The organism is Xanthomonas citri pv. citri (assembly GCF_000961215.1).
Lineage (GTDB): Bacteria > Pseudomonadota > Gammaproteobacteria > Xanthomonadales > Xanthomonadaceae > Xanthomonas > Xanthomonas cissicola.
On record NZ_CP008998.1, the window covers coordinates 632,609 to 747,951 of the forward strand.

Below are 115,343 nucleotides of genomic sequence, written 5' to 3' on the forward strand. Positions count from 1 at the left end.
AGCGGCTAGCGTCCTTCGCCATCCCACCCCACCCCGATTCACGCTGTTGATCTACCGATTCCCCATTTCCCATTCCCAATTTCCGGAGTAACAACCAATGGCTGCTAAAGACATTCGTTTCGGTGAAGACGCACGTACCCGCATGGTTCGTGGCGTCAACGTGCTTGCCAATGCCGTGAAGGCAACCCTGGGCCCGAAGGGCCGCAACGTCGTGCTCGAGAAGAGCTTCGGCGCGCCGACCATCACCAAGGATGGCGTCTCCGTCGCCAAGGAAATCGAACTGGCTGACAAGTTCGAGAACATGGGCGCGCAGATGGTCAAGGAAGTCGCTTCCAAGACCAACGACAACGCCGGCGACGGCACCACCACCGCCACCGTGCTGGCCCAGGCCCTGATCCGCGAAGGCGCCAAGGCTGTGGCCGCCGGCATGAACCCGATGGACCTCAAGCGCGGTATCGACCAGGCCGTCAAGGCTGCGGTCGTCGAGCTGAAGAACATCTCCAAGCCCACCACCGACGACAAGGCGATCGCCCAGGTCGGCACCATCTCGGCCAACTCGGACGAGTCGATCGGCAACATCATTGCCGAAGCGATGAAGAAGGTCGGCAAGGAAGGCGTGATCACCGTTGAAGAAGGCTCGGGCCTGGAAAACGAGCTGGACGTGGTCGAGGGCATGCAGTTCGACCGCGGCTATCTCTCCCCGTACTTCATCAACAACCAGCAGAGCCAGTCGGCCGATCTGGACGACCCGTTCATCCTGCTGCACGACAAGAAGATCTCCAACGTGCGCGACCTGCTGCCCGTGCTGGAAGGCGTGGCCAAGGCCGGCAAGCCGTTGCTGATCGTCGCCGAGGAAGTCGAAGGCGAAGCGCTGGCGACCCTGGTGGTCAACACCATCCGCGGCATCGTGAAGGTCGTGGCCGTCAAGGCGCCGGGCTTCGGCGACCGTCGCAAGGCGATGCTGGAAGACATGGCCGTGCTGACCGGCGGTACCGTGATCTCCGAGGAAGTGGGTCTGGCGCTGGAGAAGGCGACCATCAAGGACCTGGGCCGCGCCAAGAAGGTGCAGGTCTCCAAGGAAAACACCACGATCATCGACGGCGCTGGCGATTCGGCCGCGATCGAGTCGCGCGTGGGCCAGATCAAGACCCAGATCGAAGACACCTCGTCCGATTACGACCGCGAGAAGCTGCAGGAGCGCGTGGCCAAGCTGGCCGGTGGCGTTGCGGTGATCAAGGTGGGCGCCTCGACCGAAATCGAGATGAAGGAAAAGAAGGCACGCGTCGAAGACGCCCTGCACGCCACCCGTGCAGCCGTCGAAGAAGGCGTGGTCCCGGGCGGCGGCGTGGCCCTGGTGCGTGCGCTGGTGGCCGTGGGTGACCTGAAGGGCGCCAACGAAGACCAGACCCACGGCATCCAGATCGCCCTGCGCGCCATGGAAGCCCCGCTGCGCGAGATCGTGGCCAATGCCGGCGAAGAGCCCTCCGTGATCCTGAACAAGGTCAAGGAAGGCACCGGCAACTACGGCTACAACGCCGCCAACGGCGAGTTCGGCGACATGGTCGAATTCGGCATCCTGGACCCGACCAAGGTGACCCGCTCTGCGCTGCAGAACGCCGCCTCGATCGCCGGCCTGATGATCACCACCGAAGCCATGGTGGCCGATGCACCGAAGAAGGACGAGCCGGCACTGCCGGCCGGCGGTGGCATGGGCGGCATGGGCGGCATGGATTTCTGATCCAGGCCACTTAGGCTGTTGCAGTAAAAAAAAACCCGCCCAACGGCGGGGTTTTTTTATGCGCGTAACTTGCGCATGCACGCGGCAGTTGCCGATTACCGGCGGTCGTACCGTCAGGACGAAGGCGCAGTGCTGGCTGCGGCCTGATCCGGCGACGGATGCGTGCGCGCAGGCGAGCGCTGCTCGGGCGATGCGTTGCCTGCGGCCAACTCGGCCTCGTCGTTTGCCTCGGTGATCTCGGTGATGGTGACGCTGCTGCTGGGAGTGGTCTGCGCCTGCGCGCCGGCGTCCTCGATGACCTGCAGGGCGATATCGCCGACCCGCTGCGCGTACTCCTGCGCCTGTTCCGGCGACAGGCTTTGCACATATCTCGCGGTGTCTTGCACGTTCTGGATGAGCTCCTCGGGCGAGGACGGCATGCGGGTTGCGAGCGCGGTACCGTCGGGTCCCCTGAACACACGCATGATCTGACCGCCGCCCCAGTTCATCGCCAGCTCTGCGCCACGCGCCATGGGGCCCGGCATGGTCATCGCCATCAGCGACATGATCGCGCCGGCGTAGTAGGGCGATGAGGATGAGGCTTCGATCAGACTCTTGTCTGCGAAGGTCTTGGACAGTTTCTCCACGCCCAGGGCCAGCGCCATCACCAGGCTGCTGGAGCACATGGCCTTGAAACGCTCCATTGCGTCCTGACGGGTCGCATGTGCGTTGACCGCCGACTGCATCATCACGGTCGTTACAAGGATAGAGTCGGCGACCAGGTCGACCGTGCCGATGCGATCGGGCTGGATCAGGTAGACCGTCAGCCCGGTCACTCCGGCTCCCAGCAATGCCAATGCCAACTTGGGCGCGATGTCGTGGTTGGTCACCTGGCGCGGGATGGTGGCTGGCTCGTCCTGGTCCACTTGCAGCGCAGTGCTCAGTCGCTTGCTGCATTGGTCCAGCGTCTCCAGCAGGTGCGTGCACTGGGCATTGAGCGTGCGGGTGAGCTCGTGCCCTTGGCTTGGGTCGGTGAACTCGCGACGCGCCTGTTGAAACGCTTCCCGGCCGCTCTCCAGAGCGGCGGTGATCTCGTTGAGTTGCGTGCGCAGTTGCGCGCTGATCTGGCCGGGCGTCAGGCGTGCACGCAACCGTTGCGCCTGGCGCTGAAAACCGGCGTTTTCTGCAATGCCGGCGCCCAGATGCGACAGCTTGTGCTGCAGTCGATTGCCAAGCACGTTGAGGCTGTTCCAGAGGAAGGGCGTCAGCACCATTGCCGCGCACGCCGTCGATGCGGCCGCGGCAAATCCCAGGTTGTTTTCCACTGTTTCGGCTTGGTGCCGCACGGATGGATTGCCGAATTTCTTGGGCAGTTCGGTGGTGAGAAACAATCCGTTGAGCAGAACGGCATAAAAGTGCATTTCGTTGGCGTCGCGCCCCAGCTGCCCGCCCATCAGCGGGAACGGAAGCCCGTCGGCGGTGGGACGCAACGCAGATGCCGAGAGCGTCATCACGCCCTTGGTTGCGGCGGCGATGGAATAGGCGAAGGTCTTGGCCTGGTTGCCCAGCAACGGACTGGGGACCACCAGGGGCCAGAGATTGACCAGGTTGGCCAGCGACTTCAGCACCCGCCCGGTCGCAGGTGTGCCGTGCTCCAGCGGCTGCAGCGCGTCTTCCACGGCCTTGATGTCGCCCAGCACTTGCTGACGGAAGCGTGCTTCCAGACCGGTTGCCGCTTCGATGGCGTCGCGCAGCTGCGTGATCTGCTGGCGGCACGCGGCCAGACTGTGCGGGGTGCTCTGTTCCGGGTCGGTGTGGCGCACCATCTGCAGGAATGCGGGATCGTCCGCATGGATCTGCAGCATGGTGCGCAGATCCGCTAGCGACCAGAGATTGGACGCCCCCTTCGAGACCGCATCGTAAGCCTGCTGAACGCCGCTTGCCAATGCCGCGTTTGCGCGTGCGGCAAGCGTTGCGGCGGTGGCCGGGCCTGCGGCGCGTTCGGGTGAGTGGGCCTGCGGTTCAGGGTCGTGCGAGGGCACCGGCGAAGCGCCGTGCTCGGAATCGGCGGTGGACGCGTGCGAACGGCTGCGGGGAGTGAGCGCCGACAAGCTGGGGTGGATCGGCGTTTGCGTCGGCGATGTGGCGTCGGTGACGGGAGCATTGTCGGTATGGATGTCCTGCAATGGCGCCAGAGAAGAGGGCCCTGCGGTTTGCTGTTGCTTGATCTCCATGGTGGGTTTCCTTGATGAGGAGGAGGGGCCAACTCGTACTGGCTGGCGCACATGCATCATTCGAACAAGCCTGCCCGGCCGGCATAGCGCGGTGCGAACTACTGCGTTGCAGAAAGAACCGACCAGGCAAGACGGTGGCAACTTGTGATCGCAAGACAGGTTGCTGCCGCGCATGGTCGAGTGCGCTGGGAGGGCAGAAGTCGCGGTGGGGGCAGCCCCAACCTGCCGGATAGTCGATCGCCGTCACACTCTGCGGCCACCTGTTGACACCGATGTCATCGCAGCCTTAGCGTCGCTGGGCAGGCGTTTGCGCCGAGCGGTCGGGGGGCCATCGGACAAGGGGCAGCGATGCACGCATCGCTGGCAGGCGTCGTTGCAGTGCATCGCCACGCCGGCCACGTCCGGCCTCTCCCGGGGATCTTATGAACTGCCGCAGTCATCGCCTTGCCTTGTCGATTTCCGTCTCCCTTGCCGTGACCGCCGCGTGCGCGCCGCCGCTCATGGCCCAGCAAACCGAACCCGATGCCACGCGCGCCACCTCCACGCTGGATGCGGTCAGCGTCACCGGCTCGCGCATCAAGCGCGCGCAGGTCGAAGGTGCGCAACCGGTGGTCACCATCAGCGCGCAGCAGATCCAGCAGGAAGGCTTCGCCACCGTCTACGACGTGCTCAACAGCATGAATCAGCAGGGCTCGGTGGAAGCCGATACCCAGTGGGGTTCGCATACGCCCAACGCCTCGCCGATCAACCTGCGCGACCTCGGGCCGGGGCGGACGCTGCTGCTGGTCAACGGCCATCGCGTGGCCGATTACCCGCTACCCTACGGCGGCGAAAGCAACTTCTCCAACTACAGCAATATTCCTTCCGCTGCGGTGGAGCGCATCGACATCCTCACCGGCGGCGCGTCGGCGATTTACGGCTCGGACGCAGTGGCCGGCGTGATCAACGTGATCCTCAAGCGCGACTATCAGGGCGACCAGGTGCGCCTGCGCGGCGGCACCGCCACCGAAGGTGGGCGCGACAGTTTCGACGTGTCCTGGGCCGGCGGGCGCACCGGCGAGAACTGGAGCCTGACCTACGCGCTGCAGGCCACCAAGCGCGACCCGTTGAGCGGACGCGATCGCCCTGAAATGGACGATTCGGACGACATGTCCTACTCCAACTGGACCGGCCAGAACCGCCTGTACGGCTTCAATCCGTTCACCGGTTTGAGCCTGATCGATGCCAACACCAACGAGCGTCTGGCACCGCCTGCCGGCACCTGCGCGCGCTTTGGCGGTGAGTTCATCGACGGGCAGCGGCTGAGCTACAACCAGAACACCGGCGCGCTCACCAATGCCGGCAGTTACTGCGGCGTGGCGCGCGATTACGGTGACTGGGGCCTGGTCACCGGCAGCGAGGATTATTCGGCGTATCTCTACGGCACCTGGAAGTTCGGCGAACACACCGAGGCCTGGGCCACGCTGTCCGCCAACCGCAGCATCGGCCGCTGGACCTACGACCCGCCGTATGCGTACCTGGGCCCGTTCCAGGACGCGGCCACCGGGCGTTCGTTGAACCTGATCCGCCAGCTGACCCGGCGCGAAGCCGGTGGCTGGGACCGGCTTGCCAACTACAACAAGGAGCAGTCCTGGGATCTGAGCGCCGGCTTGCGCGGCGTGTGGGCTGGCCGTTTCGATTGGGAATTGAGCGTGGGCCGCTCGCGCTACACCGTCGACGAATACATTCGCACCGTGGACACCGCGCGCGCCACCGACTACTTCCTCGGCAGCTCCCTCGGCACTGCCGCCGATGGCACGTCGATCTATGCGATCAACCAAGCGCGCTTGTATACGCCACTTTCAATGGACCAATACGACGCGCTGGTCGCCAAATCGCACAACTCGGCGTATTCGTGGGTCAATCAAGCCAGCTTCAGCGTGAGCGGCGATGTGGTGCAGGGCTGGGCCGGGCCGATCCGCTTCGCCACCGTGGCCGAAGTGGCAAAGCAGGGCTATCAACTCTCGCCCGACCCGTGCGCCAACGAGTGCTACCCGGTGGATGTGGTGGACAGCGGCGGCGGCGAACGCATGCGCAGTTCGGCCGGCCTGGAATTCCAGATTCCGTTGCTCTCCACGTTGAGTGCGAATGTGGCAGGCCGCTACGACCGCTACGGCAATTACCGCTCTTCGGCCGCCATCCCCACCGATGTGGGCACGCAGAGCGACACCACCTGGAGCGCAGGCCTGGAATGGCGGCCAGTGGAAAGCCTGCTGGTGCGCAGCACGGTGGCCACCAGCTTCCGCGCGCCGGACATGCATTACGTGCTGGGCGAACCCAGTTCCACCAACCAGACGGTGATCGATCAGTACCGCTGCATTTCCTCGGGCGCGTACCTGACCGGCGGCTGCAACGACGAGAACAACAACATTTTCTACACCGTGGATGTCAATCGTCGCGGCACCCCGGATCTACGCTCGGAAACCGGCCGCTCGTTCACCGGTGGCATCGTGTGGGACATCGCACAAGGCTTGTCGTTGAGCGTGGATTACTACCGCATCCAGCTGGAGGAAATGATCAAGGATCTGGACCGCGACGAGATCCTGTCGGCCGAAGCCGGCTGCCGTACCGGCACCACCATTAGCGGCGGCACCTGGAACAATCCGGGCGGCGCCGGCTATTGCGACACCATCACCTCGCGCGTGATGCGCAATGCCGACGGCACCATCGCCAGCATCGAGCGCGGCCCGATCAACCTGGCGCAGATGGAAACCTCCGGTATCGACGCCGCGCTGAAGTATCGCCTGGCCACCGCAGGCTGGGGCAACTTCCAGTTGTCGCTGGACTACAACAACCTGATCGCCTATCGCGAGCAGATCTACCGCACCGACAGCGACGAAAACCGCCGCGACGAACGCGTGCGCAGCCGCGTGCGTGGCAGCGTGCATTGGGACAACGGCGGCGCCTGGGACTGGACCGTGTACTTCCGCCGGATCGGCTCCATGCGCGCCGTCAACTGGGGCACCTGCGAACGCTTCGACGACGGCTATCAACCCAGCGCCTCCGATGCGTGCCTGGTGACCGACACCGCCAACGTGCATCTGGGCGAAACCAGCAAGCGCTACTTCGGCCGCATTGGCCCGGCGATCTACTGGAACCTGAGCACCGGCTACAAGATCACCGACCACGCCAAGGTCAATTTCTACGTCAACAACCTCTTCAACGAAGTGGGCTACGACCACAAGGAACGCTTCTACGGTTACGGCTTCTACAACACCACCCTGTTCAACCCGATCGGTCGCGAAGTGGCTGCCGAATACGTGTTTACGTTCTGAGTGAGTGCGGCGCCTGCGCACGCCACGGTGGTTGCCGTGGCGTGCGGATGTCTTGTGTCTGCACTGCTTTCGGCAGGCCGCAAGACCTGGCGAGATGACCAGCTCGATCAGCGCGTCATCGATTGTTTGCATCGCGCCGATTGGCGGCAGCGCTATCGCCGCCCGTTGGATTGGCGATCGCCGCGGAACCTGTGCCGACTTCACCGCTCCGGCCGCATGCATTTCAACGCGGGGTTGTGCTGGAGCCTGTGGAGGGACGTTCGCTTCCACCTGCGCCCGGTCCGTTGCCGATGAAACAGTGGCAACGCGCAAACGTGCGTGGTATCAATGCATCCCATGAACGCACCCCGCAGCCAGTTTTACTTTTGGTACTACGGTTTTCCGATGCCGCTGGCGGAGGAAGGATTGCGCTCACCCTGAAGGAAACTTCAGCAGCATTCCCGAAAAGCCGCCAGCGCACACCTGGCGGCTTTTTTGTTGCCGCCGCGCCTGGTTCCCTGATGCAACACCGCCCACCGAGACACTGTTATGCCGCCCGTCACCGATGACCTGCGTATCCGCAAGATCGAAGCCCTCGCACCGCCCGCGCAGCTGCTGTCGCTGCTGCCCTGCGATGAGCGCGCCTCCGAAACCGTGACCAACGCGCGCGCCGCGCTGCACGACATCCTGCATGGGCGCGACGACCGCCTGGCCGTGGTGATCGGGCCATGCTCGATCCACGACCCGGTCGCGGCGATGGAGTACGCGCAACGCTTGCGCCCGTTGCGCGATCAGTTCGGCGACGCGCTGGAGATCGTGATGCGGGTGTACTTCGAAAAGCCGCGCACCACCATCGGCTGGAAGGGCTTGATCAACGATCCGGACCTGGACGGCAGCTTCCAGATCAACAAGGGCCTGCGCGTGGCGCGTGGCCTGCTGCGCGATATCAACAATCTCGGCCTGCCGGCCGGCGTGGAATTTCTCGACATCATTTCGCCGCAATACATCGCCGACCTGGTGGCCTGGGGCGCGATCGGCGCACGCACCACCGAGAGCCAGGTGCATCGCGAAATGGCGTCCGGGCTGTCATGCCCGGTGGGCTTCAAGAACGGCACCGGTGGCGACGTCAAGATTGCGGTGGACGCGGTGGGCGCGGCCTCGCATCCGCATCATTTCCTGGCCGTGACCAAGGACGGACATACCGCCGTGGCAGCGACGGCGGGCAATCCGGATTGCCATGTGATCCTGCGCGGCGGCAAACAGCCCAACTTCGATGCGGCCAATGTGGAAGCGGCCAGCCAGGTGCTCAATGCATCCGGCCTGCCCGCGCGCCTGATGATCGATGCCAGCCACGCCAACAGCAGCAAGAATCCCGAGAACCAGCCCAAGGTCGTCGAGGACATCGCCAACCAGCTGGAAGGCGGCGAAACACGCATCGTCGGCGTGATGGTGGAAAGTCACCTGGTCGGTGGACGCCAGGACCTCTTGCCGGGGTGCGAGCTGACCTACGGCCAGAGCATTACCGACGGCTGCATCGGCTGGGACAGTTCGGTGCAGGTGCTGGAACGCCTGGCGACCGCAGTGCGCGCACGGCGCATGCGCCGGATTGCCGAGGCTGCATGAGTTGCGGCGCAGCAGCATCGGCAGAACACTTGCTGATGCTGCATGGGGCGTCGCCCACTGGAAATCACGGCGAGGCAGCGCGTGCCTGGTCTGCGGTGAGCGTGGCGCGTGGCGCGTCCCTGATTCGGCGCTATGCGCCACCTTGGTCAATGGGAAAGGATCTCGCGGCTGGCACGTGCGTCGGTGCAGCAAGCGTCGGTAACTGCGCAGGCAATGACGTGGGTGTGCGCTAGACGCTCGGGCCACTCCTCACCGAGGCGAGACGGCTGGCTGGTGCGCCGCTGTCGCGCAGGTGCAGCACGTCCAACATGGCGCGCAGCGGTGCCATCAGCGACGACCAACCGATACAACGATCGGCTTGGCCGTGCGCGCAGGCGTCTTGCGGGCCGCTGCAGACCAAGAACGTCGGGCCGGCGCAGGGAGCCGGCCCGACGGATTGGACACCACCCAGTGATGGCCCGTTTCGCTCAGCGACAGCAGGGGGAGAGAGCCTTCCTGTCACATGGAGCGAGCGGGCAGGACCGTTATCCGCCCGGCGCGTGACCCTGCGATGTCGCTGCATGTCGTGCGCAGCAATGAAGTTCGAGAAGCGTTAAATGCCGGGATTGCGTAATCGCAGCGGTTCAGCGTATCGCCAGTGCAGCACCGCAGGAATTGCGATCTTTGCAGCACTAAGGCATTAGCCGGACGCCAATCTCCAAGCTCGCCGCCGATTCCCAATTCCCAATTCCCAATTCCCGCAACGGCACCAGCCTTGTTCACGCTTCGCGGTCAGCGCAACCGGGATAGTGGCGGCAGACTCTTTCCTGCCTGCGCCCATGCCCTCACTTCGCGACCGCTTCCAGCGCTGGCCACGGCCGTGGCGTCGTGCAGTGGGCATTGTGCTGGCGCTCTACGCGCTGTATCTGCTGGCCGGCAACCTCTATCTCAATACACCGCTGTTCGACGCCAGCACCAATCGGCAGCCGCACAAGTTCACCATGCAGACCGGCCCGGCGGTGACGCTGTTCCCGGGCGAGGTCATCGCCTGGAACGTGCGCATGCGCGGGCAGGCCAACCGTACCGTGTATGTCTTCCATGCCGACCGCGCACATGCGCGTATCGCCCTGCTGGCCTTGTTTCGGCGCGAAGTGCGCCTGCCGTGGCTGCATGCCACCGGCGTGAGCGCAGAAGTGGAAACCTCCGATACGCCCATTCCGCCGCCACCGCGGGGCAACCAAGGCTGGACGTTGCGCTTCGATGCAATCACCAGCAACAGCATTCGCAGTGCCCGCCTGGGCAAATTACTGATCGCCGGGAAGGGGCACGGCAAGGTCGGTTTTCTGAAGCAACTCAAGGGCGGGCCGTCGGAACTGTTTCCTTCCGAAGCGGGCTTTACCGATGCGGTGGTCAGCTACGACGGGGTGCAGGTGTTCAACGGTGCGCAGCTGGATGCGCAGTTCCAGTTTCCACGCCATTACCGCGACCAGGCGCCGGGCTTGCGCAAGCTCGGCATCACCGCCGCCCGGCTACAGCTGAAGGCCAATTCCGTGGCGCTGAAGATCGATACCGGCGCGCCGCATGTGGACATCGGCAGCGGGCCATCGGCAGCCCGCGTGGAGGCCGATATCCGCCTGGCCAGCGGCGCGCTGCAGCCGGGCAGCCGCGCGGTGTGGCGGTTGCCATTGCTTGCGGGCGTGGGCGCCACCGACCGCGGCATGCTCGCGCTGCAGCTGGATGTGGCACAGGACATCCGCGTGCAGGCGCGGCTGCCGCGCGACGAGAAGACCGGCAGCGAGCTGCACGCCGATCTGCGCATCGCCGGGCGCAGTGTTCCGTTCGAACAGCCGGCGCAGCTGTTGCCGCGTCTGTCGGGGCAGGTGCGTGGGCGCTGGAAGTTCGAATCCTTGAACTGGATCGCCGAGCTGTTCGTGCGCAAGCCGTGGTTCCAGCTGGAAGGCGGCGGTCTGGTCGAAGCGGACCTGCGCCTTGCACAGGGCCGGCTGAGTGCCGGCAGCACGCTGGATATTCCGCGCGTGGAGGCCGTGGCACAGGTGTTCGACACGCGCCTGGCCGGCGTCGCCAAGGCGCACGGGCGCATCGACGATGCCGCCACGGCGCAGGCGCATCTGGATGTGAGCATTCCCACCTTCAAGGCGGCGCCGCGCGATGCGCCCAGACAGCTCCTGCTGGATGGCCGCGATCTGCAACTGGCCATGCATGGCGATGCCGAGCTGGCCCGCCTGAGCGATACGCTCAAGGCGCAGCTGCGTTTCAGCGATGCGCGTGTGCCCGATCTCACCGCCTACAACCGCTATCTGCCGGGCAATAACGTGCGCCTGCTCGGCGGTAGCGGCAGCCTGACCGGCGATGTGGCGCTCAATGCGTCCGGCGAGGTCGGTAATGGGCATGCGAACCTGCGCGGGCAGGGCGCGCATCTTGCGTTGGCTGGCGTACAGATGCGCGGCGATGCCGAGTTGCAGGCAACGCTGCAGCGCGCCGACTTCAAGAACAAGTTCTTCGACCTCGGCGGCACGCGCATACGCCTGCGCAATATGCGCGTGGGGGACGAAGTCAGCGATGCGAATTGGTGGGGCGACTTGCAGGTGGGTGCCGGTACGATCCAGGCCGAAGCACCGTTCCAGGTGGATGCCGACGCAGCCCTTCGTATGCGCGATATCGCCCCACTGCTCTCGGTGTTCGCCCAGCGCGCCGACTATCCGCGCTGGGTGCTGGGTTTGCTGGATTCGGGCGAACTGGATGCCACTGGTCGAGTGCGTTGGCGCAAGCAGCGGGTGCTGATCGACGACCTGCATGCGGAAAACGCGCGCTTGTCGCTGCGTGCGCGGCTGGCCTTGAACGATGCGCAGCGGCGCGGCGATCTGTATCTGCGCTGGGGCGTGCTGGGTGCCGGCATCGAACTCGATGGCAAGCAGCGGCAGTGGCATCTGGCGGGCGCACGCGAGTGGTATGACGCGCGGCCGGCACTGTTGCCGGCGGTCTCCAAAACCAAGTGATGCGGCCGCTGGCGTGATCGTGCTGCGCCGTGCTCACGGCTGGCTTGGCACACTGTGCCCAGCCGCGTGCGCGGTTTTCAGGAGCCTGCCGTCATGACGATGCCTGTTCGCGCCCGCTGGCGCGCCTTGCCACGCGTACTGCGATGGCCGCTAGTGGCACTGATTGCGCTGTACGCAAGCTATGTGCTGCTGGGCAATCTGTTGCTCAACACGCCGCTCGGCCCGGCTGCGCTGAATCGCTCGCCCGATAAGTTCACGATGCACTGGGGCCCGGCGCTGACCTGGTGGCCTGGGCGTGTGGTGCTGTGGGATGTCGATCTGCGAGGCCATTGGACGCGCACGAACTGGAATGTCAGCGCGCAGCGGATGAGCGGGCAGATTCGGCTGCTGCCATTGCTGCACCGCCAACTGCTGGTGCCGGAGTTGCACGCGCGCGGTGTGCGTGGCGGTCTGCAGGCTGCGGTCGTGACGCCCGGGACGGCGACAAAGCCATCGCCTGCGGCGACGCAAGCGGCGCGGGTTGCTGTTGTTCCGATGAAGGGCGTCGCTGATACTCCGGCCGCTTCAGCGAACGAGGAGGCGCCTACAGTAGCGCCCGATGTCGAAAAAACGGCAACGACACAGCCGCCCGCGCAGCATCTGCGCGTAACCACTGCAACCAACGCGAAGCCCACAACGCCCACAACCAGTACGCCGCAATCAGCCAAGCGCGCCGACGCTCACGCCAGCGCACCCATCCCACCAGCCGCCTGGACCCTGCAGTTCGACCGCATCGTTGCCGAGCAGGTGCAGGCCGTGTCGCTGCGTCAGCTGCACATCGAAGGGCAGGGCCAACTGCAACTGGGCCTGTTCAAACGACTGCGTGGCGGGCCGATGGAAATCTTCCCGTCGCGTGCGGTGTTCGAATCGACGCGCGTGCGGTGGGGGCAGGACGAAGTGATGCGCAACGGGCAGCTGCGTATCGAAGCGAGCATCGCGCGGCATGCACCGGAGCAGGCAAGTGGACAAGCGGTGCTGCAGTTCACCGATGCGCTGATCGCCGTGCATGGCGACACCGCAGCGTTGGATGTCGCCCGTGATGCGCAGGGCCGGCACACGCTGGCGACGCGCCCCGGCAAGGGGCGTGCAGATGGCGAGCTGCGCTGGATACGCGGTGCCCTGCAGCCCGGGAGTCAACTGCAATGGCGCGCGCCGCTGCACGACGGCACGCGCGCGCAGGCCGCATTGCTGGGCGAATTGACGGCGCAGTTACAGGTCGATCAGAACATGCGGCTGACGGTAAGCATGCCCGAGCCGGCCGATGCCGGACTGACGCTGGACGCCGACGTGCGCGTGCAAGGCAGGCAATTGCCAGTGCAATCCATGCGCAGCCTGTTGCCGCGCACCTCCGGGCATGCGCGGCTGCATTGGCAATTGTCTTCGTTGAGCTGGATTGCTGCGCTGTTTCCGGATGTGGATTGGCTGACCCTGGAGGGCGAGGGCCTGGTCGATGCCGATCTGCGGATCGATCGCGGCCAGCTCGGCGCCGGCAGCCGCCTGCAGGTACCGCACGTGCAAGCGCAGGTAGGCGTGATGGGGCATGCGATCACGGGACAAGCCAGTGCAGATCTGCGCGTGGACGCCGATGCCAACGGACAGTTGCTGCCGGCGCTTGCACTGCAGATGCAGCAGTTTTCGATCGCGCATACCGACGCGCCAACGCGCCCGTTCGTGCAAGGCCGCGATTTGCGCCTGGATCTGAAAACGCGCGCCGATGCGCGCAACCTGGCCAGCCTGCGCGATGCCACGCGCGCGCACTTGGTGTTCGCCAATGCGCGCGTGCCGGATCTGCGTGCCTACAACCGCTATCTGCCGCAGCAGCAACTGCGCTTCGACGGCGGCAACGGCGTGCTCAGCGGCGATCTGCAGATCGAGCCGGGTGGGCGCATCGGCAAGGGCGGTGTGCGCATCGGGGCGCGTGCAGCGCGACTGCAGTTTGCCGGCCTGGCGTTGCGCGGCGATGTGGATGCGGATCTACGCCTGCAGCGCGGCGATCTACGCGCCGAACAGTTCAGTCTCGATGCCAGCAGCATCCAGCTGCGCAATGTCGGATTCACCGGCCCGGATGGACAACATCGCGATGGCTGGTGGGCGCACGTCGTGCTGGACGATGCGCGCATGCAATGGCGACAACCGGTGGGTGTGGATGGACGTGTACGCATCCAGGTGCGCGATCTGGCATTTCTGGTGGCGTTGTATGCGCGCGACCGCTCGATTCCGAACTGGATGCTCCGGCTGGTGGATGCAGGCCAGGCGCAGCTGACCGCACGCGCGCACTGGCAAGGCGAGACGGTCATCGTCGATCGGTTGCAGGCACGCAACGAACGCTTTCAGGTCGATGCGCGCCTGCGCTTGCAGGGCAATCAACGCAGCGGCAGTCTGCTGGCCCGCTGGGGAATGCTGAGCGCGGCAGTGGGCTTGCGCGGCGACACACCCGAATGGCATCTGCTACGCGCTCCGGAGTGGTATCGCGCGCAGCCGGAGCTATTGCGCTGACGCCCGCATCACACGCGCTGGGGTGAAGAAAAAGCACCAGTTCTGTACTGCCTGGTATTGTTTTGCAGTGCAGCGTGCAAGTCCGATTCGGGGCGCGCACTATGATCCTGCATCCCGACGTGGGGGAGGGAGCAAAGCCCGCTGGCAGTTCGCTGCAAGCGGGCTTTTTTATGCCTGGCGATTGCCGGGTCAAGCGCCAACCCCGCGCAAGATCCGCCGCAGATGAGGCTCGTGCCGTAGGCGGTGGTGGCTGCCGCGCGCATCGCGGCGAGCGGACTTGCATGGCTTGGAGCCGCGCCCAAAACCCGGCAAGCGATCATGCCGCTGGATGTGTGCGGGGTGCTCGGAACCATTCGTACGAGTGATCCATGCCGTACCGATCACCGGCCGCGTCCGCCCGGCCTGTCATGCCGTTCCTATTTCTGCAACTCCAGCAGCCACAGCGTGCTGCCGCCGGTGATGAACAACCGCCGTTGCTCCAGGTCGAAGGTGCAGTTGGATGCCGTCTCCGGCGTCGGCACCAGGCCGAGCCAGTGGCCGTCGTTGTCGAAGATGCACACGCCCGCGCCGGAACTGCTCCATAGCCAGCCCTGGCGATCCACGCAAAAGCCGTCCGGCAGGCCGTCCGGCACCACCGCGAAGCGGCGCCGGTTGTGCAATGCGCCATCGCGCCAGTCGAAGGCGGTGATCTCCGGCGTGGTCGGGCCACCTTCGGGCGTCTGCGACACGTACAGCACACGTTCGTCGGGGGAGAACGCCAGCCCGTTGGGGTGATCCAGGCTGACCATGCACTGCAGGGCGCTGCCATCGGGCGGCAGCCGGTAGACGCCGTGATGGTCCAGTTCTTGCGGGCCCGGGCAGCCCTGGCTGGGCTTGAGCAGCCCGAACGGCGGGTCGGTGAACCAGATCGCGCCGTCGTGCGCAACGATCAGATCGTTCGGCGAATTGAGCCGTTTGCCCTCGAACCGCCCGACCAGCAGATGCGCCCGGCCATCGACATCGCTACGGGTGATCGCGCGGCGCCCGTGTTCGCAGTGCACCAGTCGCTGCTGCGCATCCACCGCATTGCCATTGGTGAAGGCGGTGGCATCCAGCAGCGCGTCCACCGCGCCGTCCTCGCGCCAGCCAAGCACGCGGCGGCCGACCACATCGCTCCACACCAGCGTGCGCTGTGCCTCCCACCACGCCGGGCCCTCGCTCCAGGTGGCCTGGTCGTAGAGGGTCTGCAGGCGCGCATTGCCCAGCCGCGCTGCCAGCGCGGCGTGATGCGTGGTGGGTGGCGGGCACTCGGCCGGCTGGGCGGCGCCGGGCGCGCGAAGGCGGCAGTGGCGGTCCATCAACGCGGCGCCGGATGGCCGAACGGATGCGCGGTGGCCGCTCCTGGCGATTGCGCAAACTGCACCATCATCTGCAGGCAGGGCGTCTCGCCCAATTGGCCGGAGCGGTGGCCGCGCCGATCGGTGGTGCCCTGATCCTGGCCGAAGTGGATGTCGCCCGGACCCATCTCCACGCGGGTGCCGTCGCCGGTTTCGATAAACCAGCGGCCACGCAACGGAATCACCCATTGCGGGTGCGGGCTCTCATGCCAATCGCCGACCCAGCCCACCGGCAGCACCGCGAACTGGATGCCTAGCACCTCGCCCGGAAACGGCCGTAACCACTGCGGTGCCGCACCGCCACCCACGCTCTTGCTGCCGAAGCCGGGCAACTGCGAGAGGTTAAGGCGGCTGTTGCCATCCGGCCCGGTCCACAGATGCAGAAAGGGCAGGCTGGGCGGTAGTGCAGGATCGTTGCCATCGGTTTCCAGCGGGATCTGCGAGGGCAGCAGGTGGGCAGGCAAGGTGGTGGGCGACATGGCGGGACCTCGGGCGAAAGCCGCAGTGCAGCATGGGTTTCGTCAGGGCTGCGTAAGCGAGATGTTCAAAGCGGCGAAATGCTGCACGCCCTGTTGCAGTCGCTATGCGGGATGTCGCGCACGCGTGCACTCCCTGCGCTGCAGTGATGCCAAAATCCGGTCATGCCGATGCCGACCGTTTCCATGTCTCCTGCGCTCACCGCCCTGATCGAGCGGGCCGTGGCGCGTGTCCGTCAATCGTTGCCTGTCGAGCAGGCGTGGCCGGGCGGCGAGTTCGATCGGCAGCTCGCGCAGGTGGCACTGGCCAGCGAGTTCGCGCTCGATACGTTGGCGCGGCAACCGGCATTGCTGCAGCACCTGGCGCAACCCGATCCGCCGCCGCTACCACTGCCACAGTTCGATCCGGCGCAGCCGCAGCTGTGGCCTGCGCAATTGCGACGCTATCGCAGCGCCGAGTCCACGCGCCTGGTGTGGCGCGATGTGCTCGGTCTGGACAGCGTCGAGGCCACCCTGGCCGGCGCAACCCAGCTGGCCGAGCACTGCCTGCAATGCGGCCTGCAAGCGCTGGAGCAGCAGTTCCACACCCGCCACGGCAAGGTCGTTGCTGCTGACGGCAGCGTGCAACGCCTGGTGGTGTTCGGGCTGGGCAAGCTGGGCGGCGGCGAGCTGAATTTTTCCTCGGACGTGGATCTGGTCTACGCCTATCCGCAGGGCGGCCAATCCGATGGCGCGCGTCCATTGGCGGCAGAAGAGTATTTCGCACGGTTGGGCCAGCAGCTGGCCAGGTTGCTGGACGAAACCACGGCCGACGGCTTCAGCCATCGCGTGGATCTGCGCCTGCGTCCGTTCGGCACCGCCGGCCGCGTGGCGTTGTCGTTCGCCGGCATGGACCAGTATTTCCAGCGCGAAGGTCGCGATTGGGAGCGCTATGCCTGGCTCAAGGCGCGCGCGGTGGCTGGCGATATCGACGCCGGCGAGGCCTGGCTGGAAACGCTGCGCCCCTTCGTCTACCGGCGGTATCTGGACTTCACCGCGCTGGATGGCTTGCGCGAAATGAAGGCAGCCATCACCGCCGAAGTGGCGCGGCATGATCGTCTGGACGACATCAAGCGTGGGCCCGGCGGAATTCGCGAAATCGAGTTTCTGGCGCAATCGCTGCAGCTGATTCGCGGCGGACGCGAGCCGAGCCTGCGCGAACGCCGCCTGCTGCCCGCGCTGCAGGCGCTGGTGGCCGCAGGCCAGATCGACCAGGAAAACGGCCAGGCGCTGTCGACGGCGTATCGTTTTCTACGCCGGCTGGAAAATCGCCTGCAGATGTTGCGCGATGCGCAGACCCACGCATTGCCGCAGGCGCCGCTGGATCGCGAGCGCATTGCGCTAGGCCTGGGTTACGCGCAGTGGTCGGCCCTGCTGGACGCGCTGGCGCCGCAGCGCGCGCGGGTTGCGGCAGAATTTGCCGAGCTGCTGGCCCCGCGCGTGCGCGCCACTGCGCCGGACGCGCTTGCCGATTACTGGCGCGCGCTGCCGGACGGCGATGCTGCGCCGTTGGCGGGGATTGGCTTGAACGATCCCGATGGCGCGCATCGGGCGCTGGCCGATTTCGCGCAGTCCTCCGGCGTGCGCGCACTGTCCGATAGTGCGCGTGCGCGGCTGGATCGGGTGATGCCGGCACTGCTGCACGCGGCCACCCGCGCCAGCCAGCCCGACGCGGCCGTGCGTCGCATGCTCGGCCTGCTGCAGGCCACCTTGCGCCGCACCAGCTATCTGGCCTTGCTCGATGAGCAACCCAGCGCGCTTGCACGCCTGGTCGATGTGCTCTCGCGCAGTGCGCTGCTGGCCGAGCGGCTGGCGGCGTATCCGTTGCTGCTGGACGAATTGCTCGACACCCGCATCAGCGGCCCGCTGCCGGATCGCGCAGCGCTGCACGCGGCCTGCGCCCATACCTTGCACATCGATGACACCGAAGCGGCGTTGCGCGAGCTCAACGAGCGTCGGCTTGCACTGAGCTTCCGCATTGCGCTGGCCACGCTGGATGGCCGCCAGCAGGCGGTGGAGAGCACCCGGCAACTGGCCTGGCTTGCCGAAGCGGTCGTGCAGACCGTGCTGCACCTGGCGCGCAGCGACATGCTCGCCGCGCACGGACACGTGCCCGGCGGAAGCTTTGCCATCGTCGGTTACGGCAGTCTGGGCGGGCTGGAGCTGGGATTCGGATCGGATCTGGATCTGGTGTTTCTGTACGATCATCCGCGCGAGGTGGACGCCTCCGATGGCAAGCGCCCACTGGACGCCGGGCGCTGGTTTGCACGGCTTGCGCAGAAGGTGATGGCATTGCTGGCTGCCGAGACCGGCGCCGGCCGGCTGTACGACATCGATGTGCGACTGCGCCCGGATGGCGGCAAGGGCGCACTGGTGTCCTCGCTGGCCAGTTACCGCGAATACCAGCGCGATCGCGCCTGGACCTGGGAGCATCAGGCCCTGGTGCGTGCACGCGCGGTGGCCGGCGACGCAGCGCTTTGCGACGCGTTTGCCCAGGTGCGTCGCGATACGCTGATGCGGGTGCGCGACACCGCGCAGTTGCACGAGGACGTGCGCAAGATGCGTGCGCGCATGCGCGCCGAACTGGATCGCAGCGATGCCGGCCGGCTGGATCTCAAGCAAGGCGCTGGCGGCCTGGTGGATCTGGAATTCGTGCTGCAGGCCGGCGTGCTCGGGCTGGCAGCGCAGCAGCCGCAGCTGCTGGATGCCTGCGACACGCCCGCGTTGATCGACGCACTGGCGCGCACGCACTGGCTGCCGGACGAGAGCGCCGCACCACTGCATCAGGCGCACGCAACGCTGGTCGATGCCGGCCTGAGCTGCACACTGGACCGCCGCCCACGCCTGATCGCACCCACGCCGGCCATCCAGCAGGCGCGCGGCATCATCTTCAACGCAGCACGTGGGCAGGGCCTGACGTTTCCGCTGGGCAAGGATGAAACAGCGCTGTAAGTGCACTGGTGAGTACGCCGCTTTCGATGCAGCTGCAGCAAACGGCAGCAACGGTGCCTTGCTGTCCTGGCGGAGGCAACGCACCCATGAGCGTCAGCGTTCTACCGACGCGGCGCAGTCCGCCACAGCAGGGCGCGAAACGGGCCGAGCAGGAACACGCCCATGCCCAGTTTTACCGCCAGATCGCCTGCGGCCCAGCTGACCCACGGCAGGCTCGCGCCGGCAAACGCAATGCTCCAGAAGATCGTGGTGTCCAGGGTGGCGCTGCAGGTGGTGGCCACGATCGGCGCGCGCCACCAGCTGCCGTCGCGCAGGCGGTCGAACACGCTGATGTCCAGCAATTGTGCCGCGATGAAGGCACTGCACGAGGCCACCGCAATGCGTGGCGTCGCCAGCCAGATCGACAGCAGCACCGCCAGCGCGAACCCGCACCAGGCAACGTGGCGCGCGGCGCGCGGGCCGAAGCGGCGGTTGATCAGGTTGCTGACCAGGAACGCCAGCGGGTAGGAGAACGCGCCCCAGGTCAGCCAGTCGTTGATCGGGTATTGCACCAGGATGTTGGACAGCAGGACCACCGCGCCCATTGCCAGCACCGCCCAGATCAATGCACGGGCGGTGAGCGGGGCCAATACAGGTGGCGAGGCAAGACGCATGGCGACACGGTGTTGAGTGGGCGCGCAATTATCTCTTCGACGGCAGGGATGGACCAGCGCAGCGATGCGCTCGCCGGCCACAGCGCCGGTGCGCGATGACCGTATCGCGCAGGCGCCTGCCGCCGACGACCGTGCCTGTATCGCCGGCGGCGACCGACTGGGCGCATGCGCACATCGCGGCCGCAATCAGCCGCAGACACGCGCACCTCGCTGGCGGCGACACAATCTCGCCCGCTAGCATTTCAGCCGTAGACATCGCACGTATCGTCCCGGCTCCCGACCCCGTCGCCTGATTGATGGCAGCCCTTGCAAGCCCCGCGACCTGCCGATGCCGATGGCGATAGCTGCCGAATGCGCAGTGTCGCGATGGTGCGCTGGCCGCGCTCGGCCTTCCCGTGGTCTGTGGCAGCGGCCAGCCGTGCGTATCGCGGCCGCTACGGCCATCGCTCGCAGCCGGTACCTGCTTCCTGTTTCCGTGTCGACATGATCGCGCCGTTGGTCGCGAGCGGTCGTGCGCGCCCCTGCGATGCCATTCGGCCTCGCTCACTGCTGTGCCCTCCGGAGAGATCCATGCTTACTCGCATCCGCTGTCGGCCGCTGCTGGCTGCCGTGTTGTCCGCTTCGCTGTTCGCCTTCGGCAGCGCCAACGCTGCCACAACCGTCCCCGATGCCCGGATTGACGCGATGACGGCGAGCTTGCGCGCAGCGCCCGTGTCCTTCGACGTGCATCTGCCATCACGCGACCAGGTGGCGCTGGACGCGCTGCTGGCCGACATCCAGGACCCGCTGTCGCCGCAGTACCACAAGTGGCTGTCGGCGGCCGACTTCCAGCGGCGTTTTGGTCCGGCGCCAGCGCAGCTCGCGCAGGTGCGCGCGGCCCTGCAGGCCGCACACATGACCGTGGTGCAGCAGGGGCCAACCCTGCATGTCAGCGCGAATGCAGACAGCGTGGAGCGGCTGTTCGCCGCGCCGTTGGTCGCCGATCTGAAGGCCGGCCAGCAGGTGCGCCTGACGGCCGCCGCTCCACTGCAGCTGCCGGCCGCGCTGCGTGCCAAGGGTGTCACCGTCACCGGCCTGACCCGCGGCCTGCCGCCGGCACACATGAACTCGCGCTTGGTCGCCAGCGATCCCAGCAATCGCTATGGCGATGGCACCACCAGCTATTGGTACAACGATCTCAAGCAGGCCTACGGCTATCCGTCCTACCAGACGATGGTCGGCGCGCCCGGGCAGCAACGGCGGCTCGACGGCAGCGGCAGCACGATCGCTATCCTGATCGGCAGCGACGTGCTGGATTCGGATATCGCCACGATGTTCGACCACGAGCACTTCAGCCGCTACGCCGGCAACCATGCCAATCCGACACTGTATGCACGCCGCTATGTGGCCGGTGCCAAGCCCGGGGTGCAGGATGGCAATCGCGCTGCGGCGCGTGAGGCGACGCTCGATGTAGACATGGCGTTGGGCGGCGCACCGGGCGCGCATGTGCTGCTGTACGTGATCCCCGATCTCTCCATCGATTCCATCCTGGCCGGCTATCGACAGATCGTGCAGGACAATGAGGCGGACGTGGTCAGCTCCTCGTTCGGGCTCTGCGAACAGGTCTTCACCGCGGCCTACAACGGGAATGACGCCACCTCCATCCTTGGCCTGTTCGATTCGGTCTTCAAGCAAGGCAATGCGCAGGGCATCAGCTTCGTCGCCTCCAGCGGCGACAACGCCGGCCTGGAATGCCCGGACACGCAGTACCTGGTGGAGGGCAAGAGCGGCCGTTACATTCCCAGTGTGGAATGGCCCGCCGCTGATGCGCATGTAACCGCGGTCGGTGGCGGCAACCTGCTCACTGCCTACAAGAAGGGCAGCCTGGATTCGACCTACCTCAGCGAAAGCGCGTTTGCCGACCCGTTGCAGGCCGAGGACCCATATGGCGTCGGCGCGCTGCTCAGCGGCGGCTACTGGGGTGCCGGTGGCGGCGTCAGCACGCTGTTCCAGCGTCCGGCATACCAGCTGCGTGCGCTGGGCGGCACGCGCACCTCGATGCGCGCATTGCCCGATGTCGGCATGCTGGTCGGTGGTTGCCCGGGGATCGCCGTGCATCCCTGCCAGCAGGGCACCAGCTCGGTGTCCATTTACGTGGCCGGTGCCATCACCAAGGTGATCGGCACCAGCGTGGCGGCGCCGGAGTTCGCCAGCGTGGCCGCGTTGCTGGTGCAGAAGCAGGGCCGGCAAGGCAATCTCAACGATTACCTGTATCGCCTGGCTGCCAACGGACCGGAGGCCTACCACCGCGGTATCCCCGGCAATAACGGGGTCGTCAGCAACGACGTACCGATCGCCGGCAAGTACAACTACACCACCGGCCTGGGAACCCCGATCGTGCGGCTGATGATCGGCGCGCTGGACGCGGCGCCTGCAGGCATTCCGCGTTCTCCCAGCAATCCGTAAACCCAGCGCGGTTGAAGGCATCGGCGTCGTGGCAACGCCGCCGATGCAACGACGATCACGCCGTGGTCGATCAGCTGTGTTGTCGGCCTGCAGCGCAGGGCGTGCATGTCACCAGGGTTGGCTGCTGCTGTATGCGGCAGCGTGACTCGGCCACTGCTTGGGACGCAGCGAGTGGCCCGCCAACCCTGTCATGCGAAGCGTCCTGAGTATCAGTGGCCCGCTGACGGGTCTTGGGTCATGCCAGCAGGCGCGCGCGCACCTGCATGGCGATGCGCTCGGTTTCGCGCACTGCAACGATATCGACAGCGCCGGCGAGAACTTCATCCACCGGGTGCAAACGCTGGCGTTGTCGCAATGCCTGCAGGTAGGCGCCCACGCGCCCGCCTGCCTGTTCGCCGAACGCGGCGGTCACCGCCACACGGGTGGCGCAGGCTTCGGAGAGCAGGTTGACCGAATCGGCGCTGGCCACGATGGCATCGGCCCAGCCGAGCAGGCCGGCATACGGGTTGGGCCCATCGCGTTCGTCGCACCACAGCAGATGCGGCAGGCCGACGCAGGCCGCGCGCAGCGTTGCGATTGCATCGCCCGGTGTGCGGCGCGAGGTGGTGACCAGCAGGCTGCCGCCCAGCGCGCGCAGTTGGGCGCTCAAGCGCGTGCACAGCGCCGCCAGCGCCTGTGGCGTCCACGGCACCTGGTCGGTGGGCCCACCGACCAGCAGGGCCAGCCGCGGGCCGGGCAAGCCGCCTAGTGCGGGAAAGGCCGCCCGCCCGGCCGCCAGCCACGCATCGTCCACCGGGTGCAGGCTGCCGAGCAGGGTGAGCACGTTGCTGCCGCGCCGTGCATCGTGCTCGGGCACGACCAGCAGGTCCCAGTGCCGCGGATCCAGACGCGGGTCCAGGATCTGCACGCTGCGGCTGCCGTGGGCACGCAGCAACCGGGTGGCCAGCGCCGCCTGCCTGCCGCAGCCGATGGCCAGCGCCGGGGGCTGCGTCAGTTGCCCGGCAAATGCCGCGCCAAACGCCCGCCGTGCGCCGGGGAGCCGCCACGGCGCCGCCCAACGCCACGGCGCGTTGGGCTCCAGGTGCAGGGGCTGGTAGGCATCGGGCTGCAATGCACGCGCCAGCGCCTCGGCCTGGCGCGCATTGCCGGCACGGCCGTCGCTCAGTGCCCAGGTCAGCCCCATCGTTTCAGATCCGACATAGATTTGTTTCAGATTGAACGCGTGTGGCGGCAATCGCGCCACTCTACACTGCGGGTCTTCACACTGGCGCCGACGCCGCAGCCTACCGTCGCACCACCCTTCCTCTGGAGTGCTCATGTCCGACTCGCTCAACGCCGCCGCACTGGATCAGCTGTTCCGCACCGCCCGCACGCAGAATGCGTTTGCCGACACGCCGGTCAGCCACGAGGTGCTGCGTGAGCTGTATGAGCTGGTGAAGTGGGGGCCCACCGCGGCCAATAGCTGTCCGGCGCGCTTTGTGTTCGTGACCAGCGCCGAAGGCAAGGCCAAGCTCAAGCCGGCGCTGTCGGAGGGCAATGCCGCCAAGACGCTGGCCGCACCGGTGACGGTGATCGTGGCGCACGACGAAGACTTCCACGAGAAGCTGCCGTATCTGTTCCCACATGCCGACGCCAAGAGCTGGTTCGACGGCCCGCGCGAGGGCCGCACCGAATCGGCGTTCCGCAATGGCTCGCTGCAGGGCGCCTACCTGATCCTGGCCGCGCGTGCGCTGGGACTGGATGCCGGCCCGATGTCCGGCTTCGATAATGCGAAGGTGGATGCGGCGTTCTTTGCCGGCACGCCGATCAAGTCCAACTTCCTGGTCAATCTCGGCTATGGCGACCCGGCCGGGCTGTTCCCGCGTTCGCCACGCCTGAGCTTCGACGAAGCGGCACGTTTCGAGTAAGGGATGCATGCGTTCCGACTGCGGCACAGCGCCGTGGACGGCGCGCGTCGGCCCGGCACACTGCGTGTGCCTGCCACGTTCAAGCGACGCCGTTGGCCGTTCGCCTGACGATCGCTTGATCTCGCTCGCAGTGTCGACGTACATGGTGTCTTGCGTTTCCTGCAGTCCTCGTCCGTCTGCATCTGTCCCACCCGCGTTGTTCCGACGCGTCTCTCATCCCATGGAGTTCCAATGAAGACCACCCACAAGCTGTTGCTGCCGCTCGCCCTGACCCTGGCCATTGCCGCCTGCTCCAAGCCGGCCGAGAACACTGCCGCCCCGGCCGCCGAAACCCCGGCGGCGGCCACCGCCCCGGCCGACGCCGCTGCTGCGCCGGCACCTGCACCGGCAGCTGCCGCCTCGACCGCCCCGGCCGTGGAAGTGGCATCGGGCACCTACACCCTGGACCCGTCGCATACCGACGTGCTGGCGCAGTGGAGCCACTTCGGCTTCTCCAACCCGAGCGCGCACTTCGGCAATGTCGACGGTACCCTGGTGTACGACGCGGCCGACGTGACCAAGTCCACCGTGCAGGTCACCCTGCCGCTGTCCGGCTTGAACAGCTTCACCGCCAAGTTCGACGAACACCTGAAGAGCGGTGACTTCTTCGATGCGGCCAAGTTCCCGACCGCCACCTTCAAGAGCACCAAGGTGGAAGCTGCCGGCACCAACAAGCTGACCGTCACGGGCGACCTGACCATCAAGGGGCAGACCAAGCCGGTCGTGCTGGACGTCACCCTCAACGGTGCCGGCGAGCACCCGATGAAGAAGGTGCCGGCCGCCGGTTTCGACGCCACCACCACCATCAAGCGCAGCGATTTCGGCCTGGGCCAGTACGCCCCGAACGTCAGCGACGAAGTGAAGATCCGCATCACCACCGAAGCCCTGCAGGCCAAGGCGGGCGATGCGGCGGCGAAGGATGCCGCAGCCAAGTAAGCGGTCTGGCTGCTGTCCAGGCAAAGGCCCGCTTCGGCGGGCCTTTGTCGTTGAGGGGGATGGCCACGTGCGACCCCGTCGGGTGTGGCGAGGTCATGCTGGGGCCGCCAGCGTGTTGGGTGCGTGTCTTGGGAAACGCCGCCGCTCACGGCATAGCCGACAGCGTGGACCACGGTGACCGTGGCATGGGCAAACAGGTGGCCGCCGCGACGTTCGGCAACCTGACGCCGCGTCGCTGTCTCGCAGGTCGCGCCGTCGCCATCGCCGAATCAACGGCCAGGCGCACCGCGCGGCAACGCAGTTGGCGGCTGTCATCCACGCGTCATCCAGCCCGCGCAGGCTGGGCGCATTTTTCTGGACCGGTGATGTCCGTCGTGCACTTCGTTAGATCGTTGCCGCTGTTCCTGCAGTGGCAGGCATGGCACCACCGCGATGTCCGGCCTCGCGGCACGCGCACCCTTGGCGCGCGTTCCATCAATGCACCGCGGTATGTCGGTCAGCTTGGACGCGGGGTAGTGCTCGCGTTGTCGGCGACGTTCTGAGGCACGCCATGCGCAATCACTCTCTTGCCAGGACGATGCGGCACGCACTGCTCGGTCTGGCGCTCTGTCTGCCGATGGCAAAACCGGTCTGCGCAAAACAGACCGCCGCGACAACCGCGCACCTGCGCCTGACCATCGTGCTGGTGCGGCATGGCATCCGTGCACCGACCCAGCCCGGCAGCGAACTGGATCGCTACAGCGCGCAGCCATGGCCGCACTGGCCGGTGGCTGCGGGCCAGCTGACGCCGCACGGACGGGCGGGCATGCAGGCGCTGGGCGCACGTTATCGCCTGCGATTGGCACCGCCGCTCGGGCTGGCGGCCAGTGGCTGCGCAGGCACCGAACAGATCGTCACCATCGCCGACAGCGCTGCCCGCAACCACGCCAGCGCGCAGGCGCTGCTGCAGGGCATGGCGCCTGGCTGCGCAATGCGCTACCAGGCCCTGCCGGAAGGCGAGCGCAACGCCTTGTTCGATGGCGGCAAGGCGCCCGCACCGCCGGTGCGGCTGGAGGCTGAGACGCGCGCGCAGCTGGCGCACTTGCAGGCGGTGTTGAGTGCCTGCCAGCACGGGCGCTGCGCCACGGCGCCGCCTACCCGGCTGCTCTACGAGCCGGCTACGCGCGACGGCTCGCCGGCCGCGGCCAGCACCCTGAAGCTGGCCGGTGGACTGGCCGAGAACCTGATGCTGGAAGACGTCGAAGGCTTCGATGCGGCGCAGCTGGGCTGGGGCCGGGTGGATCGCGCCGCGGTGGCGCAATTGCTTGCCCTGCACAACACCTCGTTCGCACAGAGCAAGCGTCCGTTGCCGGTTGCCACGGCGGCGGCATCCAACCTGCTCGCGCATCTGCTGGCCACTGTGCAGGCCGCGGTCGGGCAAACGCCGTCGGTGGCGGCACTGGCGCCGCCCTCCACGCGGTTGCTGGTGCTGGTGGGCCACGACACCAATCTGGCCACGCTTGGCGGGCTGCTCGGCGTGCAGTGGCATCGCAGCGATCGCCCCGACGACTATCCGCCCGGCGGCGCATTGGTGCTGGACCTGCTCGAACGCGACGGCGCGCCCTTGCTACGCGTGCGGACCCTGATGCCAAGCCTGTCGGCGTTGCGCAGCGGGCGCCTGGATGACGAGGCGCTGGCCTCGTCCACGCTGGTGTTGCCCGGTTGCCACGGTGAGGCCTTGTGTCCATTGCCGGTTGCATCGGCCTGGCTGCGCACGCGCATCGATCCGGCCCAGGTGCAAGTGGCGCTGCCGGCCATGCAGTCCTGGCCGGTGCCACCGTAGCGCGTGCCATGCACGGCATGTGCGGTAGAAGCGGCGCAGCGATGCGTTTAGAGCCGACGCACGCTGCGTGCACGCAGCGCACTCACTCCTCGCCGTGCTCGCCGCGCGCCTTCCAGTAGCCTTTCGCCCGCACCCACTCCTTGTCCACACCCAGGTGGTCTTCGAGGAATTTGCGCATGGCGCGCGCGCGCATCGATTCGGCGCCGATCCAGTAGAACGTATCGCCATCCTCTGGCTCGTAGTCGCGCAGGCTGTCTTCCAGCAGGGTGCTGCTGGCGGCATCGAAGCCATTGCGCTCCAGCCAGTTCACCCGCACCTCGGCCGCGCTGAGCAGTTCCTGCCGCTCGGCGGCATCGGCGATCTCGATGAATACCTGCGCGTGCATGTCGGCGGGCATCGCCTCGAGCCAGCGGCCGATCGCCGGCAGCGCGGTTTCGTCGCCGATCAGCACGTAGTGGTCGTAGTCATCGGCAGCCAGGAACGAGCCGCGCGGGCCGCCGAGCTTCAGTGGGTCGCCCGGCTGTGCGTGCGCGGCCCAACTGGACGCCACGCCGTCACCGTGCAACACGAAGTCGATGCTCAACTCGCCGCTCTGCGGATCGAAATAGCGTGGCGTGTAGTCGCGTGCCGGCGAAGGCAGCGCACCTTCTTCGTAGCGCGGGCCGTCCGGCGTCATGGTCGGCAGGACGAAAGCGCCATCGGCATTGGGAAAGAACAGTTTGATGTGATCGTCCGGCGCATCGCTTTGAAAGCCGGCCAGGTCGCTGCCGCCGAACACGATACGGCGCATGTGCGGGGTGATCGCTTCGCAACGCCGCACCTGCACGGAGCGCAGGCGTGGGTCGCGACGGAGTTGGGTATTGGTGTGTGCAGCCATGGGTGCAATTCCTCGAGTGCCGCACGGATGCGCGGCGGTGCGGGGGAGATGGAGCGTTATGAAATCGATGCGTGATCCGGCAATGAGGTGGCAAGTGGCGACCTGCCATGGTGGTGCGATGTCATCCAGCGCAGTGGGCTTGCCTTCTCTCTGCGGGAGAAGTGTCCCGCAGGGCAGATGACGGGACGTGCGAGTTCGCGTGCAGGTGCATCGCCTCACCTCTACTCGGGGTGGTGCTGTCTGTCCACAACCTGCGCGGCTCGCAGATCGCTGTCGGGCCGACCCCAGGCGTCATCGCGATACACCGGCTCAGTCGTCGTCGCGCTCCATGCCGTCGGCGGCGGCGTTGAGTAATGCAGCAATCCGCGCGGTTTCTGTCTCGCTCCATTGCCCATGGCGCGCGAACAGGCCATGTTTGATGCGATGAATCGCCTCGCGAATCGGGGCCGGCGTCTGCGACTTGATCAGCTCGCGCGCGCGCCGATGGGTGCGGGCCAGTGCGGCATCGAGCGCATCGCGTTGCTGTGCAACGTGGTCGCTGCCAGCGGCAGTGACCTGATAGCGCTTGCGGCCGGCATCCAGATCGGTGTGCACCCAGCCGGCGGCTTCCAGCTGCGCCAATGCCGGATAAATCGCACCGGCGCTAGGCGTGTACAGCCCTTTGAAGAGCGCTGCGATCTGCCGCATCAGCTCATAGCCATGGCGCGGGCGCTCGGCGATGAGCACCAGCAGCAGCAGGCGCAGATCGCCGTGTTCCAGCGGGCGCCCGCGCACGCCGGCACCGCGGGCGCGGGCAGGCGCTGCATCGAGATCGGCCGTTGGGCTGACGGGCGGGCGCTGTTTCATTCGATATATCGAAGCATGGAGAAACGATATATCGAAGTTGACCGATACACAAGCGCTCGGCTCTCAGATGGCTGACCGCCTGTCCGACGCCAAAACCGGATGCTGCAACGCGGCTAGACACACGTGCACCTCATAATTACGATGTAATTACTTTGACATTACGGGCTCGTCCCGGCGAGGCAGAGGCATGAGTCGACAGTGGGACACCCAGGCCGACAGCCGGCGTCAGCGCTTGCAGCGGGCCGCCGCGCTGGCGCCGCAGGGGCGTGTGGTGGCTGCCGACGATGTCGTGGCGTTGCTGGAGGCGGTGATCGAGCCCGGCGACCGCGTGTGCCTGGAAGGCAACAACCAGAAGCAGGCCGATTTCCTGGCGCGTTGCCTCACCGAGGTGGATCCGGCGCGCGTGCATGACCTGCACATGGTGCAATCGGTGTTGTCGCTTGCCGCGCATCTGGATGTATTCGAGCGCGGCATCGCCAAGCGCCTGGATTTTTCGTTCTCCGGCCCGCAGGCCGCGCGCCTGGCCGGGCTGGTGAGCGAAGGCCGCATCGAAATCGGTGCCATCCACACCTATCTGGAATTGTTCGGCCGCTACTTCATCGACCTCACCCCGCGCATCGCACTGGTCACCGCCCAGGCGGCCGATCGCCACGGCAATCTCTATACCGGCCCGAACACCGAAGACACGCCGGTGATCGTGGAAGCCACCGCGTTCAAGGGCGGCATCGTGATCGCGCAGGTCAACGAAATCCTCGACACCCTGCCGCGCGTGGATATTCCCGCCGATTGGGTGGACTTCGTCACCCAGGCGCCCAAGCCCAATTACATCGAACCGCTGTTCACCCGCGACCCGGCGCAGATCTCCGAGATCCAGGTGTTGATGGCGATGATGGCCATCAAGGGCATCTATGCCGAATATGGTGTGGACCGGCTCAATCACGGCATCGGTTTCGATACCGCCGCGATCGAGCTGTTGCTGCCCACCTACGCCCAATCGCTGGGGTTGAAGGGCAAGATCTGCCGGCATTGGGCGCTCAATCCGCATCCGGCGCTGATCCCGGCGATCGAATCGGGCTTCGTGCAGTCGGTGCACTCGTTCGGCTCCGAACTGGGCATGGAAAACTACATCGCCGCACGTCCGGACATCTTTTTTACCGGCGCCGACGGCAGCATGCGCTCCAACCGCGCGCTGTCGCAGACCGCCGGCTTGTATGCCTGCGACATGTTCATCGGCTCCACCCTGCAGATCGATCTGCAGGGCAACAGCTCCACCGCCACGCGCGACCGCATCGCCGGTTTCGGCGGCGCGCCCAACATGGGCTCGGATGCGCGTGGTCGCCGGCATGCCAGTGCTGCCTGGCTCAAGGCCGGGCGCGAAGCGGCAACGCCGGGCGAGATGCCGCGTGGGCGCAAGCTGGTGGTGCAGATGGTGGAGACCTTCCGCGAACACATGGCGCCGGCATTCGTCGACAAACTCGACGCCTGGGAACTGGCCGAACGCGCCAACATGCCGCTGCCGCCGGTGATGATCTACGGCGACGATGTCAGCCACGTGCTCACCGAAGAAGGCATCGCCAACCTGCTGCTGTGCCGTACGCCGGAGGAACGCGAGCAGGCAATCCGTGGCGTGTCCGGCTATACCGCGGTGGGCCTGGGGCGCGACAGGCGCATGGTCGAAAACCTGCGCGACCGCGGCGTCATCAAGCGGCCGGACGACCTGGGCATTCGCCCGCGCGATGCCACGCGCGATTTGCTTGCAGCGCGTACGGTCAAGGACCTGGTGCGCTGGTCCGGCGGCTTGTACGACCCGCCGAAACGTTTTCGCAATTGGTAAGGGCATAGCATGGAAACCCTGCGATATCGCTTTGACGGACAGCGTGGCGCACGCGCCGGGCTGGAACACGCGCTGGTCGGTGTCGTGGCCTCCGGCAATCTGGAAGTGCTGGTCGAGCGCGTGCCGCTCGAGGGCGCGATGGAAATCGACATCCTCACCGCCGCACGCGGCTTTGGCGCGATCTGGCAGGCAGTGCTGGACGATTTCGCCGCGCGTCACCCACTGCGCGACGTACGCATCAGCATCAACGATGTCGGCGCCACGCCGGCGGTGGTGAGTTTGCGCCTGGAACAAGCGCTGGATGTGCTGCAGGGAGCCGACGCATGAGCCGCCACTGTCACCCCGTAGGAGCGCACCAGGGCGCGACGGGCATTCCCGGTAAGGCTTCAGTCGCGCCCCGGTGCGCTCCTACGCAAGCGATCGGGAGATACGCATGAGCACCACCGTTCCCATGGCCCAGCGCAGCTACTACGAAGCCGATGCCCGCGAACGTATCGATGGTCTGCTGGATGTCGGCAGCCTTCGCGAATTCGTTGGCCCGCGGCGCCGCCTGATCAGCCCGCATCTGGCACAACTGGAGACACCCGGCGCCTTCGATGACGGCATCGTGGTGGGCGAAGGCACCTTACGCGGCCGCAATGTCTTGATCGCTGCGCAGCAAGGCGCCTTCATGGGCGGCGGCGTGGGCGAAGTGCATGGCGCCAAACTCACCGGCCTGCTGGAACGCGCCGCAACCACGCAGCCGGCAGCGGTGCTATTGCTGCTGGACACCGGCGGCGTGCGTCTGCATGAGGCCAATGCCGGGCTCATCGCCATCTCCGAAATCATGCGAGCCACCTTGAGCGCGCGTGCCGCCGGTGTGCCGGTGCTGGCCTTGATCGGCAGCGGCAACGGCGCGTTCGGCGGCATGGGCATCGTGGCGCGCTGCTGCAGCGCAGTGATCATGTCCGAAGAAGGCCGCTTGTCGTTGTCCGGCCCGGACGTGATCGAAACCGTGCGTGGGGTGGAAGAGTTCGACGCGCGCGACCGTGCCCTGGTGTGGCGCGTGACCGGCGGCAAACACCGCTACCTGCTGGGCGAGGCGCAAACGCTGGTGGCCGATCGCATCGATGCCTTCGCCGATGCAGCGCTGGCCACCCTCGATGCTCTCACCGAAGCGACGGGTGAGGCCGCATTGCAGGCGCTGGAGCGTGCGCAGCAGCAATTGGCAGCGCGCATCGATGCGTACGGCGATTGCCGCGACGGACTGGAGATCTGGACGCGCCAGGGCATTGTCGATGCGCAGCGCCTGCCGCTGCTCGATACCGAGGCCTTTCTTGCCGCAACCGCAGACCGGAGCCTTCCATGGACCTGAGCCGCTTGCTCGATCAGCTGTTTCCGCTCGGTCACGCCATCGCGCGCAACGACGATGTGCTCACCGGCAGTGCAACCACCGCCGCCGGCGACGTCACCGTGATCGGTACCGCCAACAAGCTCGAAGTCGGTGTCGATCACGCCTTGGCCTTGGCTGCCACTGTCCTGGCGAGTACCCGCGCTCACCCGCAGCGCCCGATCGTGATGCTGGCCGACACTGCCGGGCAGCGGCTGGCACGGCGCGACGAATTACTCGGCATCAACGGCTATTTCGCACATCTGGCACGTGCGCTGGAGTTGGCACGCAGGCGCGGGGCGCGGCTGATCACGCTGGTCTACGGCGAATCGGTCAGCGGTGGGTTCCTGTCGTTCGGCTTGATGGCCGACCATATCCATGCATTGCCCGATGCGCAGATCCGGGTCATGGATCTGCGCGCGATGGCGCGCGTGACCAAGCAGTCGGTCGACACCTTGCAGGCGTTGAGCAAGAGCTCGCCGGTGTTCGCGCCAGGCGTGGAAAATTACGTGCGCATGGGCGCGGTGGAATCGCTGTGGGAGGGCGATCTGGCGCAGGCGCTGCTCGACGCACTGGCCGCGCCGGTCGACGGCGACCAGCGCCGCGCGCGCGGCGCGCAACGCGGCGGGCGCACGCTGGCGCGCGATGTCGCCAGCGCCGTGGTTGCGGGCGAGGCCTGAGCATGGCCGGCCGCCACGCCCTGGTGTGGTTACGCGAGGATGCGCAGTGGCAGGCCGTCACGTCTGGCGCGCAGCCACGGCTGCAGCAGTGGTTCGCGGCCGGCCTGCCAGCGGTGGTGGCGCGTGGCGATGGCAGTCAGGCACCAGGCACCCTGCGGCTCGGCGTGCCGCTGCCGCCCAGTGAAGGCAAGCAGCGTCTGGCCCTCCAGGCGCACGTGGCCGGTATCGCACGCTGCACCGCTCCACTGACACTGGATGCCGTGATGCCACATGCGCCCCTCGCGGTGCAGCCGGCACTGCAGGCCCTGCTCGCTCAAGCGCACGCGCATGCGTTGCACCCGCACGTCTTCGGGAGCTTCGCCTGGCAAGCCCTGACCGGCCTGACGTATGTGCATGCGCAATCGGATCTGGATCTGCTGTGGTCCATCCAGACGCCCGAGCAAGCGTGCGCGGTGCTCACGCTGGTGCAGCGCTGGGAGCAGCAGCACGGGCTGCGTGCCGATGGCGAGCTGCGGTTGCCCGATGACAACGCGGTGAACTGGCGCGAGTACGCCGGCAACGCGCAACAGGTGTTGGTGAAATCCAACCAGGACTGCCGGCTGTTGCCGCGTGCTGCGCTGTTTCCGGCCCGGAGTGCGGCATGAGCGCACAGCTGCAGCAACACTGCGTTGCCAGTGCGCTTGCACCGCCGCGCGATGCTGCCTACCGGCTCGGCCGGCTGGCGGTTGGCGCCCTGTATGCAGAACTGGCCTGTGCGCCCAAGCCGGGCTTGGTGACGCCGTTCGATAGCGGCAGCCACACCGACATGGATGCAGCCACCTTCGTGCGTAGCCTGTTCGCCTTGCGTGGCTATTTTGTCGCCATTGCCCAGGCCGGCATCGACCACGCGCCGTTCGAGCGGCTTCGCGAGCTGGGCATCGCGGCCGAGTCCGCGATGTTGCGCGCGACCTGTGGCGTCAATACCCATCGCGGCGCGATTTTCAGCCTGGGCCTGCTCACTGCGCAGGCTGCACGCCTGCGCGGTGAGCAGCGGCGGCGCCCCACTGCAGAACAGGTCTGCGATGGCGTACGCGCCTGGCGCGATGCATTGCAGGCTGCACCGTTGGACCCGCACAGCCATGGCCAGCGCGTGCGTGCGCAATACCGCATCAGTGGCGTGCGCGAACAGGCCGCGGCAGGGTATCCGGTGCTGCGCGAGATCGCCCTGCCTGCGTTGCGTACCGCGCTTGCGGGGGGGGCCACGCGTGAAGCGGCGCTGGTGCAGACCCTGATGCAGCTCATCGCCCAGGTAGACGATCTCAATCTATTGCATCGTGGCGGGCCGGAAGGCCTGGCATTCGCCAAGGCGCAGGCGACAGCCTTCCTTGCCGACGGCGGCATTGCCCACCCGCAGTGGCGCGCGCAGTTGCATGCCATCGGCCAGCAGTTTGTCGCCCGTCGCCTGAGCCCTGGCGGCAGCGCGGATCTGCTGGCCTGTGCATGGTTCCTGCATCGGCAGGAGCTGGCATGAGCCGCGCTTGCTCGCTGGCTGCAAAACAGGTGGTGCCTGCGAAGCGGCAATGCCGCGGCGTTTTGCTCGCAGCCGCAACGGCTGCTGACCTGCCTGCCGTCGCGACAAGCGGCGCACGTTGTCCCTCGGTCAATCTCCGCGTCCAGGTTTCCCGGCGGCACATCGCGCGCAATCCGGAACACGACAGGGTGCGCGCACGACATTCCTGCGAACGCAGTCAGGCCACCGCATGAGCCTGGCCTTGCTCTGCCCGGGCCAAGGCGGCCAACACGCCGAGATGTTCGCGCGTGTCGCAGACGCGCCTGCGGCGGCCGCCGTCTTCGCCAGCGCACAGCGCGTGCTTGGCGTCGCACCACAAGCACTGGCCGCAGATCCGGGCCGCTACGCCAACGCCATCGCTCAACCACTGGTCTGCGCCGGCACGCTGGCGCATTGGCAGGCACTGTGTGCGCAACTCCCCACGCCGCTGCTGGTGCTCGGTTATAGCGTTGGCGAGCTTGCCGCACATGCGGTGGCCGGCAGCATGTCCATCGACACCTGCCTGCAGCTGGCGGCGACGCGTGCCCGGTTGATGGATGCGGCCAGCCCGCAGCAGGCAGGGCTGATGGCGGTGATCGGTGTGCCACTGCGCGCCCTGGAAACGCTGTGCCAGACGCACGGCGCGGCGCTGGCCATCATCAACGGCGACGATCACGCCGTGCTCGGCGGCCCGCGCGCTGCATTGCAGGCGCTTGGCGAGGCTGCCAGCGCACAAGGTGCGCGCGTCACGCTGCTGCCGGTCGGCGTGCCGGCGCACACGCCGTGGTTGAGCGCGGCCGCCGAAGGCTTTGCCATTGAACTGGCCACCGCACAGCTCGCCGCGCCCAGGCTGCGCGTCTTGGCAGGCATCGATGCACGTGCGGTCGGTACGCAGGCCTTGGTGGTCGACACGCTGTCCAGACAGATCGCACAGACCGTGCGTTGGTACGACGTGCTGGTACAAGCCGCCGAACGCGGCGCACGCGTGTTCCTCGAACTCGGCCCCGGCAGCGCATTGGCGCGGATGGCGCGCGAGGTGCTGCCGGCATGCGAAGCGCGCTCGGTGGACGAATTCCACAGCACCGACGGTGTTCTCGAATGGGTCATGGCTGCGTGCGAGCGCGCGGCATGACGATCAGGCAGGTGCTGCACACGGTGTGACCCCAGGATGGCGGGCGGCCATCCGTGTTGTACGCGTATCAGGTGTCTGGGAGGGCGCATGACCCCGCAAATTGCAACGATTCTTGGCTTGGTGATCATGTTCATCGTCGCCACCGCATTGCCCATCAACATGGGGGCGGTGGCCTTCGCGCTGGCCTTCATCATTGGCGGCGTGTGGGTGGGGCTGGAGGGCAAGGAAGTGCTGGCCGGCTTTCCGGGCGACCTGTTCCTGACCCTGGTCGGCATTACCTATCTGTTCGCCATCGCACAGAAAAACGGCACCATCGACTTGCTGGTGCACTGGGCGGTGCGCGCGGTACGGGGGCGCATCGTCGCCATCCCCTGGGTGATGTTCGTCATCACCGGGCTGCTGACCGCCTTCGGTGCGCTGGGGCCGGCAGCGGTGGCCATCATCGGGCCGGTGGCGCTGCGCTTCGCCAAGCAGTACCGCATCAACCCGTTGATGATGGGCCTGCTGGTGATCCACGGTGCGCAAGGCGGCGGTTTCTCGCCGATCAGCGTGTATGGCGGCATCACCAACAAGGTGGTCGAAAAAGCCGGGCTGGACGTCAGCGAGATGGCGGTATTTCTCACCAGCCTGGGCTTCAACCTGATGATGGCGATCATCTGCTTCTGCGCCTTCGGTGGGTTGAAGTTGATGCGCCGGCAGGAACTGTCGCTGGCCGATGCGCAGTACGTTGCGGTTGCCGGCGACCAGGCATCGCACCGCGGCTTCGCGATCGAAGGGCATGGTGCGCTGGTGGCGCCGGGCGGCGGCACCTTGTCCACCGACCCGCTGGCATTGGAGGCGGTGTCGATCACCCGCGACCGCGTGATCACCTTGATCGGCCTGCTGGGTCTGGGCGTTGCTGCGCTGATCTACAACCTCAACGTCGGCCTGGTCTCGATCACGGTGGCGGTGGCATTGGCGCTGATCTCGCCCAACGCGCAGAAAGGCGCGGTGGACGGCATCAGTTGGTCCACCGTGCTGCTGATCAGCGGCGTGGTGACCTATATCGCCGTGCTGGAAAAATCCGGTGCGGTGGACTACATCGGCACCGGCGTGTCGCACATCGGCATGCCCCTGCTGGGCGCGCTGCTGGTCTGCTACGTCGGCGGTATCGTCTCTGCATTCGCCTCGTCGGCAGCGGTGCTGGGCGCCACCATTCCGTTGGCGGTGCCCTTCCTGATGCAGGGCCAGTTGGGCGCGGCCGGGGTGATCTGCGCGCTGGCCGTGTCCTCCACCATCGTCGATGTGAGCCCGTTTTCCACCAACGGCGCGCTGGTGGTGGCCTCGGCCGCCAAGGAAGAACGCGACGGCCTGTTCCGCCGCTTCCTGATCTACAGCGGCCTGGTGGTGTTGCTGGGGCCGCTGGCGGCGTGGCTGGTCTTCGTGGTGCCGGGCTGGCTGTGATGCGGTCCGCACGCCACAGCGCAGCGGGGCGCCCACGTAGAATGGGCGCCCCGACCCGATGCCGACAGCCTGCCCGCCATGACCCTCGCTCCTGATTCGCGCGCCTCCAAAAAGCGCGTGCCGCTGTACGAGGAAGTGGCCGAGCGCCTGCGTCAGAAGATCTACGAGTACGCGCTGCCGCCGGGCGAGTGGATCGACGAGCCGGCCCTGGCCGAAGAACTCGGCATCAGCCGCACGCCGCTGCGCGAAAGTCTCAAGCTGCTCGCTGCCGAAGGCCTGGTGCAACTGGATGCCGGCCGCGGTAGCCGGGTCACCCGGCTGACGCTGGAAGACCTCAACCAGTTATTCCCGGTGATGGCGATGCTGGAAGGCCGCTGCGCGCACGATGCGGTCAAGCGCATCGATGCGGCCGGCGTGCAGCGCCTGGAAGAGCTGCATGCGGCAATGGAAGCCGCATCGGCAGCCGGCGATGTGGCCGAGTATTACCGCAACAATTACCTGATCCACGAAACCGTGCAGCAGTACGCCGGCAATCCCTGGTTGATCCGGGTGACGCACGATCTGCACCGCATCTTGAAGATGCACCGCGGCCGTCAGTTGCTCACGCCCGGGCGCATGGCGCAATCGCTGGCGGAGCATCGCCAACTGATGGACTGCGTGCGACGCGGCGATGCCGAAGGCGCCGAGCGCACCATGCACGGGCACCTGCTGAGCCAGGGCCAGGCCCTGGCAGCGTATGTCGCGGCCGGCGGCATGTTGAACGTACCGGCGCCGTTGCCGCGGGTCGGTGGGGTGTAGACGTTGGCGCTGTCCGGGCGCATCACCACGCGCACCGGGATCGCACTTCCTTCTCCCATCGGGAGAAGGTGCCCGAAGGGCGGATGAGGGTACGTCGACACGCATTACCGGCAATGCCCAACTCTTGCCAATCCCCCATCCCCGCCGCCTATTCCCCGCTCAACGCAAGCAAGTCTTCCACGCGTTCGATCAACTGCGTTCCGGCCAACCCGGCGAACACGTCCGGATGCGCATAGCCCCACGCCACTGCGGCAAACGGCAAGCCCACGACCTGTGCGGCTTCCCAGTCGGCGACCTGGTCGCCCACATACACCGCTTGCGACGCAGTGTGCCCGGTGGCACGTAGCACACGACGCAAGGCGCGTTGTTTGCCCAGCAGATGCGCGCCGCCTTCGATGACGGCAAATGTGGCGCTCAGCTCTGCGCCTAGCGCGCGCCGCACGTTCTCCACGGAGTTGGACGACACCACGGCCAGCCGGGTGCCCCGGGCATGCAGCGCGCTCACGGTGTGGGCAATGCCGGGAAACAACGCCACCGGTGGCGCGGCGCGCATGAGCCGGATGAAGTCCGCCGCCACCCATGGCACGCGCCACGTGCTCAGGCCCGATGCCTTGAGCAATTCGCGCGTGCTCAATCGACGGGCATCGTCGACTTCATGCGCTTGCGCCGCGCGAAAGCCATGCCGTTCGGCCAGCAGCCGCTGCGTGCTCAGGAAAAATCCAAACGAATCGGCAAGCGTGCCGTCGAAATCGAAAATGATCAGGGCGGGCATGGCAACGCGCAGGGCAGGGCGTCATAGCCTAACCAGGGATGATGCCGGCACCCACGCACACAGGTCCCCACATGTGCGCGCAGGCGACGTCACGCGGTAACAGCAACGTGGCGCGCAGTCGTCAGCTCCGGAGGAAGGCCCGCAGCGCCCGCCCGGCGGCGAGCGCCGTCGGTAGGACAGCTGCGCTCAGGCTTCGGCGAAGTGCGGCACGATCGGCGCATCGCTCTGCGCGCTCTGTTCGATCACCTTGCGCTGCATCGCAGCCAGGTACGCGTCCAGCTCTTCGGTGGAGGCGAACACGTCGCTCAACGGCACCGCCTTGACCATGTCGAAGACCTTGCGGATCTGCGGCTGCGGGTTGCTCACCAGCACCTTGCCCTGGCGCGTGGCCAGCGCCTTGCGCGCCTTGAAGATGCAGCGGATGCCGGCGCTGGAGATGTATTCCAGTGCGCTCAGGTCCAGCACCAGCGTGGTGATCAGGGTGCCCAGCAGCGGCGACAGCGCCGCGTCCAGGTCCTGGTAGGTGTGGGTGTCCAGGCGCCCGGTCAGGATGACGCGTTGACGGGTGTCCTGCGGCGGGTCGATCTGAATGGCGAGCGTGGTCATGACAGGGCCTCGGGGACAGGGGCGTACGGGTGCAGCAGGGTGACGCGCACGACGTTATATGCACCATCGCGGCGGTAGTCGATGTGATCGGCGAACTGATGGACCAAAAACAACCCCAGCCCGCCGATGGCGCGGTCGTCGAGCTCGTCGGTCACCTCGGGCAGGGGCGCGGCGCAGGGGTCGAAGGCGCTGCCCGCATCGTGCATTTCCAATACCAGCGCCTGGGCGTCCAGCTGCAGCTGCAGGCGCAGCGGCTGTGCGGCGCACTGGCCGTGGGTCAGTGCGTTGCAGCCGAGCTCTTCCACGATCAACCGCACCTGGCCGATGCGCTCGGCGTGCAGGCCCTCGAGCGTGAGCGACCGTTCCAGCGCATCGTTGGCGCCGGCCAGCTGGGCCAGCGATGGCGCGATGGCCAACTCGAGCTTCATGCAGTCGTTGCCTTTCCGGGCGCGTCCCGGCCAGCGTGTGCGACCCGCCCAGCATGCTCCTGGCGCAGCCGGATCGCCAGCAGCGTGATGTCGTCGTACGGATCGGCCGTGCCGGTGAAACGGGCGATATTGGCGATCACCGCCTTGCACTGCGCCGCCGCGCTGCGGCGCGGGTGCAGCGCCGCCAGCAACCGCTCCATCCCGTAGCTGGCGCCGCGCTCGTCCATCGCCTCGGTCACGCCATCCGTGTAGCCCAGCAAGGTCTGCCCGGCGCTCATGCGGCCCTGCAGCACCGGATAGGACTCCTGTTGCTCGATCCCCAGCGGCGCGCCGGTTTCCAGCGGCAACGGCCGTGCCGTGCCGTCGATATCGATCAACAGCGGCGGCTCGTGCCCGGCGCTGGCCAGCCAGTAGTCGCCGCTCACCACGTTGATCAGGCCGCACAGCACGGTGGCGAACATGCAGGTCTCGTTGTTTTCGGCCAACCGCGTGGAGGCGGCGATCAAAATCGCATCCGGGCGCGTGTACCGCCGCGCGGCAATCTCCAGCACGCTCACCGCGCGCGCCATGAACAACGCCGCCGGCACGCCCTTGTCGGAGACATCGCCCACCACGAACCACAGCAGGCCCGGTTCGGTTTCCACGAAGTGGTAGAAATCCCCGCCCACCGCCTTGGCCGGCTCCAGCCACGCGCAGGTTTCCAGGTGCGAACTGGCGCGGTCGAAGGTGCGCCCGGAAGGCAGCATCGCCTGCTGGATTTCGCGCGCAATCTGCAGCTCGCTGTGCATGCGTTCGCGCGCGGCGGTCATCTCGCCGATCTCGGCGATGTGGTGGCGGATCGCATCGCGTGCGCTGTCGAAGGCGCGTGCCATCACGCCCACCTCGTCGTCGCGTTCGATGTGCGGTAACGGGTACTCGAATTCGCCGCGACGAAAATGCTCGGCGGTGTCGGTCAGTTCTTCGATCGGTCGCGTCAACTTGCGCGTGATCCGCCGCATCAACCACCACCACACCATGGCGCCCAGCAGCGCGGCCAGCGCCACCCATGCCGCCAGCCAGTTCAGACCGGCCAGCACGTAGCCTTCGGAGGCCGACAATACGAAGGTCCAGCCGCTGCGCCCCACCGCTGCGCTATGGGTCAGAAAGCGCTCGCCGTCGGGCGCGGTATGCGAAAACGAAATCGGCTGGCCGGCTGCCACGGCGCGTTGCAATGGCCGCAGGTCCGGGCGCGAACGGGCCACATAGGCCGCAAGCGAGTGGCGCAGATTGAGTGCCGGGTCGGGGCTGAAGACCAGCAGGCCTTCCGGCGACAGCAGCATCGTCTGGATGCCGATATCGCGCGGCAGCTGATCGATGATCTCGCGCAGGTGCTGCAGCGGCAAATCCACGCTGACCATGCCCACCGGTGCCGCATCGGGTGCATCGCCGGGCCGGCGCAGCGGCAGGTTGTAACTGGTGTACAGGCCGCCGCCATTGGCGTCCATGTAGGGCTCGGACCACCATGCCCGGCCCTCGCGCTGGGTACGCAGATACCAGGGCATCGCGCGATAGTCGTACCCCAGTTCCAGCGCGGATTTTTCCGCCACGCGTGTGCCGTTGCGATGCACGTACCAGACAAACCCGCTGTCGCCGGCCTTTTGCGTGCGCCGCTCGATGATCAGGCGCGCTGCACCGATATCCGGATCGCCGGTGAGCGTGGCCAGCAGCAATGCACGCAAATTGAACGGCTGCAGGCCGACCCCGCCGCTGCTGGCCGCCAACGTGCGCCCGCTCACCTGCACCGAATCCAGCATCGCCGCCAGGCTGCGCGCAGTCTGTTCGGTCAGGCCATCCACCTCGGTGCGCGCCGCGTCCACCAGCTCGGCGCGCGCGCCCAGGTAGAACACCGTGCCCAGCACCGTCAGCAAGGCCACCAGCACCGCGGTGGCCGCCAGCAGCACACGCATGCGCAAGCTGCGACGCCACGGCATGCGCGCGGCGACCGATGTCCGGGGTGGCAGTGATCGCGGGCGATTGCGCATGGCGCACTCTTCGTGGCAGCAGCTGCGCTGGATCATGGCAGCTTTGCTGCCATGCACAACTCTTTAGCAGCCTCATCCTCACGTGGTCGCGATTGACCGGCCGAACGCGAGCGGACTAGATTGGCCGCCCACCTGCCACGGAGGCCGGCCTTGCGCCAGATGTTGACCCCAAGCCTGCTGGCCCTTTTGCTTACGGCCTGTCACTCCCCGGAGACCAGCATGACCCAGACCCATTCCTCCGCCACCGAGGCCACCGCAGCAGCCGACGTTCAGGCCGGCGGCCGCGGTCTTGCCAGGTTGAATCCGAGTCCGCGTAAGGCCTACGAGGTCACGCTCACCTTGGACAAGGCGCCCGGCGCGTTTGGCCTGGTGGAGGCTGCGGCGCAATACGATGTCAGCAACGAGCAGGAATGCGGCAGGATCCAGCCGGAAACCGGCACGGCCGGCCGCATCACCAGTCAGGAAACTGTGGCGCTCAAGAAGATTTCCGAGACCGAGTACCGTGGCACCCTGTATCTGGATCTGATGCAGGACGAGGACTACTACGGTCGCGGCGTGTGCCATTGGGAATTCAGCGGCGCCAGCGTGCTGCTCAAGGCCACCGGCGCCGAAGAAGAGACGCGGTTCTTGTCGTTTATCGAAGCCAAGACGGTGACCGCGCAGCAGGCGTTGACCAAGTACTACTGGAAAGACGGCTATCCGCGCTCGGAATCCAAGAGTTTCCCGGACACCGGCGAGCTCAGCCCGGAGACGTTCAAGCCTGAGATCCGCGACAATCTCTTCACCATCACGCTGGCTGCCAAGGAAGTTGCGTCATGAGTATCCCGTCACCGCAATACGCCGGTTTATCCGAGGACGCCTACAAGGATCGCGCCGTTGGTCGGCGTGCACCGGGGCACGAAGAGATCGTCACGATCGAGGGTGAGCGTTACGCCGTTCTCGATCACGTCAACAATCAATCCAACGGCTACCAGGGCACGGTTTACCGCCGCGAAAGCAGTGGCGAAATCGTGGTTGCGCATCGGGGCACAGAGGGCGCGGTCAATGACGTGCTCACCGATGCCACCATGGTCACCTCGCGGACCAATCCTCAGGCTGCCGATGCGCTTGCGCTGACCAAGAATGCGATGGACATCGCCAAGGATGTCGGCAAGCGAACCGGCCATCAACTGGAAGTCACCGTCACCGGCCACTCGCTCGGCGGTGCGCTTGCGCAGGTGTCCGCACACCACTACGACCTCAAGGGCGAAACCTTCAACGCGTACGGCGCGTCGAGTCTGAGTTACCGCATTCCGGAGGGTGGCAATAGCGTGATCAATCACGTCATGGCATCGGACCCGGTCAGCGCGGCATCGCCGCACTTCGGGCAGGTACGCATGTATGCCAAGCCATATGAGATCGCCACCTTGAGCGGTGCCGGCTACAGCAATAGCAAGGCGAACTTCCTGATTCCGGATTACCCGCTGGTTGCTGCCGGCGGCTCGCTCGGGGCGCACAAGCTGGGCAACTTTCTGGGCGAACATTCTGCGCTCAGGGACCCCAACGCGCGCCCGCTTGCCGAGCAGAACAAGCGCATGATCGAGGAGTACCGCAGCGATATCGATGGGCTGCGCACCGGTACCACCATCCTCACGCGTAGCGCGCGCGGCCTCGGCCAGGACGCCATCGACGCCATCCGCGGCCCGCTCGCGCCGGGCGAGCCGGCCAAACGCGACCCACGCGAGCATGGCAACGGCCACACCTCCTTGCGGATCGATCAACCCGGACACGTGGGCAATGGCTTGTTCCAGGACGCCCAGCGCGGCGTGCATGCGCAGGACGCACGTGCCGGGCGCACGCCCGACCAGCACAGTGCGCAGTTATCGGGTTCGCTCGCATCGGAAATGCATGCCGCCGGTGGCCGGCGCATCGATGCGGTGATGATGAGCCCGGATGCCGCACGCACCTTCGCCGTGCAGGGCCGCGTCGACGACCCGGCACAGCTGCGCGTGAGCGTGGACACCATGACGGCAATGAATACTCCGCTGGAACAGAGCAGCCAACGCGTTGCCGAAAACGCGGCGCGTCAGTCGGCGGTATTGGAACAGCAACAATCGCAGACCCAGCAACAGCAGCAGGGCGCACGCGCACTGGGCTAAGGGGAGCGGGGCATGGAGCTGCCGCGTTTGCGTGCAGTGACACACCCGGCTGCCGCCCATGCCACCCATGCCACACGCCGCCCGGACTGCACATCGCCACCATCGAACGTTGCATCAAGACGCCGGGCCTGCCCGGCGTTTTTGCGTTCGTTCGCGCAGTAACGCGCACCGCCGCTGCTGCATCTGCACAACAACCGGGCCGCACGAGGTGTGCGAACGCAAGCTTTTCCTGCGTCGAGATATGCCACAACTCGCCCGTACCTATAGCGGCCTCAATCGGGCTGTACGGCCATGCTTGAATCGCCGCGGATTTGCAGCGATGCACGGCCAGGCACTTGTCACGCTGCGCACGCGCGCACGAGACAAGGCAGCGGGATCAAGCAAGGCGCCACCCGGCGCGACACTCATCGATCAAGGGAGCGTTCCATGACCATTTTTTGCAGGCACTACCACCGTGTATGGCTCATCTTGCTGCTGTCTCTGTGCAGCGCCGGCGTCAGCGCGCAAGGCATCGCCAAAGGCGCGGACGTCAGCTGGCTCAATCAACAGGCCGCCAACAATCCGCCGCAGGTCTTTCGCGATGCAGCCGGCAACACCACCGACTTCATCAAGCTGTTCAAGGATGTCGGCGGCAATGCCATTCGCCTGCGCGTGTGGGTCAACCCGTCCGGCGGCTGGAACGATGGCCGCGACACCCTGGACAAGGCCAAGCGCGCCGCCGCGCAAGGCATGCGCATCATGATCGACTTCCATTACAGCGACAGCTGGGCCGACCCCGGCAAGCAGACCAAGCCGGCCGCCTGGGCCGGCCACTCCGTCGCCCAGCTCAACACCGATGTCTACAGCCACACCCAGGGCATCCTCAAATATCTCAAGGACAACGGCATCACCGTCAGCTGGGTGCAGGTCGGCAACGAGATCAATAGCGGCATGCTGTGGAACGAGGGCAAGACGCCCAACTTCGCCACCCTGGGCCAGTTCATCAACAGCGGATACAACGCCACCAAGGCGGTGTATCCCAACGCCAAGGTCGTCGTGCATCTGGCCAATGGCTACGACAACGCCAACTTCCGCTGGTTCTTCGACAACCTGCGCTCGGCAGGCGGCAAGTGGGACGTCATCGGCATGTCGCATTACCCCCCCGTCGGCAGCTGGCAGGATTACAACAGCCGCCTGGACACCAACATGCGCGACATGATTGCGCGCTACGGCAGCGATGTGGTGATTTCCGAGGTCGGCATGGACTGGCAGCAGGCGGCCACCACCCGCGCCATGCTCAGCAACCTGCTCAGCCGCAGCAGCAGCATCGGCGCGCGCGTCCTCGGCGTGTTTTATTGGGAACCCAATGCCTACCCCGGCTGGCAGGGCTACACCATGGGCGCAGTCAACAACAACGGCCAACTGACCGAAGCGCTGCAAGCGTTCTGACCAGCATGCTCCTACGGGGCGGCGCCCGCCGTGGGGGATGTATTGGCGCGCACCCGCTGACCACGCCATCGCGTAGGAGCGCACCCGGGCGCGACGGGCGTTACCGATAAAGCGCCTCGCGCCCAGGTGCGCTCCTACGGGGCGACACCCGCCGCTGAGATGTCCTGGCGAAGGCACCCAGCCGCACCCACAGACGACCCCATCGCGTAGGAGCGCACCCGGGCGCGACGGGCATTACCGAGAAAGCCCTCGCGCCCAGGTGCGCTCCTACGGGGCGACACCCGCCGCGGAGATGTCCCGCCGAAGGCACCCAGCCGCACCCACAGACGACCCCATCGCGTAGGAGCGCACCCGGGCGCGACAGGCATTACCGAGAAAGCCCTCGCGCCCAGGTGCGCTCCTACGGGGCGGCACCCGCCGCTGGGATGTCCTAGCGAGGGCACCCAGCCGCACCCACAGACCACGCCATCGCGTAGGAGCGCACCCGGGCGCGATGGGCATTACCGAGAAAGCCGTCGCGCCCAGGTGCGCTCCTACGGGGGCCTGTACATCGGTCCATTCCCTGCGGCAGCGGCCGTCCATCGCCCGCCGCTGGCCCTCATCCTTTGGTCGTACATCGGCAGCGCCCGCTGTGCCGCACCGTCGTTCCAGCCGGCACCGAGGCCCCACTCGGCGCACGACAGCGTCCCATTCCATACGCCCCCGTAGCGAGGAATGGCAACAGGTGCGTGCGGTACACTTGGGGGTTCACGAATTCACGATGTCGACACACCCGCGGGGTGTGTCCCCCCGGGAGCGCTAATGAACTGGTTGAACGAAGTGCTGCACAACGATCCGAACCCGCTCGAGACGCAGGAGTGGCTCGAATCGATCAAGGCCGTCATCGACGTCGAAGGCCCGGAGCGCGCCCATCAGCTGCTGGAAGGCATGGTCGAACAGACCCGCCGCGCCGGCGCCTACCTGCCGTTCTCGCCCACCACCGAGTACGTCAACACCATCTCCCCGGCCAACGAGGCCAAGCACCCCGGCGACTCCGCGCTGGAGTGGAAGATCCGCTCGATCATCCGCTGGAACGCCATGGCCACGGTCGTGCGGGCCAACCGCAAGCCGGGTGACCTGGGCGGCCACATCGCCTCGTTCGCCTCCAGCGCCACGCTCTACGACGTGGGCTTCAACCACTTCTGGCGCGCGCCCTCGGACAACCATCCGGGCGATCTGCTGTTCATCCAGGGCCATAGCACCCCGGGCATCTACGCCCGCGCCTTCCTCGAAGGCCGCATCAGCCAGTCCCAGCTGGACAACTTCCGCATGGAAGTGGACGGCCAGGGCATCTCGTCCTACCCGCACCCGTGGCTGATGCCCGAGTTCTGGCAGACCCCCACCGTGTCGATGGGCCTGGGCCCGCTGGCCGCCATCTACCAGGCGCAGTTCATGCGCTACCTGGAAAACCGCGGCCTGATCGAGAAGTCCGACCGCAAGGTGTGGTGCTTCATCGGCGACGGCGAGAGCGACGAGCCGGAAACCCTCGGCGCCATCGCGCTGGCCGGCCGCGAAGGCCTGGACAACCTCATCTTCGTGGTCAACTGCAATCTGCAGCGCCTGGACGGCCCGGTGCGCGGCAACGGCAAGATCATCCAGGAACTGGAAGGCGTGTTCCGTGGCGGCGGCTGGAACGTCATCAAGCTGCTCTGGGGCGGCTACTGGGACGCCCTGCTGGCCAAGGACAGCGACGGCGTGCTGCGCAAGCTGATGATGGAAACCGTCGACGGCGAATACCAGAACTGCAAGGCCTTCGGCGGCGCCTACACCCGCGCCAATTTCTTCGGCAAGTACCCGGAGACCGCGGCCATGGTGGCCGGCCTGTCCGACGACGACATCTGGCGCCTGAACCGTGGCGGCCACGACCCGCACAAGGTGTACGCCGCCTATCACCAGGCCGTGAACACCACCGGCATGCCCACCGTGATCCTGGCCAAGACGGTCAAGGGCTACGGCATGGGTTCGGCCGGTGAGGCGCTCAACCCCACCCACCAGACCAAGAAGCTCGACGACGCGGCGGTCAAGCACTTCCGCGACCGCTTCAACATCCCGGTGACCGACGCCCAGCTGGAAGACGGCCAGGTGCCGTTCTACCACCCCGGCGAAGATTCCCCGGAAGTGCAGTACCTGAAAGAACGCCGCAGCGTGCTCGGCGGCTTCCTGCCCTCGCGCCGCCCCAAGGCCAGCAAGTCGTTCGTGGCGCCCACGCTCGACAAGTTCGAGCGCCTGCTCAAGGACAGCGGCGAGCGCAGCTATTCCACCACCATGTCCTTCGTGCAGAGCCTCAACATCGCCCTGCGCGACAAGGAACTGGGCCCGCGCATCGTGCCGATCGTGGCCGATGAGGCGCGCACCTTCGGCATGGAAGGCATGTTCCGCCAGATCGGCATCTATGCCCCGTTCGGCCAGAAGTACAAGCCGGTCGATGCCGACCAGCTGATGTACTACCGCGAAGACCAGACCGGCCAGGTGCTGCAGCAGGGCATCAGCGAGCCGGGCGCCATCGCCTCGTGGATGGCCGCCGGCACCAGCTACTCGGTGTCCGACGTGCCGATGCTGCCGTTCTACATCTACTACTCCATGTTCGGCTTCCAGCGCGTGGGCGACATCGCCTGGCAGGCAGCGGACATGCGCACGCGTGGCTTCCTGCTCGGCGGCACCGCCGGCCGCACCACGCTCAATGGCGAAGGCCTGCAGCACGAAGACGGCTTCAGCCAGGTCATTGCCGGCTCCATCCCGAACGTGCGTAGCTACGACCCGACCTTCGGTTTCGAAGTCACCGTCATCATGCAGCACGGCATGAAGGCGATGATGGAAGACCAGGTCGACGAGTACTACTACATCACCCTGATGAACGAGAACTACGCCCACCCCGGCATGCCGGACGGCGCAGCCGAGGGCATCATCAAGGGCATGTACCTGCTCAAGGATGCCGGCAAGCCCAAGAAGGGCGAGCTGCGCGTGCAGCTGCTGGGTAGCGGCACCATCCTCCGCGAGGCCATCGCCGCCGCCGAGCTGCTGGACAAGGACTTCGGCGTCACCGCCGACATCTGGTCCTGCCCCAGCCTCAACGAAGTGCGCCGCGACGGCTACGCCGTAGAACGCTGGAACCGCCTGCACCCGGAGGCCGAACAGCGCAAGCCCTACGTCACCCAGCTGCTGGAAGGCCGCCAGGGCCCGGCCGTCGCCGCAACCGACTACGTACGCGCCTTCGCCGACCAGATCCGCGCCTTCGTCCCGATGACCTACACCGTCCTCGGCACGGATGGGTTCGGCCGTTCGGATACGCGTGCGAATCTGCGCCGCTTCTTTGAAGTGGACCGTTACTACATCGCGCATGCGGCGATTGCCGCGCTGGCGAAGGATGGGAAGATGACGGGCAAGGATGTGGCCCGGGCGATCAAGCAGTACAAGATTGATCCGGAGAAAGCGAATCCTGTTGGGGTTTGATCTTCTCAAAGGTGAGTCAATCGAAAGGGCGGCCGCAAGGTCGCCCTTTCGCGCTATAACCACGTCGTTTCCCCTTGGTCTCAATCCCCGCGACTCGTAGCCGCCATGCTCGGTATCTGAAAACGGAAATGACACAGTTGCATAATCAAAAAAATACAGTAAAAAATGAAGAAAAAAATTGGCGAGCCTAAAATCAAAATCGCTGGTCCTAGCGTTATTTCGCTTTTCTCCGGCTGTGGCGGAATGGACTTCGGGATCAAGGCCGCTGGCGGCAGGATAGTTTTTAGTAACGATATCTTGGCTGATGCATGTAAAACCCTAGAAAAATATTTCCCGGATTCCACAGTGTCCTGCGGAGACATCGCAGCGCTTCATGAATTTCCTGAAGCCGATGTCGTAGTGGGAGGATACCCCTGTCAATCCTTCTCAATGGCGGGGAATCGTGATCCAAAAAAGGATGCAAGTGATACGCCCAGGGTTCCGTAGACACTCAAGACCCTCGTTGCGCGTAGCGCCGTTCAAACTCTACAGGGGACAGATCGCCAGTTGAACCATGACGGCGTTGTGGGTTGTAGAACATCTCGATGTAGTCGAACACCTCGGCGCGTGCGGCGTCCTTGGTGGGGTAGATCCGCCGCCTGATCCGCTCGCGTTTGAGCAGACCAAAGAAGCTCTCCACCGGTGCGTTGTCATGGCAGTTGCCACGCCGACTCATGCTGCACACCAAGCCATGGGACGCCAGGAAACTGCGCCAGTCATCGCTGGTGTAGACAGACCCCTGGTCCGAATGAACCAGGCAACCAGCGCTGGGTTTGCGCCGCCACACCGCCGACAGCAAGGCCTGCACGACCAACTCGGTATCGGCTCGATCGCGCATCGCCCAGCCGACGACCTGCCTGGAAAACAGATCGATCACCACAGCCAGGTACATCCAGCCTTCATGCGTACGGATGAAGGTGAAGTCGCTCGCCCAGGCCGTGTCCGGCTCGGTCACGTCGAACTGTCGATCCAGCAGGTTGGCTGCCGCCTTGCACGGCGTTCCGCCATGGAAGCGCGGCTTGCGGCCATAGCCCACCTGGGCACGCAGTCCCTCGGTGCGCATCAATCGATGCACCCGATGGCGACTGCAACGCTCACCCAGATCGCGTAGATCCTTGGCAATCTTGCGATGCCCATAGACACTGCCGCTGGCCAACCAGTGGTGCTTGATCAGCCCCAGCAGGCGTTCGTCTTCCTTGGCGCGTTCACTGTCGGGCGACTTTAGCCACGCGTAGTATCCAGCCCGGTTCACCCGCAAAACCCGGCACATCGCGCACACCCTGAATTCTTCGCGGTGGACTTGCATGAAGAGGTACTTTGCCTTTACCCCTTGGCAAAGTACGCGGCGGCCTTTTTTAGGATGTCGCGCTCCTCCGTCACCCGGCGCAACTCGATCTTCAGCCGCCGGACTTCGGCGCTCTGGTCCGCCTCAGCGCGCTGTACTACGCCGGGCTTGCCGAACTTGCGCAGCCAAGCGTACAGGCTGTGCGTGGTGACACCCAGTCGCTCGGCGACCTCTGCCACCTTGAACCCACGATCGGTCACTTGCCGGACCGCCTCGATCTTGAACTCATCCGTATACCGCTTACTGCTCATGGACACCTCCGAATCAGCCATTTTCCATGGCCTTGAGATGTCTAGGAAATCCTGGGCGTATCAGAACGACGGAGTCTTGTCCACTTCAAAGATCTTGGAGAAACAATGGAACGCCAGTGCGCAAGTATTTTGATTGCTACTACGCTTGCGATGTAGGGCGGATGACCAGGCTGCCGACCTCGACATCATCTGGCTGATCGATCGCATAGGCGATGGCGTGCGCGATGGCCTCTGCGGGAATGCCGCTTGCCTCGGACTGCGCTTGCAGGGTTTGCCGCAGCGTTGGGTCGCTCACGGTGTGCAGCAACTCCGATTGCACCATGCCGGGTGAGAGCTCGGTGACGCGGATGTGCGGCCCGGATTCCTGGCGCAGCGCCTCGCTGATGGTTCTGACCGCGTTCTTGGTCGCAGCATAGACACCCATCGTCGGCACGATGCGCAATCCGGCTGTGGAGACCACGTTGATGACATGGCCGCTTTGCTGGCGGTCGAAGACCGGCAGCGCGGCCGCAATTCCGTGGAGTACGCCACGCAGATTGACATCGATCATCGCGTTCCATGCGTCGACCTGCAGGGCATCGAATCGGGACAGTGGACTGATGCCGGCATTGTTGACCATGACGTCGAGCCGCCCGAATTGCGAGCAGGCCAAGTCCACCAGGGCCAGGACCTGCTTGTGCACGGTGACGTCGGTTGGCCGGTAGACCGCCTGCCCGCCGGATTGGACGATTTCCATGGCGACCTCGGCAATGCGTGCCTCGCGGCGTGCACCAAGGACCACCTTGGCGCCGAGTGCGCCCAGGTGAAGCGCGGTGGCCCGGCCCGTGCCGCTGCCGGCGCCGATGATGACCACGACCTTGTTTTCGATCGTCATCTGCGTGCTCCGTGATGGACGTGCCACCCACGGTAGCGCTGCCGGTTGGATGAATTATGCTTGCGCGGCCATGGTTTCATCGCAATCGTCCAAGGATGACCCGCTTTCGCAGGTTCTGGCCGCGCTGGGCGCCAGGAGTGCCGGACTCAACCGGCTGGAAGCGCGTGGCGATTGGGCGCTGTCGTTACCGGAAAAGCATCGGCTCAAGCTGGTCGCGCTGATACGCGGTGAATGCTGGATCCGCCTTCCGCGGCGGGCGCCCAAGCGCGTGGTCGAAGGCGACGTGCTGCTGATCGGCAATACGCCCTACGTCATTGCCAGCGATCCGCAACGCGCGCCGGTCGATGGTGTCTCGCGTTATGCCGGGCAGCAGAGCCTGCGCCTGGGCGATGGCGACGACACCGTACTGCTTGGTGCGGGCATTGTCTTCAGCGGCGAGAACAGTGGCTTTCTGATCGATGCGCTGCCGCGGCTCATGAAGATCCAGAGTGTCTCGCCATCCGCCTTCGCCGTGCGCACGACACTGGATCTGCTCGATGCGGAAATGGGCCGGCATCGGATGGGCAGCGCTCGGGTCGCGTCGTGTCTTTCCGAAGTGCTGGTGGTGGAGGCCATTCGCGCCTACATGCACGCGCATACACAGGCGCACACAAGCTGGATTGGTGCACTGGGCGATCGCCACATCGGTGCGGCACTCGCGCTGATGCACGGCGATGTCGCACATGCGTGGACAGTGGCCGAACTGGCATCGCGCGTGGGCATGTCGCGCTCGGCGTTTTCGTCGCGCTTTTCGCAGAAGGTCGGGCAGGCGCCGCTGCACTACCTGACGCAGTGGCGCATGCTGTTGGCGCACAGGTTGCTTGCCGAAACCGGTCTGGATATCGCCCGCGTTGCCGAGCGTGTCGGTTACCAGTCGCCGAGCGCGTTCGGCCATGCGTTCAAGCGCATGTTCGGGGCGGCACCCAAGCGTTTGGTGAGACCGAGCGAGACATAGCGCAGCGGTAAACGACGTCGCCCGGCTGAAGCGTTTGCGAGTGCACTGAAGTCCGTCTCTGGCGCCCATGTGATCCATCGCTGGCCCGGCGCATGCCGCTGACCTTGTTCATCGGCTCGACCCGCCAGCCATCGCGCCCTCAGTGGTGTGTCATGACGGCGTGAAGGAGGCGTGGTGGCGTGCTTTGAACGCACCCGCGGCCTCTGGGATCACAGCGCGGCGACGTCCTACCGCCGATCATTGCCAGCATGACTATCGGGAACCAGATCACGGCGCGCACCGTGACCGTCACCGCGGGCGACACCGGGCGCGCGAGCAGCAAAGTCAGTGTGGAACTGTCCGGTCGCCCCGATCCGCGGTGGCAATCGTGCTTCCACTTCGTCGTGCAGGGCCGCGATGGCTTCTACATGGAAGGCCGCCCGATCTTCGACCAGTCCAACGTCGAAGGCGTCGTGCCAGCCGGGCAGGTAGATGCCTTTCGGCACCAGTTGCCGGAGGTTCTGGCCTTGACCAACACGCCGGCGCGCGCGCAAGCCAACAAGGATGCGGATCGCCGCTAGGCTGCAGCCGATGCATGCCGCAGACGACACGCTGGTGTGATCGGCGCCGCATCGCCTCAACGCAGTACTGGTCGAATCGGAGTATGTGTCACCAATCGGTCGGCGCGTAATCCTTCAAGAACTGCCCCCACACATGTTCGCCGGTGTTGAAGCCGTGGATGATCGGGTCGACGATACGTGCGGCGCCGTCGACGATATCCAGCGGTGGATGGAAGCGTTCCTGCTGGACCTTGAGCGCGGCGATCTCTGCCGGGTCCTCGTCGGTGACCCAGCCGGTATCCACACTGTTCATATGGATACCGTCGTTCTGGTAATCGGCCGCCGAGGTGCGCGTCATCATGTTCAACGCGGCCTTGGCCATGTTGGTGTGCGGGTGACGCGTGGTCTTGAAATTGCGGTAGAACTGGCCTTCCATCGCCGAGACGTTGACGATGTGCTTGTCGCGTTCGGGCGTGCGCAGCATGAGCGGCTTGAGCCGCGCATTGATGATGAAGGGTGCGATGGCGTTGACCAGCTGCGTTTCCAATAGTTCCACAGACGGCACTTCGGCCATCAGCAGGCGCCAGGAATTGCGGCCGCGCAGATCGACCTGCTGCAGGTCCTGATCCAGGCGCCCATCAGGAAACAGATGCTGTTGGCCTACCAGCTCATCGTCCAGCAACGCGATCTGCGACAGTTCGGCGGCACGGGTGAGACCGTCGGCGCTGTCGAGCCCACGGCCATGCACCGCGGGCAACGCGGTGGCCGACGCATCGCGGAGCAATTCCGGAGTGCGCAGGCCTTCGTAATGGCCGACAAGGTTCCGCACGGTCTCCGGCAATTCGTGCAATGCGGCAGTTTCGCCGGCCATCATGTGGGCGTAGAACTGCGGCGGGCGCCGCACGGTCTGGCAGGCGTTGTTGATGATGAAATCCAGCCGCTCGCGCGTGGCCAGCAGTTCATTGCAGAACGCTTCCACGCTGGGGGTATGGCGCAGGTCCAACCCGAATACCTGCAGGCGATGACCCCACTGCGCGAAGTCCGGCTCCTGCGCATAGCGCGCGGCCGAATCGCGCGGAAAGCGCGTGGTGACAATCAACTCCGCACCGGCGCGCAGCAGCTTCAACCCCGCCTGGTACCCGATCTTGACGCGCCCGCCGGTCAGCAAGGCGACGCGCCCGCGCAGGTCTGCGGTTTCGGTGCGCTTGAAGAAATTCAGCTCCGCACAGGTCGGGCACATCTGGTCGTAGAAATGATGCAGCTCGGTGAATTTCTGCTTGCACACATAGCAGTGGCGCAGCTCGGGCGAGTGCGTGGGCTCCGGCGCGGCAGTGGCGTTTTCGCCGTTGTGGGCATCGTGCAGGCCGGCGGCATGCGGCGGGAAATAGTTCGGCGTGCTGAACACCGGTTTGCGTCGCAGTGCGCGGATACCGCGTTGTTCCAGCAGGGCTTCGGCCTTGCGCACTTTTTCCTGGTGACGCTCGCGCTCGCGCTGCTTGAGCAACTGCCGCCGCGCCTTCGGCTCGGGGTGATAGACCTTGGCGACCACTTGATGCAGCCGCACGCGGTCGGCTTCGGGCAGGGTGTCCAGCACGCTGCGGTCGGCGTCGATGGCCTCCAGCACGTCCAGGGCCGCGCGCAGGCGGTCGGTCAGGGGCAGCTCGTCGTTGGGCACGGGTGGGGCGTTGGTGTTCAAGGCAGATCCGGAATGGGCGACTGGCGGCGCAGGCAAGGATGGCCGGCAGCCAGCAGGCGAAGACGATGACGGGAGCGGGCGGGCAGGGCGCCGCTGCGCATGGCCGCTGGCCGGGAAGTCGGCAGGTGGGCATTTTCGCCGATTGTGGGTGGTGGGCGCCAATGCGGGCGGCTGAGCGGGTCAGCCGGGCTGTTGCCGGGCGCTTGGCTGGCGGTCTTGGGTGCGCCTGGAGCGATGGGCTGTCGGTGGAAGTCCCCGAGCTGCGCGGAGGATGCGACTGGCCGGATGTTTGGGTAATCTCCCGCCACACCGGCGCGGATTGGCGCCCGGGCATTCAAGGGGACATCGATGAAGACTTCCATGCTGGCCATCGGGCTGGCCGGCTTGCTGTGTGCGTGCACGGTTGTGTCGCCCGATCCGGGGCAGCAGGCCGTGTTGGTGGATAAGCCCCTGTTCTTCGGCAAGGGCGGCATCCGCCTGGACGATGTGCGCGATCCCGGCCGCACTTACACGTGGCTGACCACGTCGGCCACCTATGTGGATGTGACGCCACAGACCGTGCAGGTGGCGTTCGACGATTTCTCCTCCAGCGACAACATCCTGTTGGACTTCTCCACCCAGATCCAATACAGGATTACTGCGCCGGCGCTGTTGTTGTCCAGGTTCGGGCAGGATTGGTTCAAGAACAATGTTGCCAGTCAGTACGCGTCCATCGTGCGCGACCAGGTCAAGCGCTACGACATGACCAAGATGATGAGCGACCCCGACACCGCCAGGAAGATCGACGATTCGGTGACACAAAACGTCAGTGCCTTGGTCAAGGAGCAAGGCCTGCCGATCCAGATCCAGAACATCACCCTGGGCCGCGCACGCCCGAATCCGGACGTGTTGCAACAGATGAATCTGACTGCCGCGCAGCAACAGCGGGTCAAGACCCTGGTGGAGGCGACCACCGCAGAACGGCAGCGCGAGCAGGAGCAGGAGGCCAAGGCCGACGCAGATAACGCGTATCGCAACCGCATGGGCCTGACGCCGGAGCAATACCTAGCCAGCCAGATCGCCGAGCTCAATGCCGAGGCCTGCAAGAAAGCGCAGGCATGCTACATGGTGCCGTCGGGAACTTCGGTGATTGCAAGATAGGTCCGCCGTTGCCTGCCGCCAGGCGCAAGCACTGGGTGATGAATAGTCACGCGCGCGCATACCATCGCGCTGCTCACGTCGCCTGCAACATCGGTGGGCTACGGTCGCCTGTGAGTGCGGCGGCGGGAGAAAACACGATGGGTCTGTTGGTCGACGGCAAATGGCAGGACAGGTGGTATGACACCAGCAAGAGCGAGGGGCGGTTCGAGCGCTCGCAGTCGCAGTTTCGCAATTGGGTCACGCGCGATGGCAGCGCCGGGCCGCATGGCCAGGGCGGGTTCCAGGCGGCTTCGGGGCGCTATCACCTGTATGTGTCGCTCGCCTGCCCATGGGCGCACCGCACGCTGATCTTCCGGCGCCTGAAAGGGCTGGAGTCGATGATCGACGTGTCCATCGTGCATTGGCTGATGCGCGAGAACGGCTGGACCTTCGCCGATGGGCCGGGTGTGGTCGGCGATACGGAGCATCACGCGCAGTATCTGTACGAGGTGTACCTCAAGGCCGACCCGCATTACTCGGGCCGGGTCACGGTGCCGGTGTTGTGGGACCGCGAGCGCAAGACCGTGGTCAGCAACGAGTCGGCAGACATCATCCGCATGTTCAATAGCGCCTTCGACGAGATTGGCGCTGCAGACGGCGATTTTTACCCGCAGCCGCTGCGCGAGCAGATCGACGCGGTGAACGCGCGTGTCTATGACACCGTCAACAATGGCGTCTACAAGGCGGGCTTTGCGACCACCCAGGCGGCCTATGAAGAGGCGGTGGTGCCGTTGTTCGAAAGCCTGGACTGGCTGGAGGCACGTCTGAGCGCCCAGCGCTATCTCTGCGGCGACCGGCTCACCGAAGCCGACTGGCGCCTGTTCACCACACTGGTGCGGTTCGATGCGGTGTACGTGGGGCACTTCAAATGCAATCTACGGCGCATCGCCGACTACCCGCAGCTGTCTGGATTCCTGCGCGAGCTCTACCAGATGCCGGGGATTGCCGACACCGTGAACTTCCAGCACATCAAGAGGCATTACTACCAGAGCCACGACACCATCAACCCCACCGGTATCGTGCCGATGGGGCCGCTATTGGATCTGGATGCGCCTCATGGGCGTGGCGGCTGACGCGCATGGTCGGTATGGCGCGGCGGGTGCAGTGGCGTATGCTGCGCACCCGCGCGATCAACAGGACGACGTCATGCTCAATCATGTCATGGTGGGAACGAACGATATCGCGCGTGCGCGTGCGTTCTACGATGCAGTGCTAGGAGGGGTCTTCAGTGCGCCCGCGCCGTTCGTCAATCAGGCAGTAAGTGGGCACACGCGCCTGTTCTACCGGCATGCGGGCAGCACCTTTTGTGTGAGCGAGCCGATCAACGACGAACCCGCCAGCCCGGGCAACGGTGCAACGATCGGCTTCAAGTGCGACTCGCCCGAGCAAGTGCAGCACTTTCATGACATCGCGGTGGCTGCCGGCGGCATTTCCATCGAGAAGCCGCCCGGTTTGCGTGAGAGCAGCATGGGCCCGACGTGGTTGGCTTATGTGCGCGATCCGGATGGAAACAAGCTGTGTGCGATCTATCGCCCGGCGTGAATGTGGCTTGTAGCGCGGTCTCTCGCAGGCATGGGTCGCAGGCATGATTTGCTGAGTTGATGACGCGCGTTGGTACGACGGCGACTGAGCGCTGCGACCGCGGCCTGCGCACCCAGTGGCAGGCCTTCAGCACGACGCGTGAGTCGGTGGACGTGCGTTACCGCTTGGCCGCATCGCGCACGATCAGTGTTGCCGCACCCACCGAGATCGCATCTTCGACGACGCCGGTGCTGGTCTGGCCATAGCGCTCGATCGCACGCATCCGCGCATTGAAGGTGAGATAGGCAGCAGCAACTGCCGTCGTCGCGCCGAGCAGCGCAGCGATGCCACGTTGTTCGCGCGGCGCCAACGCCGTGCCGACGATCACACCGGTGGCGATGCGGGCAATCATGCCGGGCAGCACGATGCGGTCGGGGGCGGTCTTCATCTTGTCGCCGGCCAACTCGCCGCCAGCCAGTGCCAGCATGCCGGCCGATGCCAGTGGATTGGCGAGCAATGCAGGCGCGCCATTGTCGGCAGGCAGCTTGCCGGTGCGTGCAGCATTGGCGACGGCGGCCAGCGGCGTCATCGAGCGCATGCCGGCGACGGCGCCCATCAGGATGGAGTGGATCAAAGCCATGTGCACCTCTGCATGTGCTCGACCATCGCAGGCGGAATGCCTGCGCGTGGCACGTTGTTATCGATCTGCGCAGACTAGGGCGTGGCGTGTGTGGGAGTTGGCAAGACGTTGTGCACGCCGCGCATCGGTTGTGCTCGCATGCCGGTGTCTGCCGTGTGCAACACGCTGCGCAGCAGCGGGGGGTGTTCGTGGTTGACCACGGCGGTGCATGCCATCGCCTTGGGCACTTCAATATAGCGGCGGCCCGAGACTGTATCCGGCACGTCCCAGACCTGTGTGTCGGCCAATTCGTAAGGATGGCCCTCGCCACGCTGGCTGCCGGGCGCGTGGGCAGGTGTATGTGCTGCGACCGCCGGCTGCGGCGTTGCTGCTTCAGCCGGCGCCGGCGCTGGTGCCTTGGCGCAGCCGACCAAGAGCGCCATCCCTAATCCTGCCAGCAACACAGTCTTCAAAGCAGCCTCCTGCAAGGTGTGTCCACAACATGCAACACAATCGGTACGCTGCCTTCAGTTCAGCCGCCCAATCGCGCTCAACCCGGGTGTCTTGGCCATATCGTTCGGGTTGGTGCCCGGCATGTCCTGTGGCACGGGCATGCCCTTGCTGCGATAGAAATCGGTCCAGTACGGTGAGATCTTGCCGGTCTGCAGGTTCCTGAAGTTCATCGGTTGCAGGGCAAACACGTGATGCGCGCGGAAGGCGCGCTCGATGAAATCCGAGCAGTAATAGCTGTTGTCATCCTGCACGTAGGTCTCGTTATACGGCTTGCCGAGCATGCGCCGTGCCTGGGCGATGGCATCGGAGATGGCAGGGCGATGCGCGCGGCCGAGCCGGTACACGACGATCTGCCGCTGCTTGGCGGTAGCCTCGTCGATAAATGCCTGCAGTGGTTGCTCGCGCGAACCGTGCTCGTCGGCGTGCAGCACCACCGCAGCATCGCCTGCATGCGCCACCAGCGCGACATGATCGAAGCTGGCTTGGCCCCGTACGCCAGTTGCATCGTCGATGGCGCCGCTGAGGCCCGTGTGCGCCGCCGTGACGAACAGCAGATCGCCATCGTGCACCTTCAGCGCCAGCGCCGTGGCGGGCAGTAGGGCGATGAGCAGTAACAACAGCGGTGCGATGCGCATGATGCGAGGTTTCAGACCAAAGGAGCCGACATTATCGCTTGCGTGTGCGTTGGAAACGCTAACCGAGGTGCGGGCCGCTTGTGGTCACCCACGTCGGGCAGCGACATGCAGGTGCTTGCCGGCCCTTGGGCCTCAGTCTTGTTGATGCGGGCTGTAGACTGGCAATGCCAGCGGGCGTCGCCGCCGCCATCGCGTCGCGGCAATCCCTGTCCGTCTGGAGTGTTGTATGCGTGTCTCTTCTGCGTTGTCGCCGATCGGCCGGCTGTTTGCGTTGGCTGCATTTTTCGAAGGGCTGACCTGGGCCGGATTATTAGTCGGCATGTTTCTGAAGTACGGGCCGCAGAGCACCGAGCTCGTGGTCTGGGTGTTCGGGCGCCTGCATGGCGCGGCGTTCCTGTTCTATGTCGCGGTCAGCATGATTGCCGCATTGCGGCTGCGCTGGCCCTGGTGGGCATGGGCCGTGAGCCTGCTGGCGGCGTTGCCGCCGCTGGTGACGGTGCCGCTGGAGATGTGGTTCCGGCGTCTCGGCTTGCTGGGCCAGCGGCGACCTGTTGCGCACTGACCCGCTGCGCGCTCGGCGCACGCGACACGTGGCAGCACGTTTGCCGCCGACGCTGGCCCATCGGATCAAGGAGCCGGTGTTTCTTGCGGCCGGTGGCAAGGACGAGCGCGCCGATCGAACACACCAAACGGATGGAGCGCGCACTCAAGGATGCCGGCGTGCCGGTGGATCGCTGTACTCCCCAACGAGGGCAACCGGTTCTACACCGAGCCGCATCGATGCGAGTACGACACGCGCTTGCTGACGTTCTTGAGTCAACAGTAGGTGGCAGTACGGCCAAGTGAGTGCCACCGTGTCATCCGGGCCTGGCCGGATGACACGTGTGATCCGGCAGCTTGACGCGGCGAATCGTCAGCCGCGGACATGGCGCCGCATCGGCCACCGCACCGCCTGCACCTGGCTCAATTCGCCGGCATCGGCTGCATCTGATACTGCGCCGGCGGGGTCGCACCGAGCAGATATTGCACGAAGTAATCCCAGCGGCGGCGGGTGACGTACGGGGTGAGATCGCCGTAGCCATGCTTGGCGTTGGGCAGCATCAGCATGTCGAAGTTCTTGTTGGCCTTGATCAAGGCATCGGCCACCAGCAAGGTGAGGTACGGCGGCACGTTGTCGTCCAGGGTGCCGTGCACCAGCATCAGCCGGCCCTTGAGCTTGCTGGCGTGGTTGGCGTTGGCCTGGTCGTCGTAGTTGGAGGTACCGTCCTTGTTGACGATGTGCTCGCCGTGATATTTCTCGGCCCAGTCGTCTTCGTAGCCGCGATTGTCGTGGTTGCCGCTTTCCGACCAGGCGACCTTGAAGAAATCCGGATAGCGCAGCATCGCGCCGGTCGAGGCGTTGCCGCCGCCGGAATGGCCCCAGATGCCGACGCGACCCAGATCGATCCAGGGATAGCGCTGACCAAGCTCCTTCAAGCCGGCGACCTGATCGGGCAAGGTGTTGTCGCCCATGTCGGCGTACCAGGTGTCGTGGAAACTCTTGGAGCGCCACGGCGTGCCCATGCCATCGATGGCAATCACAATAAAGCCCAGTTCGGCCAGCGACTGGTTGTCGCCATGTCCGGCGAGAAAGCTACGCCCGCGCACCGAGCCGGTCTGCGGGCCGGGGTAGACGTAATCGATGACCGGATACTTGCGCGCCGGGTCGAAGTTGGTGGGCTTGAACATCAACCCGTACAGCGTGGTCTTGCCATCGCGTGCCTTCACCGTGATGGGTTCTGGCGGAACCCAGCCGGCCGCCTTGAGACGCGTGATATCGGCGGTGGCCATCGTGCTCACAGTGCGGCCGTCGCCGGCTTCGCGCAGCAACGTGACCGGCGGCGTGACCGAGGTGGAATAGGTGTCGACAAAACGTGCGCCATCGGGCGACAGCGCGATGCTGTGGTTGGCCGGTTCCGGCGTGAGCAACACCGGCTCGCCGCCATCCAGGCTGACTTTCCACAGCTGCTGGTAGTACGGGTCCACGCCTGCGCTGCGGCCGACGCCGACAAACCATGCGGTGCGCGTGACCGGGTCCACGCGCAGCAATTCGGTGACGTTGCCTTGGCCGGTGGTGATGGCGCGCTTGGGTTTGCCGGTGGCCAGATCGTAGAGATACAGCTGGCCCCAATCGCTGCGTTCGGAGAACCACACCGCCTCGTTGCTGGCCGGCAGATAGGCCCAATTGGCCGCGACCTGGCCGCTTTCGTAATAGGTTTTGACGGTTTCATCGAAGGCGGTACGCACCGCGCCCGTGCTGGCATCGGCAATGCGCAACCAGGTCTGCTTGTGGAAGCGCGAGGTGGAGGCGAACGCCAGCGTCTTGCTGTCCGGTGCCCACTTCTCGTCGTCCCACAGGCCAGGCGAGCAACTTACGTCGTCGCAGAGCGTGGAGCGATGTTGGTCCGGCGGTGTCTTCAGGCGCAGCACGCTGCGGGTGGGCACGTCGATGATGACGCGCTCGATCATGGTCACGTCCTTGTCGCCGGCCAGCGGATATTTCCACGCCTGCAGCTCCGGATGCCCAAGCTTGGTGCTGACCAGGTACATGTCGCCGGTCTTGCGCTGGTCCTGCTGGAAGGTGGCGATCTTGCGGGAGTCCGGCGACCACGCCACGATGGCATTGTCGGTGTGCTGCCAGCCGGCGTTGTCGGTGGCGTAACCGAAGTTTTCCACGCCATCGCGGGTGAGCTGGGTTTCCTGGCCGCCGGCAAGATCGCGTACCCACAGGTTCCAGTCGCGGATGAAGGCTTCGCTGCGCTTGTCCGGCGACAGCACGCCCGGTTCCGGTTTGTCCTTGGCGTACAGCTTGCTGCAACGCGCACGCGCATCGCAGACCACGGCGGTATCGCGCACGTTGAGGCGGTAGCGACCATCGGCGGTGACCTTGACCATCGGCGCGAAGGTGTCGGCCTTGAGCGGCTTGTCGCCGGTCTTCAATAGCGTGTTGAGCGAAGCCACCAGTGCAGCCTGTTTGAAGAGCGGTGCGGTCTTGCCGGTGCTGGTGTCCAGCTGCAGCAGCCGGTTGCCCTTGGCATCGTGATCGACATACGCCACGTGCGTGGCGTCCAGCCAGTCGATGCGGGTGACGGCGTGGTCCACCAGCGGCTGTGCGGCGTAGTTGATCAGCCGTTCGGCGCGCGCGTAGTCGGCCTCGGTGACGGCAGGGGCTTGCGCGCTGGCAAGTGCCGGCAGAGCGGCCAGGGCGACGACGATGCACAGGTGCCGCAGCGGCAACGGGATGGTGGGCATGAAGACTCTCCGGGATGAAAGGAGCGCGCAATGCGGTCGGCGCGACCGTCCGATGCTACCCGCCACGCGGGCCGGGTGCCTCTGCCAGAAGTCGTGCCTGGCGCTCGGGGACGCACGGTGCCCGCTTAGCTGTTTCAACGGGCGAAGATCTGTCATCGGGGACGCCTTGCAGTGATCGCCCCCGGCGGCTGCGGGGCGACCAAACGCCAGAGCTGCGCCGCCAGCATCTGCTGCTGCCCGCCGCACACGTGCCTGCGTGCGAAAGGCGTGTCTGCGTAGCGCGACGCGCATGGCGGAACCAGTTCGCTAAGCACGGCACGCCTGCGCGAGTGCTGCAGCGATGGCAGATCCGCCCGCGCGCTTACTTGCTCATGCAGCGCTTCCAGCGCTCGTTCACCCGCTGCGCAAACCAGGCGGTGGTGAGCGTGCGGGTGATCTTGGGGCTTTCCAGGGTGATGCCGGGCAACACGGCACGCGGCAGCGGCTTGCCGGCGCTGCGCTCTGCCAGTGCGAACACCTGGCGGTACAGGTCGGAGTTCGCGAAATCTGCGGTGTTGCCGTCCTCCAGTGCGCGGCGGAGCTGGCGGTCGCTCATCGCCAACTGGCTGCCCAGGCTGCGTGCGGCGCGCTCGGTGCCGCCGGGCGCATCCAGGCTGGCGCCCGGCGTGAGCAGGTCGCCGTCCAGGGCCAGCGCGATACCGCTGGCCTTGCTCAGCGCGGCCTGGAAGGCGGCATTGCGGCTGGCGTACCAGCCGGCGTTGAAATCGGCGAAGCGGTACAGCAGCGCGTCGTAGCTGACGGGATAACCCAGCAGATGCTGCGTACCGAACCACAGCCCACCGCGCCGGCTGAAGACTTCGTGGCGGATCGAATCGCCGGGCGGGTAGGGGTAGCGCTGCGCATGCTGTTCGGCGAAGGCGATGCTCACCTGCATCGGCCCGGCGGTATGCACCGGGTTGAACCCGTCGAACAGTCGCGCGCCCAACGGCACGCTGCCGGTGAAGTCTTCGAAGATGCGGCTCAGTTCCTCTTCGGTGCGCGCGGCAGCGATGCGCGTGGCATAGCTGCGCCCATCCGGCGACGGCAGACGCAAGGCGGCATCGACCATGAAGCCGGGAATGTGATGCGCACCGGCGCGGCGGTCGATCTCTGCCCGCGAGATCTTGCCCAGGTTGGGCACGACCGGGTTGGCCTGGTAGCTCGATTCCTGCTCGGTCACTGCCAGCACTGCGCAGATGTGCTCGGCGCTGGTGTCCAACGCCTGCGAGGACAGCGCCACGTACACATCGCTGGCCCAGCCGGCGCGGTCGGGCAATGTTGCCGGCAGGCGACGCGCGATATCGGTCTTGACCGCCTCGGGCGAGCGTTGCGGGGCACGCGGGGCCTGTGTGGCGCAGGCCGACAGCAAGGCGATGGCGAGCACGGTGAGCGCGCGGGGCAGGTGTGAGATCACGGCGTCTCCGGAAGATCGAGGGGCGGCAGCTGCCGTGCGGCAGTTTACGCGGCCGCGCCGTGGAAGCTTCACCTGCTGGCGCGCAAGGCTGCTGTGCCCGGGCATCGCGATGGCAGGGCGATCGGGGCAGATGGGGTGGATCGCTTGTCGCCGTGCGTCGGCGCATTGCGCGATAGCCAGGCGACGACGTCGGCCTGGCTGCCGTCTGCGCGCCAGTGCGATGTGCCGCGTTCTACCGTCATCCGGATTCAAGAATGGCCCGCCTGGGCCGATAACGAACGCGACCGCTTGCGCGTCGATCACGTGGCCTGTCGTGTGCGTTGGTCATCATGCCATTCGCATCACTCGGAAGATTGGCGTTTGGCCTGAAATTCCGCTGGACTCCATCGTCCTCCAACCGTGGGAGTGCTTGAAATGCCGCAGCAACCAGCAAGCCGCCACGTAAGCGCAGATGGCATCAGCTTGGCGTGCGCACGCTGCGGCCCGTCGTCGACGTGATGATGCGATGAGCATGTTCGTGGTCCGGTGGCGACAGGGGCTCGCCGCGTTTGCCTTGCTGCTGGGCAGTGGCATGGTGTCGGCGCAGCCGCAGCCGTGGAAGACGATCGAAGCGGCGACCATCGACGACCCCGTGGTCGCGTTGCAGATCGCACAAGGCGCACTGCAGCGCGCTAGCGGCGACCACGACGTGGATGCCGAGTTCTGGGCCTTGCTGGCGCAGGCGCGCGTGCTTATTTCACTGGAAGACAGCGAACGCCGCCAGGTGGCGCTGACGCAGGCGCGCGGAAGGCTCGACCAGTTGCACGGCAACGCCTCGCAGGCGCAGCTGTGGCTGGACATCGTGCAGGCGCTCAGCGATGTGCGCGAAAACCCCAATCGCGTCATGGTGGCGCGGTTGGAAGCGCTGCGCCAACGGGCCAGCGCGCTGGGCCCCAACGATCTGCTGTGCGAAGTCGAGGCAATCGACATGTGGAGCATGCTCGCCTCCGGCAGCAGCGATGAGTCGTGGAACGCGGCGCAGGCCAGCTATCAATGTGCGGCGCGCGAAAAACTCCTGGGGCTGGAGCTGGACGCGTTGACGCAACTGGGGTCATTGGCCAGCCGCGTCGGCGGTCGCGCCGCCGAAGACAACGAAACCGAAGACTACCTGCAGCGTGCGCTCGCACGCCTGCACGACCAGCCGGCGCGCTTTCAGCGCAGTCTGATCGAATACGAGTTCGGCACTGCCTTGGCCACACGGCAACCCGAAGCGGCGCTGCTGCATTTCAGGCGCGCGTTGGCGCTCAGTCGCGAACTGCGCGACCAGGCCGGCGTGGCTGCAGCGCTGACCAGCGCCAGCGAGGCCCTGATCGAAACCGGCGATGCCGCTTCTGCATTGACGATGGCCCGCGAAGCCCTGCCGTTGATGCAGCAACAAGGCAATATCGGGCGCGTCGCGGCGTGCCACGCCGTGTTGCTGCGGGCCTTGATCGCGTTGAAGGCTGAGGGTCTGGACGCGGAAATCGTGGCTGCCAAGGCCGCAGACGACCCCAACCTGACCTTGCACCGGCGCGCGCAACTGGTGGACGCGATCGCCCAGGCGCTGGCGTCGCAAGGTCGCCATGCAGAGGCCTACCAGGAACTGCAACGCGCCAACGCGCTGCGCGCGCATAGCCTGGACCGCCAGCGCGATACGGTGATGTTGCGGTTGCAGGCGCGCTACGAAGATGCCCGCCGCGGCGCCGAAACGGCCGAGCTGCGCCGCCGTAGCGAGACCGCGCAGCTGGCACTGCAGGCGCGCGAAGCCGGCCAGCGGGCGCTGTGGATCGCGTTGTGCGCAGCCTGCCTGTTGTTGCTCGGTGCATTGGTGGTGCTGGCCTTCGGCGCACGGCACCGCCGCCAGCTATCGCGGCTGGCGATGCGCGATGAACTCACCGGCCTGCCCAACCGGCGCGCCATTCGCACCGAGGCGCAGCAGCAGATCGAGCAGGCCTTGCGCTCGCACACGCCGGGCATGCTGGCATTGATCGATCTGGATCACTTCAAGCAGATCAACGACGTGTATGGGCATGCCACCGGCGATACGGTGCTCAAGGCGCTGGCCAGCGCATCGCGGCTGGCCCTGCGCGGGCAGGATCGCCTGGGCCGCCTGGGCGGCGAAGAATTTCTGCTGGTGTTGCCGGGCTGTGGCGAAGAGGAGATTCCCACGGTGTTTACGCGCCTGCGTAGTGCGGTGGCAGCGATCGACATCGCCGGCCTGCCGGCCGAGGAACCGGTACGCTTTTGCATGGGCGCGGTACGCATCGTCGCCGACACCGGGCTGGATGCGTTGCTGAGCCAGGCCGATCTTGCGCTATACGCCGCCAAGACCGCTGGGCGCGATCAGTGGGCGGTGTGCTGATCCTGGTGTACGCACCTGCGCTGCGACATCGAGGCGATGCTGCGGCACAAGCTGCCGGCCGATGGCGACCGCTGGTTGCCGTGAACCGATCGAACGACCCAGACCGCATGCGCACCGATAGCCGTCTTTCCCGCATGTTGCACGTGTTGCTCCACATGGCCAGAAGCCCGCAGCTGAACGGGGGCGTGTCAACTTCGCTGCCATGTCGATAGGAATGCAGGCTTGAAAACACCGCGTCCATCCCCGCTGCCGGCCTCTGAACGCAAGGCCGCACGCCTGACCGACTGGCTGGTGCGCGGCGTCGCTGTCGTCGCGGTGATCGCATGTTGCGGACGTCTGTGGCTATTGCGTGAGGCAATCCTCGCAGGGCGCTATGTCAACGTCATTCGTGGCCGGCCGGCACGGGTCTTTCTGGTCGACAGCGACCCGCATCGCTTCTGGATTGCTGTCGGCTGGGATGCGCTGCTGAGCTGCGTACCGTTGGCGATCGTCGGCGGCTTCGCATATGCGAGTTGGAATGCGCGCCGTCAGCTGCGGTGATGGTGCGACCGGTCGCGATCGCACGTTTTCGCACTGCATGACCCGGCGTGTGCGTTGCCGACGATCATGCGACGCCTCTGCCATCCGACACGCAGCGTTTGAGGCGCGGTGCCAGGCAGTCGCATGCAGCGTGCAAACGCTGGTACGCGGCGCAGTAGATCTGCTGAGCAAAACAGCGCTGACCAAAACCAGGCCGGATTCGCATCGGCCCCGCGGCGTTCGTAACGTTCAGTGCGCTTTTCGCGTGCGTGCAGGTCGCCGCGCACCGTGCCTGGGCCAGGTGTCGTAGCGATAGACGAACTGCTTCTGGTCGGCCCCCGCGGTCGGGTCGCAATGCCAGGAACCGGCGACGGCGCCGGGTTCCAGCACGCCGCCGATGTCGCGTACCGCTTGCGCTTGGAAGGCGCAGATGGGCCCATAGACGGCCACATCCCAGTCTGGTCGCGACGTTGGATGCGCGTGCTGTACCAGCACAACGTCGCTGCCATGGAAGCGATGGACCTGTGCGGCATGCCGAGGATCGATGCTGAAACAGCAAGGGGCACCGATGCTCAGCACCATGACGTCGCCGTCGCGCAACACCGCGCACTTGCCCTGGTATTCGCCCGGGTGGATCACACGCCCGCCCACTGTTGCGGTGGTCACCGGATAGCGCGTGGTCACTTCCGACATCGGCTGCGATGGTGAGCGTGCCGATGCCGATGCCGATGCCTATGCCGATGACTATGCCTATGCCGATTGCGCGCGCGTCGGCGCCGCAGTGACCAGCAATAGCGAGACCAGCAGGGCAATGATCACATGGGCGCGCATGTAACGTCCGTGTCGAGGGCGCGGCAGTATCGCAGATCCCTCCAGCGGCACGCCGCAACCGCCGCGGCGACCGTCATGCTGGCCTCGCGTACGCTTCGAATGGCCATGCAGTGCGCATGCGGGCCGTGAACCCAGGCTGCCTTGCATCTGACGCTCGGTGATCGCGCGGGTCGTATCGCCAGCGTCCATCGCGTGGAGACACCGCTCAGCGCCGTGCAGGCAAGCTCGCCAGTACGCCATCCAGGGCCAGTTGCGTGGTGAAGCCGGCCTTGGCCAGACGCTTGCTCACTTCGTTGGGCACATCGCGCCCACTGGTGAGCCTGTTGGGCGCGCCGGTGTAATGAAACAGCCGCCCGCCTCGGCGCAACACGCGTGCCAGCTGATCGTAGAAGACCTGCGAATACAGCTCGCCAGCAATGCCGAAGCGTGGTGGGTCATGCAGGATGGCATCGACCGAATCGTCGGCCAGCGTGGCGATGTGCTGTGCGATATCGGCATGGGTCAGCTGCAGGCGGCCGCCGGCAGCGGCGCTCTCCGGATCCGGCGACCACGGGTTGAGCGTGCGCAGCCACAGCACATCGGCATTCTTTTCGAACGAGAGCAGCTGCGCGGCCCCGGCTTCCAGGCAGCAGGCGGCGAAATAGCCCAGGCCGCCGCAGGTGTCCAGCACGATCTTGCCGCGCGGATCCACCAACGCCACCTTGCGCCGCGCATCCTCGAACGGCGACAGCTGCGCGGACGGCAGCATCTTGATGCCATCGATCTCGAACGTGGGCGCGCCCCATTCGGTGGGCACCAGCTTGATCAACGCGCCGCTGTAGCGCGAGATCGGCACGAAATCTTCATCCCAGAAGTAGAGCGTGCGCTCCTTGAGCTTGCCGGGATATGGATAACCCTGGCCGCGCCACTGCCAGGTCTGCACACCGAGCTGGGCGGTGTCGGTACTGCGGCCCAGGTCGAGCGAGCCGGTCCAGTGAGCCAGACCACTGCCGCGCGCGGCAAGCAGGGCTTGGGCATCGGCGAGAAGGAGTAGGGGGCCGGAGTAGTGGGGCACGGCTGACGGCTCTGTGTGCGGCGTGCGGAACATGCTGCACCGCTGCAAGGAAGGGAGCGGCATCGTAACCGACCTGTTGCGGCCAGGCATCCGCTGCGAGGCCATCAACACCTGCGCTCGCCACCGAGGTCGACGGCCTGCGCCGTTTCGCTGACACACGCCGCACCGCATACTGCAGGCAATCCGTATCGACACCTGGTCCGATCGGCGTCAACCGTGGAGTGTGGGCAATGCTGAAGGGTGTGTTGTTGGGGTTCGCCTGCTATGCGGCCTATTCGATCAGCGATGCGTTCGTGAAGCTGCTCGAAGGTACGCTGCCAGTCTATGAAGTGCTGTTTCTCGGCGCCCTGCTGATGTTGCTGGCGGTGCCGTTCCTGAAAAAACCTGACGACCAGCTACGCGAGCTGGTGATGGCCAAGCAGCCGGCACTGTGGCTGCTGCGTGCGCTCACCGGCGCCATCGGCAATCTCACCTCGGTGATCGCCTTCACCACCTTGCCGATGGCCGAAGCGTTCGCGCTGATCTTTTTGATGCCGATCTTCGTCACCGTGCTGTCGGTGATTTTCCTCAAGGAAGAAGTGCATTGGCGGCGCTGGTCGGCGGTGATCGTCGGCTTCATCGGCGTGTTGATCGTGCTGCGCCCTGGATTTCGCCATCTCACCCACGGGCATGTGGCGGCAATCGTGTGCGGCCTGGTCGGCGCCATCTCGGTGATCGCCTTGCGCATGGCCGGCCATAGCGAGAAGCGATTGACCTTGTACGGCGCTGGCGTGATCGGCCCGTTGGTGATGGGCGGGATCATGATGTTGCCGAGCTTCGTCTGGCCCACGCTGTCCCAATGGGGCTTGTTGGCCGGCTACGGCTTGCTCGCCGGGCTGGCCGCCATCTGCATGATGTACGCCACGCGCATGGCCCCGGTCAGCGTGGTCGCGCCAACCCAATACAGCCAGATGCTATGGGCCATCGCCTTCGGCTACCTGCTGTTTCATGATCATCTGGACTGGCCGATGGCCGTGGGCATCGCGCTGATCCTGGGCGCCGGTTTGTTCACCCTGGTGCGCGAGGAACAGGTGTCGCGTTGGTGGCGGCGAACCAAGATTGTTTGAGTGCCGGGAATTGGGAGTGGGGAATGGCAAAAGCAGAAGTGCGCTAAACGCGATCGGAGTAGCGCTTTTGCCGTTCCCGATTCCCGATTCACTCAGTGCGCGGCTGCCGCCAGCCTTCGACGATGCGCCGATATTCGCCGCTGGCCTTGGTCAGGTGCAGCCACTGATCCACATAGGCTTTCCAGGCGTGGTCGTCGCGCGGGAGCAGGAAGGCTTTCTCGCTGTATTGCAGCGGTTGCTCCGGTGCGATGGCGCACAGGCCTGGTAGCCTTGCCTGCTGATACAGCGCTTCGGAGGCGTCGGTAATCATGACGTCTGCGCGATGCGCCAGCAGCTCCTGAAAGATGGTGGTGTTGTCGGCGAACAGCCGCAATGCTGCCTGCGGTAACTGGCGGTGCGCGAAGGCTTCGTTGGTGCCGCCCGGTGGTTCGATGAGGCGCACCTCCGGCCGGTTGAGCTGTTCGAGAGTGCGGTAGCGCGCCTGGTCGACGCAGCGCACCAGTGGGATCTTGCCGTCCACATCCAGTACCGCGCTAAAGCTGGCCTGGCGTTGCCGCTGCAAGGTGACGGAGATCCCGCCGACCGCGATATCGCAGCGGTCGGCAAGCAGGTCGGGCAGCAGGTGCGGCCAGCTGGTGCGCACCAGGCGCACGCGTGCGTCCAGGCTGGCGGCCAGCGACTGCACCAGGTCGATGTCGCTGCCTTCGAACTGCCCGTCGTCACGCAGCAACGAATAAGGACGGTAGTCGCCGGTGGTGCACACGCGTAGCACGCCCGATTGCAACACCGCATCCAGGCGCGATGCCGGTGTGGCCGCGTGCGTCGTGCCGCAGCTCAACAACAATGCAAGGCAGATGCGATAGCGCATGGCATGGTCTCGGCGAGGTCTTGGCATGATAGCGGTGGCTGCGGCGGTCTGCGCTGCGAGGCGTCAAACGCGCGCCAGCTCAGGCTTGCTTACCGCTAGAAAGTGGCCTTCCGCTGGTGTGCATGCGCAACTGTGCAAGCGGGCGTCGTGCGCTAGGCGGTGTTGAGCGACCGCAGTCGCGATGGCTATCTCCACTGCGCCACGTCAACAGCACGTCACGGAAGCGTATCGCAGGCTCACGGTGCAGTAGCGCGATGCAGTCTAGCGTTGACGCTCCCGTGTGAATTCCATCGGAGTTGCTCATGCATCTGAATCCACGCACGGCGCCCGCCATGGCCAGCGCCAACGCAGCTGTTCTGGCACATGGCACGCCCGATCCCGATACCGACGAGCAAGACACGCCGCTTCAAGAACAACCGCCGCAACGCGGTGGCCTGAATGATGAAGTGGGCGATCTGGGGCAGGAGGATGACGGAGCGCTGCCAGGGCGGGTAGGCGGCGGGCTCGCTGGTGGTTGAGTACTGACCATGCAACGACAAGGGGGCGAGGCGTTGCCCGTCGTCACGGCAACGGGCGCGTCCCACGTCGGCCCGCGCTTCAAGGCCGGCGCGTCCATGGCGCGCCTGCCGTGGTCCTTTACGCTTAGCGGAGGCGGCCTGAGCGACGCGCTTTGGCCATGATTGCTCGCCTGGAGGAGTACTTTCGTGCCTGAAGCTGCTCTGCAGCGAGCCTGAAGCCACTTGTCCAGGCGTTCGAGAGGTAGCTGGCTACATGCCACCACCGACGCACCATGATGGGGCGACCTACCTACCATGCGCCGGCGCATGCATGGCCTCGCGGCTACCGCAGCGCAAACCCCTGGTATGCGCTGGCGCGATCTCGTATTTTTGACGGCTTGTTCACTTGCCGGTGCCGTGCCCATGTCTGACCCGTCCGCGCCCGATCATCTGCAACGCAGCCTGTCCAATCGCCACCTGCAGTTGATCGCCATTGGCGGGGCGATCGGTACCGGCCTGTTCATGGGCTCTGGCAAGACGATCAGTCTGGCCGGGCCGTCGATCCTGTTCGTCTATCTCATCATTGGCGCGATGCTGTTCTTCGTCATGCGCGCAATGGGCGAACTGCTGCTCTCCAACCTGGAATACAAGTCGTTCATCGATTTTTCCACCGACCTGCTCGGGCCGTGGGCCGGGTTCTTCTGTGGGTGGACGTACTGGTTTTGCTGGATCATCACCGCCATTGCCGATGTCATCGCGATTGCGGCCTATGCGCAATTCTGGTTTCCAGGGTTGGCGCCGTGGATTCCCGCGATCTTGTGCGTGTTGTTGCTGCTGGGCCTGAATCTGGTCACGGTGAAATTGTTCGGCGAGATGGAATTCTGGTTCGCGCTGATCAAGATCATCGCCATTGCCGCGTTGATCGTCACTGGCGCCGGGCTGGTGGTGTGGGGCTTTCGCTCGCCGTCGGGCAACGTGGCCTCGCTGTCGAATCTGTGGAACGACGGCGGCATGTTCCCCATGGGTATCGGCGGGTTCTTTGCCGGCTTCCAGATTGCGGTGTTCGCCTTCGTCGGTATCGAGTTGGTGGGTACCACGGCTGCAGAAACGGCCGATCCGCGCCGCAACCTGCCCAAGGCGATCAACTCGATTCCGGTGCGCATCTTGATTTTCTACGTGCTTGCGCTGATCGCCATCATGGCGGTGACGCCGTGGCGGCAGGTGGTGGCCGACAAGAGCCCGTTCGTGGAGTTGTTCGTGCTGGCCGGCGTGCCGGCGGCAGCCAGCCTGATCAACTTCGTGGTGCTGACCTCGGCCACCTCGTCGGCCAATAGCGGCATCTTTTCCACCAGCCGCATGCTCTACGGCCTGGCCGAAGAACAGCATGCGCCCAAGGGCTTCGCCAAGCTGTCGCGTGCGGCGATACCGGCGCGCGGCCTGCTGTTTTCCTGCCTGTGCCTGCTGCTGGGCGCAATGCTGGTGTATCTGATTCCCAACCTGGTCACCGCGTTTACGCTGGTCACCACGCTGTCGGCGGTGCTTTTCATGTTCGTGTGGTCGCTGATCCTGTGCGCCTACATCGCCTACCGCCGCAAGCGCCCGGAGCAACACGCCGCCTCGGCGTTCAAGATGCCCGGCGGCGTGCTGATGTGCTACGTGTGCCTGGCATTCTTCGCCTTCGTCATCGTGCTGCTGACCCTGCAGGACGACACGCGTCAGGCATTGCTGGCAAGCCCGGTGTGGTTCCTGCTCCTGGCCATTGGCTATGCAGTCAAACGCCGCGGGAACCGGCAGCGCTGAGCGATCCGTGCGGAACTCATTGCGTGCGCAGCGTGCGGCAGTGACGCACGCTGCGGGCGGTCATGTCGATGCGCGTGGACGGCGGATCATTCGCCGTTCGGGTCAGAATGCGCGACTTCGCCTTCCTCTGCCGGGATCGGCGGCGCTACGGTCGCGCCGGCGGGCAGACGCTGCAACGGGATCTGTTTCTTTGCTTTCCATTGCGGCGTGACCGGTAGACCGTATTGCTGAAAGAGCTTGGCGACGTTTTCGAGATGCTGTGGTGTGCGATCGGCATATTCGCTGAACCGCCCCGAATCGTTGTCGATGCAGAGCTCGCCGCCCGTGTTGTAGTACAGGGTGCCGCTGAGGCGCGCTTCGGGTATCAGGCGATTTTCCTGCCAGGGGGTCTTGTTCCATGGTTGGCCGCCCACGAGGGTGACATGGCCTTGCGCGTATGGCTGTTTCTTCTTTCGCGCGTCCTTGCTTGTCATCGGCTCGTCCAGGACCACGCCAGGATGCCCTTCGCCGATGACCAGGCTGCCATTACTGGCGATGTTCCATTTGTACTCCACTTTCTTGTCGCGCAGATCGTCCAGGCGCAGCCGCCGAGCGAGTGGCGCAACGGACGGAGCGCCGGTTTCAGTCTGTTCGTGGAACGTCGGGGTGCTCCTGATGCGATCGATGGCGTCCTCGCTCAGCCCGAGATCTTTGGATAGCTTGGCCGGATCGAGACGACGCGGCATCTCCAGTGCCGGAGCGGTCGAGACGAACAGGCGTGTTGGATTGATCTTGACGTGCGCATGGCCGCCGGCAGGCGTTTCTATTTCCTGAGTCTGAATCGGCGTCCGGTGGCTACCGTCTTTCAGTTGCTTTCCGCGCGCGGGCTGGGTGCTGCCAAACAGCGCATCGAGATGGCTGCCGTCTGCGACGAACGCCGGCGATCGCTCCTTGGCTGATGCGCTTCGGCGCATGCGAGGGAGCCCGTGGAGCTGGGAGTGCACGCCGATTTGGATGTCGTCGCAAACCGATGGAGCATGTCGCGGATCAACAGGATCGATATGCTCGTGTCGCTGGCGAGACGCCGAGCCGGAGATTCTCATGCGCGAACTCCTGGAATGCGTGAGCGGAAAATGTAAGGCAGCCAGAACGTGCATGCCGCTCACAGCAGAATCGATGTGCGATTTGGCGAAAGCGTTCGCTGCCTTGCAGAAACCGCACGGCGATCGCATGCGTGAGCAGGCACGGCCATCGCGGCTATCGCGGCTATCGCCGATGGGCATGCGCCGGCGTTGACGCCATGGTGGACGCGGAGGATGCTTGGGCTCTTTCATCCCACAGCCGATGCATGATCACGATCCACCCGATTGCCCGAACCCAGCACTGTTGGGTCGACTTGTGCCAGCCGAGTCCGCAAGAGCTGGCGCAAGCCGCTGAGAAAGTGGGGTTCGCCTTGCCCGATCGTGCGGCGATTGGCGAGATCGAATTCAGCAGCCGGGTACGCCGCCAGGGCGATGTGCTGTTTCTCAACGTGCCGCGTTTTCAGGACGATGACGGCCCCACCGCGCCGCTGGGGTTCGCGCTGTCGCCCAGCATGCTGGTGACCTTGCGCGAGCAGCGCATCGGCTCGTTGGAGGACTTTCCCGCGCGGCTGGAACACGCGCCCTGCCACAGCTCGGACGACCTGTTGCTGCGCATGTTCGATCAACTGGTCGGGCGGTTGGCAGACCGGCTTGAGGCACTCGAAGCGGCAGTCACCGAGACCACGCGGCAGGTGTTCGATAGCCCACACAAGACCAAGGATCTGGAGCGCATGTTGCACCAGGTCGGCGACATGGGCCGCCAGCTCGGCGGGCTGCATAGCGCCGGGCAGGGCATGCTGCGTCTGGTGACGTATCTGGATGGCACCGCGCCGGACTGGTTCGGCGCCGATGCGGCCAAACGCATCGCCTCGCTGCACAAGGACCTGACCACCCTGAGCGAATTCCATCAGCACATGGACGACCGCATCGAGTTCCTGCTCGACAGCGTGCTGGGCATGATCAACATCGACCAGAACAACGTGATGAAGGTGATGGCAGTGGCATCGGTGGTCGGCATCCCACCCACCGTGCTGGTCGGCATCTGGGGCATGAACTTCGCCTACATGCCCGAACTCAAGGGGCACGACAACTATTTCTGGGCGCTGGGCATCATCGCGTTGAGCGTGGTGGTGCCGCTGGCGTGGTTTCGCAAGCGTGGATGGGTGTGACGCATCACAGCCGAAAACCGTAGGAGCGCCCCCGGGCGCGATGTGGCGTTACCGGGAAGGCGCTCGCGCCCGGGTGCGCTACTACAACGTGTCGGTAGCGCAATCATCAGTTGCGCGCGGTTTCGAGACTAGGCAACGCCGCGCTGAGGCAGTTCGGTAGCCGTGCAGCTCGCGGCAGAATGCGGGAAACCCGTAGCAGCGCCCCCGGGCGCGATGTGGCGTTACCGGGAAGGCCCTCGCGCCCAGGGGCGCTCCTACAGGGTTGGCCGGAAAACTGCCCGGCTGCGTGGCGTGCAACCGGGCGATGCGCATTGTTGACTGCTGCCGGCGGCCCGGATCAGCCCTTGGCCTGGAAGCTGGCTTCTTCATAGGGCTGCACCACGACCCAGCCTTCGCCGCTGAAACGCATCTGCAGGCTTTCGCCCGAGCCGCGGCCGAACAGCGTGCCGATCGAGACGTCGGTGACCAGTTCCGGTGTCAGCGTGCCGGACCAGGCGACGGTAGCGTTGGGGTCGGTGAACACCGGGCCGCTGGTGGCGGTGACCGGCAAGGTCAGCGGCTCGTAGTGCGAGGTGATCGCCACGATGCCGTGGCCGCTCAGGCGCACGTTGAACAGCCCGCCCGAGAGCATGCCGGCCACTTTGCGCATCATGGTGATCTTGTGTTCGACGCCCGATTCGAACGCCAGCACATCGTTGCCATTGACGAAGATCGACTCGCCATTCAAGCGCAGCAGCGTCACCAGTTTGCCGAGGTCGGCCAGATACACGCGGCCCTGGCCTTCGGCCTTCATCAACTGCATGCCTTCGCCGCTGACGGCTTTTTTCAGCAGATTGCCCAGGCCCTGTTCCAGCAGTCCCTCGCGGGTGAACTTGACGTTTCCGGTGCGCGCCACCATGGCGCCGGCCTTGGACCACACCATGCCGTTGAGGCGCACTTCCAGCAGATGCGGGTTTTCCAGTTCGAACGGATCGGGGCTGACGTCCTTTTCCCTGGAATGGGCGAGAAATTCGTTGAGCGTGCGTACGGCCATGGGTCCGTCCTGGAGTGAAAGAGTGCGCATGATACGCGGCCGTCTGCGGTGCAGTCGCAGGCCGGCACCGGGAGCCCATGTGCTGCGCATCAGCGCATGCGATGCCAGCGCCAAGGTGGCGATCACCGACCGCGCCCTACGTTTTCGGGTGAACCAGGCGCCGGTCGAATCGCTGCGCTCCAGACGGCTGCACACCATCGGAGGGCCTCGCCGGTGCGCCCAATCGGCATGGCGCGTTCTTATGCAACAGTTTGCGCGTGCGATGCCCCCATCGCACGGCCGCGCTATGTGTTGCCAGCAAATGCAGAGCGCGTCGTGTTGCCGCAACGGCTGTGCTGCGCATCGAAGATGTGCACCGCCCGACATCCAACGCCGATGATCCGACCCTGCTGCCGCCACGCACTGCGCAGCAGCGGCACCGTCCTCAGCGCGCGGCCGCCTCGGGCTTGCGCACCCGCTTGGCGGGTGCGGCTTTGGTGTCCTTGCCCGGATACAGGTTCAGCAGCATCAAGGTGACGCCGTTGGTCCAGCCGAAGCCGTCCTGCAGCGCGTACTCGCCACCGCCGCCGCCGGCCGCATCGGTTTCCAGGCCGTACTTTTCGACCAGCTTGTGCTCGCGTGCGAACAGCGCCTGCACTTGAGCCAGAAAACGTTCGCCAATGGTGCGTGCCAGCGCGTCTTCGCCGTAGCGCCGCAGGCCATCCACAGCCACCCATTGCAGCGGCGCCCAGCCGTTGGGCTCATCCCACTGCTGACCGGTCTTCACTGCGGTGGTGGCCAGTCCGCCCGGACGCAGTAGCGTTTTACGCACGGTGCTGGCGGTGCGCTTGGCGTGATCGTCCGAGGCCAGGCCGGCAAACAGCGGGTATAGCGCAGCGGCGGTGACCTGGTTGCTCAGCGTACGCGTCTGCCAGTCGTAGTCGGCGTAGTAGCCGGCGGTATTCCACAGATGCGCGTCGATGGCCTGCTTGCGCTGCTGTGCAAGTGCGGCGTAATCGCGGGTGCACTCCGCGCCAGGTTGCGCGCAGGCCAGCGCCAGCGTGCGCTCCAGGTGGTAGAGCAGGCTGTTGAGGTCGATCGGGAGGATGGCAGTGGTACGGATGGTGCGCAGGTTCTGGCCGTCGGCCAGCCAGCGGCTGGTGTAGTCCCAGCCACTTTCGGCGCCGGCACGCAGGTCGCGGTAGACCTCGGCGGCCGGGCGGTCGGTCACTTCTGCGGCGGTGCGGGTGTCGTGCAGCCAGGCTTCCGGGCGCGGGGTGTCGCGCTCGTCCCAATAGCGGTTGAGCACGCTGCCATCGGCCAGACGCACCACGTGGCGCGCGGCCTGGCCGGGCTGCAGGTCATCGCTGCCCTGCATCCAGTAGGCATATTCCTTTTGCAGCTGCGGCAGGTAGCGCTGATATACCGCCTCGCCTTCCACGCCGGCCTGCAGCTCCACCATGTAGGAGAAGAACGGCGGCTGCGAGCGGCTGAGGTAGTAGGTGCGGTTGCCGTTGGGAATATGCCCGTAGGTGTCGATCAGGTAGGCAAAGTTGTCCAGCATCTGGCGGCTGAGCGTGGTTTCGCCGCTCTTCACCAGGCCCAGCATGGTGAAGTAGGAATCCCAGTAATACACCTCGCGGAAGCGTCCGCCCGGCACCACATACGGATGCGGCAGCGCCAGCAGGCTGCTGTGCGGCGGCACGTGGTTCTGGCTGCGCACCAGCTTGGGCCACAGCAGGTCGATGTGCTCGCGCAGCGCGGTGTCCTGGCGGATCGCATCGGTCTGCACCGGCGGCGATTCTTCGAAATTGGCGTCCACGAACTTGCGCAGATCGAAGCCGGGGTGATCGTGCTGGGCCAGATAGTCGGCGTTGATCAGCGCCGGGTCGCGCAGCGGCAGGAAGTCGACAAAGTGCTTCTGGTCATCGAACAACTCACCGCGCTGCACGGCCTGAAACAGTTCCGGGTAGGCCAGGTCGGGCGTGGGCGGCGTGGGCGCCGGCGCATTGACGACCGGAGCGTCCAGCGGCGCGGCGGTCAGCGTGCCCGGCGCAACAAACATGCTCAGCGACAGGCCAAGCAGCGACGTGCAGCACGGGGGCGCGGCAGAACTCATGACATCTCCAGAACGGGCAGTGGCGTAGGGCATGGTAAACGACCGGTGTGGCGGGCGGGACCGAGCGAGCTGCCGGCACGCCGACGGGCTTCGCACGGGGACGACTGGATTCAGCAAGCTGATCGGCGGGGTGCCGCAACCTGCGTCGATCAGGCATATCGGCGCGCCGGCCATGCAGCTTGAATGGTGGCGCGCCGATATGCCTGCAGCCTGGCTGCTGCAAGATGCGCGCCACTGGCGTGCCGGGAGGCCGCCGCGTGCCCGCGCTTGCGCTAGCGTTCGTTCCTCAGCAAGCGCTGCAATTCCAGCGCATTGGAGGTTGCGCACCCGGCTGCGGTGTTGTCGAAGATCACCCAGCGTTCGGCCGGAGGCTGCGTGCTGCCTGGGTGGCTGGCGCGCACCGTGGCGGCCAGCGCCTGCAGTGCGGTGTGCGCGTAGCTGCTGTAGTAGCGACGCGGGGCGCCATGCCAGCGCCAATACAGCGGTGCAGCAGCCGGGCTCGGCAGTGAGGCCGCGGGCACCGGCGCCGGGTCGGCGGCGCAGCGTGCAATCCGATGGCGCGCCAGCAGCGCCTGCGCAGGTGCGGCAAACCAGCTGGCGTGGCGCGGTTCGCAGACCACGCCGCCGTCCCAGCGCCGGCGCAGCATCGCGAAAAACCGCGCGGCCACCGCGGCATCGAAGGCCGCGCTGGGCGGCAGTTGCAGCAGCAGGCAGCCCAGTCGTGTTCCCAGCGCGCCGGCCTGCGCCAGGAAGGCATCCAGCAGCGGCCCGGTGCCGTGCAGGCGTGCGTCGTGGCTGATGCTGCGTGGCAGCTTGACCGAAAAACGAAAGTCCTCCGGCACGCTGTCGGCCCATCGCGCGTAGGTGCTGGCGCGGTGCGGACGATAGAACGAGGAGTTGATTTCCACCGCGTCCAAACGCGTGGCGTAGCGCTGCAATACGCTGGCGCCCTCGTCGAACTGTGCGCGGTCTGCGGCGGGAATCGACCAGCCTGCGCAACCACAACGCACACGTGCAATGGCACCGGATGGACGAGCTGGCATGGCGGGTAAGCTGGGGGCGGCAGCACTCTATGCATGCATGTGCGTCAGGATGCCGTGTGCATCGCGATCACGGGCGAATCACGCAGCGCTTCGATACTGGGCGCATGCCAGAAGGTCCCTCACTTGTCATCCTGCGCGAAGACACCCAAGCGTTCGTCGGTCGCAAGATCGTGCGTGTGTCCGGCAACAGCAAGCAGGACATCGCCCGTCTGGACCAGCAAAAAGTGCTGGCACTGCGCAGCTGGGGCAAACACTTTTTGATCGAATTTGCGCACTTCAGCGTGCGCATCCATTTCCTGCTGTTCGGCAGCTACCGCATCAACGAAGACAAACCCAACGCGGTGCCGCGCTTGTGCCTGGAATTTTCCAAAGGCCAGCGGCTGAATTTCTATGCGTGCTCGGTACAGTTCATCGAGCGTCCGCTGGACGAGATCTACGACTGGACGGCGGACGTGATGAACCCACTGTGGGACGCCGCGCAGGCGCGCCGCAAATTACGCGCCGCTCCGGCACTGCTGGCGGCCGATGCACTGCTCGACCAGACCATCTTTGCCGGCGTGGGCAACATCATCAAGAACGAGGTGCTGCATCGTATCCGCGTGCATCCGGAAAGTACCGTGGGCGCGCTACCGGCGCGCAAGCTGGGCGAACTGGTCACCCAGGCACGCGACTACAGTTTCGACTTCTACACCTGGAAAAAGGCCTTCGTGCTGAAGAAGCATTATCAGGTGCACACCAAGACCCGTTGCCCGCGCGACGGCGCACCGCTGCAATACCGCAAGCACTTGGGCAAGGCCGGGCGTCGCGCGTTTTTCTGCGAGGTATGCCAGCGCTTGTACCGCGCCGACGAGGCCTGAGGTACGCCGCGCCGCGGCCCGGAAAGCGGCGATCGGATCGGGGAATGCATGCTGATGGATTGCGATCGCTCAGCAGCAGTCCGTGCGGGCCGAGACCTGCGTGCGCCTGTCGTTAGGCTTGCCAGTAATGGGACGGCGATGCGTCTTCGCCGGAGCGCAGGCGTACCGGTGCAGCAGCGTTGGGGAATATGCACGGCGGGGTTGGGCGTTGCGCGAGGTGCGACGTTTTCGCGGTGCTGGCGGTTGGCCTGCGCATCGCATGGCCAGTGATTCGCTTTTCATGTTCGCGGATGCTCTTGTCGAATGCGCTCACCGGCACGCCCTCTGTTCGGCCCGCGGCGGACTGCCACTCGCCTGCGCCAGCCTGCGGCGCAATGTGAATGGCGGCTGGCCCTTCCCAGCCAAACAACGAATTACAAACGCGCGCCGGCGCTGTGCCCGCTAGATTTGCGCGTCGCACATCACGGTTCGCTGTGTGCGGCATCGGCACTCTCATCTCATCGGTCTCCCGCATTGTGATTACCCGCAGGAAGGAAGCGCTTGTTCCGCATGTCGCCGCTGTCGCATGCACGGGCGCCATCCTGTTCTTTCTTGCCTGCCTGTTGCTGTACATGCCGCCGCCGCGCCAAACCCTGCAACACGACGACACGTTGCAGGTGTATTTCGTGCCGCGACCGCAAGAGACGCCGCCGACACCACAGCAACCGCCGCAGGAGCCCGAGCGCAAACCGCGCGTTGCCTCGGCCGCGCGTGCGGCGCCGCCAGCCACGCGCACGCCGCCACCGCCGCGGCAGCTGGCAGCCGCCACTGCGCCTGCCAGCGATTCCATGTCGGCCCAGCTGTATACCCGCGACGGGCGCCTGCGCATGGCGCAGGTGGACCCCATGGCGCAGACCGGCAGTGCGGTGCCGCCGGGGATGACCGACGAACGCGCGCAGGCCAAGGCGCGCAAGATCATGGAGCGGGTCAACCCGGTGCAATACCAGGAAACCCGCTTCGCCAAGGATTGGAAGAGCGATGGCACCTTGGGCGATGTGGCGGTGCAGGAAATGAATCGCGGCATGAAGAAGTTCAACGACATGCTCAACGGGCCGCAGACCCAGGTTGCCAAGGCGCGTCCGCCGCCGGAGGTGCGCTTCAATCCCGCGCTTGCCGGCAATCAGGCCGAGATGGGCAGCGAGGCGACGGGCGATGCCTATAAGTCCGCGCCGATTGCGCATGAAACGCTGCCCGACCTCAAGGGTGAAGCCAGCCGTCGCATCCGCGAGGCATTGGCGGCGCTGGAACAGCGCAGTGCGCGTTGCGATGCCTCCAGGCGCACGTCGCTGTTGTCGCCGGTGCGCACGCACCTGTCGGATCTGGAACGCGCCGAGCACGCCTTGAACAACGGCGCCGACCCGGTGGTGGCCGCACAGATGTTGCCGCGTCAGGCCGACAGCGCATACGACCTGGCCCGTCGCGCGCTGTGGTACGCCGATCGCCAGTTGAAGCAGTGCGCGCTGGGGTGAAAGGCGCGTTTGTGGTGCTGTGTAGACGCAGCTGGGAATGCGGCAGTGTCATCGCGAGATTCAGCAATTCAGTGCCGCCGCACCTTCACCCCAACCCCCGTTCTGCGCCCCTGCCCGCGCTTGCAGCGCGGGCGCTCCAAGGCACGCACGCCAGTGGCGTGCAGGCGGTGCCTTTACGCCGCGCCGGGAGAGGAGAGGGGGCTTAAGAGCGGCTAACAAAACGTAGCGAGCAGCTGTCAGGTGGGCGCGGACGGCGCGCTCAGAACCGGAGTGTACGCGTGGTACATGCCGATTCCGAGCACGGCCGCGCCCGCCTGGCGGCTGCGCAGTCGTTTTGTTAGCTGCTCTAAATCGCTTCCGCTTTGCCTTGCAGTTCAAGCCAAGCGGCGAGGGTGAATCCACCGCGGAACAATTCAGCGCTGGCGCTTCGCTTCAAAGCCCCTCTCCTAGCGGGAGAGGGGTTGGGCTGAGGGTACGTCTGCGACGCAGTAGATCGGTTCGCAGGCCTCAGGCCAGGCGCTGCCGGTAACGATCCTTCTCTGCGCTCAGCGCGACCTCGGCGCGTAGAAACACCTGGCCGATCGGCTCGTCCGGGCCAGTGGATTGCGCTTGGCCCAACAAGACGGTCAGGCCCAGGGCATGTTGTTGCTGGGCGATCTCGCGCAGGCTTTGCAAGGTGCGCTCGGCGTCGGGGCCGCGCAGCACGGCGATGAATTCCGCACTGTCGGTGACACGGTCGATGCTGTTGCCTGGCCCCTGCACCAAGGCCGCGAGCGCCTGGTCGAGCTGCTGCAAGTTGCGCCCGAGCAGGCGTTCGCTCTGGCGCTCGGCCAGTGCGGCCAATTCCTGCACTTCCAGAATCACCAGGTGATAACCCGTGTCTGCGACGGCCTGGCTGGCGACCGGGGCAACCGGCTGCAGGATGGCGTCGCGCTCGAGCTGCAGCTCGCGCTTGCGCTCGTCGAGCAGACGCATGGCCACCCGTGCAAGCGCCTGCAGGCCGGTGCGCTGCAACTCGGTGAGCGTGCGTGGCTCGGTGTCGAGCACGCAGACCGTACCCAATGCCACACCATCGGAGGTGACCAGCGGCATGCCGGCATAGAACCGCGCGCCGGTGTCGCCGGTGACCACCGAGATATCGGCAAACCGGCTGTCCTCGCGCAGGTCCGGCACTTCCATCAGCTGCTCGGGGCTGCGGATGGCGTGGTCGCACACCGCCTGGCTGCGGTCGGTCTGCTGCACGCCCAGACCCAGTTGCGCCTTGAACCATTGGCGGTCGCGGTCCACCAGCGACATCAGCGCGATCGGTGTGTCGCACAGAGAGGCGGCAACCTGCACGACGTCTTGATAGGTGTCCTCTGGCAGGCTGTCGACGATGCGATAGCCGTCCAGAACGTGTTGGCGAGAGGCTTCGTCAGCCACGGGCATGTCTTTCATCGAATAAGCCAGGCAAGCGCGAACGCGAAAGCCGCAAGGATACCGGCAGCGCCGGCAACGCGGCGTGGATGCCGCCATGCGGACAGCGGTCGAGACGCCAACGCTGCGTGATGGCAGCGACAGCGTGCGTCGTGGTTGTCTGCCGAGTGGGCATGCGCTGCCCTGGCGAAACACAGGTGAACGGTTGGGCACGCGCTGCCGAGTTCCGCCCGGCCATATGCAGCAAGCTTGCACCGCGCCGGCTGTGCCCGTCCGGCAGTCGTGGGCCGGGATGATTGCTGTCTCAACACGATGCGCACGACGGAACGCCCTGCTGTATCCCTATTGCTGTCGAGCACGCCTGCAGGCTGGCGACCATGGGGCAGCAGCGCATGTGTCTTGGTGCCATAGCGCCGCAGCCACATGGGGTGCAACACCGCAGTGGCGACGATCATCCGGGCAGCGACCGATGCGCCGAACAACCGCACGCCGCATCGATCATGACCCCTGTCGGCACCGGCCACGCTGCGTGCAGCAGCGCAGCCGGTGTGGCAGGTGCGATCAGCGCTTGACCGGCTTGCCGTCCACGTCCAGCACCTGCACCTCACCCAGCTTGAGCGCACGCACCGGGGCTTCGATCTTCTTCAGGTCGCCCACGATCACCCAGGTCATCGCGTTGGGCGCGATGATTTCCTTGATGGCCTTCTGCGCGGCCGGCTGGTCGATCGCTTCCAGGCGCGGCTTGAGCGTCTGCACGTAGTCGTCGGGGCGGTCGAACTGCACGATGCCTTCGATCGCACCGAGCACTGCACCGGTGGTTTCGAAGCTGCCTGGCAGGGCGCGGATGCGCTGGTTCTTGATCTTCTCGATTTCATCGGCGGTCAGCGGCTTGTCGCCGATGATGGCGGTGGCTTCCTTGAGGATCTCGTTGGCCGATTCGGCGGTCTTGTCGGTCTGCACCGGTGCCGAGAACAGATATGGCCGCTGGCCCTGCGCATCCATCATGCGGGTGCCGGCGCCATAGGCCCAGCGCTTGTTCTCGCGCAGGTTCATGTTCAGGCGCGAGGTGAAGGTGCCGCCGAAGGCGCCGTTGGCCACACCAATCGCCAGGTTATCCGGCGCCTTGGTGGAGGGAGCCAGCAAGCCAGCCAGGATCACCGATTGCGGCGCATCCGGGCGGTTGATCAGGTACACGCGCGGCTTGGGCTGCGCGGCGACGTTGGCCAGGTTTTTCTTCGGCAATGCCGTGGTCGGGGTCTTCCAGTCGCCGAAGGTGGCATCGAGCTGGGGGATGATCTGCGCCAGTGTGGTATCGCCGGCCACCAGGATGCGCAGGTTGTCCGGACGCAGCCATTGGCTGTGGAAATTCTGCAGATCCTGCGCGTTGAGGCTCTTGACCGCTGCCTCGGTCCCGCTACCGGTGAGCGGGATGCCGTACGGGTGCTGGTTGCCGAACAGCAGCGGCGGCAATGCACGCAGCGCCAGGCTGTTGGGCTGGGTCTTTTCCTGGGCAATGCCGGACAGCCACTGGCCGCGGACGCGTTCGATGTCGGCGGCCTTGAATGCCGGGTTGCGCACGATGTCGGAGAACAGCTGCAGCGAGGGCTGCAGCTGGTCGTTGAGCGCATCCAGCGAGGCGCTGCAGCTGTCCAGATCGCAGCCGACCGCCGTGATCGCGCCCAGGCGCTGGCGGCGCTGCGCCACGTCCACCGAATCCAGCGCAGTGGTGCTCTCGTTCATCAGCGCGGCACTGAAGCTGGCAGTGCCGAGCTTGCCGCCCTGGTCGGCGGCGTAGCCGGCGTCGAACAGCAACTCCACCTGGGTGACCGGGATGGTGTGGCGCTCGGCCAGGATCACCTCGATGCCGTTCTTCAACTTGCCGCGCTGCAGCTTCGGAAAACTCAGGTCCGGGAATCGATCGGTCTGCGGCACGCCCTTGCTGCGGTCCAGCGTGGAGGCGGTGACCTTGAACGTGCCCGCGGCCGGCAGCTTGGGCGCCGGCTTGCCGGGTTCTTCGCCACGTGCCACCACCGCCTTGTCTTCGGCGGCCGGGTCGAAGTCCTTGCCGGCCGGCAGCACGGTCAGCAGGTAATCGCCCCTGCCGAACCATGTGGCCGAGGCCTGCTTGACGCTGTCGGCGGTGGCGGCCTGGGCGCGCTGCAGATCTTTCTTGTAGGCGCCCGGGTCGCCCCGATAGACCTGGCCCTCTGCCAGGATCACCGCCTTGCCGGTGAAGCCGCCGACCTTTTCCAGCCCCCGCACGAAGCCGGCGCGGTAGGCCACCTGCGCGCGCTGCAGTTCGTCGGCGGTCGGGCCCTGGGCGATGAACTTCTTGAGTTCTTCGTCGATGATCGCCTCGACCTTGGCCGGGTCCACGCCATCTTTGACGTCGGCCTGGATCTGTACCTGGCTGGACAGCGCAAACGGCTGCACCGAGGCGGAGACGTCGTCCACCAGGTTGTCCTGATAGACCAGGCGCTGATACAGCCGCGAAGTCTTGCCACCGCCGAGCACGGTGGTGGCCAGATCCAGCTGGATGAGGTCGTCGGTGCCCAGCTGCGGAGCGGCCCAGGTGCGGTAGATGCGCGGCTGCGAGACGTGGTCGTGCTGTACGCCACGCTTTTGCGTGGCCAGCGGGGTCACCCACGGCTGCTGGCGCGCTACCGGTTTGCCGGACGGGATATCGCCGAAGTACTGCAAGGCCTTGGCGCGCGCCTGCGCCACGGTGATGTCGCCGGCCAGCACCAGGGTGGTGTTGGCGGCGCCGTAATTGTCGTTGAACCACTGTTTGACGTCGGCCAGCGAGGCCGCGTCCAGGTCCTCCATCGAGCCGATGGTGTCGTGCTGGTAGGGGTGGTTGGCCGGGAACAGGTTGGACAGGATGTTCTGGTCCACGCGGCCATACGGGCGGTTCTCGCCCTGGCGCTTTTCGTTCTGCACCACGCCGCGCTGGGTGTCGAGCTCTTGCTGGCCGATGGCGCCGAGCAGGTGGCCCATGCGGTCCGATTCCAGCCACAGCGCGGTATCCAGCGCAGTAGTGGGCACGGTCTCGAAATAATTGGTGCGGTCGAACCAGGTGGTGCCGTTCATGTCGGTGGTGCCGACCTTTTCCAGCGGCGCGAAGAAGCTCCCCTTGTTGTTCTCCGAGCCGGAGAACATCAGGTGCTCGAACAGGTGCGCAAAGCCGGTCTTGCCGGCCGGCTCGTCGCCCGAGCCGATGTGGTACCAGATGCTCACCGCCACCACCGGCGCCTTGTGGTCTTCGTGCACCACCACGGTCAGGCCGTTGGGCAGGGTGAGGCGGGTATAGGCGATATCGGGAATGGCGCTGCTGGCCGCGCTCTTGGACAGGCTGGCCGGGGCGGCAGCGACGGCGGGGGCAACGGAACCGGCAGCGACGCCAAGCACACCGGCGATCAGAAGGGGCAGCGGACGCAGCATGTGACACTCCAGAACAGGGTAATCGGCCGAGGGTAGTGGCTGCTTGCCGGCGCCGCAAATGCGGATGGGCAGGGGAGCCGGGCGGGAGTTCGAGCGAGCTGGAGTGGCGAAACGGCGCAACGCCGGTGTGCCGGCGCAGCTGCGTGCCGGGCGGCGCGTCAAAGCCAATGGTGCAACCGGGCCCGACCGCACGCTGCTCAAGTTGCTCGTCGCCTCGCCGTTACCTGGGGCAACCTATTCTGACCAGACGCCGCCTGTCGATCACGTCATGACCGTCCTGTTGCCGCCCGTGCCGATCCCCGTCGACGACGCCTTGCGCGTGGACGCGGTGCGCCGGCTGGGGGTGCTGGACACCGAGGCCGAAGTCGAATTCGACGACATCGCGTGGTTGGCCGCACACGTCAGCGGCGCGCCGATGGCGATGGTGTCGCTGCTGGATGCCGACCGCCAGTGGTTCAAGGCGCGCTGCGGCACCGATCTGGAAGGCACCCCGCGCAGCGTTTCGTTCTGCTCCCATGCGGTGATGGGCACCGAGCTGATGGAAGTCCCCGATGCCGAAGCCGACCCACGCTTCGTCAACAACCCGTTGGTGGTCGCCGCGCCGGGTGTGCGCTCGTACGTGGGGGTGCCGTTGATCGGGCGCGAAGGCTACGCCTACGGCACCTTGTGCACGCTCAGCACCACGCCGCGCGTGCTCGACGAGAACCGCAAGCAGGCCCTGATCCGCCTCGCACGCCAGGCCGTCAACAAGTTGGAAGCGCGCCGCGATCGCCTGGACGCGCAGGCGCAACGTCAGACCTTGAGCATGCTGCTGGAAGCCATGCCGGATGGGGTGGTGGCCTGCGGCACCGACGGCTTGTTGCGCGAGTTCAATCACGCCGCCCGGCAATGGCATGGCACCGATCCGCGCCTGCTGCCACCGGAACAATGGGCGCTGCATTTCGATCTGTACACCGCCGATGGCAACAGCCTGCTGCCCACCGAGGAAATCCCGCTGCTGCGTGCCTGGCGTGGCGAACACGTACGCAATGCCGAACTGGTCATTCGTGCCACCAACCAGCCGCCGCGCAGCGTGCTCTGCAATGCGGATCCGGTGGTCGGCGAGCAGGGCACGGCATTGGGCGCGGTATGCGTCATGCACGACATCACCCAGCTCAAGGATGCCTCCGCAGCACTGGCCGGCGAACGCGCGCGGCTGCAGGCACTGGTGGATGCCTCGCAGGACGTGGCCATCATGGCGTTCGACCCGCATGGGCGGCTCGAGCTGTTCAATCCCGGCGCCGAGCGCCTGCTCGGTTACCGCGCCGACGAGGTGCTGGGGACATGCCCGGTGCGGTTCCATCTGCCGGCCGAACTCGAACGGCACATGGCGACGCTGGCCTTGTCGCCACCCTCGTACGTGAAGCTGGCTGCGGCCGCCGCCGGCGATGTGCTGGCCGAAGAACTCTGGACACTGGTGCGCAAGGACGGCGACCTGCGCCGCGTGCGCCTGTGTTTCAACATCATCCACGATGCGCAGCAAGGCCTGGCCGGGTACCTGGCGATGGCGATCGACGTCACCGCCGAATTGCAGGCGCAGGCCGCTGCGCAACTTGCCGCCGAGCGCTTTGCCGGTGCATTCGAAACCGCGCCGCAAGGCATGGCGATCGTGTCGCTGGAAGGCGACTGGCGCGACGTCAATCCGGCGTTGTGCGGCATCCTGGGCTATCCGCGCGAGCAGTTGCTGCGCACCACCTTCCAGCAGATCACCCATCCCGACGATCTGGAGATGGACCTGCAACTGGTGCATGACCTGATCGACGGCAAGCGCGACAGTTACAGCCTGGCCAAGCGCTACATCAGCCAGCACGGTGCGGTGATCTGGGCGCAGCTATCGGTGTCGCTGGTGCGCGATAGCAGCGGCGCGCCGGTGCATTTCGTCTCGCAGATCCAGGACGTTACCGAGCGTCATGTAGCAGCCGAACGGCTGGCCGAAAGCGAAGCGCGCCTGCGCGCGATCAGCGACGCCACGCCCACCCTGGTCGCCCAGTTCGATGCCGTGCAGCGCTACCTGTTCGCCAATGAAGCGCACCGCCACTGGCTCGGCGTGGAGCCTGCCGGCCTGGTCGGTCGCCACATTACCGAAGTACTGGGCGAAGACCTCAGCACCGCCGCGCGCGCTGCGCTGGCACAGGTGGTGGCCGGGCAGCGCGCCAGTTTCGAACATGTCCTGGGCGGCAGCGCGCCGCGCGATGTGGAAGTCACTCTGGTGCCTGAAACGCAGACTGCCACGCCCACGCAGGGCTTTTTCCTGATGGCGCACGATGTCACTGCGCACAAGACCCTGCACCGCCTGATGCACGAGCGCGCCACCCGCGATGCCTTGACCGGCCTGCCGAACCGGCACGCATGGTCCGAAGCGTTGCAGGTGGCGGTTGCCCAGGCGCAACAGCAGCAACGCTCGGTTGCGGTGATGTTCCTGGATCTGGACGGCTTCAAGCGCATCAATGATGTCTACGGTCACCGTGCCGGCGATGCGGTGCTGGTGGCGTTCGGCAGCTGCCTGCAACGCGCGGCGGGCGAGCGTTATCTGGTGGCGCGCCTGGCCGGCGACGAATTCGTCGTGTTGCTGGACGGGTTGCAGGATGCGCAGGCCGAATGCGCCGCGGTGGCAGAGCGTATCCGTACGCTTGCCGCAGAAGGCGCCACGTTTGGCGACCAGCATCTACCGATCCAGCCCAGCATCGGTATGGCCTGGCAATACGGCGCACAGGCCGAGGCGTCCAGTTTGATGCATGCCGCTGACGAGGCGATGTATGCAGCCAAGCGCGCGCGGCAGCCAGATGGGCACGCGCCTCGATCGTAGGCGTGGTGTGTCGGGGGTGCAGGGCAGCGCATGCGCACTGCCGGAAGCTGCGGATGTCTGCTGCTGGGTGCAAACCGCAAACAGCCAGTGCTTGACGGCGTGACAGTGGCCGTAGCGGCAGCGTGGCAGCTAAGAAGTTGCGGGCAGTCGTCAAGCAAGTTTGGACGACGCAGCGCACACAGATTGCAAATGTGGTCCGGCTATCGCGTGGCAAAGCCTCGCCAGGAAGGCGCCGCGCTCGCATTGCAAAGGCAACGATGCGCGTCCTTGCCTGGGGTAATGCTCGATAGAGCGCGCTGCGGTTGGCGCTCAGGCGCTCGGTTCAATCGCTTTCCAGCAACGCGCCATCGCTTCGCGCAAGCTGGCGATGGCGGGTTCGGCCCGCGATTGCGCCGGACCCTGACGCGGACGCATGGCAGATGGCGCTGTCCTTGTCACGATTCCAAACCATCAGTCGCCGTCATCGCTGCACATGTGACCGATATCGCCTCCCGCACAGGAGCGAGCGCTCGTGTGCGGGAGGCGACATTGCTTATGCACGCAGCCTGTGGTCGTGTGCAGCTTGCCTGGCGGCCGCCGGCTTCGTAGTGGCAGGCGCGTTGGCTGCGCTACGTGCCTGCTGCTGGCCGGCATCCGATGTCAACCGGAACACCGCCACGGCGCGGGTCAGGTCTGCCGCCTGGTCTTCCATGCTGCGCGCCGCCGCGGTGGCTTCTTCCACCAATGCGGCGTTTTGCTGCGTCATTTCGTCCAGCTGCATCACCGTGGTGCTGACCTGTTCGATGCCGGCGCTTTGTTCGGTGCTGGCCGCCGTGATCTCGGCCATGATGTCGGTCACGCGCTTCACCGAGCTGACCACCTCGGTCATGGTGCTGCCGGCCTGTTGCACCAGCTCCGAGCCTTGCGCCACTTTTTCTACCGAATCGGAAATCAGCTGTTTGATTTCCTTGGCGGCACCGGCCGAGCGCTGCGCCAGGGCGCGCACTTCGGTGGCGACCACGGCAAAACCACGGCCTTGCTCGCCTGCGCGCGCTGCTTCCACGGCCGCATTCAACGCAAGGATATTGGTCTGGAAGGCGATGCCATCGATCACTCCGATGATGTCGGAAATACGCGCCGACGACTGCGTGATCGCCTGCATGGTGCTCACCACTTCCTGCACCACGCGGCCGCCGCTCTCGGCCACATCGCCGGTGCCCTTGACCAATTGGTTGGCCTGGCGCGCGTTGTCGGCGTTCTGGCGCACGGTGGAGGTGAGTTCTTCCATCGACGCGGCGGTTTCTTCCAGGTTCGCTGCCTGGTGTTCGGTGCGCGTGGACAAGTCGGCATTACCGCTGGCGATCTCGCCTGCCGCGGTGTTGATCATCTCGGCCGAGTGCTGGATGCCCTGCACGATGCCGGTCAATTGGATGGCAGTGCGGTTGGCTGCATCGGCAAGGCGGCCGAACGCGCCTTCGTAATGCGACTCCACGCGCTGCGACAGATCGCCGTCGGCGATCGCGGCCATGATGCGGCCCACATCGTCCAACCCAGCGTCGGCCTGCTGCATCAGCCGGTTCAACGCCTGCACCATTTCCGCAAACGCGAATTGATAATGCGATTGATCGCCACGTGCGGAGAAATCGCCGCGCGCCGCTGCATCGGCCAGGCGCGCGATGTCGCTGTTGATCGCAGACAGATTCTCTTTCACCGTGTCCAGCGCCTGGTGCAGGGCAGCGCGCTGGCCGGGCAGGCGACGCATGTCGCGGCGCAGATCGCCACGGCCGTAGTCGCTCATCACGTCCATCGCTTCGTTGATGGCGTCCAGGTGCTCGAACACCACCGTGTTGACGCCGTGCGCCAGCGTGCCGTAATCGCCTGGGAAATCTTCCGGAATGCGGTGCGCGATGTTCTCGCCCTGTTGCAGACGGATCATGGTCTGCATCTCGCCGTTGAAGCGCTGCAGCTGGTTCTGCATTTGCTGCATGCTGTGCATCAGCTGGCCGGTTTCATCGCGCGATTCCACGCGGATGTCGTTGTCGAAGCGGCCCGAGGCGATGGCTTCGGCAGTGCGCGAGGCAGCGCGCAGCGGCGCGGCCATGGCCGATGCGATCAACCAGCACAGCCCGATCACCAGCGCCACCAGCGCGCCGCCGATCAGCGTCAAGGTGCGCGTGAAGCCCCACGCCTGTACTTGAATGTCCTCGGCATAGACGCCCATCACCAGCACCCAGTTCCAGGCCGGAAAGGTCTTGGCGTAGCTGATCTTGGGCAGCTGTTCCTTCTTGCCCGGCTTGGGCGCGTCGTAATAGCTGAAGCCGTCGCCGCTATCGATGGCGGTCTTGATATCGCGGTACACGTATTGCCCGGCATCGCTCTTGTAGTCGGTCATGTCGGTGCCGACCGGGCGCTTGGGATGCATCAGGATGCGCATCTGCGGGTCGACGATGAAGAAGTAATCCACGCCGTCGTTGGTACGCATGTCGGCCAGCGTGGTGCGTGCGGCTTCCTTGGCTTGCTCCAGGCTCAGCTCGCCTGCTTTGACCTTATCGGCATAGTGCTGCATTACCGTCAGGCCCATCTCCACCTCGGTCTTGACGCTGAGCTTGCGCGCTTCCACCAGATCCAGATATTGCAGACGCGCGGCGGCCATCGCCAGCAGGATCACGCCCACCGTCAATATCGTGCACAACAGGACGAACTTGCGGGTGAGCGGGAGATTGGCAACGTAACGACGCAAGAGGGAAACAACAGGCATGACCACGGTATCCAGAACGCGCGCACGGCGCTACATCATGGATAGCGGCTGATTCACATGCAGGTTGAATGCTAATTGCGGCAGCGTCCGCTCGGGCGACGCGGCAACACGCCAATGCCATGCAAGAGCGCACCCGGGCGCGACAAGACGTTACCGATAACGCTTCGTCGCGCACGGGTGCGCTCCTAAGCAGGCATTCGCATCGGTCCATCGATGCGACGGCGGACACGCACTGGGTGCCCGCCGCATTGCATCAACCTGCTGCGCAGAAGCCGAACTCGGCAGTTGCACCGGGCGCCAGCGTGCGGTTGTAGTCCACGCCGCTGGCCTGGAGCGTGGTGCCGCTCTGTGACCAGGTGACGTTCCAGGCGTTGTTGACGGTGCCGGTGACTGTCAGCGAGATCGACCAATTGCCGCTGGCGGTGCCGGTGTTGGTGACCTGCACGCGGTTGCAGTAGCCACCGTTCCAGGTGCTGTCCGGGATGACCTTGGTACCGAAGCCCGCGCTTGGTGTTGGGGTTGGCGTCGGCGTGGGGGTCGGCGTTGGCGTCGGTGTGCTGTTGCTCACCGTTCCCCACAGCGTCCGCAACAAGGTCATCTTGTCCTCGCGTACGCTGGTCCAGTCGTCGCGCAGGATGCCGCCGGTATCGCCGCTATTGGGGTTCCACGACCAATAGAATCCTTCGTTGATGCCCTTGCTGCGCAGGTACTTCACCAGCGCGTCCTGCCACACCTTGTCGCGCGCATCGCCTTCGCCGTATTTGCCGCCGAATTCGCCCAGCAGCAGCGCGTGACTGCCGGCGAACTGGCCGAAATGGCGGTCCCAGATCGCGGGCATGTTGTTGGGGAAGTTGCTGTCGTTGAAGTACGACTGCACGAACACGTCCGGGCCGTACACATGCGGTGCCAGCAACAGGCGGTTGGCCGGAATGTTCAATGGGGTGCAGGCCAGCGGCTGCAGGTTGCCACCCCAGAAGATGCCGCCGTTGGTCGAACATACCGGGTTGTCGGTGATGCCTTCCACCGCGATGATCCATTTCGGCGCCACCGCAAGCACAGCGGCAGAACCGCGCTCGGCGGCCGTGTTCCAGTCGGTGGCGGCGTTACCCGTGCCCCAGGTCGCGGCGCCGTGCGGCTCGTTCTTCAGATCCACGCCGATCACGCTCGGCACGTTCTTGTAACGATTGGCGACAAAGCGCAGATCATCCAGCCATTGCGCTTCGGAATACGAACTGGTGTACCACAGCTCGGAAATCGCGCCGCAATCGGGCGTGTGGTGATCCAGCAGCACATACATGCCGCGTGCGTTGAATTCGTTGATCACCTTGTCGAGGATCTGCAGCGAGGTCAGGCCCTGCAGATCGGCGTTACGGCTGTAGTCGATGCTGCTGGGCATCTGGCCGCTACGCAGCGTGGCCGGGCAGAATGGCAGGCGCACCGCGTTGAAGCCCAGGCCCTGCATCTGGTTGATCATCTCTTTCCAGTTGCGTGCCCACAGACCATGCATGACATGGTTGCCGGTCTCGAAGCCGAACACGTTGACGCCCTTGAGCTGAACCACATTGCCGTTGTCGTCGACGATCTTGTTATTGCTGACCGAATAGCTGAAAGCCGGTGCGGAGGTGAGCGCTAACATCGTTGCCAATGCGAGCGTACTTGCAGCCCTGAAAATAGACATGGTGGTCTCCCTGGATGACCGAACTCGACGCCCGAGCGCGGTGAGGGGGGCATCTTGGTCTTCGGCTGCGCCGTGTGGCGTGACCGCTGCCGCAGAAGAGCGCAGTGGCGCACCGGTCACATGCAAGCTGCGGGCGAGGTCGCTTTCCCGCACACTATCGATGCGGCGTGTTGTCCGCAGGCTGTCCTTTCTGTCCCCCGGAGTGTCTCTCAATGTCCTTGTTGCGTGCCGAACTGGCGCAATGGCGCGCTTCCCCCGCGCGCGAACTCATGGCCGGTGCGGTCGCCACATTTGCGCTGATTCCCGAAGTGATCGCGTTTGCATTCGTCGCCGGGGTGGATCCGCAGGTAGGCCTGTTCGCATCCTTCGTGATCGGCATCGTGATTGCGTTTTGCGGGGGGCGGCCGGCAATGATTTCGGCTGCTGCCGGCTCGGTGGCGCTGGTGGCTGCACCGCTGGTTGCCGCGCACGGGTTGCCATATCTGCTGGCCGCCGGCTGGCTGGCTGGCGTGGTCCAGATCCTGTTCGGGGTGTTGCGGCTGGGCGTGCTGATGCGCTTTGTCAGCAGTTCGGTACGCACCGGTTTCGTCAACGCGCTGGCCGTGCTCATCTTCGCAGCGCAATTGCCGCATCTGCTCGGCGCCAACCCGACCACCTGGGTCATGCTGGGCGCAGGCCTTGCCATCATCTACGGCCTGCCGCGTCTGCGCCTGCCGGGGCTGTCGGCGATTCCCTCGCCCCTGCTGTGCATCCTGCTGCTCAGCGTCGCCGGCACTGCGCTGCATCTGCCGCTCAAGACGGTGGCCGATCTGGGCAAGCTGCCCAATGCGCTACCGTTCCTGCAATGGCCGGCGGTGCCGTTGACGCTGGAGACGCTGCGCATCATCGCCCTGCCAGCGCTGGCCATTGCCATGGTGGGCCTGCTCGAGTCGATGATGACCGCGCGCGTGGTCGATGAACTCACCGACACGCCCAGCAACAAGAACCGCGAATGCACCGGGCTGGGCATCGCCAACGCAGCCGCCAGCCTGTTCGGCGGCATTGCCGGCTGCGGCATGATCGGGCAGACCGTGGGCAACGTGAAATACGGCGGCCGTGGCCGGCTGTCCACGTTGTTTGCCGGCGTGTTCCTGCTGATCCTGATGGTGCTGCTCAAGCCGTGGGTGTCGCAGGTGCCGGTGGTGGCGCTGGTGGCGATCATGGTGATGGTGTCGGCGGAGACCTTCGACTGGCGCTCGCTGCGCACCGTGGTGACCCACCCACGCACCTCCAGCGTGGTGATGCTGGCCACCGTGGCGGTCACGTTGTTCACCCACAATCTGGCAGCGGGTGTGGCGGTCGGCGTGCTCCTGAGCGGGGTGTTCTTCACCTTCAAGGTGGCCGGGCTGCTGCAGATCGCGCATCACGATGGCGCGGATGGCGTGCGCACCTACAGCGTGCGCGGGCAGGTGTTCTTCGCCTCGGCCGATGTGTTCATCGACGCCTTCGACGCACGCGAGGTGCCCGGCCGCGCAGTGGTGATCGATGTCGGCCGCGCGCATTTCTGGGACATCACCGCGGTGGCGGCACTGGACAAGGTGGTGCAGCGTTTGCGCCATCACGGTCTGGATGTGCAGGTGAAAGGCTTGAATGCCGGCAGCCGACGCCTGATGCAGCGGCATGCCTTGGGCGAAGACGCGCTGGAATCGGCACTGCCTTAGAGCGTGTTATGCACGTTGAGACGAGATGCGTTGGCCGCCAGCGGTGCGGAGCGGGCGCTGCGTGGCGCCGGCTTGGCTGGCGCCAAGGCAAGCCGCGCGGCGCGCGGTGCCGTTGACGGCCAACCCTCCGGGAAGCGCCCTGTGGCGCGCCGATGACGCGTTGCGCGCCTTGCCCAGGCGACCAGCCCGGACAAGGCGCACGCCTTGTCTCGATGCGCCACCGGACGCTCCGCACTCACCTCAACGTACATGACAGACTCTAGGCTGCGAGCCTGCGCCAGGAATGCGTCTGGCACGCCTGCGGCGCGTCATGCCGGGCTGTCCGCGCGCTGAGTGCGGCTGCCAGCGCATTCAAGTTCCGGCGGGCGACGCCGATGTTTCGGCATCCTCGTTGCCGGTCGTCGCCGTGATGCCAGTGGGTTTCAGCCCGAGATATGTGCCTGCGTGCCAAGCCCGGCATGACGGGTTCGTGTCCGCCCGCCGGAGGGCGCAGCCGTGACCAACGCACCGTTGCTGGAACGGATGGTGGACCTGACCGCCATCCGCGATGCGGACCTGCTCGATCTGAGCCTGTTGCGCACTGTGCGCGAAGTCTGCGCGGCCGAAGAACTCTCGCTGCTGCGCATCGCCCCGGACAGCAACAGCATCGCCGAAACGCGGCTGCGCGACGACGGTCGGCTGGCGCTGACGGTGGCCGAGATCCACGATGCGCGCACGCGCACCCAGCTGGCCGAGGTCCATGGGCCGGGCGATGTGGTGCAGCTGCAGGAAGACGGTCGCGCCTTGCTGGTCTACCCGATGATGGAGGCGCGCGGCATCCGGACCTGCCTGCGGGTGGGCGGGACGCGTATTCCCGGCCTTGCCGAGCAAGCGATGCTGCAGGGCTTTGCGCGCTTCTTCCAGAATTACCGCAGCCTGCTCGACGACGCCCAGCGCAATGCGCTGACCGGCCTGCGCAACCGCAAGACGTTCGACGATGTGATCCTGCGACTGTTTGCCGGTGGTGCCGACTCCGCCGCAGAGCAGGGCGTGTGGCTGGGCATCGTGGACATCGATCACTTCAAGCGCGTCAACGACACCTTCGGGCATCTGTATGGCGACGAGGTGCTGCTGCTGGTCGCACAGCTGATGCAGCGTGCGTTTCGACAGGACGACCTGCTGTTCCGCTTCGGCGGCGAAGAGTTCGTGATCGTGTTGCGCGGCGTTGACCGCGACACGGCCGTGAGTCTGTTCGAGCGGTTCCGTTTGGCCGTGGCCGAGCACTTGTTCCCGCAGGTGGGGCAGGTGACGCTCAGCACCGGCATCGTCGAACTGACCCATGGGCGGCTGATCAGCGAAATGCTGGACGAAGCCGACAAGGCGCTGTACTGGGCCAAGCAGAACGGCCGCAATCGCGCGGCGGTCTATGCCGAGCTGATTGCTGGCGGGCAATTGCAGCAGGTTGCGCAACCGGTGGGCAGCGTCGACCTGTTCTAGAGCGTGTTATGCACGTTGAGTTGAGTGCGACGCGCCACAGGGCGCTTCCCGGAGAGTTGGCCGTCAGCGGCACGGAGCGGGCGCCGCGCGGCTTGCCTTGGCGCCAGCCAAGCCGGCGCCACGCAGCATCCGCTCCGCACCGCTGACGGCCAACGCATCTCATCTCAACGTGCATAACACGCTCTAGGCGGCAGCAAGGCGCTGGAACAATCCAGAGCTATTTGCCGTGGATGCAGGCACGAACGTTGCGCAGTCTTCATCGCACCCGCATCGCACGCATCGCACGCATCGGCGCAGCTGCAGGTATCGGCCTGCACGCGATGCTGGCTACACTCCAGGGCTATCCATGATGCGGGGTGTGCAATGAAGCGAGTTGCCGTAGGACTTCTGGCGATGGCGGTCTCGACCGCACTGATGGCGGCCACGCCGAGTTTCGATGGCGCGCGCATCTCGCGTGACGTCAAGGAACTGGCCTCCGACGCCTATGAAGGCCGCGGCCCGGCCACCGCTGGCGAGGAAAAGACCATTGCCTACTTGAGCAAACAGTTCGCCGAAGCCGGTCTGCAGCCGGGCGGCGATCTGGCCAACGGCAAGCGCGCCTGGACCCAGGCGGTGCCGTTGCGGCGCGCCGATATCGTCGGCACGCCGACCATTGCCGTGCAGAGCGCCGGCCAGCCGCAAACGCTGACCCAGGGCAAGCAAATCGCCATTCGTGCTGCGCTGGATGGCTCATCCACAGTGGAGATCGCCAACGCGCCGCTGGTGTTCGTCGGCTACGGCGTCAAGGCGCCCGAGCGCAACTGGGACGACTTCAAGGGTGTGGACCTGAAGGGCAAGATCGCGGTGGTGCTGATCAACGACCCGGACTTTGAAACCGGCAAGGGCGACTTCGACGGTGCCGGCATGACCTACTACGGCCGCTGGACGTACAAGTACGAAGAAGGCGCGCGCCAGGGCGCCCTGGGCGTGCTGGTGGTGCATGAAACCGCGCCGGCCTCGTACGGCTGGGACACGGTGGCCAGCTCCAACACCAACACCATGTTCGACGTGGTGCGCGACAACCCGCGCAGTGCGCATCCCACGCTGGAAGGCTGGATCCAGCGCGATCTGGCCACCGAACTGTTCAAGCACGCCGGGCTGGATTTCGAGACCTTGAAGAAGCAGGCGCAGACGCGCGGGTTCAAGCCGGTCGAGCTGAAGGGCCAGCGTTTGAGCGCCAGCTACCAGGTCAAATCCGATGTGATCACCTCGCACAACGTGGTGGCGCGGCTGGAAGGCAGCAAACACCCGGACGAGACGGTGATCTACAGCGCGCACTGGGATCATATCGGCGTGGGCAAGCCGGATGCACGCGGCGACACCATCTTCAATGGTGCATTGGACAATGCCAGCGGCACCGCCGCGCTGCTGGAGCTGGCGCGTGGTTTCGCCAAGGGGCCAACGCCTGAGCGCTCGGTGGTCTTCCTGGCGGTCACCGCCGAAGAAAAGGGTCTGCTGGGCTCGGAGTTCTACGCCTCCAAGCCGCTGTACCCGCTCGATACCACGGTGGCGGTGATCAACATGGACGGCATGAATCCGTTCGTGCCCTCGCGCGATTTCGGCATCTACGGCACGGCAAAGCTCGAACTGCTCGATCAACTGAAGAGCGTGGCCGCGCAATCCAAGCTGCGTTATACGCCCGATCCCAAGCCGCAGGCCGGGTATTTCTTCCGTTCCGATCACTTCTCGTTCGCCAAGCGCGGCGTGCCGGCGCTGTCGTATGCAGCCGGCCAGGATTGGGAAGTGGGCGGCGTGGCGGCAGGAAAGGCGGCCGCCGACGACTACACCGCCAAGCGCTATCACCAGCAAGGCGACGAATGGAAGCCGGATTGGACCTTCGCCGGCGCCGCCCGCGACTTGGGCGTGCTGTATGCACTGGGCCAGCAGCTGGCCGACTCGCGCCAGTGGCCGAACTGGAGCCAAGATTCCCAGTTCCGCGCCACCCGCGACGCCAGCGCGGCGGCACGCAAGTAAGACCGGCGCACAACGCCGTTGCGCGAAACCGGGGCGGCTGCTCTTGCGCGATGCGGCATGTGCCATATCGACATGCCGCTTTTGAATCAGCCTCGCCTGCCACGCGGCGAGTGCTTCTTGTTGTCGGTCACAGCAATCGGCGAACGTCCTGCAATCTCCTCGCTGCCTGCGGCACGGATGCCGCCCTCGAGCCCCAGGGATGGAGTCGCGGCGTGTCCTGCAAGCGGCGAGGGCACTGCGCACGCGACACGCCAGGCTTGAAGATCGCCGAGCGCTCGCGCACGCGAACGCTCCGCATCTGGAGGTGGCTGCTTGGCGCCAAGAGTGAAGTTGTCACCAGGCGGGCCTGCGCATTGCTGCAGGGCCCTTGCCCGCCCACCACCGCAGGACACGCTACAAGTACGTCCCTGTCAGCTCCGTGGCGGCATCCATGCCGCCCAGGTCGCGCGACGGTGGGCGGGCAAGGGCCAGTCGTGGTGGTCGGTGCGTACGGCATGGGCAAGCAGTACATGTCGGGTTTTAAACGTACCGCCTGCTCGCTCCAACCGAATGTCCTGAAACGGCGTTCATCGATCCCTTGATCAAGCTGTTGCATCAGCAAACGAAGGCCATGTGCGACCAGCCGCCTTCCTGGCCATCGATCAACTGCCTGGAGCGTGAGGACGCCGCACACTCGACCAATCACGCTGTTGCCGCAGGCCTTGAGAACGTCCGACCACCGCAATGGCTGGAACTCCAGAGTGCCTCAAGCGATTTAGAGCGACCAACCGATCTCTTGCCCCAAGCCTTCGACCGCATCGGCACAACGCAACGCCAAAGCCCCGTCGCTGCAACCGATTGCACGTCATGGCACACCAATTGCAGCTCCCCAGCAGGATGGCCCGGCCAGCGGCCCGTGACAGCGTCTGCGCTAGGCTGCAATCTGTTGGGGTTGCGTTCGGTCGGTGCGGCGTAGTCTGCCGCGCGGTCCTCGTGGGGGAGGGCGAAGACCGTACGCGGCGTTCGTTCCTTTAACGGTCGATTCTTTAGGATGAGCTGCGAGGTGAGATTGCAGCCAGGAGAACTTGTGCATCGGAGTGGTTTCAGAGCGTCTTGGTCGTACAGCGTCGGGCTCGCCCGCTCGGCCGTGTGCCAGGCAACATCGCACTGCATGGCGGGGATGGACCTCCCGTGTCAGCCCGCACTGTCGTCCTCGCGCGACGGGCAGCCCTGATGGATGGCACCGTGACTCCTTCCCCGATAACGACTGCAATGCCCCCCGTTTCCGCCCTCGATGCCGGCACGCCAACGCTGCCGCCGGAAGCGCCGCTGGCGATGCCCGAACAGAACTTGCGCGAAGGTAGCCTGCAGGTGCGCCACCAGCGCACTTCGCCGCCCGGCATCGGCGTGCGCCGCTTCTATTTGATCGGCGGCACCTTCGCCACCACCGCCATCGCCGTATGGGTGATGCTCAGCGTGCTGTGGCCCGACGGCATCAGCGTGCTGGAAGGCTGTCTGCTCGGCCTGTTCGTGCTGCTGTTCGCCTGGATCGCCATGTCCTTCGCCAGCGCCGTGGCTGGCTTCGTCACCGTGGTGGCGCGCGCCGGCCGCAAGCTCGGCATCGACCCGGAGCAACCCCTGCCCACGCTGCGCTCGCGCACCGCGTTGCTGATGCCCACCTACAACGAAGACCCGCGCCGGCTGCTGGCTGGCCTGCAGGCCATCTACGAATCGGTCGCCGAGACCGGCCAGCTGGAGCATTTCGATTTCTTCGTGCTCAGCGACACCACCCGCGAGCACATCGGCCGCGCCGAAGAGCTGGTCTACAACGCGTTGTGCGACCGCGTCGGCGGGCACGGCCGCATTTTCTACCGACGCCGTGCCGACAACGCCGCGCGCAAGGCCGGCAACGTGGCCGACTGGGTGCGCCGCTTCGGCGGCAGCTACCCGCAGATGCTGATCCTGGACGCCGACAGCGTGATGACCGGCGACACCATCGTGCGGCTGGTCGCAGGGATGGAAAACAACCCGGACGTGGGCTTGATCCAGACCTTGCCGGCAGTGGTCAACGGGCAGACCCTGTTCGCCCGCATGCAGCAGTTCGGCGGCCGCGTGTACGGGCCGATCATCGCCTTCGGTGTGGCCTGGTGGCACGGCGCCGAGAGCAACTACTGGGGCCACAACGCCATCATCCGCACCCAGGCCTTCGCCGATCACGCCGGCCTGCCGTCGCTGCGCGGGCGCAAGCCGTTCGGCGGGCATGTGCTCAGCCACGACTTCGTGGAAGCGGCGCTGATGCGCCGCGGCGGCTGGGCCATGCACATGGTGCCGTACCTGCAGGGCAGCTACGAAGAAGGCCCGCCCACGCTGACCGACCTGCTGATCCGCGACCGCCGCTGGTGCCAGGGCAACCTGCAGCACGCCAAGGTGGTCGGCGCCAAGGGCCTGCACTGGATCAGCCGCATGCACATGCTGATCGGCATCGGGCATTACTTCACCGCCCCGATGTGGGGTCTGTTGATGCTGATCGGCATCGGCATTCCGCTGGCCGGCGGCGATATCGATCTGGCCGGCGACCTGCCGTTCTCGCCCGCCCGTTACTGGCATGGCAGCAGCCAGGGCAATGCGATCTGGATCTTCGTCTGCACCATGTTCGTGTTGCTGGCGCCCAAGCTGCTCGGTTACATCGCGTTGCTGCTCAACCCGCGCGAACTGCGCGCCTGCGGCGGTGCCTTCCGCGCTGCGGTGAGCATCCTGCTGGAAACGGTGCTGGCCGCCTTGATGGCGCCGGTGGTGATGTACCTGCAGTCGCGCGGCGTGTTCGAGGTGCTGGCGGGCAAGGATTCGGGCTGGGATGCGCAGGTGCGCGACGACGGCAAGCTGTCGTGGCCGGCGTTGTTGCGCAGCTATGGCGGTCTGACCGTGTTCGGCCTGTTCATGGGTGCGGTGGCCTATGCGGTCTCGCCGGCGCTGGCCGCGTGGATGGGGCCGGTGATCGTTGGCATGGCATTGTCGATCCCGGTGGTGGCGCTGACCTCGCTGCGTCGCACCGGCATGGCGCTGCGCCGTGCCGGTATTTTCTGCATCCCCGAAGAACTCGACCCGCCCAAGGTGCTGGTGCGTGCGTCCGAGCTGCGCCGCGCCGCCGCGCTGGAACCGTCGCTGATCTGAGGAGTGCGCATCGGCGCTGGTCTCGCTGGCCGGCGCTGTTGCGTTGTCGCGTGGAGGAGGCCCGTGGCGATCCGCGGGCCTCAAGCCTCTGGCGCCAGCTGATCTGGCCCACCCCTCGCACAAGGCATAATGCCCAGCCCGCAAGCGGAGCTGGATGATGCTGGAAGTGATCGAACGCGAGACCGGACCGAACCCGCAATGGAGCGTGCTGTGGCTGCACGGCCTGGGCGCCGATGGCAGCGACTTCGCCCCGATGGTGCCGGAGCTGGTGCGCCCGCAGTGGCCCGCGCTGCGCTTCGTGTTCCCGCATGCGCCGATCCGCCCGATCACCATCAACAACGGCGTGCGCATGCGCGGCTGGTACGACATCGTCGGCATGGATTTCGCCCAGCGCGCCGACAAGGCCGGCATTGCCGAGTCGGTGGCCCAGGTCGAGGCCTTGATCGCCCGTGAGCAGGGCCGCGGCATCGCGCCGGAGCGCATCCTGCTGGCCGGCTTCTCGCAAGGCGGTGCCGTGACCCTGGCGGTGGGCCTGCAGCGCAGCGTGCCGCTGGCCGGGCTGATCGCCATGTCCACCTATCTTCCGGATCCGGCCGCGGCCGCCAGCCAGTTGCAGCCGGCCGCCCTGCGCCAACCGCTGTTCATGGCGCATGGCACGGCCGACCCGGTGGTGCCGTTGGCGGCCGGCCAGGCCAGCATGCAGACCTTGCGCACGCTGGGCTTCGCATTGGATTGGCATACCTACCCGATGGGCCACCAGGTCTGCCTGGAAGAAATCGAGGCCCTGCGCGACTGGTTGCAGGCGCGCTTTACCGCTGCCTGAGCCCATGGCCCAGCGCGCACCGCAGATCGCCTGGATGCCGGACCTGTGCCGGCTGCCGCGGTTGGGCGCGATGCTGGGCCTGGCCGAGCTGGTGGTGCTGGTGGTGACCTTGGTACCGGATGCCGGCGCCGCGCGCAGCATCACGTTGTCGCGGTTCCTCTCCGCCAGCGGCCTGGCGCTCTGGCTGGCGTTGGCGGTCACCGTGCTGCTGTGCGTGTTGCGGCCCACCTTGTCGCGATTGCCGCCGCGGCTGGGCGGGCTGAGCGCCTTGCTGATCGCTGCCGTGGTGGCGATGTTCGGTGCCGGCATCGTGCATGGTCTGTATGCGGTGCTCGGGCAGGTGCCGCTGGGCGCGCAGGTCGGCTTCTGGCGGTTCACGCTTGGCAGTGCGGCCACGGTGGTGCTGATCACTGCGCTGGCGCTGCGCTACTTCTATGTCAGCGATCGCTGGGAGGCGCAGGTACAGGCCAACGCGCGCGCCGAGGCCGATGCCCTGCAGGCGCGCATCCGCCCGCACTTCCTGTTCAACAGCATGAACCTCATCGCCAGCCTGCTGCGGCGCGACCCGGTGGTGGCCGAGCAGGCGGTGCTGGACCTGTCGGATCTGTTCCGTGCGGCGCTCGGCGCCGGCGAGGGCGTCTCCACCTTGCGTGCCGAATGCGAACTGGCCGAACGCTATCTGGCAATCGAATCGCTGCGCCTGGGCGAGCGCCTGCAAGTGCGCTGGCACCGCCAGGAACCGTTGCCGTGGGACTTGCCGATGCCGCGGCTGGTGCTGCAGCCGCTGGTCGAAAATGCGGTACTGCATGGCGTTTCGCGCATGCCCGAAGGCGGTACGCTGTACCTGTCGCTGCGTCAGCGCGGCAACCAGCTGCAGATCCGCATCGTCAACCCGGCGCCGCAGCCCGGCACCCAGTTGCCGTTGCTGGCCGGCGCCGGGCATGCCCAGGCCAGCATCTCGCACCGGTTGGCGTTCCAGTTCGGCGCCGGGGCACGGATGGCGGCCAGCTGGGCTGAAGGCTACTATGCCTGTGAGATCACATTGCCGCTGCCGTGAGGGGAAAGTCACTGCAGCGAGGGGGAGTCCATGACGGCCACGCAAGTGCGGGTGCTGATCGCCGATGACGAGCCACTGGCGCGTGAGCGCCTGCGCATGCTGCTGGGCGAGCATCCGCAGGTCGAGGTGATCGGCGAGGCCGAAAACGGCCAGCAAGTGCTGCAGCAGTGCGAACATCTGCATCCGGACCTGGTGCTGCTGGACATCGCCATGCCCGGCGTCGACGGCCTGGAAACTGCGCGCCTGCTGCGGCAAAGCCAGCCGCCGCCGGCGGTGGTGTTCTGCACCGCCTACGACCAGCATGCGTTGTCGGCGTTCGACGCGGCCGCGCTGGATTACCTGATGAAACCGGTGCGCCCGGAACGGCTGGCGTCTGCACTGGAGAAAGTCGCCACCTTCCTGGCCGGCCGCGTGCCCGGCACCGCGCCCAGGCCGCTGCGCACCCATCTGTGCGCACGCCTGCGCGGCAGCCTGCGGCTGATCGCCATTGGCGACATTCGCTACCTGCAGGCCGAAGAGAAGTACGTCATCGTCCATCACACGCGTGGCGAGGACCTGATCGAAGAGTCGCTGAAGTCGCTGGAAGACGAATTCGCCGACCGCCTGGTGCGCATCCATCGCAATTGCCTGGTCGCCCGCGATGAGCTGGTGGAACTGCGCCGCAGCGGCGATGGCCAGGTCCATGCGGTGCTGCGCAACGTGCCGCAGACCCTGGAAGTGAGTCGTCGCTGCGTGGCCAGCCTGCGCGATCAATTACGGCAACTGTGAGTTCGGTGCCGGCTCCGCGATAATGCCGGCATGACCACGCTCCGAATCGCCACTCGCAAAAGCCCGCTTGCCCTCTGGCAGAGCGAACACGTCGCCGACGCGCTGCGTCAGCATCATCCCGGCCTGGAGGTCGTGCTGGTGCCGATGAGCACCCGCGGCGACGAGGTGCTGGACCGTTCGCTCGCCGCGATCGGCGGCAAGGGTCTGTTCCTGAAGGAGCTGGAGCTGGCGATGTTGCGCGGCGAGGCCGATTGCGCGGTGCATTCGCTCAAGGACGTGCCGATGGAACTGGACGAGCCATTCGTGCTGCCGGCCATCCTGGAACGCGGCGACCCGGCCGATGCGCTGGTGTCCAATCTCTACGCCAGCCTGCAGGCGCTGCCGCTGGGCGCGCGCGTGGGCACCTCCTCGTTGCGTCGTCAGGCGCAGTTGCGTGCCGCGCGCCCGGACCTGGAATTGATCGACCTGCGCGGCAACGTCAACACGCGGCTGGCCAAGCTCGACAACGGCGGTTACGACGCCATCGTGCTGGCCTGCGCCGGCCTGCAGCGGCTCGGGCTGGAAGCACGCATCAGCGCACGGCTGGACGCGCCGGAATGGTTGCCCGCACCTGCGCAAGGCGCGGTGGCGGTGGAATGCCGTGGCGACGACGCACGCATCCACAGCCTGCTGGCGGTGCTGGATGCCGGCCGCACGCGTGTCTGCGTGGAAGCCGAGCGGGCCATGAATCGCGCCCTGCACGGCAGCTGCCATGTGCCGGTGGCCGCCTTCGCGCGCTGGGAAGGGCAGGACCTGTTCCTGCAGGGCATGGTGGGCAGCGCCAGCGACGGCCGCCTGATCCATGCCGACGCGCACGGCAGCGCCGACGATACCGAAGCGCTTGGCCGCCGCGTTGCGCAAGGACTGTTCGACAAGGGCGCCGCGCAGCTGCTGGCCGAGCTGTAGCGCGCTGTCTTCGCCGGGCCTTTGGCCGCCCGGCCCACGCCCTGGCTGTCGTAGGAGCGGCCCCGGCCGCGACAGGCGTTCCCGGGAACGCCTGTCGCGGCCGGGGTCGCTCCTACCGAGTCGGGTGGCTTACTTGAACGTGTAGACCAGATTGACCGTGGTCAGCGTGTCGGTCTTCTTGTCGCCGTCGCTGACGTCGCTGTTGTGACGCATCTGCCACGCCGCCTTCAGCGCAAAGTGCGAGTTCATGCTGACCTGCACGCCGAAATCGTTTTGCGCATAGGTGTTGTACTCGCCCGATTCCACCAGCAGGGTGTTGATCAGATCGGTGTTGTCGGTGACGGTGTACTTCAGGTCGAACAGACCGCGGCCGATCAGGCCGGTTTCGTTACGGTCTTCGTCGCTGTTGTGCGCGCGGCGCACACCCGGGCCCACCTGCGCATCCAGGTAGAAGCGGTCGGCGTCGATCAGGCGCGTGCCATAGCCGATACCGAAGGTGGCCAGGCGATCGTAGGTGGCGAAGTCGTCGTGTTCGTAGCGGCCGGTGGCCGTGAGCTGGCGGTGCTCGCCCAGCTGCAGTGCGCTGCCGACGCTGCCGGTGTAGCGCTCGGCCGTGGTCTGGCGCTCGCGCGTGGTGCTGCCGTCGTCGTTGGTGTTGGTGTATTCCGAACTCGAGCGCAACGCGGTGGCGTCCAGGCTATGGATCCAGTCGCCGTCGGTGTAGCGCAGGCGCACGCGGCCGTTGAGGCTGTCGGTGGTGCTGTTGCCATGCGCCGCTGCGTAGCCGAGCTCGCCGCTGCTGCCGCTCCACGGTGACGGCAGCACCACTGCGGCCGGGTCTGCCGGCGCCGGTGCGACTGCCTGGGCCCAGACGGAGGGCGTGATCAACAACAGCGGCAACAGGGCAGGCAACGGGACACGGCGGGACATGGGCGGCTCGCTTTGGAAGGCGGGAAGAGGGGTGAAAGCGATTTCATGATAACGGACTGTGCGGTGACGTCATCGCCAAGTGAATATCCGCTTCATTGCCGGTTGGGACGCCGCAAGCGGCCTGGGGCGATCAGCTCCAGATGGGCGCGACGGCGAAGGGCGATCCGCGAGCGGCTGGCGTATGGCCAGTGTGACCTGCGCAGTCGTTGTCAGGACAATGAAAGTGGCTCGGGACAGGTGCCTGGCGTGAATCGCAGCAACCTGCCCGGGCGCGCGTGCGCATGGCGGCGGCCTGGGGATGTCACCAGGACCTCTGGCCCGCTACGTGGCAGGAGGCTCAGCGGCCCGATTGCGTCGCGTGCCAGCGCTACCGGCGATGCCTGCCAACCAAGGGCCTGCGCGAACGCTCACGCGATGCCGGCACGCGGTGGATGCTGCCACCGACCCAACAGACCAAGCCGCTGCGTCGCTCGTCCCCTGGGCGCTTGCCGCCGTCTGCCCGCCGTCACATCGCGATGCTCACCCCGCCGCGCAAAGACTCGGACATAATCGACGCATGGACCGCTACGAACGCATCAACTCCCTGCATCGCTTGCTCAAATCGGCACGCTACCCGGTCACGGTGGCGCGGCTGCAGGATGAGCTGAGCTGTTCCCGTGCAACTGTCTACCGCGATCTGGCGTTTCTGCGCGATGCGCTGATGGCGCCGGTGGAAGGAGATGGCGAATCGGGCTTTCGCTATCTCTCCGGCGAAAGCGACCGCTTCGAATTGCCCGGCCTGTGGCTGAGTTCGGAAGAACTGCACGCGCTGCTGGCCTCGCAACAGCTGCTCGCGCGCACCGGCGGCGGGGTGTTGTCCTCGATGCTGGCACCGCTGCAGCAGCGCATCGAAGGACTGCTGGCTGCCCAGGCCGGCGTCTCGCAATGGCCGGTGGATCGGGTGCGGGTCATTCCACACCGTGGCCGCAAGCTGGACGAAGCCAGCTTCCGCACCGTGGCCTCCGGCGTGCTGGAGCGCAAGCAGCTGAGCTTCGATTACCGTGCGCGTTCGACCGACGAATCGACCAAGCGGACGGTGTCGCCACAGCGCATCACCCATTACCGCGACAACTGGTATCTGGACGCGTGGGATCACGGGCGCGACGGCGTGCGCAGCTTTGCGGTGGACCGCATCAACCACGCGCGTCTGCTCGATGCGGCGCCGCGCGATGTGCCCGACAGCGAATTGGACGAGCAGCTTGCCGCCAGCTACGGCATTTTTTCCGGGGCGCCCAAGGGGTGGGCGACCATCGTGTTCAGCTCCAAGGCCGCGCGTTGGGTTGCCGACGAACATTGGCATTCCAAGCAGCAGGGCCGCTTTCTGCCCGATGGCCGTTACGAGCTCAAGTTGCCGTACAGCAACTCGCGCGAATTGCTGATGGACGTGCTGCACTACGGCTCGGACGCAGAGATCGTCGAGCCCATGTCGCTGCGCGAGCAGGCCAAGGCATTGTTGTCGCTGGCATTGAGCAATTACGACTGAGTCTGGCCGGCGGTGAATGGCTGCGCCGCGTGGCTGCTGCGGCGCGCATCTGCATGACGGTCGACGAGGCGCTGCCGACCCGGCGCATGGCCAGTGCGACCAAGAACGCTCAGCGCTTGTTCGGCACTTCAAAACCCAGGCGGTCCACCTGCTCGCGCAGCTGCGGCACCCGCTTGAGTTTGTCGGTATAGATGGAATAGTCGTCGCGCATCTTGTTGACCAGCATGCGGTACTGGTCGCGGCTCATGTCCGGCTTGCGCGAGAAGATCCAGGCCAGGTCGCGGCCAGGGTAGGAGATCAGCATCCAGGAGCCGTCGGGAGCGATTTCCAGGATGCGCTGCTTGGCCGGGATGACCTTGTAGAACCACACCCGCCAGTCGCGGTTGCCGCTGTCGGCATCCACCGAGGCGCGCGCATTGACTTCCTTTTCCGGTTCGCCGAACCCGTCGCGGTACAGATAGCGCACCGCCACCTTGCCGTCTTCGACCAGGGTGTATTCGTCGCGGCTGGTGACGTGGCCGCGCTCGACCGCGTTGGGCATGCGCGCAATGACGTACCAGGTGCCCATGATCTTGGACAAATCGATTGCCGGCTCCGTGGCGGGCGTGTCTTTGGCATGTGCCGCAGGCAGGCCGAGGACGAGCAGAAAGGCGAGGGCGATCGTAACGGTCAGGCGCATCGCAACATCACAAGGAGGCAGTCGGAGCAGCACACTACCGCATGCAGGGGGCAAGTTCGCGTCAACGGTCGGGCCTGGCATCGGCAGCCGGGGAATCTGCGGCAGACGCCGAGCGGCTGGGGCCGGCTGGCGGGCGCCGATCAGGCGCTGGCGGCGCGACCGGCTCGCTCTGCCGCGTGGCGTCGGTCCTGTGCCGCCTGCGTGCGGGTTGCCAGGCGCCGACGTGGCAGGTCGGCAGCACTCGTACAAGCCTGTGACGCGCTCCAGCAGGCGCCCCGGTCGGCGCCCCGCATCAAGGTCGCAGCCTGTGAGATGGGCTGCGGCAATCCTGCGCGCCTGTTGTGATCCTTCCTGCCACGGAGTGCCGCCATGTCGCATCGTCCTGCTTCCCGTTCCGAACGTCCCGACCCGCGCGTGCTGCGCCCGGTGCGGCAGATCGCCCTGGCCGGGCTGGCCCTGGTGTTGGTCTGGCCGGCCGCGCGAGGCAGCAGCGAGTGGATCGGCTGGTTGCCGCTGTGGCTGGTCGGCATGCCGATGCTGGCGTGGTGGAGCCTGCACCGGTTTGCCCTGCCTTCGTTGGCACCGCGTGGCGCGCGCCGTGTTGCGCCCCGGCGGCGTGGCCCGCAGGCACAGCGCCGGCGCAGCGCTTCGCGTACGGCGACACAGGCGCGCGCAGCCTGACCTTCGGCAGGGTTGGCCGACGGGGCGCTGTGCTACGTTCCGGGCATTCGTTTTTCCGGAAACATTCATGCCCAAGTTCGCCTCGATCTGCCTGGTTGCCGGCCTGATCACCGCTGGCGCCGTCTCTGCAGAGGAACCCCCCGTGTCCAACGATCCCTACGCCTGGCTGGAAGATGTCACCGGCGCCAAGCCGCTGGATTGGGTCAAGACCCAGAACGCCAAGACCGAGGCGCGGCTGGCCAGCACGCAGGCGTTCAAGCAGATGGAAACCAGCATCCGCGAAGTGCTGGATTCGGACGCCAAGATTCCGGGCGTGCAGAAGATCGGCGCGTTCTACTACAACTTCTGGAAGGACAAGCAGCACGAGCGCGGCCTGTGGCGGCGCACCACGCTGGACGAGTACCGCAAGGCCACGCCCAAGTGGGAAACGGTGCTGGACCTGGATGTGCTCAACAAGGCCGAAGGCGAAAACTGGGTGTGGCACGGTGCCGACTGCCTGCGCCCGGACTACCAGCGCTGCCTGATCGCGTTGTCGCGCGGCGGTGCCGATGCCGATGTCACGCGCGAGTTCGATCTGGGCAGCAAGCAATGGGTCAAGGACGGCTTCTTCCGCCCCGAGTCCAAGGGTGGGCTGGGCTGGATCGACCGGGACACTGTCTACGTGTTCACCGACTTCGGCGCCGGCAGCATGACCAGCTCCGGCTACCCGCGCATCGCCAAGCAATGGAAGCGCGGCACGCCACTGACTGCCGCGACCGTGGTGTACGAAGGCAAGCCGACCGATATGTACATCGCAGCCATGCATGACGACACGCCCGGATTCGAGCGCGATTTCGTCAGCCGCACGCTCGCCTTCTACAACGACGAGCTGTATCTCAAGGGCGCCGACGGCACGCTGGTCAAGGTGGACGTGCCCAATTCGGCCAGCAAGTCGGTCAAGCGCCAGTGGCTGACGCTGGAGCTGCGCGAACCGTGGACGGTCGGCGGCAAGACCTACAAGCCCGGCACCTTGCTGGCCACGCGTTTCGACGATTTCATGGCAGGCAAACGCAACTTCGATGTGTTGTTCGAGCCCACCGACACCACCTCGCTGGCCGGCATGGCGTGGACCAAGTCGCATCTGGTATTGAACGTGCTGGAAGACGTCAAGAACCGTCTGAGCGTGACCACACCCTCGCCCGATGGTTGGAAAAAGAGCGCGTTTGTCGGTGCGCCGAGCTTCGGTACGGTGGATGTCGGCGCGGTGGATAGCGACGACAGCGACGCGCTGTGGCTCACCGTCACCGATTATCTGACCCCCACCACCTTGTCGTGGGTGGACGTGGGCGCTGCGCCGCAGCCGCTCAAGACCATGCCGGCGTTCTTCGATGCCGGCAAGGACACCATCGAGCAGCACTTCGCCACCAGCAAGGACGGCACCCGCGTGCCGTATTTCCTGGTACGCCCGAAGGCCCTGAAGCTCGACGGCAGCGCGCCGACCTTGCTGTACGGCTACGGCGGTTTCGAAATTTCGATGACGCCCAATTACTCGGGCGGCCTGGGGCGCGCCTGGCTGGAGAAGGGCGGCGTCTACGTGGTGGCCAATATCCGCGGCGGTGGCGAATACGGCCCACGCTGGCACCAGGCCGCGCTCAAGCAGAATCGCCACAAGGCCTACGAGGACATGGCCGCGGTGGCCAAGGATCTGGTGGCGCGCAAGATCACCTCGACCAAGCATCTGGGCGTGCAAGGCGGCAGCAATGGCGGCCTGATGACCGGCAACATGCTCACCCAGTATCCGGAGCTGTTCGGCGCGGTGGTGGTGCAGGTGCCGCTGCTGGACATGAAGCGCTACAGCCACCTGCTGGCCGGCGCCTCGTGGATGGCCGAATACGGCAACCCCGACACCGACGACTGGACGTTCATCCAGACCTTCTCGCCGTACCACCTGTTCGATGCCAAGAAGACCTACCCACCGGTGATCTTCCTCACCTCCACGCGCGACGACCGCGTGCATCCCGGCCACGCGCGCAAGATGGCCGCAAAGATGATCGAGGCCGGCAAGGACGTGACCTATTACGAGAACATCGAAGGTGGCCATGGCGGTGCGGCCAATAACGCGCAGGCCGCGCACATGGCCGCGCTGGCGTATAGCTTCCTGTGGGAGCGGTTGGCCGACTGAGCGATCATTGCCGGTTGCGCTGCGTTGATCGATACCGGCCCGCTGGCAGTGCACAGCGGGCCGGATCGTTTGCGACCGGTGGGTATTGCCGGTGTCTGGAGCGGCGCGATGAAACTGGATGATCTCGGTCCACTGATCTGCATTTTCGGACCTTCCAACAGCGGCAAGTCGACCCTGGCGCAGGCGATCGCGCAGGCGCGCGGTTGCGTGCCGGTGCATCTGGACCAGTTGCATCACCTGCCCAATACCGCCTGGATACCTCGGCCCAGACAGGACTTCGTAGCGCTTCACTGCGTCGCAATCGCCCAGGAACGTTGGGTGATTGACGGCAATTATCTGGGCTGTCTTGCGCCACGTCTGGCGCGTGCCACCGGCGTGATCGTGCTGGATGTTCCAACCATCGTCAGCGTGCTGCGCTATCTGAGGCGAAGCTGGTGCGAGCCTTACCGTTACGGTGCGCTGGAAGGCGCCAAGAATCAGGTCACCTGGGCAATGCTCCGCCATATTGCAATCGTTGAACCTTGCAAACGAGCGGAACTGTCGCGTTCGATCAAGGCTGTAGACGTGCCGACGATTGCATTGCGCACGACCGCGGCAATCGACAGGTTCTATCGCAGCGAACGGTTGCAGTGCCCCCACTGGCGCACCTAGATGATTGTCGTACGCCCTCTTTCAGCCGAGCGATGCTGCGTTCCGGGCGCGATGCTGGCGGGCTAACTTGCGGCTACGCAATGTCGATCTACAACCGCTTCAACCCACGCGCAATTCGCTCTACCGCCTGCTGCAGGCGCGGCAGGCTTTGCGTGTAGGCAATGCGTACATGCTGATTGGCGCGGTAGTGGCCGAAGTCGATGCCGGGCGTAAACGCAACATGTTCGGTCTCCAGAAAATGCGCGCAAAACGCCTGCGCATCATCTGAAAATCCGCTGATGTCGGCATACAAGTAAAACGCGCCTTGCGGTTCGACCGCGATCTCGAATCCCAGCGCACGCAAGGCCGGCAGCAGGTAATCGCGACGCTGCTGGAACTCGGCGCGGCGCGCTTCGAAGAGGGCAATGCTCTCGGGCGTGAAGCAGGCCAGTGCGGCGTGCTGGGCAATTGTCGAGGCGCTGATGTACAGATTCTGCGCGAGCTTTTCCAATTCCGGCACCGCGTCGGGCGGTGCGATCAGCCAGCCCAGCCGCCACCCCGTCATGCCGAAATACTTGGAAAAACTGTTCAGCACGAACGCGCCATCGTCCACTTCCAGCACGCTGTGCGCATCCAGGCCGTAGGTCAGGCCGTGGTAGATCTCGTCCACCACCAGGTGGCCGCCGCGCGCATGCAGCGCCTGCGAAAGCGCAGCCAGTTGCGTGCGCGACAGCACGCTGCCGGTGGGGTTTGCCGGCGAGGCCACCAGGGCGCCCACGCTGTCGGCGTTCCAGGCGCTCTCCACCAGCGCAGGGGTCAACTGATAATCGCTGTCCGGGCCGACCGGGACCAATTGCGCGGCGCCCTCGACCAGGCGCAGAAAGTGGCGGTTGCAGGGGTAGCCCGGGTCGGCGAGCAACCAATGCCTGCCCGGATCCACCAGCAGGCTGCTGGCCAGCAGCAATGCGCCAGACCCCCCGGGTGTCACCAGGATCCGCTCCGGATCGAGGTTGCAGGCGTAGCGTTGCGCATAGAAGCCGGCAATCGCCTCGCGCAGCGCCGGCAGCCCGCGTGCGGCGGTGTAGCGGGTGTGGCCGGCCGCCAATGCCGCCTGGCCGGCAGCGACGATGGGCGCGGCAGTGGTGAAATCGGGCTCGCCGATTTCCAGGTGGATCACGTCGTGGCCGGCCTGCTCGAGCGCATTGGCGCGCGCCAGCAGCGACATGACATGAAACGGGGCGATGTCCTGGCTGCGGCGGCTATAGCCGCCTGCGTACTGAAGTAAGGAATCCATTGGTTCGATGATAGACCAGCATGACCTAGGACACATGGCGCCCGACAGAAGGCTCTTCCACACTCGGGTGCTGGGATGGCATTGCGTTCATCCAATGGACCCCAATCTGATGAAGCCCGTTCTCACTGTTCTGATCGCCAGCCTGATGACCACTGTCCCTGCCTTCGCCGCCCTTCCGTCGCCGCCAGACGTTGCCAAGCACCCGCATGTGGTCAAGGCGCCGTTCGGCGCGACCCGTAACGACGACTATTACTGGTTGCGCGACGACAAGCGCCAAGACAAGGCGATGCTGGCGTATCTCAACGCCGAGAATGCCTACACCGACAAGGTGATGGCGCCGCTGAAACCCCTGGAAGAAGCGCTGTATACCGAGATCGTCGGGCGCATCAAGCAGGACGATGCCAGCGTGCCGTATCGCGAGCGCGGCTATTGGTATTACACGCGGTTCGAAACCGGCAAGGATTATCCGATCCAGGCGCGCCGCAAGGGCAGCATGGAGGCGCCGGAGGAGATCCTGCTCGACGTCAACCAGATGGCGCAGGGCAAGGGCTACTTCAGCGTGGGCGATGCCGCGGTGAGCCAGGACAATCGCATCCTCGCCTGGGCCGACGATGCCGTTGGCCGCCGTCAATACACCATCCGCTTCAAGAACCTGGAGACCGGCGAACTCTATCCGGACACGGTGGAGGGCGTCTCGGCCAATGTGGTGTGGGCCGACGACAACAAGACGCTGTTCTATATCGAAAACGATCCGGAAACGCTGCTCACCGTGCGCGTGAAAAAGCACGTGCTGGGCACGCCGTCCAGGGACGATGCGCTGGTGTACGAAGAGAAGGACGACAGCTTCTACATGGGCATCGGCCGCACGCGCGACGACAAGTACATCACCATCGAGATGGAAAGCACGGTCTCTTCGGAAACCCGCTATGCGCTGGCCGCCAAGCCGGACGCCTTCAAGGTGCTGGCCAGGCGCGAGCGCGATGTGGAATACCACGCCGAGCATTTCGATGGCCGCTGGGTGATTCGCACCAATGCCGACAACGCCAGGAACTTCAAGCTGGTCACTGCGCCCACCGATGCGACCACACGCACGCATTGGACCGACTGGGTAGCGCACGACGACAACGTCTACATCGAAGACTTCGAATTGTTCGATGGATTCACCGCCATCGAAGAGCGTTCCGGCGGACTGGAGCGTGTGCGCTTGCTCAAGCGCGATGGCAGCCATGAGTACGTCAAGGCCGACGAACCGGCGTATTCGATGGGTCTATCCGTCAACTCCGAGCCGGATACCGCCTGGCTGCGCTACAGCTACACCTCGTTGACCACGCCGGGGACCACCTACGAGCTCAATACGCAGACCGGCGAGCGCAGGTTGCTCAAGCAACAACCGGTGATCGGCTACGACGCCAGCAAATACGTGACCGAACGCGTGTGGGTGACCGCGCGCGACGGGGTCAAGGTGCCGGTGTCGCTGGTGTACAAAAAGGGCTTCAAGAAGGACGGCAGCGCAGCGCTGTTTCAATATGCGTACGGCAGTTACGGCATGTCGATGGACCCGGCATTCAATCTGCCGGCGATCAGCCTGCTGGACCGCGGTGTGGTGTATGCCATCGCGCACATCCGCGGCGGCCAGGAAATGGGGCGCCAGTGGTACGACGATGGCAAGCTGCTGCACAAGAAAAACACCTTCAATGACTTTATCGATGTCACCCGCGGTCTGGTCACCCAGGGGTACGCCGCCAAGGACCGCGTTGCCGCATCCGGTGGTAGCGCCGGCGGCCTGCTGATGGGCGCGGTGGCCAACATGGCGCCGCAGGACTATCGCGTGATGGTCGCGCAGGTGCCGTTCGTCGATGTGGTCACCACCATGCTCGACGCCAGCATTCCGCTCACCACCAACGAATACGACGAGTGGGGCAACCCGGAAACCCAGGACTATTACGCGTACATGCTGTCGTACTCGCCGTACGACAACGTGCGCAAGCAGGCGTACCCGGCGCTGTTCGTGGGCACCGGCCTGTGGGATTCGCAGGTGCAGTACTGGGAGCCGGCCAAGTGGGTGGCCAAGCTGCGCGACGACAACACCGGCACCCAGCCGATCGTGTTCCGTACCAATATGGAAGCCGGGCATGGCGGCAAATCCGGACGCTTCCGCCGCTACCGCGAGCTGGCCGAGTCGTATGCGTTCG

The 115,343-nt window shown here is 65.8% G+C and carries 85 protein-coding genes, 1 other RNA gene and 4 pseudogenes (1 of these 90 cut by a window edge); 56 read left to right on the forward strand and 34 right to left on the reverse strand.

Going from position 1 to position 115,343, the window contains the following annotated elements:
• The first annotated feature begins 97 nt into the window (after positions 1 to 97).
• Positions 98 to 1,738 (forward strand): chaperonin GroEL, encoded by a 1,641-nt coding sequence (gene groL / locus AMD14_RS03295; RefSeq protein ID WP_003483213.1) that lies wholly within the window; start codon positions 98 to 100, stop codon positions 1,736 to 1,738.
• A gap of 113 nt (positions 1,739 to 1,851) precedes the next feature.
• Here the strand turns inward: groL and xopX are convergent, their stop codons facing one another.
• Positions 1,852 to 3,951 carry a XopX family type III secretion system effector gene (xopX, locus tag AMD14_RS03300; protein WP_011050377.1) on the reverse strand — a complete coding sequence of 700 codons (2,100 nt, stop codon included), beginning with the start codon at positions 3,949 to 3,951 and terminating at the stop codon, positions 1,852 to 1,854.
• Between the two features lie 500 nt (positions 3,952 to 4,451).
• On the opposite strand from xopX, the gene AMD14_RS03305 reads away from it, so the two are divergent.
• The 4 genes from AMD14_RS03305 to AMD14_RS03320 all read left to right on the forward strand — a co-directional run bounded on the left by AMD14_RS03305 (position 4,452) and on the right by AMD14_RS03320 (position 14,398).
• Positions 4,452 to 7,265, forward strand: a complete 2,814-nt coding sequence (locus AMD14_RS03305; protein WP_015462817.1) for a TonB-dependent receptor plug domain-containing protein — start codon at positions 4,452 to 4,454, stop codon at positions 7,263 to 7,265.
• 528 nt (positions 7,266 to 7,793) lie between these two features.
• On the forward strand, positions 7,794 to 8,867 hold the full coding sequence (locus AMD14_RS03310) for a 3-deoxy-7-phosphoheptulonate synthase (RefSeq protein WP_011050379.1): 1,074 nt from the start codon (positions 7,794 to 7,796) through the stop codon (positions 8,865 to 8,867).
• A gap of 818 nt (positions 8,868 to 9,685) precedes the next feature.
• Positions 9,686 to 11,863, forward strand: coding sequence for a translocation/assembly module TamB domain-containing protein (locus tag AMD14_RS03315; RefSeq protein ID WP_040107565.1), 2,178 nt, complete (start codon positions 9,686 to 9,688; stop codon positions 11,861 to 11,863).
• Positions 11,864 to 11,956: 93 nt separating this feature from the next.
• On the forward strand, positions 11,957 to 14,398 hold the full coding sequence (locus tag AMD14_RS03320) for a hypothetical protein (RefSeq protein ID WP_011050381.1): 2,442 nt from the start codon (positions 11,957 to 11,959) through the stop codon (positions 14,396 to 14,398).
• 416 nt (positions 14,399 to 14,814) lie between these two features.
• On the opposite strand, the gene AMD14_RS03325 is transcribed toward AMD14_RS03320, so the two are convergent.
• Positions 14,815 to 15,735 carry an SMP-30/gluconolactonase/LRE family protein gene (locus AMD14_RS03325; RefSeq protein WP_011050382.1) on the reverse strand — a complete coding sequence of 307 codons (921 nt, stop codon included), beginning with the start codon at positions 15,733 to 15,735 and terminating at the stop codon, positions 14,815 to 14,817.
• Positions 15,735 to 16,253, reverse strand: a complete 519-nt coding sequence (locus AMD14_RS03330; RefSeq protein ID WP_003483232.1) for a cupin domain-containing protein — start codon at positions 16,251 to 16,253, stop codon at positions 15,735 to 15,737. The genes AMD14_RS03325 and AMD14_RS03330 overlap by 1 nt, the downstream gene beginning before the upstream one ends.
• A 162-nt stretch (positions 16,254 to 16,415) precedes the next feature.
• On the opposite strand from AMD14_RS03330, the gene glnE reads away from it, so the two are divergent.
• Positions 16,416 to 19,241 carry a bifunctional [glutamate--ammonia ligase]-adenylyl-L-tyrosine phosphorylase/[glutamate--ammonia-ligase] adenylyltransferase gene (gene glnE / locus AMD14_RS03335; RefSeq protein WP_011050383.1) on the forward strand — a complete coding sequence of 942 codons (2,826 nt, stop codon included), beginning with the start codon at positions 16,416 to 16,418 and terminating at the stop codon, positions 19,239 to 19,241.
• A gap of 101 nt (positions 19,242 to 19,342) precedes the next feature.
• On the opposite strand, the gene AMD14_RS03340 is transcribed toward glnE, so the two are convergent.
• Complete coding sequence (locus tag AMD14_RS03340; RefSeq protein WP_005914118.1) at positions 19,343 to 19,894, reverse strand: VUT family protein; 552 nt, start codon at positions 19,892 to 19,894, stop codon at positions 19,343 to 19,345.
• 483 nt (positions 19,895 to 20,377) lie between these two features.
• Here AMD14_RS03340 and AMD14_RS03350 point away from each other — a divergent pair, with 483 nt between their 5' ends.
• Positions 20,378 to 22,339 carry a S53 family peptidase gene (locus AMD14_RS03350; RefSeq protein WP_011050384.1) on the forward strand — a complete coding sequence of 654 codons (1,962 nt, stop codon included), beginning with the start codon at positions 20,378 to 20,380 and terminating at the stop codon, positions 22,337 to 22,339.
• A gap of 235 nt (positions 22,340 to 22,574) precedes the next feature.
• Here the strand turns inward: AMD14_RS03350 and AMD14_RS03355 are convergent, their stop codons facing one another.
• Entirely contained in the window at positions 22,575 to 23,522 is a 948-nt protein-coding gene (locus tag AMD14_RS03355; protein ID WP_003483242.1) for a mitochondrial fission ELM1 family protein, read from the reverse strand.
• A gap of 133 nt (positions 23,523 to 23,655) precedes the next feature.
• Between AMD14_RS03355 and AMD14_RS03360 the strand changes: the two genes are divergently transcribed.
• The 4 genes from AMD14_RS03360 (at position 23,656) to AMD14_RS03375 (ending at position 27,043) form a co-directional block, all read left to right on the forward strand.
• Positions 23,656 to 24,246, forward strand: coding sequence for a malonic semialdehyde reductase (locus AMD14_RS03360; RefSeq protein WP_003483243.1), 591 nt, complete (start codon positions 23,656 to 23,658; stop codon positions 24,244 to 24,246).
• A gap of 231 nt (positions 24,247 to 24,477) precedes the next feature.
• Positions 24,478 to 25,221, forward strand: a complete 744-nt coding sequence (locus AMD14_RS03365; RefSeq protein WP_005920166.1) for a YceI family protein — start codon at positions 24,478 to 24,480, stop codon at positions 25,219 to 25,221.
• A 185-nt stretch (positions 25,222 to 25,406) separates the two neighbouring features.
• Positions 25,407 to 25,763: a hypothetical protein gene (locus AMD14_RS25190; protein WP_015462820.1), complete on the forward strand. Its 357-nt coding sequence runs from the start codon at positions 25,407 to 25,409 to the stop codon at positions 25,761 to 25,763.
• A gap of 8 nt (positions 25,764 to 25,771) precedes the next feature.
• Positions 25,772 to 27,043 carry a histidine-type phosphatase gene (locus AMD14_RS03375; RefSeq protein ID WP_040107566.1) on the forward strand — a complete coding sequence of 424 codons (1,272 nt, stop codon included), beginning with the start codon at positions 25,772 to 25,774 and terminating at the stop codon, positions 27,041 to 27,043.
• An 82-nt stretch (positions 27,044 to 27,125) separates the two neighbouring features.
• Here AMD14_RS03375 and AMD14_RS03380 read toward each other — a convergent pair whose 3' ends face one another.
• Together AMD14_RS03380 and AMD14_RS03385 are read right to left on the reverse strand one after the other, a co-directional pair.
• The gene (locus AMD14_RS03380) at positions 27,126 to 27,920 is read right to left on the reverse strand and encodes a siderophore-interacting protein (protein ID WP_005914107.1); all 795 of its coding nucleotides are present in this window, start codon (positions 27,918 to 27,920) and stop codon (positions 27,126 to 27,128) included.
• A gap of 309 nt (positions 27,921 to 28,229) precedes the next feature.
• Positions 28,230 to 28,766 (reverse strand): PadR family transcriptional regulator, encoded by a 537-nt coding sequence (locus AMD14_RS03385; RefSeq protein ID WP_015462821.1) that lies wholly within the window; start codon positions 28,764 to 28,766, stop codon positions 28,230 to 28,232.
• A 187-nt stretch (positions 28,767 to 28,953) separates the two neighbouring features.
• Here AMD14_RS03385 and mdcA point away from each other — a divergent pair, with 187 nt between their 5' ends.
• The 9 genes from mdcA to AMD14_RS03430 all read left to right on the forward strand — a co-directional run bounded on the left by mdcA (position 28,954) and on the right by AMD14_RS03430 (position 37,550).
• On the forward strand, positions 28,954 to 30,600 hold the full coding sequence (gene mdcA, locus AMD14_RS03390; protein ID WP_011050389.1) for a malonate decarboxylase subunit alpha: 1,647 nt from the start codon (positions 28,954 to 28,956) through the stop codon (positions 30,598 to 30,600).
• A 9-nt stretch (positions 30,601 to 30,609) separates the two neighbouring features.
• Entirely contained in the window at positions 30,610 to 30,927 is a 318-nt protein-coding gene (gene mdcC / locus AMD14_RS03395; protein ID WP_005914105.1) for a malonate decarboxylase acyl carrier protein, read from the forward strand.
• Positions 30,928 to 31,051: 124 nt separating this feature from the next.
• Positions 31,052 to 31,954, forward strand: coding sequence for a biotin-independent malonate decarboxylase subunit beta (locus AMD14_RS03400; RefSeq protein WP_015471677.1), 903 nt, complete (start codon positions 31,052 to 31,054; stop codon positions 31,952 to 31,954).
• Positions 31,945 to 32,649, forward strand: coding sequence for a biotin-independent malonate decarboxylase subunit gamma (gene mdcE, locus AMD14_RS03405; RefSeq protein WP_003483259.1), 705 nt, complete (start codon positions 31,945 to 31,947; stop codon positions 32,647 to 32,649). Before AMD14_RS03400 ends, mdcE begins: the two co-directional genes overlap by 10 nt.
• A 2-nt stretch (positions 32,650 to 32,651) precedes the next feature.
• On the forward strand, positions 32,652 to 33,293 hold the full coding sequence (gene mdcG, locus AMD14_RS03410) for a malonate decarboxylase holo-[acyl-carrier-protein] synthase (RefSeq protein WP_011050390.1): 642 nt from the start codon (positions 32,652 to 32,654) through the stop codon (positions 33,291 to 33,293).
• The gene (gene mdcB, locus AMD14_RS03415) at positions 33,290 to 34,159 is read left to right on the forward strand and encodes a triphosphoribosyl-dephospho-CoA synthase MdcB (protein WP_011050391.1); all 870 of its coding nucleotides are present in this window, start codon (positions 33,290 to 33,292) and stop codon (positions 34,157 to 34,159) included. The genes mdcG and mdcB overlap by 4 nt, the downstream gene beginning before the upstream one ends.
• Positions 34,160 to 34,388: 229 nt before the next feature.
• Positions 34,389 to 35,309, forward strand: coding sequence for a malonate decarboxylase subunit epsilon (gene mdcH, locus AMD14_RS03420; protein ID WP_011050392.1), 921 nt, complete (start codon positions 34,389 to 34,391; stop codon positions 35,307 to 35,309).
• Between the two features lie 87 nt (positions 35,310 to 35,396).
• Positions 35,397 to 36,752, forward strand: coding sequence for an SLC13 family permease (locus AMD14_RS03425; RefSeq protein ID WP_003483268.1), 1,356 nt, complete (start codon positions 35,397 to 35,399; stop codon positions 36,750 to 36,752).
• 78 nt (positions 36,753 to 36,830) lie between these two features.
• Positions 36,831 to 37,550, forward strand: a complete 720-nt coding sequence (locus AMD14_RS03430; protein ID WP_003483271.1) for a GntR family transcriptional regulator — start codon at positions 36,831 to 36,833, stop codon at positions 37,548 to 37,550.
• Between the two features lie 148 nt (positions 37,551 to 37,698).
• Here AMD14_RS03430 and AMD14_RS03435 read toward each other — a convergent pair whose 3' ends face one another.
• From AMD14_RS03435 to AMD14_RS03450, 4 genes are all read right to left on the reverse strand, one after another.
• Positions 37,699 to 38,322 carry an HAD hydrolase-like protein gene (locus tag AMD14_RS03435; RefSeq protein WP_003483273.1) on the reverse strand — a complete coding sequence of 208 codons (624 nt, stop codon included), beginning with the start codon at positions 38,320 to 38,322 and terminating at the stop codon, positions 37,699 to 37,701.
• Positions 38,323 to 38,508: 186 nt separating this feature from the next.
• Positions 38,509 to 38,928 (reverse strand): STAS domain-containing protein, encoded by a 420-nt coding sequence (locus tag AMD14_RS03440; RefSeq protein ID WP_003483275.1) that lies wholly within the window; start codon positions 38,926 to 38,928, stop codon positions 38,509 to 38,511.
• Complete coding sequence (locus AMD14_RS03445; RefSeq protein ID WP_011050393.1) at positions 38,925 to 39,356, reverse strand: ATP-binding protein; 432 nt, start codon at positions 39,354 to 39,356, stop codon at positions 38,925 to 38,927. The genes AMD14_RS03440 and AMD14_RS03445 overlap by 4 nt, the downstream gene beginning before the upstream one ends.
• Entirely contained in the window at positions 39,353 to 41,413 is a 2,061-nt protein-coding gene (locus AMD14_RS03450; protein ID WP_015462822.1) for a SpoIIE family protein phosphatase, read from the reverse strand. The genes AMD14_RS03445 and AMD14_RS03450 overlap by 4 nt, the downstream gene beginning before the upstream one ends.
• Before the next feature lie 183 nt (positions 41,414 to 41,596).
• Between AMD14_RS03450 and AMD14_RS03455 the strand changes: the two genes are divergently transcribed.
• The 5 genes from AMD14_RS03455 (at position 41,597) to AMD14_RS22725 (ending at position 48,918) form a co-directional block, all read left to right on the forward strand.
• The gene (locus AMD14_RS03455; protein WP_015462823.1) at positions 41,597 to 42,196 is read left to right on the forward strand and encodes a hypothetical protein; all 600 of its coding nucleotides are present in this window, start codon (positions 41,597 to 41,599) and stop codon (positions 42,194 to 42,196) included.
• Positions 42,193 to 43,515, forward strand: coding sequence for an XVIPCD domain-containing protein (locus AMD14_RS03460; RefSeq protein ID WP_011050396.1), 1,323 nt, complete (start codon positions 42,193 to 42,195; stop codon positions 43,513 to 43,515). Before AMD14_RS03455 ends, AMD14_RS03460 begins: the two co-directional genes overlap by 4 nt.
• A gap of 426 nt (positions 43,516 to 43,941) precedes the next feature.
• The gene (locus AMD14_RS03465; RefSeq protein ID WP_005929416.1) at positions 43,942 to 44,943 is read left to right on the forward strand and encodes an arabinogalactan endo-1,4-beta-galactosidase; all 1,002 of its coding nucleotides are present in this window, start codon (positions 43,942 to 43,944) and stop codon (positions 44,941 to 44,943) included.
• An 801-nt stretch (positions 44,944 to 45,744) separates the two neighbouring features.
• A complete protein-coding gene (aceE, locus tag AMD14_RS03470; protein ID WP_045714540.1) occupies positions 45,745 to 48,432 on the forward strand; it encodes a pyruvate dehydrogenase (acetyl-transferring), homodimeric type in 2,688 nt (895 codons plus the stop codon).
• Positions 48,433 to 48,597: 165 nt separating this feature from the next.
• Positions 48,598 to 48,918 (forward strand): DNA cytosine methyltransferase, encoded by a 321-nt coding sequence (locus AMD14_RS22725; RefSeq protein ID WP_011050398.1) that lies wholly within the window; start codon positions 48,598 to 48,600, stop codon positions 48,916 to 48,918.
• A 4-nt stretch (positions 48,919 to 48,922) separates the two neighbouring features.
• On the opposite strand, the gene AMD14_RS03475 is transcribed toward AMD14_RS22725, so the two are convergent.
• Both AMD14_RS03475 and AMD14_RS03485 read right to left on the reverse strand, forming a co-directional pair.
• A protein-coding gene (locus AMD14_RS03475) for an IS3-like element ISXac3 family transposase (protein ID WP_087943921.1) occupies positions 48,923 to 50,067 on the reverse strand; the annotation gives its coding sequence in 2 pieces (ribosomal slippage) (positions 48,923 to 49,830 and positions 49,830 to 50,067; 1,146 coding nt in all).
• A gap of 139 nt (positions 50,068 to 50,206) precedes the next feature.
• Complete coding sequence (locus AMD14_RS03485; protein WP_011050399.1) at positions 50,207 to 50,941, reverse strand: SDR family oxidoreductase; 735 nt, start codon at positions 50,939 to 50,941, stop codon at positions 50,207 to 50,209.
• 49 nt (positions 50,942 to 50,990) lie between these two features.
• Between AMD14_RS03485 and AMD14_RS03490 the strand changes: the two genes are divergently transcribed.
• Together AMD14_RS03490 and AMD14_RS03495 are read left to right on the forward strand one after the other, a co-directional pair.
• Entirely contained in the window at positions 50,991 to 51,935 is a 945-nt protein-coding gene (locus tag AMD14_RS03490; protein WP_015462827.1) for an AraC family transcriptional regulator, read from the forward strand.
• Between the two features lie 248 nt (positions 51,936 to 52,183).
• Entirely contained in the window at positions 52,184 to 52,495 is a 312-nt protein-coding gene (locus AMD14_RS03495; protein ID WP_011050401.1) for a hypothetical protein, read from the forward strand.
• Positions 52,496 to 52,583: 88 nt separating this feature from the next.
• Here the strand turns inward: AMD14_RS03495 and AMD14_RS03500 are convergent, their stop codons facing one another.
• Positions 52,584 to 54,170, reverse strand: coding sequence for an SDR family NAD(P)-dependent oxidoreductase (locus AMD14_RS03500; RefSeq protein ID WP_005931175.1), 1,587 nt, complete (start codon positions 54,168 to 54,170; stop codon positions 52,584 to 52,586).
• Between the two features lie 360 nt (positions 54,171 to 54,530).
• Between AMD14_RS03500 and AMD14_RS03505 the strand changes: the two genes are divergently transcribed.
• The 3 genes from AMD14_RS03505 to AMD14_RS03515 all read left to right on the forward strand — a co-directional run bounded on the left by AMD14_RS03505 (position 54,531) and on the right by AMD14_RS03515 (position 56,891).
• On the forward strand, positions 54,531 to 55,310 hold the full coding sequence (locus AMD14_RS03505) for an SPFH domain-containing protein (RefSeq protein ID WP_005915451.1): 780 nt from the start codon (positions 54,531 to 54,533) through the stop codon (positions 55,308 to 55,310).
• A 137-nt stretch (positions 55,311 to 55,447) separates the two neighbouring features.
• Complete coding sequence (locus tag AMD14_RS03510; protein WP_011050404.1) at positions 55,448 to 56,422, forward strand: glutathione S-transferase family protein; 975 nt, start codon at positions 55,448 to 55,450, stop codon at positions 56,420 to 56,422.
• A gap of 73 nt (positions 56,423 to 56,495) precedes the next feature.
• Positions 56,496 to 56,891: a VOC family protein gene (locus tag AMD14_RS03515; RefSeq protein ID WP_015471682.1), complete on the forward strand. Its 396-nt coding sequence runs from the start codon at positions 56,496 to 56,498 to the stop codon at positions 56,889 to 56,891.
• 157 nt (positions 56,892 to 57,048) lie between these two features.
• On the opposite strand, the gene AMD14_RS03520 is transcribed toward AMD14_RS03515, so the two are convergent.
• The 3 genes and pseudogenes from AMD14_RS03520 to AMD14_RS03530 all read right to left on the reverse strand — a co-directional run bounded on the left by AMD14_RS03520 (position 57,049) and on the right by AMD14_RS03530 (position 58,652).
• Positions 57,049 to 57,510 carry a DUF4126 family protein gene (locus tag AMD14_RS03520; protein WP_005931185.1) on the reverse strand — a complete coding sequence of 154 codons (462 nt, stop codon included), beginning with the start codon at positions 57,508 to 57,510 and terminating at the stop codon, positions 57,049 to 57,051.
• A gap of 209 nt (positions 57,511 to 57,719) precedes the next feature.
• Positions 57,720 to 57,932: pseudogene (locus AMD14_RS25525) on the reverse strand (hypothetical protein); the annotation flags it as partial.
• Positions 57,933 to 58,016: 84 nt separating this feature from the next.
• Entirely contained in the window at positions 58,017 to 58,652 is a 636-nt protein-coding gene (locus AMD14_RS03530) for a YiiX/YebB-like N1pC/P60 family cysteine hydrolase (protein WP_040107568.1), read from the reverse strand.
• Between the two features lie 211 nt (positions 58,653 to 58,863).
• On the opposite strand from AMD14_RS03530, the gene AMD14_RS03535 reads away from it, so the two are divergent.
• Positions 58,864 to 59,199 carry a DUF3817 domain-containing protein gene (locus AMD14_RS03535; protein WP_003489991.1) on the forward strand — a complete coding sequence of 112 codons (336 nt, stop codon included), beginning with the start codon at positions 58,864 to 58,866 and terminating at the stop codon, positions 59,197 to 59,199.
• Positions 59,200 to 59,239: 40 nt separating this feature from the next.
• A pseudogene (locus AMD14_RS25640) lies at positions 59,240 to 59,530 on the forward strand (alpha/beta hydrolase family protein); the annotation flags it as partial.
• Positions 59,531 to 59,600: 70 nt separating this feature from the next.
• On the opposite strand, the gene AMD14_RS03540 reads toward AMD14_RS25640, so the two are convergent.
• Positions 59,601 to 61,928: a S9 family peptidase gene (locus AMD14_RS03540; protein WP_040107569.1), complete on the reverse strand. Its 2,328-nt coding sequence runs from the start codon at positions 61,926 to 61,928 to the stop codon at positions 59,601 to 59,603.
• Positions 61,929 to 62,289: 361 nt separating this feature from the next.
• Positions 62,290 to 63,381, reverse strand: coding sequence for a DUF1615 domain-containing protein (locus AMD14_RS03545; protein WP_011050411.1), 1,092 nt, complete (start codon positions 63,379 to 63,381; stop codon positions 62,290 to 62,292).
• A gap of 505 nt (positions 63,382 to 63,886) precedes the next feature.
• Between AMD14_RS03545 and AMD14_RS03555 the strand changes: the two genes are divergently transcribed.
• From AMD14_RS03555 to AMD14_RS03560, 3 genes and pseudogenes are all read left to right on the forward strand, one after another.
• Positions 63,887 to 65,761, forward strand: coding sequence for a GGDEF domain-containing protein (locus AMD14_RS03555; RefSeq protein ID WP_015462832.1), 1,875 nt, complete (start codon positions 63,887 to 63,889; stop codon positions 65,759 to 65,761).
• A 61-nt stretch (positions 65,762 to 65,822) separates the two neighbouring features.
• Positions 65,823 to 65,934, forward strand: a pseudogene (locus AMD14_RS25195) (transcriptional regulator); the annotation flags it as partial.
• Between the two features lie 172 nt (positions 65,935 to 66,106).
• Positions 66,107 to 66,301 (forward strand): hypothetical protein, encoded by a 195-nt coding sequence (locus AMD14_RS03560; RefSeq protein WP_026007173.1) that lies wholly within the window; start codon positions 66,107 to 66,109, stop codon positions 66,299 to 66,301.
• A gap of 228 nt (positions 66,302 to 66,529) precedes the next feature.
• Here AMD14_RS03560 and AMD14_RS03565 read toward each other — a convergent pair whose 3' ends face one another.
• The gene (locus AMD14_RS03565) at positions 66,530 to 66,973 is read right to left on the reverse strand and encodes a hypothetical protein (protein WP_003490001.1); all 444 of its coding nucleotides are present in this window, start codon (positions 66,971 to 66,973) and stop codon (positions 66,530 to 66,532) included.
• On the opposite strand from AMD14_RS03565, the gene AMD14_RS25530 reads away from it, so the two are divergent.
• Positions 66,957 to 67,115: a hypothetical protein gene (locus tag AMD14_RS25530; RefSeq protein ID WP_162829060.1), complete on the forward strand. Its 159-nt coding sequence runs from the start codon at positions 66,957 to 66,959 to the stop codon at positions 67,113 to 67,115. The genes AMD14_RS03565 and AMD14_RS25530 overlap by 17 nt on opposite strands.
• A 201-nt stretch (positions 67,116 to 67,316) precedes the next feature.
• On the opposite strand, the gene AMD14_RS03575 is transcribed toward AMD14_RS25530, so the two are convergent.
• Positions 67,317 to 68,198: a class I SAM-dependent methyltransferase gene (locus tag AMD14_RS03575; RefSeq protein WP_011050415.1), complete on the reverse strand. Its 882-nt coding sequence runs from the start codon at positions 68,196 to 68,198 to the stop codon at positions 67,317 to 67,319.
• A 197-nt stretch (positions 68,199 to 68,395) separates the two neighbouring features.
• On the opposite strand from AMD14_RS03575, the gene AMD14_RS03580 reads away from it, so the two are divergent.
• A complete protein-coding gene (locus AMD14_RS03580; protein WP_003490004.1) occupies positions 68,396 to 69,271 on the forward strand; it encodes a DMT family transporter in 876 nt (291 codons plus the stop codon).
• Positions 69,272 to 69,359: 88 nt separating this feature from the next.
• Here the strand turns inward: AMD14_RS03580 and AMD14_RS03585 are convergent, their stop codons facing one another.
• Positions 69,360 to 70,139 carry a transporter substrate-binding domain-containing protein gene (locus tag AMD14_RS03585; RefSeq protein ID WP_011050417.1) on the reverse strand — a complete coding sequence of 260 codons (780 nt, stop codon included), beginning with the start codon at positions 70,137 to 70,139 and terminating at the stop codon, positions 69,360 to 69,362.
• Between the two features lie 302 nt (positions 70,140 to 70,441).
• Between AMD14_RS03585 and AMD14_RS03590 the strand changes: the two genes are divergently transcribed.
• Entirely contained in the window at positions 70,442 to 70,657 is a 216-nt protein-coding gene (locus AMD14_RS03590) for a hypothetical protein (protein WP_003490008.1), read from the forward strand.
• Between the two features lie 402 nt (positions 70,658 to 71,059).
• A complete protein-coding gene (cycA, locus tag AMD14_RS03595; protein ID WP_011050419.1) occupies positions 71,060 to 72,436 on the forward strand; it encodes a D-serine/D-alanine/glycine transporter in 1,377 nt (458 codons plus the stop codon).
• 86 nt (positions 72,437 to 72,522) lie between these two features.
• On the opposite strand, the gene xopV is transcribed toward cycA, so the two are convergent.
• Positions 72,523 to 73,518, reverse strand: a complete 996-nt coding sequence (gene xopV / locus AMD14_RS03600) for a XopV/AopV family type III secretion system effector (RefSeq protein ID WP_040107728.1) — start codon at positions 73,516 to 73,518, stop codon at positions 72,523 to 72,525.
• A 245-nt stretch (positions 73,519 to 73,763) separates the two neighbouring features.
• On the opposite strand from xopV, the gene AMD14_RS03605 reads away from it, so the two are divergent.
• On the forward strand, positions 73,764 to 74,666 hold the full coding sequence (locus AMD14_RS03605) for a magnesium transporter CorA family protein (protein ID WP_005915485.1): 903 nt from the start codon (positions 73,764 to 73,766) through the stop codon (positions 74,664 to 74,666).
• A 337-nt stretch (positions 74,667 to 75,003) separates the two neighbouring features.
• On the opposite strand, the gene AMD14_RS03610 is transcribed toward AMD14_RS03605, so the two are convergent.
• From AMD14_RS03610 to AMD14_RS03620, 3 genes are all read right to left on the reverse strand, one after another.
• Positions 75,004 to 75,699: an AIM24 family protein gene (locus tag AMD14_RS03610; protein ID WP_015472615.1), complete on the reverse strand. Its 696-nt coding sequence runs from the start codon at positions 75,697 to 75,699 to the stop codon at positions 75,004 to 75,006.
• A gap of 424 nt (positions 75,700 to 76,123) precedes the next feature.
• On the reverse strand, positions 76,124 to 77,797 hold the full coding sequence (gene treA / locus AMD14_RS03615; protein ID WP_011050423.1) for an alpha,alpha-trehalase TreA: 1,674 nt from the start codon (positions 77,795 to 77,797) through the stop codon (positions 76,124 to 76,126).
• A gap of 272 nt (positions 77,798 to 78,069) precedes the next feature.
• A complete protein-coding gene (locus tag AMD14_RS03620) occupies positions 78,070 to 78,840 on the reverse strand; it encodes a DUF72 domain-containing protein (RefSeq protein ID WP_011050424.1) in 771 nt (256 codons plus the stop codon).
• 104 nt (positions 78,841 to 78,944) lie between these two features.
• Here AMD14_RS03620 and AMD14_RS03625 point away from each other — a divergent pair, with 104 nt between their 5' ends.
• Entirely contained in the window at positions 78,945 to 79,697 is a 753-nt protein-coding gene (locus AMD14_RS03625) for a DNA-formamidopyrimidine glycosylase family protein (protein ID WP_011050425.1), read from the forward strand.
• 602 nt (positions 79,698 to 80,299) lie between these two features.
• Positions 80,300 to 81,205, forward strand: a complete 906-nt coding sequence (locus AMD14_RS03635; protein WP_171843854.1) for a hypothetical protein — start codon at positions 80,300 to 80,302, stop codon at positions 81,203 to 81,205.
• Between the two features lie 210 nt (positions 81,206 to 81,415).
• Here the strand turns inward: AMD14_RS03635 and AMD14_RS22745 are convergent.
• The 3 genes from AMD14_RS22745 to AMD14_RS03645 all read right to left on the reverse strand — a co-directional run bounded on the left by AMD14_RS22745 (position 81,416) and on the right by AMD14_RS03645 (position 86,062).
• Positions 81,416 to 81,492, reverse strand: a non-coding RNA gene (locus tag AMD14_RS22745) — sX9 sRNA.
• A gap of 220 nt (positions 81,493 to 81,712) precedes the next feature.
• Positions 81,713 to 82,642 carry a GAF domain-containing protein gene (locus tag AMD14_RS03640; protein WP_003489747.1) on the reverse strand — a complete coding sequence of 310 codons (930 nt, stop codon included), beginning with the start codon at positions 82,640 to 82,642 and terminating at the stop codon, positions 81,713 to 81,715.
• 540 nt (positions 82,643 to 83,182) lie between these two features.
• Positions 83,183 to 86,062 (reverse strand): M16 family metallopeptidase, encoded by a 2,880-nt coding sequence (locus tag AMD14_RS03645; RefSeq protein WP_011050428.1) that lies wholly within the window; start codon positions 86,060 to 86,062, stop codon positions 83,183 to 83,185.
• Between the two features lie 103 nt (positions 86,063 to 86,165).
• Here AMD14_RS03645 and AMD14_RS03650 point away from each other — a divergent pair, with 103 nt between their 5' ends.
• Positions 86,166 to 88,907: a PAS domain S-box protein gene (locus tag AMD14_RS03650; RefSeq protein WP_015462837.1), complete on the forward strand. Its 2,742-nt coding sequence runs from the start codon at positions 86,166 to 86,168 to the stop codon at positions 88,905 to 88,907.
• A 532-nt stretch (positions 88,908 to 89,439) separates the two neighbouring features.
• Here AMD14_RS03650 and AMD14_RS03655 read toward each other — a convergent pair.
• Entirely contained in the window at positions 89,440 to 91,626 is a 2,187-nt protein-coding gene (locus AMD14_RS03655) for a methyl-accepting chemotaxis protein (protein ID WP_016851386.1), read from the reverse strand.
• Between the two features lie 271 nt (positions 91,627 to 91,897).
• Entirely contained in the window at positions 91,898 to 93,322 is a 1,425-nt protein-coding gene (locus tag AMD14_RS03660; protein WP_011050431.1) for a cellulase family glycosylhydrolase, read from the reverse strand.
• Positions 93,323 to 93,534: 212 nt separating this feature from the next.
• Here AMD14_RS03660 and AMD14_RS03665 point away from each other — a divergent pair, with 212 nt between their 5' ends.
• From AMD14_RS03665 to hemC, 8 genes are all read left to right on the forward strand, one after another.
• Positions 93,535 to 95,022, forward strand: coding sequence for a SulP family inorganic anion transporter (locus AMD14_RS03665; RefSeq protein ID WP_011050432.1), 1,488 nt, complete (start codon positions 93,535 to 93,537; stop codon positions 95,020 to 95,022).
• 495 nt (positions 95,023 to 95,517) lie between these two features.
• Positions 95,518 to 96,498 carry a GGDEF domain-containing protein gene (locus tag AMD14_RS03675; protein ID WP_015462838.1) on the forward strand — a complete coding sequence of 327 codons (981 nt, stop codon included), beginning with the start codon at positions 95,518 to 95,520 and terminating at the stop codon, positions 96,496 to 96,498.
• A 363-nt stretch (positions 96,499 to 96,861) separates the two neighbouring features.
• The gene (locus tag AMD14_RS03680; protein ID WP_005923774.1) at positions 96,862 to 98,511 is read left to right on the forward strand and encodes a M28 family metallopeptidase; all 1,650 of its coding nucleotides are present in this window, start codon (positions 96,862 to 96,864) and stop codon (positions 98,509 to 98,511) included.
• A gap of 1,251 nt (positions 98,512 to 99,762) precedes the next feature.
• Positions 99,763 to 101,661, forward strand: a complete 1,899-nt coding sequence (gene mdoH / locus AMD14_RS03690) for a glucans biosynthesis glucosyltransferase MdoH (protein ID WP_015472607.1) — start codon at positions 99,763 to 99,765, stop codon at positions 101,659 to 101,661.
• Between the two features lie 154 nt (positions 101,662 to 101,815).
• Positions 101,816 to 102,484: an alpha/beta hydrolase gene (locus AMD14_RS03695; protein WP_011050437.1), complete on the forward strand. Its 669-nt coding sequence runs from the start codon at positions 101,816 to 101,818 to the stop codon at positions 102,482 to 102,484.
• Between the two features lie 4 nt (positions 102,485 to 102,488).
• On the forward strand, positions 102,489 to 103,541 hold the full coding sequence (locus AMD14_RS03700; protein WP_003489716.1) for a sensor histidine kinase: 1,053 nt from the start codon (positions 102,489 to 102,491) through the stop codon (positions 103,539 to 103,541).
• Positions 103,542 to 103,571: 30 nt separating this feature from the next.
• Positions 103,572 to 104,309 carry a LytR/AlgR family response regulator transcription factor gene (locus AMD14_RS03705; protein WP_007965008.1) on the forward strand — a complete coding sequence of 246 codons (738 nt, stop codon included), beginning with the start codon at positions 103,572 to 103,574 and terminating at the stop codon, positions 104,307 to 104,309.
• A 30-nt stretch (positions 104,310 to 104,339) separates the two neighbouring features.
• Positions 104,340 to 105,254: a hydroxymethylbilane synthase gene (gene hemC / locus AMD14_RS03710; protein ID WP_011050438.1), complete on the forward strand. Its 915-nt coding sequence runs from the start codon at positions 104,340 to 104,342 to the stop codon at positions 105,252 to 105,254.
• A gap of 129 nt (positions 105,255 to 105,383) precedes the next feature.
• Here hemC and AMD14_RS03715 read toward each other — a convergent pair whose 3' ends face one another.
• On the reverse strand, positions 105,384 to 106,184 hold the full coding sequence (locus AMD14_RS03715; protein ID WP_005916853.1) for a DUF481 domain-containing protein: 801 nt from the start codon (positions 106,182 to 106,184) through the stop codon (positions 105,384 to 105,386).
• Between the two features lie 556 nt (positions 106,185 to 106,740).
• On the opposite strand from AMD14_RS03715, the gene AMD14_RS03720 reads away from it, so the two are divergent.
• Positions 106,741 to 107,706: a helix-turn-helix transcriptional regulator gene (locus tag AMD14_RS03720; RefSeq protein ID WP_005916857.1), complete on the forward strand. Its 966-nt coding sequence runs from the start codon at positions 106,741 to 106,743 to the stop codon at positions 107,704 to 107,706.
• A gap of 109 nt (positions 107,707 to 107,815) precedes the next feature.
• On the opposite strand, the gene AMD14_RS03725 is transcribed toward AMD14_RS03720, so the two are convergent.
• On the reverse strand, positions 107,816 to 108,385 hold the full coding sequence (locus tag AMD14_RS03725; protein WP_003482775.1) for a lipocalin family protein: 570 nt from the start codon (positions 108,383 to 108,385) through the stop codon (positions 107,816 to 107,818).
• A 369-nt stretch (positions 108,386 to 108,754) separates the two neighbouring features.
• Here AMD14_RS03725 and AMD14_RS03730 point away from each other — a divergent pair, with 369 nt between their 5' ends.
• From AMD14_RS03730 to AMD14_RS25200, 3 genes and pseudogenes are all read left to right on the forward strand, one after another.
• Complete coding sequence (locus AMD14_RS03730) at positions 108,755 to 109,066, forward strand: hypothetical protein (RefSeq protein ID WP_003482774.1); 312 nt, start codon at positions 108,755 to 108,757, stop codon at positions 109,064 to 109,066.
• A gap of 67 nt (positions 109,067 to 109,133) precedes the next feature.
• The gene (locus AMD14_RS03735) at positions 109,134 to 111,227 is read left to right on the forward strand and encodes a prolyl oligopeptidase family serine peptidase (RefSeq protein ID WP_011050440.1); all 2,094 of its coding nucleotides are present in this window, start codon (positions 109,134 to 109,136) and stop codon (positions 111,225 to 111,227) included.
• A 174-nt stretch (positions 111,228 to 111,401) separates the two neighbouring features.
• Positions 111,402 to 111,677, forward strand: a pseudogene (locus tag AMD14_RS25200) (P-loop NTPase family protein); the annotation flags it as partial.
• 289 nt (positions 111,678 to 111,966) lie between these two features.
• Here AMD14_RS25200 and AMD14_RS03745 read toward each other — a convergent pair.
• Positions 111,967 to 113,151, reverse strand: coding sequence for a pyridoxal phosphate-dependent aminotransferase (locus AMD14_RS03745; RefSeq protein ID WP_011050442.1), 1,185 nt, complete (start codon positions 113,149 to 113,151; stop codon positions 111,967 to 111,969).
• A gap of 109 nt (positions 113,152 to 113,260) precedes the next feature.
• Between AMD14_RS03745 and AMD14_RS03750 the strand changes: the two genes are divergently transcribed.
• Positions 113,261 to 115,343, forward strand: partial view of a S9 family peptidase gene (locus AMD14_RS03750; RefSeq protein WP_015462840.1) — the 5' portion only. It continues 26 nt past the right edge of the window; only the first 2,083 of its 2,109 coding nucleotides appear in the window; its start codon is at positions 113,261 to 113,263; the stop codon falls past the right edge of the window.

Coding starts and splice junctions, on each gene's coding strand:
- AMD14_RS03485 (WP_011050399.1), bottom strand. CDS start 50,941: ATGACGATCGAAAACAAGGTCGTGGTCATCATCGGCGCCGGCAGCGGC.
- AMD14_RS03535 (WP_003489991.1), top strand. CDS start 58,864: ATGCGTGTCTCTTCTGCGTTGTCGCCGATCGGCCGGCTGTTTGCGTTG.
- mdoH (WP_015472607.1), top strand. CDS start 99,763: ATGCCCCCCGTTTCCGCCCTCGATGCCGGCACGCCAACGCTGCCGCCG.
- glnE (WP_011050383.1), top strand. CDS start 16,416: ATGCCGATGCCGACCGTTTCCATGTCTCCTGCGCTCACCGCCCTGATC.
- AMD14_RS03515 (WP_015471682.1), top strand. CDS start 56,496: ATGCTCAATCATGTCATGGTGGGAACGAACGATATCGCGCGTGCGCGT.
- AMD14_RS03400 (WP_015471677.1), top strand. CDS start 31,052: ATGGCCCAGCGCAGCTACTACGAAGCCGATGCCCGCGAACGTATCGAT.
- AMD14_RS03310 (WP_011050379.1), top strand. CDS start 7,794: ATGCCGCCCGTCACCGATGACCTGCGTATCCGCAAGATCGAAGCCCTC.
- AMD14_RS03445 (WP_011050393.1), bottom strand. CDS start 39,356: ATGAAGCTCGAGTTGGCCATCGCGCCATCGCTGGCCCAGCTGGCCGGC.
- AMD14_RS03565 (WP_003490001.1), bottom strand. CDS start 66,973: ATGTCGGAAGTGACCACGCGCTATCCGGTGACCACCGCAACAGTGGGC.
- AMD14_RS03715 (WP_005916853.1), bottom strand. CDS start 106,184: ATGTCCCGCCGTGTCCCGTTGCCTGCCCTGTTGCCGCTGTTGTTGATC.
- treA (WP_011050423.1), bottom strand. CDS start 77,797: ATGAGTTCTGCCGCGCCCCCGTGCTGCACGTCGCTGCTTGGCCTGTCG.
- AMD14_RS03440 (WP_003483275.1), bottom strand. CDS start 38,928: ATGACCACGCTCGCCATTCAGATCGACCCGCCGCAGGACACCCGTCAA.
- AMD14_RS03580 (WP_003490004.1), top strand. CDS start 68,396: ATGCTGAAGGGTGTGTTGTTGGGGTTCGCCTGCTATGCGGCCTATTCG.
- AMD14_RS03590 (WP_003490008.1), top strand. CDS start 70,442: ATGCATCTGAATCCACGCACGGCGCCCGCCATGGCCAGCGCCAACGCA.
- AMD14_RS03705 (WP_007965008.1), top strand. CDS start 103,572: ATGACGGCCACGCAAGTGCGGGTGCTGATCGCCGATGACGAGCCACTG.
- AMD14_RS03375 (WP_040107566.1), top strand. CDS start 25,772: ATGCGCAATCACTCTCTTGCCAGGACGATGCGGCACGCACTGCTCGGT.
- AMD14_RS03700 (WP_003489716.1), top strand. CDS start 102,489: ATGGCCCAGCGCGCACCGCAGATCGCCTGGATGCCGGACCTGTGCCGG.
- AMD14_RS03695 (WP_011050437.1), top strand. CDS start 101,816: ATGATGCTGGAAGTGATCGAACGCGAGACCGGACCGAACCCGCAATGG.
- AMD14_RS03735 (WP_011050440.1), top strand. CDS start 109,134: ATGCCCAAGTTCGCCTCGATCTGCCTGGTTGCCGGCCTGATCACCGCT.
- AMD14_RS03680 (WP_005923774.1), top strand. CDS start 96,862: ATGAAGCGAGTTGCCGTAGGACTTCTGGCGATGGCGGTCTCGACCGCA.
- AMD14_RS03640 (WP_003489747.1), bottom strand. CDS start 82,642: ATGAAAGACATGCCCGTGGCTGACGAAGCCTCTCGCCAACACGTTCTG.
- mdcB (WP_011050391.1), top strand. CDS start 33,290: ATGAGCGCACAGCTGCAGCAACACTGCGTTGCCAGTGCGCTTGCACCG.
- AMD14_RS03385 (WP_015462821.1), bottom strand. CDS start 28,766: ATGAAACAGCGCCCGCCCGTCAGCCCAACGGCCGATCTCGATGCAGCG.
- AMD14_RS03460 (WP_011050396.1), top strand. CDS start 42,193: ATGAGTATCCCGTCACCGCAATACGCCGGTTTATCCGAGGACGCCTAC.
- cycA (WP_011050419.1), top strand. CDS start 71,060: ATGTCTGACCCGTCCGCGCCCGATCATCTGCAACGCAGCCTGTCCAAT.
- hemC (WP_011050438.1), top strand. CDS start 104,340: ATGACCACGCTCCGAATCGCCACTCGCAAAAGCCCGCTTGCCCTCTGG.
- AMD14_RS03575 (WP_011050415.1), bottom strand. CDS start 68,198: ATGTTCCGCACGCCGCACACAGAGCCGTCAGCCGTGCCCCACTACTCC.
- AMD14_RS03555 (WP_015462832.1), top strand. CDS start 63,887: ATGAGCATGTTCGTGGTCCGGTGGCGACAGGGGCTCGCCGCGTTTGCC.
- AMD14_RS03350 (WP_011050384.1), top strand. CDS start 20,378: ATGATCGCGCCGTTGGTCGCGAGCGGTCGTGCGCGCCCCTGCGATGCC.
- AMD14_RS03510 (WP_011050404.1), top strand. CDS start 55,448: ATGGGTCTGTTGGTCGACGGCAAATGGCAGGACAGGTGGTATGACACC.
- AMD14_RS03380 (WP_005914107.1), bottom strand. CDS start 27,920: ATGGCTGCACACACCAATACCCAACTCCGTCGCGACCCACGCCTGCGC.
- AMD14_RS03365 (WP_005920166.1), top strand. CDS start 24,478: ATGAAGACCACCCACAAGCTGTTGCTGCCGCTCGCCCTGACCCTGGCC.
- AMD14_RS03730 (WP_003482774.1), top strand. CDS start 108,755: ATGTCGCATCGTCCTGCTTCCCGTTCCGAACGTCCCGACCCGCGCGTG.
- AMD14_RS22725 (WP_011050398.1), top strand. CDS start 48,598: ATGAAGAAAAAAATTGGCGAGCCTAAAATCAAAATCGCTGGTCCTAGC.
- AMD14_RS03620 (WP_011050424.1), bottom strand. CDS start 78,840: ATGCCAGCTCGTCCATCCGGTGCCATTGCACGTGTGCGTTGTGGTTGC.
- mdcH (WP_011050392.1), top strand. CDS start 34,389: ATGAGCCTGGCCTTGCTCTGCCCGGGCCAAGGCGGCCAACACGCCGAG.
- AMD14_RS03585 (WP_011050417.1), bottom strand. CDS start 70,139: ATGCGCTATCGCATCTGCCTTGCATTGTTGTTGAGCTGCGGCACGACG.
- mdcE (WP_003483259.1), top strand. CDS start 31,945: ATGGACCTGAGCCGCTTGCTCGATCAGCTGTTTCCGCTCGGTCACGCC.
- AMD14_RS03330 (WP_003483232.1), bottom strand. CDS start 16,253: ATGTCGCCCACCACCTTGCCTGCCCACCTGCTGCCCTCGCAGATCCCG.
- AMD14_RS03610 (WP_015472615.1), bottom strand. CDS start 75,699: ATGGCCGTACGCACGCTCAACGAATTTCTCGCCCATTCCAGGGAAAAG.
- AMD14_RS03505 (WP_005915451.1), top strand. CDS start 54,531: ATGCTGGCCATCGGGCTGGCCGGCTTGCTGTGTGCGTGCACGGTTGTG.
- AMD14_RS03430 (WP_003483271.1), top strand. CDS start 36,831: ATGACCCTCGCTCCTGATTCGCGCGCCTCCAAAAAGCGCGTGCCGCTG.
- mdcC (WP_005914105.1), top strand. CDS start 30,610: ATGGAAACCCTGCGATATCGCTTTGACGGACAGCGTGGCGCACGCGCC.
- AMD14_RS03435 (WP_003483273.1), bottom strand. CDS start 38,322: ATGCCCGCCCTGATCATTTTCGATTTCGACGGCACGCTTGCCGATTCG.
- AMD14_RS03455 (WP_015462823.1), top strand. CDS start 41,597: ATGACCCAGACCCATTCCTCCGCCACCGAGGCCACCGCAGCAGCCGAC.
- AMD14_RS03605 (WP_005915485.1), top strand. CDS start 73,764: ATGATCACGATCCACCCGATTGCCCGAACCCAGCACTGTTGGGTCGAC.
- AMD14_RS03720 (WP_005916857.1), top strand. CDS start 106,741: ATGGACCGCTACGAACGCATCAACTCCCTGCATCGCTTGCTCAAATCG.
- AMD14_RS03465 (WP_005929416.1), top strand. CDS start 43,942: ATGACCATTTTTTGCAGGCACTACCACCGTGTATGGCTCATCTTGCTG.
- AMD14_RS03305 (WP_015462817.1), top strand. CDS start 4,452: ATGGCCCAGCAAACCGAACCCGATGCCACGCGCGCCACCTCCACGCTG.
- AMD14_RS03325 (WP_011050382.1), bottom strand. CDS start 15,735: ATGGACCGCCACTGCCGCCTTCGCGCGCCCGGCGCCGCCCAGCCGGCC.
- AMD14_RS03495 (WP_011050401.1), top strand. CDS start 52,184: ATGACTATCGGGAACCAGATCACGGCGCGCACCGTGACCGTCACCGCG.
- AMD14_RS03425 (WP_003483268.1), top strand. CDS start 35,397: ATGACCCCGCAAATTGCAACGATTCTTGGCTTGGTGATCATGTTCATC.
- mdcA (WP_011050389.1), top strand. CDS start 28,954: ATGAGTCGACAGTGGGACACCCAGGCCGACAGCCGGCGTCAGCGCTTG.
- AMD14_RS03360 (WP_003483243.1), top strand. CDS start 23,656: ATGTCCGACTCGCTCAACGCCGCCGCACTGGATCAGCTGTTCCGCACC.
- mdcG (WP_011050390.1), top strand. CDS start 32,652: ATGGCCGGCCGCCACGCCCTGGTGTGGTTACGCGAGGATGCGCAGTGG.
- AMD14_RS03660 (WP_011050431.1), bottom strand. CDS start 93,322: ATGTCTATTTTCAGGGCTGCAAGTACGCTCGCATTGGCAACGATGTTA.
- AMD14_RS03745 (WP_011050442.1), bottom strand. CDS start 113,151: ATGGATTCCTTACTTCAGTACGCAGGCGGCTATAGCCGCCGCAGCCAG.
- AMD14_RS03450 (WP_015462822.1), bottom strand. CDS start 41,413: ATGATCCAGCGCAGCTGCTGCCACGAAGAGTGCGCCATGCGCAATCGC.
- AMD14_RS03665 (WP_011050432.1), top strand. CDS start 93,535: ATGTCCTTGTTGCGTGCCGAACTGGCGCAATGGCGCGCTTCCCCCGCG.
- AMD14_RS03340 (WP_005914118.1), bottom strand. CDS start 19,894: ATGCGTCTTGCCTCGCCACCTGTATTGGCCCCGCTCACCGCCCGTGCA.
- aceE (WP_045714540.1), top strand. CDS start 45,745: ATGAACTGGTTGAACGAAGTGCTGCACAACGATCCGAACCCGCTCGAG.
- groL (WP_003483213.1), top strand. CDS start 98: ATGGCTGCTAAAGACATTCGTTTCGGTGAAGACGCACGTACCCGCATG.
- AMD14_RS03355 (WP_003483242.1), bottom strand. CDS start 23,522: ATGGGGCTGACCTGGGCACTGAGCGACGGCCGTGCCGGCAATGCGCGC.
- AMD14_RS25190 (WP_015462820.1), top strand. CDS start 25,407: ATGGGCAAACAGGTGGCCGCCGCGACGTTCGGCAACCTGACGCCGCGT.
- AMD14_RS03320 (WP_011050381.1), top strand. CDS start 11,957: ATGACGATGCCTGTTCGCGCCCGCTGGCGCGCCTTGCCACGCGTACTG.
- AMD14_RS03540 (WP_040107569.1), bottom strand. CDS start 61,928: ATGCCCACCATCCCGTTGCCGCTGCGGCACCTGTGCATCGTCGTCGCC.
- AMD14_RS03490 (WP_015462827.1), top strand. CDS start 50,991: ATGAATTATGCTTGCGCGGCCATGGTTTCATCGCAATCGTCCAAGGAT.
- xopX (WP_011050377.1), bottom strand. CDS start 3,951: ATGGAGATCAAGCAACAGCAAACCGCAGGGCCCTCTTCTCTGGCGCCA.
- AMD14_RS03625 (WP_011050425.1), top strand. CDS start 78,945: ATGCCAGAAGGTCCCTCACTTGTCATCCTGCGCGAAGACACCCAAGCG.
- xopV (WP_040107728.1), bottom strand. CDS start 73,518: ATGAGAATCTCCGGCTCGGCGTCTCGCCAGCGACACGAGCATATCGAT.
- AMD14_RS03520 (WP_005931185.1), bottom strand. CDS start 57,510: ATGGCTTTGATCCACTCCATCCTGATGGGCGCCGTCGCCGGCATGCGC.
- AMD14_RS03315 (WP_040107565.1), top strand. CDS start 9,686: ATGCCCTCACTTCGCGACCGCTTCCAGCGCTGGCCACGGCCGTGGCGT.
- AMD14_RS03645 (WP_011050428.1), bottom strand. CDS start 86,062: ATGCTGCGTCCGCTGCCCCTTCTGATCGCCGGTGTGCTTGGCGTCGCT.
- AMD14_RS03725 (WP_003482775.1), bottom strand. CDS start 108,385: ATGCGCCTGACCGTTACGATCGCCCTCGCCTTTCTGCTCGTCCTCGGC.